The following is a 91,050-nucleotide window of genomic DNA, read 5'->3' as shown; positions in this document are numbered from 1 at the left end:
TGCCCTTCTTTCGGGGCTTCCCGTCAGTCCTTGTCTTTCCGGGGCCGGCCGGCCTGTCAAGGGTGGAGCGCAGCGACATCGCGAAGCGACGCGACCGAAGGGAGCGCCCTTGACAGGGCGGACGGACACGGAATGACACTGGGACTGCCGGGAAGGCCCCCCGCCTGCTCTCCGATTCCGCCCAGGCGAAGCCCCGGCAACCCCCTGGCCCCGCCCGGCAGACAGGCCCGGCCCGGCCAGGGCGCGCCCCGGTCGGCCGCCGCTCCAGCAGTTGAGCGGGGTCGCGGCCCGGTGGGCCGCTGCGCGGAGCCTTTCCCCTACCCGCCCCTTCCCACAACTGGGGCTCCGCCCCAGACCCCGTGCCTCAAACGCCGGCGGGGCTGAAAGCGGGGCCACGGCCCGGGCCCCTCAGCTCACCCCCGCCGGGGCTGGAGAGCGGGGCTTTGCCCCGGCAGAGGCCGGGAGCGTACCGCCCAGCGGGGTCCGGGCCGGCAACCCATGTGCCCCGGGCGCTTCGCGCCCGTGCGGGCTGGGGTGCCCGCAGGGCACATCCAGCCCCGCCGGCGATTGAGGCGCGGGGGTCCGGGGGCCGGCCCCCGGCAACGGCGCCGCACTGGGGCAAGGGAGCGACCCGCGCCGTGCTCACCAGCCCCCGTCCCGGCGTTCGGGTTCCGTCTGGCCGAAGCCTCCAGGGGTGGGTGGCACACCCCCGCACCCCACCCCGGCCCCGAGCAGGGGGCAGAGAAGCGCGCCCGCGCCGTGCGCCCCGAAGCCCCGCCCGAGCGCGGCAAAGGGGCGCAGCCGTGCCCAGGGTCCGTACCGCCCGGCGGGGTGCGGGCGGAGCCCGTGCACCCGGGGGTGCGGGGCGCAGCCCCGCAACGGGGGCCGGGGGTGCAAGCCCCCGGCTTCGGGGAAAGGCGGGGCCGGTTCGGGGAAAGGCGGGGCCGGTTCGGGGAAAGGCGGGGCCGGTTCGGGGAAAGGCGGGGCCGGTTCGGGGCAGGGTACGGGAACGTACCGCGGAGCGGCGCTCGGCCCGCCCCGCCCTCAGTGCGTCGGCAAGCGCCCCGCCTCGCGGGACAGGGCGGCCAGGACCGGGGCGATCAGGGGGTGGGATTCGGCGCCGCGGCGGGTGGCGGCGAAGACGCGGCGGGTGGCCGAGGGGCCGGTGACCGGGCGGATCTGGACTTCCTTGAGGTCCATGCCGCGGAGGGCCGAGCGGGGGATCAGGGCGACGCCCGCGCCCGCGCCGACCAGGGCGACGACCGCCCGGAAGTCGTCCGAGGAGTGCACGAACCGCGGCTGGAAGCCCGCCGACTCGCACGCCAGCAGGGTCACGTCGTGGCACGGGTTGGCCGGGTACTGGCCCACCCAGTCGGAGTCGGCGAGGTCTGCCAGGGCGATCCCGGGCAGGCCGGCCAGCCGGTGGGCCGGCGGCAGGACCGCGTCGAAGGGCTCGGCGTACAGCGGGAGGACGGAGAGCCGGGGGTCGTCCGCGCCCGGCCAGCCGCGGTACTCCACGGCCAGCGCGACGTCCGCCTCGCCGTCCAGCAGCATCGGCAGGCTCTGGTCGCCTTCGGCGTCGCGGACCCGCAGTCGGATGCCCGGGTGGTCCAGTGCCAGCCGGGCGATCGCCGGGGCGAGTACCTCGGCGATGCCGGTGGCGAACGCGGCGACCGTGACCTCGCCCGCCGCGCCGCCCGCGTACGCCGCGAGTTCGGCCTCCGCGCGCTCCAGCTGGGCCAGTACCTCGTGGGCGTGGGTCAGCAGGATCTCGCCGGCGGCGGTGAGCCGTACCCCTCGGCCGCTCCTCGTCAGGAGAGCGTGCCCGGTCTCCTGCTCCAGCGCCGCGAGCTGCTGGGAGACGGCGGAGGGGGTGAGGTACAGCGCTGCGGCCGCGGCGGTCACCGTACGGTGGTCCGCCACGGCCCGCAGAATGCGCAGCCGGCGGGGGTCGATCACCCCCCTATGATGTCAGCCCTGAGCAGCGGCAAGAGCCGCGCGAGCGTCGATGAAAGCGGCGATGGCGCGCTCCACGTCGGCCGTCGAATGGGCCGCCGAGAGCTGTACGCGGATGCGCGCCGCGCCCATCGGTACGACCGGGTACGAGAAGCCGATCACGTAGACCCCGCGCTCCAGCAGCAGCTCCGCCATCCGGGCCGCTTCCGCCGCGTCGCCGATCATGACGGGGGCGATGGCGTGGTCCCCGGGGAGGATCTCGAATCCGGCCTCGGTCATCTTCGTGCGGAAGAGCGCGGTGTTGGCGGCGAGGCGCTCGCGCAGGTCGCCGGCGGACTCGAGCAGGTCGAGGACCTTCAGCGAGGCGGCCGCGATGACCGGGGCGAGGGAGTTGGAGAAGAGGTACGGGCGCGAGCGCTGGCGCAGCAGGGCCACGATCTCGGCGCGGGCGGCGACGTAGCCGCCGGAGGCGCCGCCGAGGGCCTTGCCGAGGGTGCCGGTGATGATGTCGACGCGGTCCATGACCCCGTGCAGTTCGGGGGTGCCGCGGCCGCCGGGGCCGACGAAGCCGACGGCGTGCGAGTCGTCGACCATGACCATGGCGTCGTACTGGTCGGCGAGGTCGCAGATCTCCTGGAGGGGGGCGACGTAGCCGTCCATGGAGAACACGCCGTCGGTGACGATCAGCTTGCGGCGGGCGCCGCCCTCGGTGGCCTCCTTGAGGCGGGTCTCCAGCTCGGCGAGGTCGCGGTTGGCGTAGCGGAAGCGGCGGGCCTTGGACAGCCGGATGCCGTCGATGATGGAGGCGTGGTTGAGGGCGTCGGAGATCACCGCGTCCTCGGGGCCGAGGAGGGTTTCGAAGACGCCGCCGTTGGCGTCGAAGCAGGAGGAGTAGAGGATCGTGTCCTCCTGGCCGAGGAAGGCGGAGAGGCGGGCCTCCAGCTCCTTGTGGACCTCCTGGGTGCCGCAGATGAAGCGGACCGAGGCCATGCCGTAGCCCCAGCGGTCGAGTGCGTCCTTGGCGGCGGCGACGACCTCGGGGTGGTCGGCGAGGCCCAGGTAGTTGTTGGCGCAGAAGTTGAGGACCTCGCCGGGGGTGCCGCCGGCGGTCACGGCGACGGCCGCGCTCTGCGGGGTGCCGATGACGCGCTCGGGCTTGTGCAGGCCGGCGGCACGGATCTCGTCGAGGGTGGTGCGGAGGTCTTCGCGTACGGACTCGAACATGTGCGGACTCCTGAGGAGGAACGAGGAGGGGACGAGGAGGGGGCCGGACCCCGCTGGAGGGGGGAGGGTGGCGCGGGGTCCGGCCGGAGGGAGATGGTTCCGTGGAGACTGTGCGGAGGGGGACGGCTAGGACGGGGACGGCTCGGATGTACGGACGGCCCCCGGCCGGGACGGCTCGGGTGTCCGGACGGCCCGCGGCCGGGACGGCCGGGACGGCTCCGAGGACGTAGGGCCCCGGGCTGGAGGACGGCTCGGCGGCACGGGGACGGCTGCTGGGCCAGGCAACAGCTCGGCCGTGCGGCCCTCCGCCCGGGCGCCGGGTTACGCCGTCCAGTCCAGGATGATCTTGCCGCTGCGCGCGGTGGCCGCCTCGTCGAAGGCCGCCTCGAAGTCGGTGTACGCGTAGCGGCCGGTGATGACCGGGCTGAGGTCCAGGCCGCCCTCCAGCAGCACCGTCATCGCGTACCAGGTCTCGAACATCTCGCGTCCGTAGATGCCCTTGATGGTGATCATCGAGGTGACGATCTTCGCCCAGTCCACCGGGAACTCCTGGGCCGGCAGGCCCAGCATGGCGATCCGCCCGCCGTGCGTCATGTTGTCGATCATGTCGCGCATGGCCTCGGGGCGACCGGACATCTCCAGGCCGATGTCGAAGCCCTCGCGCAGCCCGAGCTGCCGCTGCGCATCCGCGATCGTCGCGTCGGAGACGTCCAGCGCCAGCGTCGCACCCGCCTTGCGGGCCAGCTCCAGCCGCTCCGGGCTGACGTCGGTGATGACCACGCTACGGGCGCCCGCGTGCCGGGCGACGGCCGCCGCCATGATGCCGATCGGGCCGGCGCCGGTGATCAGTACGTCCTCGCCGACCAGCGGGAAGGAGAGGGCGGTGTGGACCGCGTTGCCGAACGGGTCGAAGATCGCCGCCACGTCCAGGTCGACCGCGGTCCGGTGCACCCACACGTTCTGCGCGGGCAGCACCACGTACTCGGCGAACGCGCCGTCCCGGCCGACGCCGAGGCCGATCGTCGACCGGCACAGGTGGCGGCGGCCGGCCAGGCAGTTGCGGCACTTGCCGCACACCAGGTGGCCCTCGCCGCTGACCAGGGCGCCGACCTCGACGTCCTGGACGTCCGAGCCGATCGCCGCGACCTCGCCGACGAACTCGTGGCCGAGGACGAGGGGGGTGCGGACCGCGCCCTGCGCCCAGCCGTCCCAGCTGCGGATGTGGAGGTCGGTTCCGCAGATGCCGGTGCGCAGCACCTTGATCAGCACTTCGCCGGGCCCGTAGTCGGGCTCGGGCACGTCCATGAGCCACAGCCCGGGCTCGGCCTTGTGCTTGACGAGTGCCTTCATGGGGGTGGCTCCAGGCATGCGAAGGGACCGCTGCGACCACCGGGGGCGGTGCGGCGTCTGGGACGGGCACCAATCTGCCGAGAGCGGTGGTGATCAGTCCATCGAGGATTTCTTAACCGGGTCGACAGCGCAGCTTCACACGGGCGGCTCGACGCCTATGCTCCTCCCGTGACCGGGGCAGGGCGTGGGGCAGGGAACGGGGAGGTGGCGGGCGTGCCGAGTCTGCGGAGTCGGGCGCTGGCGGCCGCGCTGATGGCGGCGGGGCGCCGTAGGCGGTTCGCGTCCGCCGAGGCGGTGCAGGAGCGGGTGGCGCGTTCGGCGCGGCGGCCGGCTTCGCATCTCCCGCCGCGCTCGCTGGGGAAGGTCGCGGAGGTCTCCCGTACGTTCGTCGGCGCCTGGCCGGTGTACGAGGTGTCGCCGCGCGGGGCCGAGCCGGCGGCCCAGGTGCTGTACGTGCACGGCGGCGGCTTCATCAACGAACTGGTGCGGCACCACTGGTCATTGATCCGGACGCTGGTGACCGAGGCGCAGGCCCGCTGCGTGGTTCCGGCGTACATACTGGCGCCGCGGGGCACCGCGGACCGGAATGTTCCGGTGGCCGCGGACCTGCTGAGCGGCCTGATCGCGAGCGGCGGGCCGGGGGGCACCGTGCTCGTCGGGGACTCGGCGGGCGCCGGGCTGGCGCTGGCGGCCGCGCAGCGGCTGCGTGACCGGACGGGGGCGCAGCCGTCCCGGATCGTGCTGATCTCGCCGTGGCTGGACGTGACCATGAGCCACCCGGACCAGGCGGCGATCGAGCCGGCCGATCCGGTGCTGGCGAGGCCGGGTCTGGTGGAGGCGGGCCGGCTGTACGCGGGGACCCTCGCGGTCGACGATCCGCGGGTGAGCCCGCTGCACGGGTCGTTCGCCGGGCTTGCGCCGCTGACGGTGTTCACGGGCACCCGGGACGTGCTGAGCACGGACAGCCGGGAGCTGCTGCGCCGGGCGGAGGCGGACGGGGTGGAGGTGGAGTTCCACGAGGAGCAGGGGCTGCCGCATGTCTATCCGCTGCTTCCGGTGCCGGAGGGACGGGCGGCCCGGGACCGGATCGTGGACCTGGTCCGGGCCGTTGCAGAGCAACAGTGATCAGTGGTCGCCGACCGCTCCGCCGACCGACCGCCGACCGCCGACCGCCGACCGCCGACCGCCGACCGCCGACCGCCCGAATCATTGATCACAGGAGTGGCCACTGCTCCGCTTTCGGAGCACCCGTCACGCCGTGCAGATCATCAGCGAGCTGACCGGGCTCTCGCGGTACGCCGCCCAGAACGCCTCGTCATGGGCGGCATCCGGCGGCGGGGTGCGGCTCGGCTGCCAGCTGACCGAGGCGAAGCCGGCTTCGACGGCGGCTTCGGCGAACGCCGAGTGCGGCCATTCGCGGTACTGGAAGGGCACGGGCGGGTCGGTCAGGAACGAGGCCAGCAGGAGCGGGGCGTCCCCTTCCGGGATCCGCTCGTGGATCCTGACCCCGTACGGCGACCAGTCCACGTGCGGGAAGGCGCCGGGGTTGGGGACGATCGCCAGCAGCCGCCCGCCGGGGCGCAGGCTCGCCCGGGTGGCCCGGAACATGGCGTGCAGGGTGGCCCGGTCGGTGGCGTAGTTGAACAGGTAGACGGCGGTGGCCAGGTCGAATGCGCCGATGGGCGGCAGTTCGGCCACGTCGGCGATCAGGTATTCGATGCCGTCGGTGTCTTCCGGGCCGTGCGCCCGCGCGAGGCCGATCATCTCCGCGGAGATGTCCACGCCGACGGTGCGCCGGGCACCGGCCCGGGCCAGCAGTCGGGTGTGGTGCCCGTAGCCGCAGGCGAGGTCGACGGTGTCCAGGCCCTTCACCCCGCCGAGCTGGTCGAGCACGGTGAGGAGGGTGTACGTGTCGGCGACGGAGAAGGGGGCGGTGTGCTTCGCCTCTTCGAAGCGTGCGCCGATCACGTCGTACTGCAGGGTGTGGTTGTGCCGCATGCGGGTATGCTCCCGCGCCCGGCGGGCCGTTGGTGTCCCGGCGGCCGGACCGTCCCCCGGACGGGGGAGGCAGTCGGCTCAGTCCGTACGGCGTACGGGGCGCAACCGCCGGTATTCGGTCACGCCGCTCCCCCGGATCGGCCGGGATCGGTCGCGGATCCGCCTTCCGGCAGGGCGGAAGCGGACTTTACGATCAGTCCGTGACCTTCTCTCCACGGCTGACCGGGGGCCGGCGCGGCGCGGACATCAGGAGGATGCGCCGTACCCGGGACGCGTTGCTCTGCGGTCTCGAGCTGTCCGTGCCCGTGGACCCGCAGACCGTGTTCGCGGCGCTCTGCTCCTCGATGGCGCGGCGTCACCGGGAGCCCGTCGACTACCGCCTGGTGCGGTTCCCGGTGAGCACCGTCAGCGGGCTGCTGGTCCGGACCGACACCCGCACGCTGATCCTGATCGAGGAGAACACCTCGGCCGAGCACCAGCTGGGCATTCTGGGCCACGAGTTCTGGCACATGGAGCAGGAAGCCGCCTGCAAGGCCTCCCGTACCGCCGCTCGTACCGACTGCGCCCAGTCCGTGGAGGCGGACTGCGAGATCTTCGGCTCGCTGATGGCCAGCCGCTGCCTGCGTCTGCTGCAGGGCGACGCCGAGGCGGTCCCGGAGTCCGCCAGTCAGTTCGGGCACCGGCTGCACACGTCCATCGGCCACACCGGAGCCGGAAGGACCTGGTGAGCGATCACTCCGGTTATTGGATCCTCGCCTCCGCCATGTGGATCGCCTGCCTGATCAAGGCTCCCGGTCTGCGCCACCAGCGTGGCAATCCGCTGTACGTGACGGTGTGTGCGGTGCTGCTGCTCGGCGGCATCGCGTACTGCTGCGCCAACCCCGATGTCATCGGGTTCGTCAACGAGGTCACGGGCGTGCCCAATTTCTCGGCGCCGCTGGTCTACAGCCTGCTCACCGCCGAGAGCGCGATGATCCTGACCCTGCTGGTGTACTGGCGGGAGGGCCCGGAGGAGAAGGCGCGGCGGGCGGCGCGGCGCTGGCAGGCCGTGTACGGGCTGGTGGTGGTCGCCGTGATCGTCCTGTTCGCGGTCGGGCAGGCCCCGGTGGAGCAGCGGACCGACTTCGACACGTACTACGCGGGGACCCCGTACATCCGCGAGATGATCCTGCTGTATCTGACGGCCCACACCGGGGCCGCGCTGATGGCGACGGTGCTGTGCATCCGCTGGTTCGCCGGGGTGACCGGGCCGCCGTGGCTGCGTCGCGGGCTGCGCGTGCTCATCCTCGGTTTCGCGCTCAACTTCGGCATGGACTTCGCCAAGTTCGCGGCGATCGGCGCCCGCTGGGCGGGCCGCGACTGGGACGTGCTGAACACCAGGGTCGCTCCCCTCTTCGCCTTCGCCTGCAGCCTGTGCACCGCCCTCGGGTTCGTCCTGCCGGTGGTCGGGGGGCGGGTGTCGGGCACCGTGTCCGCCGTGCGGACCTTCGTCCGGCTGGGGCCGCTGTGGCGGGCGCTGCGCAGGGCCGCCCCGGCCGTCGTGCCCTCCCTGCCCGTCCCGTGGTGGGAGATCGACCTGCGGCTGACCCGCCGCGTCGCCGAGGTGCAGGACGGCCGGCTGGCCCTGCGCCCGTACCGGGACGCCGCCGTCGCCGAGGACGCGTCGGTGCGGGCCCGTGCCGCCGGCCTGTCCGGGGAGGCGGCCGCGGCGGCCGTGGAGGCGGCGGTGCTGGCGGCGGCGATCGCCGCGTCGATGGCCGCGTCGAAGGCGGCTCTCGACGGGGCGGCCGCGGACGGGAGCGGGGAGGGGGACGGGGACGGCTCGGCCGAGCTCGGCGACGAGACCGCCGAACTGCCGCTGCTGGACCGGGAGGCGCTGGTCCGTGTCTCGTGCCTGTTCCGCCACCCGCCCCGAGCGGCCGGTACGGGGCCCCGCGGACCCGCCGCCATCCGCCCGACCGAGCTGGAGAAGCCCGCCGATGGCCGCATCAACTCATAGCAGTCATAGCAGTCGTGACGGTCGTGGCGGTCGTGGCGCGCACGGACAGGTCCGGCGTGCCGTCGTTCTCGGTGCCAGCATGGCCGGGATGCTGGCCGCCGCCGTCCTGGCTGCCCACGCCGACGAGGTCCTGGTCCTCGACCGCGATGAGCTGCCGGCCGGTCCGGCACCCAGGACCGGGCTCCCCCAGGCCCACCACGTGCACCTGCTGTGGTCCGGAGGGGTCCGGGTGATCGAGGAGATCGCGCCGGGGCTGACCCGTGCGTGGCTGGCCGCGGGCGCCCGGCAGGTGGACATGCCCTCCGACCTGGTCATGCTGACCCCGCACGGCTGGGTCCGCCGCGGCCCCTCCCTCCAGTACCAGCTCGCCTGCTCCCGGGACCTGCTGGACGCGGCCGCACGCGCCGTCCTCCTGACCGGCCCGCGCATCGGCGTCCGTACGGGCGTCCACGCCGAGGGGCTGGTCGGCACCCGGGAGGCGGTCCGGGGCGTGCGGGTCCGCGCGCTCGCCACCGGGGAGGTCACGGAGATCGAGGCCGGGCTGGTGGTGGACGCCACCGGGCGGGGTTCGCGCGCGCCGGAGTGGTTGAGCCGGATCGGGCTGCCGCGGGTCCGGGAGGAGTGCGTCGATCCCGGGCTGGTCTACGCCAGCCGCCTGTACCGGGCTCCGGAGGGGGCGGCGGACTTCCCGGCGGTCAGCATCCAGGCCGATCCGGGCCGGCCGGAGCCCGGCCGGATGGCCACCCTGCTGCCCGTGGAGGACGGCCGCTGGCTGGTGACCCTCGCGGGGACGCGCGGCGCGGAACCGGGCCGGGTGGCCGCGGAGTTCGAGCCGTTCGCCCGGACGGCCCGGCATCCGCTGGTCGCCGACCTGATCGCGGGCGCCGAACCGCTGTCCGAGGTGCACCTCAACCGCAGTTGCAGCAACCGCCGGCGCTTCTACGAGAGGCTCGGCGCGTGGCCGGCCGGGTTCGTGGTGCTCGGGGACGCGGTCGCCGCCTTCAACCCCGTGTACGGGCAGGGGATGACGGTGGCGGCACAGAGCGCGGCCGCGCTGCGTGCGGCTCTCCGCAGGCACGGGCTCACCGGCCCTCGGCTGGGCCGCACCGTCCAGCGGGACATCGGCCGGCTGGTCCGGGCCCCTTGGTCCATCACCACCGGCCAGGACATCCGGTTCCCCGGGGCCACGGGCCGGCCCGCACCGCTCGCCGGCCGGCTGGTCCACGGCTATGTGGACCGGCTCAGCCGGACCGCGATGTCCAGCGAGGAGGCCCTGCGGGCGCTGTTCGACGTGATGTCCCTGGCCGCGCCCCCGACCCGGCTGTTCCACCCCGGGACGATCCGTACGGTCCTCGCGGGCCCGGCCCGCCCGCCGCTGACGGAGCCGCCGCTGACGGCGTCCGAACGCCCCTTCGCGGGGCCGGGAACCGCTAGGGGCGGCTAGCGGCCCGGTCGAGTTCGGTGTCGAGGGCCAGAGCGGCCGTGATGAGCGCGATGTGGGTGAAGGCCTGGGGGAAGTTGCCGAGCTGCTCGCCGGTCGGGCCGATCTCTTCGGCGAACAGGCCGACGTGGTTGGCGTAGGTGAGCATCTTGTCGAAGGCGTAGCGGGCCTGTTCGAGCCGTCCCGCCCTGGCGAGGGCGTAGACGTACAGGAAGCTGCACAGGGAGAAGGTGCCTTCGGAGCCTTGCAGGCCGTCGGGAGAGGCGGCGGGGTCGTACCGGTAGACGAGGCTGTCGGAGACGAGTTCGCCGTCCATGGCGTCGAGGGTGGAGAGCCAGCGCGGGTCCTTCGGGCTGATGAAGCCGACCAGCGGCATCAGCAGCAGGGAGGCGTCCAGGACGGTGCTGCCGTGGTGCTGGACGAAGGCCCGGCGTTCCTCGCTCCAGCCGCGGGTCATGATCTGGTCCATGATGGCGTCGCGGGAGGCGGTCCAGCGGGCCAGGTCCGCCGGGCGGGCGAGGGCGGTGGCCTGGCGGATGCCGCGGTCGAAGGCGACCCAGCACATGAGGCGGCTGTAGGTGAAGTCCTTCCGGCCGCCGCGGGTCTCCCAGATGCCCTCGTCGGGGCGGTCCCAGTTCTCGCAGAGCCAGTCCAGTACGGCGGCGGAGCGCTGCCAGGCGTCGTAGCCGACCACGTCGGTGACCTGGCCGGTCTGGACGAGGGCGTAGACGGCCTCGCCGTAGATGTCCAGCTGTAGCTGGTCGGCGGCGCCGTTGCCCGCGCGCACCGGGGCGGAGGCCCGCCAGCCCTCCAGGTGGTCGAGGACTTCTTCGGTCAGGTACGGGTCGCCGTCGACGCGGTACATGATCTGGAGGGGTTCGCCGTTGGGGGCTCGGCCGTCCTGCAGGCGCTGTCCGAGCCAGCTGCGGAAGGCGTTCGCTTCCTCGGTGAGGCCGAGGTCGCGCATGGCGCGTACGGAGAGGGAGGCGTCGCGGATCCAGGCGTAGCGGTAGTCCCAGTTGCGCTCGCCGCCTTCCTGCTCGGGCAGGCCCATGGTGGCGGCGGCGATCGGAGCGCCGGTGGGCGCGTACGTGAGGAGCTTGAGGGTGATGGCGGACCGGTTGACCATCTGCTGCCAGCGGCCGCGGTAGCTGCAGCGGCCGATCCAGCCGTGCCAGAATCGGCGTACGGCGGCGAACTGCTCCAGCAGGCCGGCCGGGCCGGCGGGCGGCGGGGCCTCCTGCCGGGCGTCGCCGACCGTCAGCAGGACGGCGGCGCGCTCGCCGGCGTTCAGGGTGACGGTGGCGCGCACGTCCTGTCCGTCGGCTTCCAGGGGTACGGGGCCTACGGCCTGGAGGTGCGCGGTGATGCCCGGTCCGTCGAAGCGTGCGGTGGCGCCGTCCAGGGCCAGTTCGTGCGGTGCCCGGCCGTAGTCGAAGCGGGGGCGGCACTCCAGGGTGAAGCGCACGGTCCCGCGTACCACGCGCAGGAACCGCACCACCTGGTGGCGGTCGGTGGCGGTGTGCGGCTCGTGGACGGGCATGAAGTCGACGACCTCGCCGACGCCCTCGGCGGTGAGGAAACGGGTGATGAGCACGGCGGTGTCGGCGAGGTAGAGCTGGCGGGTGACGATGCCGGCCTTGCCGCCTGACCCGTCGTCGGCTGCGTCCGACCGGTCGTCGCCGGTGCCGGGCGCGTCCGCGGTGATGGCGAAGTGTCCGCCGCGGGCGTGGTCGAGCAGGGCTGCGAAGATGCTGGGCGAGTCGAAGCGGGGCGAGCAGAACCAGTCGAGTACGCCCTCGGACGAGACGAGCGCGCAGGTCTGCAGGTCCCCGATCAGGCCGTGCTCGGCGATCGGCGGGTAGCGCATCACCGTCATGCCGGTACCGGGGCGAAGGGGCACAGTTCGTCGGCCCCCCGCCGTACGACGCCGAAGCTGCTCTCCGGCACCTCGTTCCAGGCGCCGGGCAGGTCACCGAGGGGTTCGGACACGATGAGGCGGGTCTCATCGGATATCTCCCGCAGGAACGCCATGTCGGGGTGCAGCCTGCGCAGTGATTCCACCCGGCTGCTGTAGTACAGCGAGCGGGAAGCGCCCTGGCTGGAGTATCGGAAGGCCCAGACGCTCTCTCCGTCGGTGACGGCGATCGTCATCTGGAGCGGGAACTCCACCGCGTGCTCGCGCCCGCTGCGCTCCACCACTCCCGCCATCCGGGCCACGGCGGCCGGCGGGTCCTGCTCCAGGCCGAAGGTGACCGCAAGGTAGAACATCACCTCTGAGTCGGTCGTTCCTTCGATGTCGGAGAACAGTGCAGGATCGACGAGCAGGCAAAGGTCCCGGCGCATGAGGTGGAAGCCGCTGATGGCGCCGTTGTGCATCCACAGCCAGCGGCCGTGCCGGAACGGGTGGCAGTTCGTCTGCTGCACCGCCGTGCCGGTGGACGCCCGGATGTGGGCGAAGAACAGCGGGGAGTGGACGTGGTCCGCGATCTCCCGCAGGTTGCGGTTGTTCCAGGCGGGACCGACGTCCCGGAGAACCGCCGGGGTGTGGTTGCCCGGTGTGTACCATCCGACGCCGAATCCGTCGCCGTTCGTTGTTTCCACACCCAGTTTCGAGTGCAGGCTCTGGTCGATCAGCGAGTGGGCGGGTTTGTACAGGATGGTGTCGAGCAGCAGGGGTGTTCCCGAGTATGCGAGCCATCGGCACATGAGCGATCACCTGTGTTCCTACTGCACTTCGGAGCTGCAGCCCGCCACCCTCATTGTCGTGGCCCCCGCCGCTGATCGCCATGTGGGCGGGTGCCGGCTCACCACCTGAGGAGATATCCGTGAAGATGCTCATCAACAGCCCCGGGACCGTGGTCGAGGACGCGCTGCGCGGGATGGCCGCCGCCCATCCGGAGCTGGCCGTGGACGTGGTGCGGCGGCTGGTGGTGCGCCGGGATGCGCCGGGCGCCGGGAGGGTCGGGCTGGTGTCCGGCGGCGGGTCCGGGCACGAGCCGCTGCACGCCGGGTTCGTGGGGTACGGGATGCTGTCCGCGGCCTGCCCCGGGGAGGTGTTCACCTCGCCGGTGCCCGACCAGATGCTGGGAGCCGCCGCCGCGGTGGACGGCGGGGAGGGGGTGTTGTTCGTGGTGAAGAACTACACCGGGGACGTGCTGAACTTCGAGATGGCCGCCGAGCTCGCCGAGGAGGACGGCATCCGGGTCGAGCGCGTACTCGTCAACGACGACGTGGCGGTGGTGGACAGCCTGTACACGGCGGGCCGGCGCGGCACCGGGGCCACCCTGTTCGTGGAGAAGATCGCGGGCGCGGCCGCCGAGGAGGGTGCCCCGCTGGAGCAGGTGGCGGCCGTGGCCCGGCGGGTCAACGAGGCCTCGCGGAGCTTCGGGGTGGCCCTGAGTGCCTGCACGACTCCGGCGAAGGGCAGTCCGACCTTCGACCTCCCCGAGGGGGAACTGGAGTTGGGGGTGGGCATCCACGGCGAGCCCGGGCGGGAGCGGCGCCCGATGATGACCTCGCGGGAGATCGCGGAGGTGGCGGTGGGTGCCGTACTGGAGGAGCTGCCGGGGGCCCGGCCGGTGCTCCTCCTCGTCAACGGGACGGGTGCGACGCCGCTGCTGGAGCTGTACGGGTTCAACGCGGAGGTACAGCGCGTGCTGGCGGAGCGCGGGGTACCGGTGGCCCGGACGCTGGTCGGGAACTACGTCACCTCCCTGGACATGGCCGGGTGTTCGGTGACGTTGTGCCAGGCCGACGAGGAGCTGCTGCGGCTGTGGGACGCGCCTGTGCAGACCGCCGCGCTGCGCTGGGGCCGTTGACGCGGCGTCATAAGCTGGCGGCAGGGCCCAGGCGGACCAAGGCGAGGAGACCCGGTGCGTGACGCAGAGTTCTTCCGGCGCTGGATGGCGGCCGCGGCGGCCGCCGTGGAGCGTGAGGCGGACCGGCTGACGGAGCTCGACAGCCCCATCGGGGACGCGGATCACGGCAGCAATCTGCTGCGCGGGTTCACCGCGGTGGTCCGGGAGCAGGAGGCGGAGCGTCCGGAGCAGCCGGGGGCGGTGCTGCAGCTGGCCGGGCGGACTCTGATCTCCACGGTGGGCGGGGCGTCCGGGCCGCTGTACGGGACGCTGCTGCGGCGGGCCGGCAAGGAGCTGGGCACGGCCGCCGAGGTCACCGACGAGCAGGTGCGGGAAGCCCTGTACGCGGGGGTCGGCGCGGTCGCGAAGCTGGGCGGGGCGGCACCGGGCGACAAGACGATGCTGGACTCGCTGGTGCCGGGGGTCTCCGGGCTCGCCACCTCCTACCGGGCGGCTGCGGAGGCGGCGGAGAACGGCGCGCTGGCGACCGTACCGATGCAGGCGCGCAAGGGGCGGGCCAGCTATCTGGGTGAGCGGAGCATCGGGCACCAGGATCCGGGGGCGACCTCTTCGGCCCTTCTGCTGGCCGCTCTGGCGGACGTGGTGGATGCGGCGGACGTGGATGTGGCGGATGCGTCGGACGTGGCGGATGCGTCGGATGCGTCGGGTGTGACGGAGGAGGAGTCGTGAGCGGGCCGCTGGTGGGGATCGTGCTGGTGTCGCACAGTGCGCAGGTCGCCGAGTCGGTGGCGGAGCTGGCCCGCGGGCTGGCGGCCGGCGGGCCGGTGGCCCCGCTGGCGGCCGCGGGCGGCACGGCCGAGGGCGGGCTGGGCACCAGCGCGGACCTGATCGTGGCCGCGGCATTGTCGGTGGACCGGGGGGCGGGGGTGGCCCTGCTGGCGGACCTGGGCAGCTCGGTCCTCACGGTAAAGACCCTGCTGGCGGAGGAGGAGCTGCCCGCGGGTGCCCGGCTGGTCGACGCGCCGTTCGTCGAAGGGGCGGTATCGGCCCTGGTCACCGCCTCGGCCGGGGCGCCGCTGGAGGCGGTGGCGGCGTCGGCGGCGGAGGCGTACGCGTACCGGAAGGTGTAAGGCGGGGGGGGTGTGCCGGGCGGTGATGGCGGGCGGTTGTAGCTGGGCAGTGTGAGCCGGCCCGGGCGTGGGCCTGCCCGGGATGGGCCGGGATGGGCTGGCCGGGGCGTGGGCCGGGGTGGACCGGCCCGGGCGTGGGCCGGCCGGGGCCTGGGCCGGCCGGGGCCTGGGCCGGCCGGGGCCTGGGCCGGCCGGGGCGGTCAGTGGCCGCGCAGCTGGTCCAGTTCGCGGCGTTCCCGCTTGGTGGGGCGGCCGGCGCCGCGGTCCCGGAGGCCGGTGGCGGCCGCCTCGACCCTGGTGGGCGGCGGGGGGCTGTTGTCGATGTAGGCCTCGGCCGCCACCGGCGCGCCGACCCGCTTGGTGAGGGCCTGGCGGACCACCACGATCCGTTCCCGTCCCTCGTGGAAGAGCCGCACCTCGTCACCCGGCTTGACCGACTGCGCCGGCTTCGCGCGGTCTCCGTTGACCCGCACGTGGCCCGCCCGGCAGGCCGCCGCCGCGATCGAGCGGGTCTTGGTCAGGCGGACCGCCCAGATCCAGGCGTCGACACGCGCCGATGATTCTTCGCTTCCCGTGGCTGCCATGCCCCGACTCTAGCGAGCACCCGCGCAGGCCCCGAACGACTTTTGGCAGATACGACAAGAGGCATGGCATGTGCCATGGAGATCATCCCAAGAGGATTGCAAATGCGCCACGCCTCCCCCTACCTTGTCGCACATGCAGTCCTACACCATCGGTCAGGCGGCGCGTCTGCTCGGCGTCAGTCCCGACACCGCGCGCCGCTGGGCCGACGCAGGCCGGGTCGCGACCCATCGCGACGAAAGCGGCCGGCGGCTCATCAACGGCCGTGATCTGGCCGCGTTCTCCATCGAGGTGGGCCAAGGGGCCCACACGGAGGACGAAGAGCCGTACACCTCCGCCCGCAACGCCTTCCCCGGGATCGTCACCGCCGTCAGGCTCGGCGACGTGGCCGCTCAGGTGGAGATCCAGGCCGGTCCCCACCGGCTCGTCTCCCTCCTCACCCGCGAGGCAGTCGAGGAGCTCGGACTGGAGGTCGGCATGCAGGCCACCGCCCGCGTGAAGTCGACCAGCGTCCACATCGACCGCACCTGACACCGCCCGACCCGCATCCCAGCCCATTGGAGTGTTCCGCTCATGTCCCCGAAGCCGTCCTTCCACACCCGTCACCGCGCCGCCGCCGCGGTCCTGTCCGCGGGCCTGCTGATGGCGCTCACCGCCTGCGGGGGTGACGACGGCACCGAGAAGGCGGCCGCCGAGGACAAGTCCTCCACCCCGGCTTCGGGCGCGCCCAAGGCCGCCAACCTGACCGTGCTCGCCGCGTCCTCGCTCACCGACGTCTTCAAGACCGCCGGTGCCGCGTACGAGAAGGCGCACCCCGGCACGAAGCTCACCTTCTCCTTCGCGGGTTCCCAGGAGCTCGCCGCCCAGGTCAAGCAGGGCGCCCCGGCCGACGCGCTGGTCACCGCGGACACCAGGACCATGGACGGCCTGAAGGCGGAGACCGGCACCCCCGCGGTCATCGCGAAGAACCGCCTGGTCATCGCCGCCACGAAGGGCAACCCGCACAAGATCGGCGCCCTCAAGGACCTCGCCGACACCAAGCTGAAGGTGGTGCTGGCCGCGCCCGAGGTGCCGGTCGGCCGGTACAGCAAGCAGATCCTCGACGCCCAGAAGGTCCTGGTGAAGCCGGTCTCCCAGGAGCCGAACGTCCGCGCCGTGCTGGCCAAGGTCGAGATGGGCGAGGCCGACGCCGGCCTCGTCTACAAGACGGACGCCGCCAAGTCCAAGGACAAGGTCGAGGCCGTGGAGATCCCGGACGAGCACAACGCGGTGGCCTCCTACCCGGCCGCCTCGCTCAAGGGGTCCAAGAACGCCGAGGCCGCCGCCGCGTTCGTGGCCTGGCTGAGCACGCCGGAGGCGCAGAAGATCCTCCAGGACGCGGGCTTCCAGCAGCCGTAGCCCGGTGAGAACCGCGGGGCGGGGCTGTCCGGTCCGGGGGGACGGGCGGCCCCGCCCCGCCGTGTCCACTCCTTCCGCCTCTTCTGCCACTTCTGCCCTCTTCTGCTCCTTCTGCCTCTTCCGCCTGTTCCGCCTTTACCGATCCTTCCGCCTCTTCCACCCCTTCCACTCCTTCTGCCTCTTTTGCCCCTCAGCCAGGAAGCGCGATGAACAGACTGCGCCGCAGCATCCCCACCCGTACGCGTACCCGCGCGCCGCTCGCCCTCGCCCTGCCCGCGCTGCTCGCCGTCGCGTTCCTGCTGCTGCCGCTGATCGGCATCCTGGTCCGCACCTCCTGGGGGGACCTGGGCAGCCACCTGACCACCCCCGGCGTGGTCGAGGCTCTCAAGCTCTCGCTGCTGGTGTCCTTCTGGGCGCTGCTGCTCTCCCTGCTCCTGGGGGTGCCGCTGGCCTGGCTGCTGGCCCGGGTCGAGTTCCCGGGCAAGGCGGTCATCCGCTCCCTGGTGTTGCTGCCGATGGTGCTGCCGCCGACCGTCGGCGGCGTGGCGCTGCTGCTCGGCTTCGGGCGGCGCGGACTGCTCGGGCCGTGGCTGGAGGACACGTTCGGCATCACCCTGCCGTTCCACACCTCCGGTGCCGTGGTCGCGGCCACCTTCGTCGCCATGCCGTTCCTGGTCATCAGCCTTGAGGGGGCGCTGGGCGGGCTGCGGCGCAGCTACGAGGAGACGGCCGCCTCCCTCGGGGCCTCGCCGGTACGGGTGTTCTTCACGGTCACCCTGCCCATGGTGGCTCCGGGTCTGATCGCGGGCGCCGCGCTCACCTGGGCGCGCGCCCTGGGCGAGTTCGGCGCGACCATCACCTTCGCCGGGAACCTGCCCGGCACCACCCAGACCCTGCCGCTCCAGGTGTATCTGCTGCTCCAGGACCAGCCCGAGGCGGCCACTTCTCTGTCGCTGCTGCTGCTCGCCATCGCCATGGCGGTGCTGATCGCCTTGCGCGGGCGCTGGACCGGCGCGCCGGCCGCCCGCCGGGAGGCCGCCCCGGCGGGCGGCGCTGCCGACCCCGGGCCCAGTACGGTCCCCGGGCCTAGTACGGCCCCCGCGCCGAGTGCGGTCCCCGCGCCGGCGGCCGCTGCCGACGGGCAGGACCGGCAGGACGGGCCGGCATCCGCGGATTCGGCGCGCTGGCCGCTGCACGCCGAGGTCACCGGCTTCAACCGGCTCACCCTGGACGCCGAACCGGGCACCACCATCGCCGTCGTCGGCGAGAACGGCGCCGGCAAGACCACCCTGCTGCGCGCCCTGCTCGGTCTCACCCCGCGCGCCCACGCCGAACTCCGGCTCGGCGACACCGAGGTGACGGACCTCCCCCCGCACAAGCGGCAGGTCGCATGGGTCCCGCAGGACGGCGCGCTGTTCCCACATCTGAGCGCGCTGGCCAACACCTCGTACGGGCTGCGCGCCCGCGGCGTGCCGCGCGCCGAGGCTCGCCGCACGGCCAGGGAGTGGCTGGACCGGCTCGGTGTCGGCCACCTCGCGCACCGCAAGCCGGCCGAGCTGTCCGGCGGCCAGGCCCAGCGGGTGGCGCTCGCCCGGGCGCTGGCCGCCCGGCCCCGGCTGCTGCTCCTGGACGAACCCCTCGCCGCCCTCGACCAGACCACGCGGGTCCACGTCCGGCACACCCTGCGCCGCCATCTGGCCGGCTTCGGCGGGGTCTGCCTGATCGTCACGCACGACCCCGTCGAAGCGGTGTCCCTCGCGGACCGGGTCCTGGTCCTGGCCGACGGACGCGCCCTCCAGGACGCGCCGCCCGCCGAGGTGACCCGGCATCCGCGCTCCCCGTGGGTGGCCCGGATGCTGGGGCGCAACGCGTGGGCGGGGACCGCCGGAGCGGAGGGGATCGCACTGGACGCCGGCGGCCGGCTGGTGGTGGCCGACTCCCTGGCCGTGGGCTCCCGCACCCTCGCGATCATCGCCCCGGAGGCGGTGTCCGTGCACCGCGAACGGCCGGGCGGCAGCCCCCGCAACAGCTGGCCGGGTACGGTCCGCGAGATCACCGCGGTCGGCAGCCGGCTCCGCGTCCTGGTCACCTCCGCGGAGGCCCCCGACCTGGTCGCCGAGATCACTCCGGAGGCCGCGGCCGAACTCAAGCTGGCCGACGGGGCGCCGGTCTGGACGAGCGTGAAGGCGACCGAGATCACCCTCGTGGAGCTCTGACCGGCTCGGTATGCCGGGGTTTTGCGGAGTTTCACTTGGGCGGGGTCGGAGGGGTGCCCGGGGGCTGCCCGTCAGTCCAGTGTCCGAGCGGGCCGGTCCGGGCCGTCAAGGGCGCTCCTTCGTCGCGCCGCTTCGCGATGTCGCTGCGCGCCACCCTTGACGGCCCGGCCCGGCCCGCCCAGACAGAGACTGTCGGGCGGCCCCCGGGGGGATGGCATGGGGGACCTTTCCCACATGCGGCCCCGCCCAGCCCGTCGGGCGGCGGCTGACGCCCGACCGGCCGCCCTGACGGGCGGACAGCTCCGATTCCCCGAAGCCAGACCCAGGCAGCCGGGCCCGAGCGACCGGCGCGCCCGATCGCTACGCGCTTCTCCCGGCATAGCGTCCCCGGACCGCCTGTGGCCGGACATAAGCCGCCACCGGCCACCACGTGCTCCTGCCGTCTCGGCGACCACAGCCCATCTGGGGTCAGGCTCAGGTGGCCTTGCCACCGCCGGGACCCGCTGAGACCGGCTCGGCCGCGGCCGGAACCGGCTGGAACCGGCTGCGGCGGGGACCGGCTCGGACCGGCCGGGGCTCGAGCGGGCCGGGCTACGGGGCCGTGGCCCCGGTTGCGGTCGGCGGGGTGGGGGTGTCCGGGTGGACGGTGAGCCAGTCGCGGCTGGGTTGGGCCGCGCCCTCGCCGGCCGGGAAGGTGTCGGCACCCACCAGAGCTCGGCTGCCGCGCGCGACGGCGAATTCCAGCACGCCCTCGGTTCGGCCGGCCGTCGGCTCCGGGGCGTCCAGGGTGATCACCGCTGCGCCTTTGCCGCTGGTCCGCCGGAACTCCGCGAGCCAGCGCGCCCGCACGGCCGCCTCCTTCCGGTCCACCCGGTCCGGTCCCGCGTACCGCTGTACGAGGACCAGCGCGCCGGTGTCCGGGTCCCGGGCGGCCTCCTCGAGTCCGGCCCGCAGCGCGCCGAGCCGGGCCAGTCCGCCGCCCTGGAGGGTGCCCCGGGTGGTGTCCAGCGGCAGGAACCGCACGCCCCGGTGGCGGAACGAGGCGGTGCCCGGTACCGGCCGGACGGCCGGGGCGGCAGCTGCCGGTCGGGGCGGGCCGGCCGCGCCCGCCGGGCGGGGGCCGGAGGCCAGGACGAAATCGATGGCCGCGGTGCCGAGCCCGGCTCCGGCCGCGGTCCGCTCGGCGGGCAGCACGGCGAACCGCCAGGGTCGGGCGCGGATCTCCTCGGGGGTGGCCGGCCGCGGATCCATTGGTCCCGGCTGGGCGGCGAGGAGTTGTCCGGTCCCCGTGTGCCCGTCCGCCGGTCCGGGGCCGGAGCGGCGGACGGCGTCGTCGAGCGGGGCCAGGATGTGCTCCGCCCGGCCGACGGAGACGGCGAGTTGGGCCGTGGCCCCGGTCGCCGGCACGGTGGCCTTCAGCACTCCGGCGGCCTGCGGGACGAGGGCCGTCACGCTGAAACCGCCGCGGCCGTCGTCCACCACCTGCCACCGCGCGCTGTCGTACTCCCACCGCACGTCGCGTCCTTCCACCGGGGCCGTCGAGCCCTGCGCGTCGAACCCGGCCAGCCGGAAGGTGACCGCCTCGGCCGGCTCGGCCAGGTCGATGCGGTCGGGCTCGGCCCGGAGCCGGGCCAGCGGGCCCAGCACGTCCAGCCGGAGCGCGCCGTCGGCGAGCGCGCGCCCCGCGTGCACCAACGCGCCGCCCGGACGGACCGCATGGAAGATCCCTTCCGGTCCGACCCAGCCGGCGCTGCCCGGGATCGTCCACCATGCGGGCCGGGCGTCCGGGGCGGGGCCGAACAGGTCGTCGTAGCCGGTGGCGGTGAGGGTGCGGACCAGGCCGGGGAAGACCCGGGTGGCGCCGGCCACCGCCTCCACGTGGTAGCCGGCGGGCCGGCCGGAGCCGGCCGGGGCGGTGAGGACCAGCCCGTTGGGGACCGTACGGGGGCTGCCGTCGGACGGGGAGTTCTCCAGCCTGAGGACGGGGTCGCCGCTGCCGGCCGCGAGCAGGGTGGCGGAGCCGCCGCCGTCCAGGTTCAGGGCGTTGTACGAGCCCAGCTCGTGCAGCAGCCGGCCGAGCGCGGTCAGGGTGAGGCCGGCGCTGTCCTGCTGGCGACCGTCGACGCTGAGGATCCGCAACTGCCGCCCGTCCTCGGAGAATCCGACGGCGGTGCGGGGGGCGGCGGCATTGTTCCCCATGCCGTCGTGGTTCTGCGGGACCCCGTCGACGACCAGGCGTTCCCGTCCGCCGACGGCGGTGGACGGCAGCGGCCCGGAGCCGACGGCCGGGGCGGCGGTGATCCGTACCGGGTCGCCGGGACGGAGCGCCGCCAGCTCCGCCGCGGCGCTGCCGCGCCCGGCCAGCAGGGTCACCCCGGCCGGCGGCTCGGTCCCGCGTCCGAACTGTCGTACGGCGATGACCCGGCCGTTGCGTACGTCGGCCTCGGCGCCCGCGCCGGACGGCAGGGCGGAGCCGTTGCCGGCCCAGGCGGCGGTGTAGGCGGCGATGCCCCCGGCGGGCGGCCGGGCGGAGTTGAACCCGGTGAGGCGGCGGGTGGCGCCGCCGGGCAGGGTGACCGTACCGGCGAGGGCGAGGCGCAGCACCCGGCCGGCCGGGCCGGGTCCGAAGGCGACGGCGGCGCCCGCGCGGGGAGCCGGGGAGTGCAGCAGGCGGCCGTCGGCGATGCCGGGGCCGAGCGGGGCGCCGGTGCGGCGGATGTCGAAGAAGTCCCCGTTCACGGCGGCGACCACGCGCCGGCCGGGGCCGGCCGGGTGGCGGGCGGCGGACTCGGCGACGGTGCCGGGCCCGCCGAGGTACTCGGCGCGCACGCCCGGGGCGGCGAGGTCCACGACGAGTTCGTGGATGCGCAGCCAGCGGTCGGCGTGCAGCCGGTCGTAGGACTCCAGGCGGACTCCGGGAGCGATCTGCCGGGAGGTCCGGTCGGTGTCGATGCCGCCGGAGGGCCCGGCGGCCCAGGCGGGGGTGGCCGGCAGGGTGATCAGCAGCAGCGGCAGGATCAGGCCGGTGAACGGACGGAGAGTCACCACTCAGGCAGCATCGGGCAGTCGATACAAATGTCGGTGAGGACACAAGAGTGCGAACCAGTCATACCTTCTGATTCAGCCATTCGCCGCTAATCCGATGAAATGCCCCATCGCGCTCCGCTAGCGTCTGCGGCGCACGCATCACTGCACCTGGAGGGGGAACGTCATCGTGCGCACCCGTGTTCTCGGCGCGTTCGCGGCCACCGCCGCGTTCGCCGCCGTCATGGCCACCGCTCCGTCGGCTTCGGCGGAGCCGAACCCGCCCGGCTGCCCCAAGGGCAACTTCTGCGCGTACTCCGGCGAGGACCAGACCGGAACGCTGCTGCTGAGCACGCCGGGGAACTGGTCCGGCACCATCCACAACGTCCAGTCCACCTTCAACAACGGCAACCCGTTCGCGGGCGCGGACCACATCCAGCAGGCGTACCGGTACGACGGCCGCCCGTACGAGGTGTGCCTGCACTACAACCCCGGACCCGGCACCTACAAGATCAATTGGGACAACATCACCCTGACCGGCGCCCGTTGGCGCGGTGAGTGTTAGCCGGCGCCTCCCGACGTGCCGGGGCCGGGGCGGGAACCCCCGGTCCCGGCGCGTCAGCCGCCGGCGGCAGTCGGGACGGTGAACTCGCACCACACGCATTTGCCGCTGCCCCGCGGCTCGACACCCCACGCGTCGGCCAGCCGGTCCACCAGCATCAAGCCGCGCCCCGACACCGCCCAGTCGCCCGCATCGCGGCGGCGCGGCAGGGCGCTGGAGCCGTCCTCGACCTCGATGCGGATCCGGCCCTCCGGGGTGAGCCGCAGGCTGACCTGGCCGCCGCCGTCCGTGTGCACCAGCACGTTGGTGACGAGCTCGTCCGCGGCGAGCTCGATCTCGTCCGCGAGCTCCCGGGCACCCCACGCGGTGGCGGCCGCACGGATCAGGTGGCGGGCCATCGCCGGGCCGTCCGGGTCGCCGGGGGTGAGGTGCTGGCGCAGCGGGCCGCTGCCGCGCGGGGCCGGGCTGCCCCGGCGGCGCAGCAGGAGCAGGGCCATGTCGTCCCCGCCGCCCGCGTCCCCGACCAGGTCGCACAGCAGGTCGGCGAGTTCCTCCACGTCGGCCGGACCGTCCCGGACCGCCTCCATGAACTCGCGCATGCCGGCGTCGTGGTCGGCGCCCGGCCGCTCGATCAGCCCGTCCGTGCACAGCAGCAGCGTGTCGCCCGGGTGGAGTTCCAGGCTGCTGACCGGATAGCCGGACCCGGTGCCGGACCGGTCGCGCGGCGGCAGGCCGAGCGGCAGCCCGCCGGCCACCGCCACCCGGTGGCAGGTGCCGTCCCCGCGCCGCACGACGGGATCGAGGTGCCCGGCCCGCACCAGCTGGAGCATGCCCGTGTTCAGGTCGGCCTCCACGTAGGTGCAGGTGGCGAAGCGTTCGGTCTCCAGCTCCCGGAGGAAGGTGGAGGCCCGGGCCATCGCGGTGCCCGGGGTGTGCCCCTCGGTGACGTAGGCGCGCAGCACGATCCGCAGCTGGCCCATCACCGCCGCCGCGTCCGTGTCATGCCCCTCCACGTCGCCGATCATCACCCCGACCCGGCCCTCGCCGAGCGGGACCACGTCGTACCAGTCGCCGCCGATGTCCCGGCCCATCCGCGCGGCCCGGTAGCGTACGGCGATCCGGGCGCCCGGCACCTCCGGGATGCGGCGCGGCAGCATCGCCCGCTGCAGCCCCTCCGCGAGGTCGTGCTCCTGCTCGAACAGGATGGCCCGCTGGAGGCTCTGCGCGATCCCGCTGCCCAGGGCTACGAGCACGTTGCGCTCCTCGGCGCTGAAGTCGCCGTCCCGGGTGTAGAGCAGGCCGAGCGCGCCGATCGGCCTGCCCTGCGCGATGAGCGGCAGGTAGACCCCGCTGCGGACGGAGAGGGGTTCGATGTACGGCCACAGCAGCGGGTAGCGGTCCTGGAACTCCTCCCGGGAGCGGAGGAAGACGGGCAGCATGGTGCGCACGGCCTCGCTCATCGGGAAGGCCGCGTCGATCCGGGTGTACTCGATCTCGGGGACGTACGAGCCAAGCTGGCCCTCCGCGACGAGGTGGATCCGGCCCCCGTCGACGACGCCGAGCATCACGCTGACGGCTCCGAGGTGGCCGAGGGCCTCGGGGTCCTTCAGGACGTCGGTGACGTCGTTGACGGTTCGGGCGTGGGCGAGGATCGCGGTGGTGCGTTCCACCACCCCGGTCATCCGGCGGCGGCCCGCGTCCTGCCGGCCGGAGGCGGCCGGCTCGCGCGGGTCGAGTGCGGCGTCCCGTACGATGCCGATGATCCGGTACGGGCGGCCGGCCCCGTCGCGCAGGATGTGGCCCTGGATGTGGGTCCAGCGGGGCGTGCCGTCTCGGCGGCGGATCCGGAAGTACGCGCCGTAGTGGTCGCGGCCCTCCTTCAGGGCCTGGGCGACCCGGGCGTCGAGCCGGGCTTCCTCGCCGGGCGCGATGCGCAGCCGCAGCCCGTCGAGGGTGCCGCTGAACTCTTCCGGGCGCAGCTCGAGGACCTCGAGGGCGGTGGGGTCCATATGCAACTGCCCGCTGTCGAGGTCCCAGTCGAAGGTGCCCATGCGGTTGAGCGCGAGGCTCAGGTCCGGCCGGGCGGGCCAGTCGACCTGGTCGGCCATGCAGCCACTGTCTCACCGATCGGCACGGTCGGCGGGGCGGCCTGCGGTGTCGGCGGGGCGGTCGGCGGGATCGGCGGGGTCGGCGGCGCGCGCGGGGTCCGCCGATCGGAGTGACAATCCGAACCATGGGAAACAGCGAGGTCTCGGTCGAGCGGGAGATCGCCGCGCCGGCGGAAACGGTCTGGCAGGCGCTGACGGATCTGGAGTCGATGCCGCTGGTCCTGAGCGGGGTCGACTCGGTGGAAGTGCTCACTCCGGGGCCGTTCGGGGTGGGGACGCGCTGGCGCGAGACCCGGCGGATGTTCGGGAAGGCCGCGACCGAGGAGATGTGGGTGACGGTGTGCGACGCTCCGGCACGGTATGTGGTCGAGGCGGACAACTCCGGCATGCACTACGTGTCGGAGTTCCGGCTCATCGAGCGCGCGCCGGGGAGCACCACGGTGCGGATGACCTTCTCGGCGCAGCCACAGCCGGGCGGGAAGCTGCCGTTGCTGGCGAGGCTGCTGGGCGGGCTGGGGGCCAAGGCGGTGGCCAAGGCCATCACCAAGGACCTGGCGGACGTGGCGGCGTCGGTGGAGCGCACTTCGTCCTGAGTCAGGAGGCCCTGTCCTGAGTCAGGAGGCCCTGGAGATGGCCTGGATGTCGAGCTTGGAGCCGTTGTCGGCCGTGTTCGCATCGCCGGCTCCCGTGATCGACGCGTGGATGGTGCCGGAGCCGGTCCTGGCCACCGCGGCCAGGAAGGGGATCTGACCCTTCTCCCCGGTCTTCACGGTGCCGCCCGTGCACCGGAAGCCGGCCGCACCCGCAGCTGCGCAGGTGAAGCCGCTGAAGGTGCCGGAGTCGGGCGGCCGCCGCAGCTGCAGCGGGCCGGTCGCCCACACCTCGATCACCGCACCCTTCACCTCGGCACCACGATTGGTGTACTGCACCCAGTAGGTGCGGTTGGTGCCCATCACCGGCTTCGCTTCGCCGGTGATGGGGCCGACGGACAGGTCCGACGGCGCGCTCTGCGGCTTGGCCGGGTCCGTCGGCTCGGCGCACACCTTGTTGGACGGCTCCGAGACCGGATCCTCGAGGTCGTACAGGACGGGGTCGGGGTGCGCCACCTCGACCGCGACCGTCGCGCAGTACGCCACGCCGGGCTTGATGCCCGTGACCGACCGGGTGGCGACCCTGCCGACTCCCGGCACATTGCCGGGCGCCTGGCGGACGATCTTGGTGTAGCCCGGGTTCTCCTTCTCCGTGAGGGTGATGTAGTGGAGGACGTCCGGATCGGAACGGTCGCGGAAGGTGACGGTCGCGGTAGGGGCGTCCAGGCGGAGGGTCAGCAGCGTCGGCGCTTTGATGACGGGGTCTTCCCCGGCCACTGCCGGCGGGGCCAGTCCGGCCGCCAGACCGCAGGCCGTGGCGGCACTGACGGACCATCGGATGATTCTTCGCATTCGCGTCGTGGGTGCCATCGGATTCCCGTTCCGTCGCCTGTGGGACACGCTCCGCAGCCACCCTCGGGGTGGGTGGTCCCCCCTCCCGGCACATCCCGAATTATCCTCTGCGGCCGCATCGGCCGCTAGGCGGTCCGGCAGCGCCGGACGTAGTACGCCCAGGTCAGTGCGGTCAGCAGCGGAGCCCACAGTACGAACAACCCGCTGACCACCCGGGCGAGCAGCGCCAGGGAGCCGTTGCTGAACGTGCCGTCGTCGAGGCCGAAGAGGCCGAAGGTGGTGACCGTCCAGTTGGTCAGCAACACCCAGGCGAGCAGCGACAACAGCGTCGCCGGAACCAGCACCGCGGCCGGCCGGATCCGCCGGCCGCCGAGGCGCGGCACCCAGGACGGCACCACCTCTCCCCAGCCGCGGACCAGCGCGAACGAGAGCAGCGCCACCATTTCGGAGAGCAGGCTCAACCCGAAGATGTACGGGATGCTCTGCCAGAGCGAGGTGAAGACCCTGCCCTCCTCTTGGAGCCCCATGCTGTGGCCGAAGGCGAAGGGCAGCCGCCACAGACAGACCGGCAGCATGACCAGCGGGATGGCGTGGGCCACGCGGTCCGCCCAGCGCGGGACTGGGCGTTCGGTGGCCACGGCCGGGGTCGGGGTCGGGGTAGGGGCCGAGTTCGGCGTCGGGGTCGGGGGGAGGGCGGAGGCGCCGGTTGTTGTCATGTCCCCAGCCTCCGCTGGACCGGCTCACCGGTCGTCCGTCCCGGGTCCGGGCCTCATCCCCCGTGTGGGGGAGGGGGGATCAGCCCCGGGCCGGGGGAGGACGGCGGTGTGCCGGTCAGGCGGCTCGGGTCGGTCAGACCCGGTGGCCGGGACTTGGGCGAGGCGTCCGAGGGCGTGTCCGGGGGCGGCTCGGGGGCGTCGGGCACCGCGGGAGGACTGCCCGGAGGCGGCTTGTCCGGGGGCTTGTCCGGGGGAGGCTTGTCCGGGGGCTTGTCCGGGGGAGGCTTGTCCGGGGGCTTGTCCGGAGGCGGCTTGTCCGGAGGCTTGTCCGGAGGCTTGTCCGGGGGAGGCTTGTCCGGAGGCGGCTTGTCCGGGGGAGGCTTGTCCGGCGGCGGGCTGTCCGGCGGCGGGCTGTCCGGCGGCGGCTTGTCCGGCGGCGGGCTGTCCGGAGCAGGCTCGTCCGGGGGCGGCTTGTCCGGCGGTGGGGAGAGGGGCACCGGGGGTGAGAGGTCCGGCGGAATCGGGATGACCGGCGTCGGGACGACCGGTGGCGGAACGGGCCGGTCGGGCTTCGGGTCCGCGCCCCGCTCCCGCTCGTACCAGCGGCGGTCCTCGTGGTCGTAGATCACGATCTTGTCGACGGTCCGCACGGAGGGCGCGATCACCACCACGTTCTGCGGGTGGTACGCCGCCCAGGGCTGCCCGTACCGCTTCGAGTTCGGCTTCAGCGCCACCGGCTCCCCCAGCGGGTTCCCGCAGGCGCACCGCACCCTGGGCACCCCCCGGTCGTCGACCAGTACGGCCGTCCCCGCCTGGAGCACGGCCTGGTAGGCGGTGGCCCGGCCGTCCTTGTAGCCGTGGTTGGTGACCCGGGTGTCCAGGCGCAGCCGGACCGGGGTGAGGGACCGCAGGTAGCCGGGTACGCCCGCGGGACGGATCCCCAGGACCCCGGCGAAGGCGCTGTTCTTCGCGGGGACCGCGCCCAGCACCCTGATCTGCTTCTCGACGTCGCAGCTCGCCAGGTCCTGGGTGCCGCCGTACAGGCCGGGCTCGCCCCCGCCCACGGAGCGGGTGGTGATGTTGCCGGTGGGGGCGACGGTGGCGGTGGCGGTGGGGGTCGACCGGGGCTCCTGGCCGTCGGGGGTCGTCTCCGTGGACTCGGTGAACGGATCCTGTCCGGCGGACCTGGCCGGCTGCAGGAAGACCTCGCCACTGGTGGTCGGTGGGCCGCCGGGCCGGGTCAGTACGACGACCAGCACCACGGCCACGGCCACGGCCACGGCCACGGCCACGGCCACGAGCACCGCCACGAGCCGCGGCACCGACCGCCACCAGGTATCCCGGCCGGCCTCCGGCCCCTCGGGACCCTCCGGGGCCCCCGCCCCGCCCGCGGGCGGCAGCGGAGGCACCGGAGGCAGCGGCGGGCCCTGCGGGCCGCCGCCCGAGAGCGGGCCGGCCGGCGGGCCGGTGGGGCGCTCCGGGGGCGGTGTGCCCGAGGGGTGCGTGGTCACGGATGCCCTCCCGTACGGAGACGTTCCGGTCCCGGGCCGGATGTCCGGCGGATGCGCTCGGAGGGACCGGTGTGTCCACTGAAGTCTCCGGACATCCCTCGCTCCTGCGCACCACGTGTGCGCCGTTCAGGTGGTGCCGGTTCGGACAGGCTGCCTACGGTGGCCGTGTGACCCGTTCCTGGCGTGACGCCGTGGTCGCGGTGCTGGCGGGCTTCGTGGCGATGACCGTGGTCGCCGCGGCCGGCCTGGCCTTCGCCGGCGCCGGCAGCCTGCCCGGCGGGGCCTACCCGAAGGTCGTGGCCGCGGTCGTGGTGATGGCCGCCGGCGGCTCGGTGGAGCTGTCCGGCGGGGCCGGATTCCTGGCCGACGCCCAGGCCGGCCTGTCGGTGCTGCCGCTGTCGGTGACCCTGGCCGGCGCGCTGGCCGCCGGATCCGGGTTCCTGCGCCCCCTGCGCGGCCGCGCCGTGGCGGGGGCGGGTGAACTCCTCGCCCGGGCCGGCCCGCTGGTCCTGCTGTGGCTGCTGGCGCTGACCGGCTTCGCGCTGTACGCCCGTCACACCTTCGGCATCTCCACCGGCGACTCCCCGCTCGGCGAGCTCGCCGACCTCCTGGATGCCGCGCCCACCGTGGGCTTCCGCGCCGAGCTGCCCGCCACCCTGCTGTTCGGACTGCTCTGGATCCTGGGCCTGCTGCTGATCACCCTGCTGGTGTCGCGGGGCGGCCCGCTGCCCGCCGGGCTGGTCCGCTTCCACGAGGCCGTCCGCCCCGCCGCCCACGCGACGGTGGCGCTGCTCCTCGTGTACGTGGCGCTGGGCGCGGTGGTCGGCCTGGTCGTGGCCGTGACCCGGGGCCAGGCTGCGGAGACCCTCGCGGTGCTGCTGCTGGGTCTGCCGAACCTGGTCTGGCTTGCGCTCACCCTCGGGCTCGGCGGCGCCTGGGAGGGCAAGGTGGAAGGGCCCTTCGGCCTGCCCATGCCCCGGCTGCTGGACGAGGTGCTGCGCAGCCCCGACCTGTCCACCGTGGACGTGGGCACGCTCGCCCAGCGGGACGCGCGGGCCTGGTGGCTGGTGGTCGCGGCCGCCGTCCTGCTGCTCGGCGCGGGCTTCCTGGCCGCCGTACGCTCCCCTGCCCGGGTGCGGCCCTGGCAGCATGCGCTGCACCTGGGTGTCGCCCTGGCCCTGGCCGTGCTGACGGTCTGCCTGCTGGGGCGGGTCCAGGCCGCGTTCGGGCTGTCGCTGCTGGGCATCGGCGAGGTCGACGGTCTGGGCGGCTCGGTGCAACTGCGTCCGCTGCTGTGGCGCACGGTGGGGCTCGCCCTGCTGTGGGGTGCGGTGGCCGGTTTCCTGGGTGCCCTGCTGGCGAAGCCGGTGCACCGGCGGGGCGAGGTCCGCAGCACCGTTTGAGCCACGGGCGGTCCGCCGACATGCGAACGCTGCGGCGCTCATCGACAGTGGTGCCATGGCGAACAAGGCTGCACTCGAAGGCGGACCGGACGACCTGCCGGAGCGGATCGTCGAGCCCCCCGCGCCCGGTGAAGACCTGAAGATCCCGCACCGCGGCGGATACGAGCACTTCCGGCCCACCCACCGGGCCAAGCCCGGCCCGCAGGGGCCGATGCCCGTGTACGAGTGGTGGGAGCGCACGGAGGTCGCCGAGTGACCCCTCAGGGGGTGTCTTGCCGCTCAGGCCGGGCTCGCTGTGCCTGTCGGTGATCCCGCAGCTCCGGCCGGATCACCGGCAGAGCCCACTGCGGTGGTGGTGGCGGTGGCGGGTCCGGGGGTGCGGCGGTGGCCGGAAGGCCGGCCGGGGTGACGGCGGGGAGGTCGATGCGGGTCGGCGGGTGTCCGCCGTCGGCGGCTGCGGCCCGGCGCAGTGCACCGGCGAACTCCAGGCAGGTGGGCCAGCGGTCCTCCGGGGATTTGGCGAGGGCGCGGGCCAGTACCCCGTCGAGGGCCGGCGGCAGGCCGGGCCGCCGGGAGGTCAGCGGTGGCGGCGGATCGTACTGGTGGGCCCAGAGCAGGGCCATGTCGTCGTCCCGCTGGAAGGGCGGCCCGCCGGCGAGGGTCTCGTACACCACGCAGCCCAGGCTGTAGACGTCGCAGCGTCCGTCGACGGGCTTGCCGGAGATCTGCTCGGGGGCCACGTAGTCGAGGGTGCCGACGAACTGTCCGACGCCGGTGAAGCCGGTCAGGGAGAGCGATTTCTTGGTCAGCCCGAAATCGGTGAGGTAGACGTGCTCGGGGTGGTCGCTGTCGGTGCCCTCGGCGATGAGGATGTTGCCGGGTTTCACGTCCCGGTGGACCAGGTCGTGGTCGTGGGCGGCGTCCAGGGCGGAGGCGACCTGGCCGGCGATCCGGGCCGCGGTATCGACGGGCAGCGGCCCGGTGCGGTCCAGCAGGGCCCGCAGGTCGAGTCCGGCGACGTACCGCATGGCGATGTAGAGCAGGCCCTCGGTCTCGCCCGCCTCGAAGACGGGCACGATGTGCGGGTGGTCGATGGCCGCGGCCACCTTCGATTCGTGGACGAAGCGTTTGCGGAAGGTATCGTTGCGGGCCAGTTCGGGGGCGAGCAGCTTGAGCGCGACCGTGCGGTCCAGCCGCAGATCGGTCGCCTTGTAGACCACGGCCATGCCTCCGCGTCCGATCTCGCTCTCCACCCGGTAGCCGGCGATTCGCCGGCCGTACAGGTCGGAAGGGCGGCCGGCCGCCGGGATCCCGGCGGACATCAGGGGTCACCGCCGGGCGGCCGGGCGCTCCGGGTGGGTGCGTGCTCCGGGGCCGGTTCAGGGGCGGCCGGTTCCGGAGCGGCCGGTTCCGGGGTCGGCTCCGGGTCGGGCTCCTGCTCCCGGTCGGGCTCCTGCTCGCCGGGGCCGGCTCCGGCGGCGTAGGTGGCCAGCCGGACCCCGTCCCCGTACATCCAGCGGCCGGCGGGCTCGTCGTACAGCCAGACCTGTTCGCCGTCGAGGACCACGCCGGCCCGCAGTCCGAGGGTGGCCCGGCGGAAGGCCTCGGTGTCCGTACGGCCGGCGGAGTGCTCCCGGGCGGCCCGGCGGTAGCGGTCGAGGGCCTCGGCGGTGCGGTCGAGGAGCGGCCCGGGGTCCTCGGCCCGGCCGAGCGGCCGCCCGGCGGTGGGCGGCGGCTGCGGAACGGCCACCAGGAGCCGCCCGTCGACCCAGGCGGACCAGCCGTTGGCGCAGAGGATCTCGCCCCACTCCCCGCGCCGGGAGACCAGCTGGACGGGCAGGAACGGGTCGAGGGCGGCGGTGGGCAGGGACAGGTCCGGGGTCTCCCAGGCGGGCAGTCCGTCGTGCGGGACCACATGGGTGGGGTGGAAGCCGGGGACGGTTCCGTGCGAGCCGGCGCTGGTCACGACGCGTGCTACTTCCGCATGACGGCGGGTTCGTGCCGGCGCAGCAGCCGGACCACCAGGACGCCGAACAGGACGGACAGCACGATCAGCATGCCCAGGTCGAGCAGCCAGACCCCGGTGTCGTGGGCGAACAGCGGGTCCCGGGTCAACGCTCCGGGCACGATCGCGCCGAGGTCGACGGTGGCGGCCATCGCTCCGAGCGCCCACCGGGACGGCACCAGCCAGGCCAGCTGCTCGAGGACCGGTACTCCGTCGAGTTTCAGCAGGGCTCCGCAGAAGACGACCTGGACGATGGCGAGGAGGACCAGCAGCGGCATGGTGACCTCCTCCTTGCGGACCAGCGCGGACACCAGCAGGCCGAGCATCATCGCGGTGAAGGACAGCAGGGCCACCGCGAGGGTGATCTCGACCAGCGGCGGCAGCAGGACACCGCGGCCGTCCGGGGCATTGAGGTCGACCCCGGCCAGCCCGACCAGGGTGAGGACGACCGCCTGGGCGACGGTGATCGTGCCGAGGACCACCACCTTGGACATCAGGTAGGCGGACCGGGACAGTCCGACGGCCCGTTCCCGCCGGTAGATGGCCCGTTCCTTGACCAGTTCGCGGACCGCGTTGGCGGCGCCGGTGAGCACCCCGCCGACGCACAGGATCAGCAGGGCGTTCAGCGCGGTCTCGGCGGTGAGGGCGGATCCGGCGAGGGCGCGGGCCATGGCTCCCATCACGAACGGCAGCGCGATCATGATGGCGAGGAAGGTGCGGTCGGCGCTCAGCGCGGCCGCGTAGCGGCGGATGAGGGTGGACAGCTGGGCGGTCCAGGTCTGGGCCTTGGGCGGCGGTGCGACGGAGCCGGTGCCGGTGCCGCTGCCCGATGCGGAATCGCGGGCGCCGGGGAGCAGGGACTCCGCGGGCTGCCCGGGCTGCCGGGGCTGCCGGGCGGTGTCCGCCACGTACCGGCGGTGGAAGGAGGAGGCCCGGTACTCCCCCGCCCAGTCGTGGTCCTGCCGGTTCTCGAACGCTTCGAACGCCTCCGGCCACTGCGTGAAACCGAAGAAGCCGAGGGTGTCCTCGGGCGGTCCGTAGTAGGCGGTGCGGCCGCCCGGGGCGAGGACCAGCAGCCGGTCGCAGACGTCGAGGCTGAGCACGCTGTGGGTGACCACGATGACGGTCCGGCCGTCGTCGGCGAGGCCGCGCAGCATGTGCATCACCGACCGGTCCATGCCCGGGTCGAGGCCGGAGGTGGGCTCGTCGAGGAAGATCAGGGAGGGCTTGGTGAGGAGTTCCAGGGCGACCGAGACGCGCTTGCGCTGCCCGCCGGAGAGGCTGTGGATCGGCTGGCCGGCGCGCTGTTCCAGGCCGAGCTCCGAGATCACCTCGTCCACCCGTTCCTCGCGTTCGGCGGCCGCGGTGTCCTGCGGGAAGCGCAGTTCGGCGGCGTACGAGAGGGCGCGGCGGACGGTGAGCTGGGAGTGCAGGATGTCGTCCTGCGGCACCAGCCCGATCCGGCTGCGGAGTTCGGCGTAGTCGCGGTAGAGGTCGCGGCCGTCGTAGAGGACGGTTCCGTGGTCGGCGGGGCGCAGGCCGGTGAGGGCGCCGAGCAGGGTGGACTTGCCGGCGCCGCTGGGGCCGACGACGGCGAGCAGGCATTTGGCGCCGACCGGGAAGGAGACGTGGTCGAGGAGGGTCTTTCGGCCGTTGTCGACGGCCACGGTGAGGTCCTGGACGTCGAGGGAGATCTCTCCGGTGTCGACGAATTCCTGCAGATCGTCGCCGACCAGGCAGAAGGCGGAGTGGCCGATGCCGATGATGTCGCCGTCGGTGACGGGGACGGGGGCGGGGCCGACGCGGGTGCCGTTGAGGTAGGTGCCGTTGTGGCTGCCGAGGTCGGCGATCTCGTGGCTGCCGTCGGCGAGGACCCGGAGTTCGGCGTGCCGGCGGGAGACCACGAGATCGTCGATGACCAGGTCGTTGTCGGGGCTGCGGCCGATGCGTACGGCGGTCCGGGCGGGCAGCGGCCGGACGCTGGTGGGCCGCCGGAAGGTGCTGGTCAGGGACGGGTCGGCGACACCGGCGGGCCCTGCCGCTCCGGCCGGACCGGGCGGCCCGGCGGCGCTCGACAGCCCGGGCGGCCCTGCGGCGGCCGTCGGCCCGGCCAGGACGGCGCGCGGGCCGTCGAGGGCGCTGCCGAAGCGGAGTTCGCTGCCGGGGCCCACGCCCCAGGCCCGGATCCGGCGGCCGTCGGCCCAGGTCCCGTTGGTGCTGTCCTCGTCCTCCAGGGTCCAGTGGTCGCCGTCGGCGTACAGGTTCGCGTGGTGCCAGGAGACGCGGGCGTCGTCGAGGAAGATCTCGCTCAGCGGGTCCCGGCCCACGTGGTAGATGCGGCCCGGGCTCATCACCGTGCGGCCCGTGTCGGTCTCCAGAACGAGCTCGGGCGCGGTCGGCACACCGGGGCGCTGGACCATGAGCAGATTTTCCCACGATCCTTCCGGTCGGGCATAACCGCAGGTCAGAGGCTTCTTATGGGTAATGACAACGGTCCCCGTTGCAGCCTTTGCCGATCTCCGAAAGGTGCGCTTCACTTCACGCGTCGGGAACCGAACAAACGGGGGAAGCCATGGGTGGCCACGACCACGCACACCAGCACGGGGACGACCACGGCGGGCCCGGAGGGCACGCCGGCCACGGTCACGGCAGCCACGGACACGGCGGCCACAGCCACGGGGTCGCCGAGAACGCGGACCGCCGCTGGCTGGCCATCGCCCTCTCCCTGATCTGCGCCTTCATGGCCGTCGAGGTGGTCATCGGCGTGCTGGCCCGTTCGCTGGCCCTGATCTCCGACGCCGCCCACATGCTCACCGACGCCGTCTCGATCGTGCTGGCCCTGATCGCGATGCGGCTGGCCGCCCGGCCCGCGCGCGGCGGGTTCACGTACGGCCTCAAGCGCGCGGAGATACTCTCCGCCCAGGCCAACGGGCTGACCCTGCTGCTGCTGGCGGTCTGGCTGGCGTACGAGGCGGTCCGGCGGCTGATCGATCCGCCCGAGGTGGAGGGCGGGCTGGTGCTGGTGACGGCGCTGGCCGGCATCGTGGTGAACGTCCTGGCCGCCTGGTGCATCTCGAAGGCGAACCGCACCTCCCTCAATGTCGAGGGCGCCTACCAGCACATCCTCAACGACCTGTTCGCGTTCATCGGCACCGCCGTGGCCGGCCTGATCGTACTGACCACCGGCTTCGTCCAGGCCGACGCCATCGCCACGCTGGCCGTCGTGGCGCTGATGGTGAAGGCGGGATACGGGCTGGTCCGGGAATCCGGGCGGATCTTCCTGGAGGCGGCCCCCGCGCACGTGGACCCGGACGCCGTCGGCGACCGGCTCGTCGCGTACGACCCGGTCACGGAAGTCCACGACCTGCACATCTGGACGATCACCTCCGGCGAGGCGGCCCTGTCCGCGCACGTACTGGTGGAGCCCGAGGGGGACTGCCACGCGGTGCGGCGGGACATGGAGAAGCTGCTGGCCGCGGAGTACGGCATCACCCACACCACCCTCCAGGTGGACCACGTTCAGGACGCCCTGCTCACGGTGGGCCGGGCGGGTGAGGACCCGGCGGACGCCCACTGCGCGGCCCCGCACGGCCCGGTCCACCGGGAGGGCCCCCACCACCACTAGGAGGCCAGGCCCTGTCGGTGCCCAGCCGTCGGCGGGTGCGACGCCCCGGCAGGCGGCGTGTCTTGGCCCGGCCCTGCGCGGGGAAGGGATGGCCCATGACGCAGAAGCGCAGTGCCGGGCTGCTCCTGTTCCGCCGGACGGGCCCGGACGGCGAGGTGGAAGTGCTCCTCGGCCATATGGGCGGCCCCTTCTGGGAGCGCCGGGACGCCGGGGCCTGGTCGATCCCCAAGGGGGAGTACGAGCCGGACGAGGAGCCACGGGACGCGGCCCGCCGCGAGTTCACCGAGGAGATCGGGCTGCCGCCGCCGGAGGGCCCGTACCTGGCGCTGGGCGAGGTGCGGCAGACCGGCGGGAAGCTGGTCACCGTATGGGCGGTGGAGGCGGACCTCGATCCGGCGCTGATGGAGCCCGGGACCTTCGAGATGGAGTGGCCGCAGGGCTCGGGCCGCACCGAGGAGTTCCCGGAGCTCGACCGGGTGGCCTGGTTCACCCCGTCCGCCGCCCGCGGGCGGCTCATCGTCTCCCAAACACCTTTTCTGGAGCGGCTGTTGGGGCTGCTGGCCGAATGATCCCCCTCGGGGTTGTCAGCCGTTCCAGCTGCATGCACATTGCACACATGACGAACGTCGTGCTGGTGGGAACCCTGGACACCAAGGGTGTGGAGTACGGCTGGTTGCGCGAGCGGCTGCTGCGTGCCGGCGTCGAAGTGGTCCTGGTCGACACGGGAGTGATGGGTGAACCCCGGGTGCGCGCGGACGTGCCCCGCGAGGTGGTGGCCCGGGCGGCGGGAACCGAACTGTCGGAGCTACGGGCGGTCGCCGATCGCGGCGCCGCCGTCACCGCCATGGCACGGGGGGCGGAAGCCACCGTGTTACGACTGCACGCGGAGGGCCGGCTGGACGCGATACTCGCGCTCGGCGGCAGCGGCGGCACCTCCATCGCGACCCGCGCCATGCGCGCCCTGCCGCTCGGCGTGCCCAAACTGATGGTGTCCTCGATGGCCTCCGGGGACGTGTCCGTGTACGTCGGCTCCTCGGACATCACCATGATGTACAGCGTGGTGGACATCGCCGGCATCAACTCCGTGACGGCGCCGGTGCTGGCGAACGCGGCGGAGGCGGCGGCCGGCATGGCGAAGGGTTTCGCCCAGGCTTCCCGGGACCTCCGGGAGGTCGGGGCGATCGGGGCCGGCGGGCTGGGCTCCGGCGGCCGGCCGCTGATCGCGGCCAGCATGGCCGGGGTGACCACCGTCGGGGTGGACGCGGCCCGCGAACGGCTCACCGAACTCGGCTACGAGGTCCTCGTCTTCCACGTCAGCGGCACCGGCGGCCGCACCCTGGAGGCGCTGGCCGGACAAGGGGTGTTCGCCGGGGTCCTGGACCTGACCCTCAGCGAACTCGCCGACGAGCTGTGCGGAGGCATCCTGACCGCCGGTCCGGACCGGCTCAGCGCGGCCGGGCGGGCCGGGATCCCTCAGGTGGTCAGCCTGGGCGCGCTGGACATGGTGAAGTTCGGGCCCCTTGAGAAGCTGCCCGAGCGGGTCCGCTACCGGCGGGTGCGCGTGCACAACCCGTCGATCACGGTCATCCGCACCACCAAGGAGGAATGCGCCGAGCTGGGCCGGCTGGTGGCGGCCAAGCTGCGGGTGGCCACCGGACCGACCGCCGTGTGCCTGCCGTTGCGCGGACTGTCCACGCTGGGCGCGCCGGACGGCCCGTACCACGATCCGGCCGCGGACTCCGCCCTGTTCACGGCGCTGCGGGAAGGGCTGCGGGGCAGCTCCGCCGAAGTGTTCGACCACGACACGCACATCAACGATCCGGAGTTCGGGCGGGCCGCCGCGGACCGGCTGCACGCGCTGATCACCGACCGGCGGGAGCGGGCGGCCGCCTGATCCGCCCTTCGGGTGACCCCGGGAACCGGCCGTGGCGGAAACCGTGTCCCACAGGACGTTCGGCACGGTGACGCCACGGCACGGCAGGGCCCGGAAGGGCACGGCAGGGGGCGAACGGATGAACGCGTGGACGGTCCCCGGGTACGCGGAGACGCGGGAGCTCGGATCGGGCGGCAGCGGCCGGGTGGTGCTGGCGGTGCACCGGGCGACCGGCACCGCCGTGGCCGTGAAGTACCTGGCCGAACGGTTCCGCCGCGACCCGGTGTTCCTGCGGGAGTTCCGGGCGGAGGCCCGGCTGCTCGGCGGCCTGCACTCGCCCTACGTGGTGGGCCTGTACGAGTACGTGGAGGCGCCGGACGGGGCCGCCATCGTGATGGAACTCGTCGACGGGATCGCCCTGCGGGCCCTGCTGGCCCGGGCCGGCCGGACCGGCCCGGAGGCTGCCCTGGCCCTGCTCAAGGGCTCGCTGCTGGGGCTGGCCGCCGCGCACCGGGCGGGCGTCGTCCACCGCGACTACAAGCCGGAGAACGTGCTGGTCACGGCGGACGGCGCGTCGAAGCTGGTGGACTTCGGGATCGCGGCCGGCCGCGGCAGCACCCCCGGCGTGGCCGGCACTCCCGCCTACATGGCGCCGGAGCAGTGGCAGGGCGGCCCGGCCTCGCCCGCGGCGGACGTGTACGCGGCCACCGCGGTGTTCTTCGAGTGCCTGACCGGGCGCAAGCCGTACACCGGGGGGAACTTCGCCGAGCTGGCGCTCCAGCACGTCGAGGCGCCGGTGCCGGTGGCGGAAGCACCCGAGCCGGTACGGCCGCTGATCCGGCGGGGCCTGGCCAAGCGGCCGGAGCAGCGGCCGGAGAACGCGGAGGTGTTCGTCGCCGAGCTGGAGGGGGCGGCGCGGGCGGCGTACGGGCCGGACTGGGAGGAGCGCGGGCAGCGCAAGCTGGCAGCGCTGGCCGCACTGCTGCCCCTGCTGTTCCCCTCGGCGGGCGGACCGGCCGCGGGCACCACGGCGGTGGCCACCACCTCCTTGGGCCGCGGTCACCGGCCGTCCTCCGCTTTCCGGCCCGGCCGGCGCGGGCTGACCGCCGCCGCGGTGGCGGTGGTGGCGGGCGCGGTGCTGGTGCTGGCCACGCGGGCGGCCGGGAACGAACCGCAGGGCAGCTCGGCGGTGAGCGCGTTCGCGACGACCAGCGCGACCCCGGCCGCAGCAACCCCGTCGCGGATGCGGCCGCCGGAAACCCCGCACCCCTCCCCCTCCCCTTCCCCTTCCGCCTCCCCTCCCCCGAGCCGGTCGCCCCGCCCGGGCCCGATGCCCTCGGCGACCCGTACGACGGCCCGCCCGCCCACCCCGCCCCCGACTTCGACGACACCGGCCACACCACCTACCACTTCACCGCCCGTCACCACTGCGCCGCCGTCTCCGCCGCCGGTGAAGGTGACGGCCGTCGAGGTCGGTTCCTTCGTGCAGACCGGGGTGGCCACCGGGCAGGCGACCGTCTCGGTGAAGGCCACCGGGACGGGCCCGGTGACGGTGGTGCTCGAATGGTTCACCGGTGACACGGCAGGCGAACTCGGCACCCCGGAAGGCACCGACACCCTCCCCTACCGGCCTGACGGCCGCGCCCTCGCGGCCCCGACCGCGTCCCACACCTTCACCGGCAAGGGCTGCTGGTGGCAGGTCCGGGCAACCACCCGGCCGGCCGCCGGCAACGGCTCCTCGACCCGGTCCCTGTTCATCCGGTCCTGCCAGGCACCCTCATGACCTCCGCCGGACGCGAACGCCCCGAGGACTGCGAGGACTACAGCGCGACCGTGCTCGGCAGCCACTGGTTCAGCGGCCCGCCCGCGCCGGCCGAACCCGACCGGGTCGAAGGGTCCGTGCTGCGCTTCGGGCCGGGCGTCACGGCGTACGTCCGCGCACCGTTCCCCGTCCCGGACCCGGGCACGGTTCCGCAGGACCCCGCCGCCCGGCGGGCCCGGCGGCCCGGCGGCGGACTGCGCCGCTACACCCTCGCCGCGGTCGTACTGGCCGTCGTACTCGGCTACCTCGGCTGGCAGCGGTACGGGCCGGGCATCGAGGTGCGGGAACTGGCCGTCGTCACCGACCCGAACGGGCCGGTCTGCGACTCGGCCGCGACGGTAACCGCCGTCGTCCGCACCAACGGACGCCCCGGAACCCTCGTCTACCGCTGGATCCGCAGCGACGGCACCCGCTCCGAACCGCTCACCGAACGCGTCCCCCACGGCCGCACCGAAGCCAGACTCCACCTCCTGTGGACCTTCCGCGGCCGAGGCACCCACCCGGCCCGCGCCGAAGTCCACCTGCTGTCCCCCGCCACCGGCCGAACCGCCGCCACGGAATTCATGTACCGCTGCCCCTAGGGTTTCCACCCGAACCTTCCGCGCGGGGCGGGCGGCGGTCCCGGGCCGCGGTCACTTCCCGCGCGGCTGGGTGAAGCGCAGCATGTTGCCGGAGGGGTCGCGGAAGGCGCAGTCGCGGACGCCGTACGGCTGGTCGACCGGCTCCTGCAGGACCTCGCCGCCCGCGGCGCGGATGCGCTCGAAGGTGGCGTCGCAGTCGTCGGTGCTGAAGATGACGCCGCGCAGCAGGCCCTTCGCCAGCAGTTCCGCCATGGCCTCCTTGTCGGCGGACGAGGCGTTCGGGTCGGCGAGGGGCGGTTCCAGGACGATGTTCACGTCGGGCTGCGACGGCGAGCCGACGGTCACCCAGCGCATCCCCTCGAACCCGACGTCGTTGCGCACCTCCAGGCCGAGAACGTCCCGGTAGAAGGCGAGCGCCTTGTCGTGGTCGTCGACGGCGATGAAGCACTGCGAAAGGTTGATGTTCATGCGCTCCACGCTAGGGGCGGCCGGCCGGTTTTGCTTCTCCGTTCCTGACCGGTCGCGTGTGGATCTTCGCGACGCAGGGCGGTATGGCGGCGCTCTCGTCATGGCGGCGGGCCCGGTATGAGCTCGGGCTCTCGCCGACCAGCTCGGTGAACCGCGAGCTGAACGACCCCAGCGAGGTACAGCCGACCGCGAAGCAGACCTCCGTCACCGTCAGGTCCCCCCGCCGCAGCAACGCCTTGGCCCGCTCGATGCGGCGGGTCATCAGGTAGCTGTACGGCGTCTCCCCGTAGGCGGCGCGAAAGCTGCGGGAGAAATGGCCCGGCGACATGAGTGCCGTGCGCGCCAGGGCCGGAACGTCGAGCGGCTCCGCATAGTCGCGGTCCATCCGGTCGCGGGCCCGGCGCAGCCGGACGAGGTCTTCCAACGTCACCCGACCACGATCCCACAGCGGCAGACACACCCGTACCGACCGGCTCTGCCCGTTCATTTCGGAGAGCGCACGGATACAGTGAGTCACTGGCTTCTGCGATCGAAAGCGGGTGAGCATGGCTGAATTGCCTCTCGTTTCGCCGGTCAATTCGCACAACGAGTGGGACCCGCTGGAGGAGGTCGTCGTCGGGCGGCTCGACGGCGCGACCATCCCCTCCAAGCACCCGGTCGTGGCCTGCAACATCCCGCCCTGGGGGGCGCGGCTGCAGGGGCTCGCCGCCGGCTTCGGTTATCCGCGCACGATGATCGAGCCGGCTCAGCAGGAGCTCGACGGGTTCGTGGCGCTCCTGCAGTCCCTCGGTGTCACGGTCAGGCGCCCGGACCCGGTCGACCACCGGCAGCAGTTCCGGACCCCCGACTGGTCGTCGCGCGGTTTTTCCAGCAGCTGTCCGCGTGACGGCATGCTGGTGATCGGCGACGAGATCATCGAAACGCCGATGGCCTGGCCGTGCCGGTATTTCGAGACCCACCCCTATCGCTCGATCCTCAAGGACTATTTCCGGCGCGGCGCCCGCTGGACGGCGGCACCCAAGCCCCAGCTCACCCACGAACTCTTCGACGGGGATTTCCGTATCCCCGAGGCCGGCGAGCCCATGCGCTACATCCTCACCGAGTTCGAGCCGGTGTTCGATGCGGCGGATTTCGTGCGCGCGGGACGCGATCTGTTCGTCACCCGGAGCAATGTCACCAACCGGACGGGCATCGAATGGCTGCGCCGCCATCTCGGGCCCGGTTATCGCATCCACGAGATCGAGAGCCGCTGCCGCACGCCCATGCACATCGACACGACGTTCGTCCCGCTCGCGCCCGGCAAGGTGCTGGTCAATCCCGAGTACATCGACGTCGACCGGCTGCCTGAGGTCCTGAACTCCTGGGAGGTCCTGATCGCCCCCGAGCCCAACCCGATCGGGGACCGCCTGCTCAAGGTCACCTCGATGTGCGGCAAGTGGCTCAGCATGAACATTCTCATGATCGACGAGAAGCGGGTGATCGCCGAGCGGCACCACACCGACATGCTGCGCGCGCTCGAGAATTGGGGGTTCGAGCCGATTCCGTGCGACCTGCTGCACTACGCGCCGTTCGCCGGCTCGTTCCACTGCGCAACCCTCGATGTCCGGCGCCGCGGCACGCTCGAGTCCTATTTCGACTGATCGGCCTGCCGATCATCCGGCGTCTCGGCCGTCCGGCCGGGGCGGCTGGGGCCGTCCGGCCGAAGCGCCCGCCACTCCCCCGCTGGTTGACTCGAACGTGTTGACGGGAACGCCCACAAGGCGTCCCGCGTCACTGAACGTCCACGTTCCAGCCGGCGACACACCCCAACCGGAACGTGGTCGTTCCGCGCGGCCGCTTGTCCGCGCGGAAGGCCCGCAGTGCTTTGGGGAGCACTGCGGGCCGCCCCCCTTTTTCCGGCCGACTTTTCGGGCAGGCCGCGAGCAGGGAGCGTCAGACGCGGGCGTGGGCCGTGATGTCCGCCGCGAATTCGCCCGTCATCGCCGGGGTGACCGTCGGCCGGCACTGGGCCACCGCCGCCAGGTAGTCCTTCGTGCTCGCGCCCGGCGGAACGGCCGCAGCCGCCCGCGCGCCCACCGCCTCCAGGTCCCGCTCGAAGGACACCTGCGCCGCGATGCGCGCCGCGTGCTCGATGTCCGCCGGGGTGAACAGCTCACTCGCCTCGACCAGCGCCGCCACGTCCACATCCGTGCGCCCGGCCGTGTAGCGGGACCAGATGGCCGCCCGGGCGCCCGCGTCCGGGGTGCCGATCGGGATCAGGTAGTCGAACCGCCCGGGTCGCAGGAAGGCGGGATCCAGGGAGCGGATGGAGTTGGTGGCGCACACCAGGAGCCGTTCGCCGCCCTCCCGGAACCCGGGTATCAGTTTGAGCAGTTCGTTGGTGACCCCGTGGATCCCGCCGGGCTGCGCCGGCTCGGTGCGGACCGGCGCGATCTCCTCCACCTCGTCGATGAAGACCAGGACCCGTTCCAGTTCGGCGATCCGCGAGAAGGCGGTACGGAGGGCGGCCGCCAGGTTGCCCTCGTCGGCGAGCCGGGACGGCAGCAGTTCGACGAAGGGCCAGCCGAGCCGGGAGGCGATCGCGCGGGCGAAGGTCGTCTTGCCGGTGCCGGGCGGACCGAACAGGGTGATGGCCCGCGGCGGCTGGACGCCGTGCTGGGCGGCCCGCTCGGGCTCGGCCAGCGGCAGCACCACACGGCGCTCGATGAGGTCCTTCTCGGTCTCCATGCCGGCGACCTTGTCCCACAGGTCGTTGGGCAGGAAGCGGCCGCCCAGGTCGTCGAGCAGGCCGGCGGCCGGCCCGTGCAGCGGTTCCGTCTTCTCGAAGTAGGCGACCGCCGGCTGCCGGGTGTAGCCGGCGTTGAGCAGGCCCTCGCCGAGGAGGTCCTCTTCGGGCAGCACGTACGCGATCCGGCCGACCCGGGCCGCGATCAGCCGCCGCTCCAGCTCGACCAGCAGGGCGCTGGCGAGGCCGCGGCCGCGCCAGCCGGAGTTGATCGCGATGCGCATCACCCAGGCCCGTTCGCCGGACACACAGGCCAGCGCGGCGCCGATCGGGACGCCCTGGTGGACGGCGACCACGGCGGGCTGCCGGCCGGTGAGTGCGCTGATGCACTCGGCGAGGGAGAACACGGACTCCTGGCCGAGCTCGGCCGTGGTGTCGATCAGATGGACAACGGCCGCGAGATCGCTCTCGCGGTAGTCGTGGATGAGCCAGTTCACCGAGTACCGCCCCTCGTTTCGTGCAGCGCGTGCGCCTTGCGGTGAGGCTAGGGGCGGCGGCCGGGGGCGATCACGCTCCGTCGTGCACAACAGCGCGTCCGGAACCCCTCCGCGGCGTCCATAGACTGGTGCCTTCCGCCCAGACCGCCGCGCCGAGGACCCGAGCTCTTCATGACTTCCCACATACGCGAGACCCTTCGTCGGCATCTGGTCTGGCTGGTCCCGCTGGTGTGGACCCTTTCCCTCGGGCTGTGGGGGCTGTCCCGGCAGGACAGCGTGTGGCGGGACGAGGCCGCGACCTGGCAGGTCGCGGGGCGGTCCGCGGGTGAGATCTGGCACATGCTGGGCCAGGTGGACGCCGTGCACGGGCTGTACTACCTGCTGATGCACTGCCTATTCGAGCTGTTCGGCGCGGGCACCACCACCCTGCGGCTGCCCTCTGTCCTGGCCACCGCCGTGGCGGCGGCCTGCGTGGCACTGCTGGGGCAGCGGCTGGCCGGGTTCTGGGCCGGGCTGGGCGGCGGGCTGGCGCTCGGGCTGCTGCCGGCGGTGCAGTTCTACCTTCAGGAGGGCCGGCCGTACGCGCTGGTCGCGGCCGGCGCCGGGATCTCGACCCTGCTGCTGGTCTCGCTGCTCCAGGGCCGAGGCGGCCGGCCGCGCCGGGTGGCGTACGCGCTCACCGTCCTGGTCTGTGCGCTGCTGAACTGGCTGTCCCTGCTGATCCTGCCCGCGCACGCGGCCACCCTGTGGTGGGTGCGGGCCGGACGCGGGGTGTGGGGGCGCTGGGCGGTGGCCGCGACCGCGGCCGTCTGCGGGGCGCTGCCGCTGATCCTGTTCAGCCGCGGCCAGTCCGATCAGGTGTCGTGGATACCGCCGTTGACCTGGCACATGCTGATCGGTCCGGCGGTGCTGCTGGCGATCGGCGGGCTGGGCGCCCGGCTGGACCGGCCGCGGGCCGGCCGGCTGTCGGCGGCCGCCGTGGGCCTGCCCCTCCTCGCGGTCCCCCAGCTGGGTCTGATCGCGCTCTCGCTGGTCCAGCCGCTCTTCCTGGACCGGTACGTGCTGTTCAGCATGCTCGGGCTGGCCCTGCTGATCGGTACGGGGCTGGGGGCCGCGGTACGGGCGGCCGCCCGGCGCGCGCCCAGGGCCGCCGGGCTGCTGGTGCCGGCCGTGGTGGGTGTGGCCGTGGTCGCGCTGCTGCCGGTGGAGCTGGGCAAGCGGGCCCCGGCGAGCCGGGTGGACGACGTACTGGCGGTGTCGGCGGAGGTGGACCGGCTGAAGCAGGGCGGGGACGCGGTGCTGTTCGTGCCGGCCGCGCGCCGGGACACCGCGCTGGTGTCCCCCGCCGCCTTCACGGGCCTGGCCGATATAGCGCTGGCCGCGTCCCCGGAGGCTTCCGGCACCCTCAAGGGCGAGGAGGCGGACCCGGCGAAGGTGCGGGCGGCCATGCTCGGCCGGCAGCGGATACTGCTGGTCACGGACGCGGCGAAGGTGGCGAAACCCGCGTCGGCGGAACGGGACCGGGTGAAGCTGGCGGTGCTGCGGGAGCGGTTCAGGCCGGTGGCGGACGAGCAGATACGCGGCCGCCGGGTCACGGTCTACGAACGCCGCGCCGACCTCCGCTCCTGATTTCCTGACCCGCCGACTCATCGACTCATCAACTCATCGATTCACAGGGGATTCATAAGGAATCCCCGCCTCCGCTCACAGCCTGGGGTTGCAGGCTCGGAGCATGATCGACCGCCTGCTCCCGTGCACGGCCCGCCGGCCCGCCCGTGTGGTGCCGGCCCTGGCCGGCACCACAGCGGCGGCACCAGCGGGCAGCCGGCTGGTGGGCGGCGCCCTGGCGGGCGTCCTGGGCGGCCACGAGGGCGGCGGCACCGTCCCCGAGATCTCGTACAGCGCCGTCATGGGCGACCGCGCCCGGGCCCTCTACCGCCGGGCCGCGGACACCACCGTCACGACTGCTGCGATCAGGCAGGGCCTCGCCGGTGATCCGCCCGAGGGTGCCTAAGCTTCGGCCGTGAACGACACCACACACGGCATACGGATCCGACCGGGCAGCCCGGCGGACGCACCGGCCATTCTGGACATGCTCGACTCCGCGGTGGCCTGGATGAACGAGCGCGGCAACACCGAGCAGTGGGGCACGACACCGTACTCGCAGAAGCCCGGCGGGGTGGCGCGGGTCGAGCGGTACACGACCGAGAACGTCCCGTACATCGCGGAGTCGGACGGGGCACCCGTCGGGGCCCTGGTGCTGGACTCCGGGCCCAGCCCGCAGATGCCGATCGCGCCGGCCGGGGAACCCGAGCGGTACGTCCGGCTGCTGGTCTCCGACCGGCGGTACGCCGGTCTGGGCATCGGGGCGGCACTGCTTGCCCATGCCGCCGAGGAGACCCGGCGGGCCGGCGTGGAGCTGCTGCGGGTCGACTGCTGGGCGGGCGGCGGGGGCGAACTCGTCGCGTTCTACGAGCGCAACGGTTTCACCCCCACCGACCGTTTCCTGTCCGGCGCCTGGCCGGGACAGGTGCTGGCCCGGCGGGTCGGCTGACGACCCTGGTCCGCCCCGGAGCCCTCTAGGCGGGCGCGAACCAGGTGGGCTCGTCCTCGAGGGCCTGCCGGATCCGGCGCAGGGCGAAGGGCGGGAGGCGGGGCAGCCGGTCCGTCTCGAACCAGGCCACGTCCAGGGACTCGTGGTCGTTCACCCGCGCCTCGCCGCCGGTCGCCCGGCAGCGGAAGGTGATGTCCTGGAACTGGCAGACGTCCCCGTTCGGGTAGGTGACCGGCTCCAGCATCTCGACCAGCACCACCCGCTCGACGACACAGTGCACGGCCGTCTCCTCGTACACCTCGCGCACCGCGGTCACGGCGGGCTGCTCCCCCGGTTCGGGGATCCCCCCGATGACGGACCACCCGCCGGTGTCCGCCCGCCGGCCGAGCAGCACCCGGCCCCGGTCGTCGAAGACGAGGGCGGTGACCCCGGGCAGCAGGAGCAACTGGTGGCCGGCGGTGGCGCGGATCTTGCGGATGAATTCCGGTGTGCTCATCCCCCGACCCTACGAGTGCCGGGAGCGGAAGCGGCGCAGCAGGGGCCAGGCCAGGGCTCCGGCGGCCAGGGTGAGGAGGGCGTATTCGGGGAGCGGTCCGAGCCGGGTGGCCGGGGTCTCGGTGGAGCGCAGCGGGATCTCGGCGACCAGGGCGTCCGGGGTGAACATCCTGGTCTGCTGGACGACCTCGCCGTCGGGCCGGATGACGGCGCTGACGCCGCTGGTGACGGGTACCAGCACGGTGCGGCTGTGTTCCACGGCGCGGACCCGGTCCATCGCCAGCTGCTGGTAGGTCATCTGGGTCCGGCCGAAGGTGGCGTTGTTGCTGGGCACCGCGATCACCTGGGCGCCGGCCCGGACGGTGGAGCGGACCGCGTCGTCGAAGGCCGCCTCGAAGCAGGTGACCATGCCGATCCGGCTGCCGGCCATGTCGAAGACGCCGGGCTCGGTGCCGGGGCCGAAGTCGCGGCGGACCCGGTCCACGTCGGAGCTGAAGAGCCGGACCACCGGCCGCAGCGGGATGCGCTCGCCGAAGGGCTGGATCTTCCGCTTGTCGTAGGTGGCGGTGGGGCCCTTGACCGGGTCCCAGAGGATCATGGTGTTGCGCAGCGGTCCGGTGTCCGGGGACAGCACGGAGCCGATCGCCACGGGCACGCCGATCGCCTTGACCGCCTTGTCGATGACGCCGTAGGCGTCGGGCTCGATGAACGGGTCGAGGTCGGAGGAGTTCTCCGGCCAGACCACGAAGTCGGGCTTGGCGGCGCGACCCGCCTTCACGTCCTCGGCGAGCTGGACGGTGCGCTTCGCGTGGTTGTCGAGGACCGCGCGGCGCTGGGAGTTGAAGTCGAGGCCGAGCCGGGGCACGTTGCCCTGGATGACGGCGGCGGTGGCGGTGCCGTCCTGCGGGCTGTCCGAGACCAGCGGCCGGGCGGCCAGGGCCGTGGCGAGGGGGGCGGCGACGGTGAGGGCGGCGACCGCGGCGGTGGTCCGCCGGGGCGCGGTGCGTGCCGCGCGCAGGGTGGCGTACAGGCCGAACCCGCAGAGGGCGACGGCGAAGGAGAGCAGCGGGGTTCCGCCGAGGGCGGCGAGCGGCAGGAAGATGCCGTCGGCCTGGCCGAAGGCGAGTTTGCCCCAGGGGAATCCGCCGAACGGGGCACGGGCGCGCAGTGCCTCGCCGGCGACCCAGACCGCGGCCGCCCACAGCGGCCAGCCGGGGCGCCGGCTGACCAGTGCGATTCCGAGCCCGGTGAGGCCGATGAACAGGGCTTCGACGGTGGCCAGTGCCAGCCACGGCACCGGTCCGACCTCCTCGCCGGTCCACCTCAGCAGGGGCAGCAGGTAGCCGAGTCCGGCGAGCAGGCCGAGGCCGAAGCCGGCGCGGGCGCGCCGCCCGTGGAGGCAGCCGGCCAGCAGGGCCAGCGCGAGGGGGGCCAGCCACCAGAGGGGGCGGGGCGGGAAGCTGAGGTAGAGCAGTACGCCGGACAGCGCGGCGCCCGCGGCCCGCAGCAGCCGGGCCGCGCGGGGGGCGGGGCGCGCGGGGGTGGGCTCGGCCGGCTTCCCCGAATCGGCGGGCTCGCCGGGCGGGCGGGGCGGCTGCGGGGGCTCGTTCTGGACCACGCGGGCGGTGCTGCTGCTCATCTGGCGGAGTGTACGTCCCCGCACTGTGCGCGGGGGCCGCCCGGACCCGGCTATCGGGCGAGGGCGCGCAGGTGGGCGCGGATGACGCGGACGGCGTTCTCGGCGTCGTCGACGGTGACGATGAAGGTCTTTCCGTCGCCGAGGGTCAGTTCCAGGCCCTTGCCGCGTCGTACGACGACCGCGGTGCCCTTCTCCGGGCGCCAGCGCATGCCCCAGCCGCCCCATTCGTGCGGGCTGACCTTGGGCAGGAACTGGGCGGAGGCGATGTCGGTGAACTCGAAGCGGCGGCGTGGCAGGCCCACGTGCCCGCAGCGCACTTCGACGGCCTCGGTGTCGACGGTGACGTGGACGTGGACGAAGGCGAGGGTGCCGTAGAGGATCAGCAGGCCGGCGGCCAGGCAGCCGACGACGGCCATGACCAGCGGGACGATCCCGGCGGTCCATGCGGAGCCGACCGCGAGGGAGATGCCGAGCACGATGCAGGCGACACCGGCACCGGCGAGCAGCCATTGCCCGCGGTTGGAGGCACGGCCGGTCCACAGCGGCCCCGGAGGGTGACCCGTCATGTATCGCAGCGTACTCACCTCCCGCACGCGCGCCACCGCCTCTCGGCCAGTCGGTGCAGCGGGCTGGGAGAGGCGCCTTCCCGGGGTTGACCTCAACCAAACTTGAGGTCCTACGGTCGCTGCCATGACAGAGAACGAGCAGGTCAAGAACCCGTCCCCGTCCCCGTCCACCACCGCCACGGCCACGACCGCGGCCCCGGCCGCGACGTACGTGCCCGAGCGGTACCAGCGCTCGGTGGTCCCGCACATCATGGTCGCCGACGCGGCCGCCGCCCTCGATTTCTACGCCGCGGCCTTCGGGGCCGTGGAGGAGTTCCGCCTGGCCCATCCGCAGGGCGGGGTCATGCATGCCGAGATCCGCATCGGCGAGTCCGTGCTGATGTTCGGCGACGTCTCGGAGGGCCCGTTCACCGCCCCGGCCGAGCTGGGCGGAACCTCGGTGGCCCTGCACGTGTTCGTGCCGGACGTGGACGCGCTGGCGCAGCGGGCCGTGGCGGCGGGCGCGGAACTGCTCGAGCCGCCGGCGGACCGGTTCCACGGCGACCGCACGGCCATCCTCCGGGACCCGGCCGGCCACCTGTGGGTGTTCCTGACCCACCTGGAGGATGTCCCGGAGGAGGAGCTGACCCACCGCCTGGCCGCGGCCGGACTCGGCACCCATTGAGGCGTCGCCTCAGGTCAGGCGGGGAGCAGGCGGAGCAATGCGTCCCGCAGTGCCGGGTGGCGGGTGGTCGTGAACCGGTGCAGGCTCCGGGAGCCGAGGGCGACCCGCTGGGCACTGCGCCGCCGCTCGGAGTCGTACGCGGCGAGGGCCGCGGGCAGAGCGGCCGGGCCGTGGGCGGCGACCGCCCGGGTGAGCGCCTCGGCGTCGAGGAGGGCGGTGCAGGCGCCTTGGCCGAGGTTGGGGGTCATGGCGTGGGCCGCATCGCCGACCAGGGCGGTCCGGCCGCCGTGGACGAAGGCGGGCAGCGCGGGGTGGAGGTGGCGCATCTCGTACCGGATCCAGGTCGCGGGGTCGGTCTCGGCGAGGATCCGCGGAATCGGGTCGTGCCAGCCGGCGAAGTGGGCCCGCAGCTCTTCGGGCCGGGTGGCTTCGGGGACGGTGGCGTACCAGTTGGTGCGGCCCGGCTCGACGGGGGTCATGCCGAAGAACCGGCCCTCGCCCCAGGTCTCGCCGTAAAGGCCGGTCTCGAACCCGGCGATGCCGATCCAGGCGACCGTACCGAGGCGGCGCGGGGCGCTGCGCCGGCCGAAGCGGGCGGTGCGGACGGCGCTGTTGATGCCGTCCGCACCGACGACCACGTCGGCGTCGAGCTCGGTGGGGTCGGCGAGCGGCTGTCCGTATGCGATGTCGGCGCCGCCGAGGCGGTCGAGTTCGGCGAGCAGGGCGTCGATCAGGTGGGGGCGGGAGATCAGGAGCTCGGGCCGGCCTGCTTTGCGCTCGATGCGTTCGAGCGGGAGCGCGGCCAGGACGGTGCCGTCGGGGCGGCGGATACGGGCGTTGCGGTAGGGCAGGGCCCGGGCCCGCAGGGCTTCGCCGAGGCCCAGCCGGTCGAGGGCGGCCTGGGCCGTGGGGTGGATGCCGAAGGCGGTGCCGTAGCGCTCGGGTCCGGTGCGCCGCTCCAGGACGCGCACCGCCCAGCCGGCCCGGCGCAGGCCGATCGCGGTGGCGAGCCCGCCGACCCCGGCTCCGACCACGACCGCCCGGCCCACTCCCTGTTGCGCCACCATCACACGTCTCCCCGCCTCGTCCACGCCTCTGAAGCACCCCATCTGGGGTACCTCACTTGTGGTACCCCATCCGTGGTACCACGGCTGTGGTTAGACTGGCAAGGTGAATCAGGACCGGAGGGACCGGCTGCGCGATGCGGCCATCGGGGTGCTGGCGGAGGCGGGCGGGCGCGGGCTGACCCACCGGGCGGTCGACGCGGCGGCCGGCGTGCCGCCGGGCACCGCCAAGAACTACTTCCCGACCCGTGATGCCCTGCTGCGGGCCGTGGCCGGACGCTGCCTGGAGCAGTACCGGGAACTGGCCGCCGACACGGCCGGCGCCGGGCCGGGCCCCACCGACCGGGCCGGGCTGGCATCCCTGCTGGCGGGCCTGCTGCGGAACGTCGCGGGGCCGGGCCGGTCGCGCGTACTGGCCTATCTGGAGCTCCAGACGGAGGCCGCCCGCCGGCCCTGGCTCGCGGAACTCCTCGACCCGATCGGCGCGGGCGACTTCGCCGCCTGGGAGGCCCTGCTGCGCACGGCCGGCCTGCCGGCCACGCCGGAGCACGTCCGCGCCCTCACCCTGGCCCTGCACGGCGCCCTGCCGCACCTCCTCGCCGGGGCACCGGCCACCCTGGCCGCGGCCGGCTTGGACGACCCGGACGCCTTCGCCCGGCGCCTGCTGGACGCGGTCTGCCCGGCGGAGCCCCGATGACCGGGCTGCCGCCAGACACCGGGGCGGCAGCCGGGGCGGTGGACCGTGCGGACCGGGCGGTGGGCGCGGTCCTGGGCTCGGCGGCCGGCGACGCCTTGGGGGCTCCGTACGAGTTCGGGCCGGCGGGGGCGTTGTCGGCGCGCGGCGAGGAGATGCGCGGGGGCGGCGGCTGGGATCCGGGCGAGGCCACGGACGACACGCAGATGGCGGTCCTGCTCGGGGAGTCTCTGCTGGAGCGGGGCGGGCTCGATCTGCCCGACGTCTTCGGGCGGTTCCAGCGGTGGGCGGCGGGCGGCCCGAAAGACATCGGCCTGCAAACGGAGGACGTGCTGACGAACGGCGAGCCGTGGGACCGGGCGGCCGCGCTGCACTTCCAGGTCAATCTGCGGGCGGCGGGCAACGGCTCGCTGATGCGGGCATCGACCTCGGCGGTCTACTTCGCGGCGCAGGGCCGGGCGGGCACGATGGCCGCGGCGCGGCGGATCGCGGCGCTGACCCATGGCGACAGGGCCGCGTGGGAGGGCACGGCGGTCCTGCACGAGCTGGTGCGGATCGCCCTCACCGGGGCCGACCCGCTGGCGGCGCTCCCCGAGGTGCTCGGGGAGGTGCACCCGGACCACCGGGACCGGTACGCGCGGGTCCTCGAGCCCGGCTGGCATCCGGACCTGGCCACCGAGTTCAACGGTGCGGTATGGCCCTGCCTGGGCTCGGCGGTGTGGGCCCTGCGGTCGACCGGGGGCTTCGCGGAGGCGGTCCGGGCGGCCGTGGATCTGGGCGGGGACACCGATACGGTGGCCGCGGTGACCGGCATGCTGGCCGGGGCCCGGTACGGAGCGGGGGCGATCCCCGTCAGGTGGACCACCCCCTTGCACGTACCCCTGCCCGGCTTCGGCGACCGCATGCTGGATGCGGCCGGGCTGCGGGAGCTGGCCGTGCGGCTGCTCTCGGCGTCGGCCTGAGGCTCCGCACCGACCCGAGCCCCCGCATCGGCCGGGGTCTCCGCATCGGCCCGAGCCCGTCCGGGCTCACCGGGTCGGCGCCGGTTGGCGGGGGCTCCGGTCGGCCGCCAGTTCCAGGCGGCGGCCGTGGAAGTCCGCGCGGAGCCGCCGGTCGTGGGTGACCAGGATCAGCGTGCCGGTGTAGTGGGACAGCGCCGCCTCCAGGTCCTCCACCGTGGACGGGGCCAGGTGGTTGGTCGGTTCGTCGAGCAGCAGCAGGTCGTGCGGGGCGTCGGTGACCAGCCGGGCCAGCTCCACCTTGCGGCGCTGGCCGGCCGACAGGGCGCGGAGCGGTTTACCGAGGTCCGCCGGGGCGAGCAGGCCGAGACCCGCGATCCGGTCGGCGTGTTCCGCCCCGAACTTCTCCACGACGGAGCGCATTTCCCGCGCCCAGGGGTCGTCCTGTCGCAGGAATCCGGTCCGCGCGGGCGCGCGTACGGAGCCCCGTGACACGGGGAGTTCACCGGCGAGCAGGTGCAGCAGGGTGGACTTCCCGGCCCCGTTGGGGCCGGTGACCAGCAGCCGCTCCCCCGCCGCGAGGCGGAACGAGACGGGTGCCAGGCGCCCGGGCAGGGCCACCTCCTCGGCCTCCACGACGACCGGGGCGGGCGTGGGCGTGGCCACGGCGGCGGGCGTGGGCATGGCCGTGGGCGTGGGCATGGCCGTGGGCGTGGCCGTGGGCATGGCCGTGGCCGTCGGCGGCGGGGCGGCGGTGATGCGGCCGGTGAACCGCAGCGGCTCCGGAGGCGCCGGCACCGGGTGTTCGGTCAGCCGCTCCAGGCGTTCCCTCGCGTTCCGGATCCGGCTCATCGCGCCGTGCGCACGGGACCGCGCCCGGAACGCGCCCGCGCCGCTGAACCCGCGCGGAAGCTTGCGCGGGATCTCGCCGATCCGCCCGATGTTGGCCTCGGCGAGCCGCTCGGCCCGGCGGACCTCCTCCCGCCACTCCTCGTACTCCCGCTCCCAGCGGGCCCGTGCGGCCGCGCGGGCGGTCAGATGGCCGGCGTAGCCGTTGCCGTAGCGGTGCAGGGTGTGCCGTTCGTGGTCCACCTCCAGGATCGCGGTCGTGACCCGGTCCAGGAACAGCCGGTCGTGGGTGACGGCGACGACGGTTCCGCGGTGGGCGCGGAGGTGTTCCTCCAGCCAGTGCACGGCTTCGTCGTCGAGGTCGTTGGTGGGCTCGTCGAGCAGCAGCAGTTCGGGTTCGGCCGCCAGGGCGGCGGCGAGGGCGAGCCGGGACCGCTGGCCGCCGGACAGGGTGCCGAGCCGGCGGTCCGGGTCGAGCGGGGTGCGCTCGCCGAGCCGGCGGAGGGTGGTCGCGACCCGCCGGTCGGCGTCCCGGCCGCCGCGCACCTCGTACGCGGCGAGCAGTTCGGCGTACGCGCCGAGTTCGTCGGGGCCGGCCTCGTGCAGGTGCGCCTCGGCGGCGCGGATCCGGCGCTCCAGGTCGCGGAGTTCGGCGAGTGCGAGGTCGACGGCGTCGCCGACGCGGGCGGTGGCGGGCAGGTCGAGGGTCTGGGCGAGGTGGCCGAGGCCGCCGGGGGCCGCGACGGTGACCTGCCCGTGGTCGGGGCGCTCCAGGCCGGCCAGCAGCCGGAGCAGGGTGGACTTGCCGGATCCGTTGTCGCCGACGACGCCGACCCGTTCGCCGGGCCGGACCGTACAGCTGACCCGGTCCAGGACGGTGTGACCGTCGTACTCCTTGGTGACCTCGGACAGGACGATCCGGGTGGCGGCGAGTGGGGTGCGCAAGGGCGGGTCCGTTTTTGTCGACGATGCGAGACGAGGTGTTCCGTCTCGCGACAAAGCTAGCCGGAAGCGCGGTCACGCACAAGACGTTTCGTCTCGTGGAGGTGGGGGCTGCGCCGGGCCGGCTCAGCCTGCGACGGGCGCGCTCTCGCCGGCCGCCAGCAGCCGGCCTTCGGCGTAGCTCAGAGCGGCGGGCGGCAGCGCGGCGGCCCGGCCGCTGAGCAGCACCGTGAGCCGGCCGGTCGCCGGGAGGCCCGGCTCCGGGCGGGCGCCCAGGCGGCGCAGCGCCTGGGTCGCGACGGGCAGGGCGGAGCCGTGGAAGGTGAGCCGGGCCCCGCCGGTGCGCTCGGCGAGGGCGGCGCGGACGGCGTCCTCGACCAGCTCGTAGTGCGTGCAGCCGAGGACCACGTCGGTGACGTCGGGCGGGGTCAGCGCGGCGGCGGCCGCGACGGTCCGGGCGATGGCCTCCTCGTCGGCCCACTGGACGGCGTCCGCGAGCCCCGGACAGGGCACCTCGGTGACGTGGGCGCCGGCGGCGAAATCGCGGATCAGGCCGCGCTGGTAGGGGCTGCCGGTGGTGGCGGGAGTGGCCCAGATCGCGACCCGGCCGCCGCCCGCCGCGGCGGGCTTGATGGCGGGGACGGTGCCGATCACCGGGATGCGGGGCTCGAGCTCGGCGCGGAGGGCGTCCAGCGCGTGCACGGTGGCGGTGTTGCAGGCGACGATCAAGGCGTCGGGTGCGTGGGCGGCCGCGGAACCGGCGACCTGCAGCGCGCACTCGGCGATGCCCTCCGGGGTGCGGGGACCCCAGGGCATCCCGTCGGGGTCGGAGGACAGCACGAGATCGGCGTCGGGGCGCAGCCGCCGCATCACGGCGGCTGCCGCGAGGAGGCCGATTCCGGAGTCCATGAGCGCGATCTTCACCCGGTCACTTTAATCGACGGCGGGGGCGGGGGAGCGTTGCTCCCCGCCGGACCGGGGCGGGACCGGCCGCCGACGGCGGGGAACCGCAGGCGAACACGCAGGCCCGCACAGCGGGGAGGGACACGCGGGCGGAGGCGGGGACGGCGGGGGGCGGTCTGCGGCACACTGCAGCGATGGGCATCCTCGCCACCGCCTCGCTCGTCATCTGGCTCTGGCTCGTCCTCGGCCAGGGAATGTTCTGGCGGACCGACGTCCGGCTCCCGCCCGCCGCGTCCGACCCCCTGCACTGGCCCTCCGTCGCCATCGTCGTGCCCGCCCGGGACGAGGCCGAGGTGCTGCCGCTGAGCCTGCCCTCCCTCCTCGCGCAGGACTATCCCGGCGAGGCCGAGGTCTACCTCGTCGACGACGGCAGCAGCGACGGCACCACCGCCCTCGCGCACCGGCTCGCCCTGCAACAGCCCGGACTGCCGCTCACCGTGACCTCGCCCGGCGAGCCCGGGCCCGGCTGGACCGGGAAGTTGTGGGCGCTGCGCCACGGGATCGCGCTGGCCCGGCAGGGCGGGCCCGAATACCTGCTGCTCACCGACGCCGACATCGCGCACGAGCCGGACAGTCTGCGGAAGCTGGTCGCCGCCGCCGAGTCCGGCGGGCTCGATCTGGTCTCCCAGATGGCCCGGCTGCGCGTGGCGAGCTTCTGGGAGCGGCTGGTCGTACCGGCCTTCGTGTACTTCTTCGCTCAGCTGTACCCGTTCCGGTGGGTCAACCGGCCCCGCGCCCGGACCGCCGCCGCGGCCGGCGGGTGCGTGCTGCTGCGGACCGACGCGGCCGTGCGGGCCGGCGTACCGGATTCGATCCGGCAGGCCGTCATCGACGACGTGTCCCTGGCCCGGGCCGTGCAGCGGTCCGGCGGGCGGATCTGGCTCGGGCTGGCCGAGCGGGTGGACAGCGTGCGCCCGTACCCCCGGCTCGCGGATCTCTGGCTGATGGTGTCGCGCAGTGCGTACGCGCAGCTCCGGCACAGCCCGCTGGTGCTCGCCGGGACGGTGGCCGGGCTGGTGCTGGTCTATCTGGTGCCGCCGTTCGCGCTGGCCGCCGGGCTGTCGGCGGGGCAGCCGGTGACCGCCTGGGCGGGCGGTCTGGCCTGGCTGCTGATGGCCGGAAGTTATCTGCCGATGCTGCGCTATTACGGGCAATCCCTGACACTCGCGCCGCTGCTGCCGTTCACCGCACTGCTGTACCTGCTGATGACGGTGGACTCCGCGGTGCAGCACTACCGGGGGCGGGGTGCGGCCTGGAAGGGGCGCACCTATGCGCGGCCGAGCGACGCCTGAGCAGGCATCATACCGATTTGACCACCTGTCAGGGAACAGGGCCGGACAGGAGTACGAGCAGGTGCATTCAGGGGCGGAAGTGACGAATCGTGCACGTGAACGCCAAGTGAAACGTGGGGCGCTGACCTGCGAATATGCAGGTCAGCGCGGGGTTGACGGCCCCTTGCTATGGACCCGGTGAAGTCGTGGGCTTAACTTATGTCCCATGACCTCCCCCCGCTCCACTTATGGCGGCGGTTACTACTCCGCGCCCTCCTTCCCGGACACCCCCATCTACGACTCGCTCGTCGCCGAACGCGGGACCCCGCAGATCGCCCCGATCCGCGTCCCCGCCGCATACGAACCCGTTGGCAGCGGCTACCCCGCCGGTGCCGGCCACGGCGGTTCGGGTGGTTACCTGCCCGCGCTGCCCGCGGCTCTGCCCGCCCTTCCCGCGGCCCCCGTGCCGGCCCAGCAGAACGCTCCCGCGTACGGGTATCCGTACCAGCAGCAGGCTCCGCAGCCGATGCCGCTCCAGCAGGCGGCCGCGCCGTACGTGCCGCAGCAGCCGGTCGCGGCCCGCGGTTACGTGCCGCAGCCCCAGCAGCCGCGCCCGGCGATGACGGCCGGCGGATACGAGGCGATGCGTCCGGGCGCGCCGCGCCCCGTGCAGATCCCGGTCCAGGTCCCGGCACAGGTGCCGTCGTACGAGGACCAGTACGGCCGCCCGTACCAGGGGCGCGGCTACTGAGCCGTCGCGCGGAGCCGGCCGGAGCGGCTGGCAGGATGCACGTATGTCGAAGATGTTGGTCCAGGCGCTTCACGTCCACCCCGTCAAGTCGGTAGCGGGGACAGCTCCCGACGAGGTGGCCGTGGAGCCCTGGGGCCTGTCCGGAGACCGCCGGTGGGCCGTGGTCGACGCCGACGGCAGTGTCATCACCCAACGCCAGCAGCCGAGGCTGGCGTTGGCCAAGGCCCGTCCGCTGGGGGGCGGCGGGATCTTGCTGTCGGCACCGGGCATGGCCGACCTGACCGTGGCGGTGCCCGAGCCCGGCATGCTCGAACCGGTCCTGCTGTTCGGGAAGAAGTGGGAGACGGTCCTCGCGGACGGCGCGGCACACGCGTGGTTCGGCGAGTTCCTCGGTGAGCCGGCCCGGCTGGTGCACATGGACGATCCGGCGGTGCGGCGGCCCATCGACCCGGAGTACGCGCTGCCCGGCGAGACGGTGACCCTGGCGGACGGCTATCCGGTACTGATCACCACGCTGGCCTCCCTGGACGCCCTCAACGCGCTCATCGCGCAAGGGGAACATCCGGAGGAGGGGCCGCTGCCGATGAACCGGTTCCGGCCGAACGTGGTGGTGAGCGGGGCGACCGCCTGGGCCGAGGACCACTGGCGGCTGATCGGGATCGGCGACGCCGTCTTCCGGGGCGCCAAGGAATGCGGGCGGTGCATCGTCACCACCACCGACCAGGAGACCACCCGACGCGGCAAGGAGCCGCTGCGGACGCTGGCGCTGCACCACCGGATCGGCAGGTCGCTGGCCTTCGGGCGGCAGCTGGTCCCGGTCCGGACGGGCACGGTGCGGGTGGGCGACGAGGTTCGGGTCCTGGAATAGCGCCCCTCGCTTGGTCCTGGAATAGCGCCCCCCGCTTCCCCGCTCTCCCCCGCCGTGCCGGCTGTTCCCGCGCGGAACGACCCCGCGGAATGACTCCTTCGAGGTGTCCTTGAGCGGGCGCGGAACCAGCGTGCCCGGCACGTGCGTTGATCCGGTCGGGACGCACGCCGCCCGACGGCCGGCCACCCGTGACCAGGGCCCGGCCGGCAGGTGACGTACGTCTCGCGAGTCCCGGATGCGCGCCCGCCGGGGTTGGGGGAGGCTGGGCCAGGGGCCTGTCCGGGCGCACAGGCAGACGGAGGCAAGGGGGTGCCAGAGCGTGCGAACGGCTACGGGGGTGTGGCGTTGGCGGCGCAATCCGCTGCGCCGGCCCACCGATCTGATCGAGGCGTGGGTGGCGTTAGCGGCCGTACTGTGTCTGCTGGTCGTGGCTCCCGCGATCGGCTGGATCTCCGGGCTCCAGGTGGACTCCACGCTGCAGCGGGCCGCGCGGGAGCAGCGGCAGGAGCGGCATCTGGTTCCGGCGGTGGTGGTCCGGCCGGTGGCGGACCGGCCCGCGGGCGCGGGCGCGGGCGCGGCCGCCGAGCCGGCGGCGCAGCGGCAGTCCCCTCAGCGGACGCAGATCGTGGCGGCCTGGACGGCCCCTGACGGCAGCAGCCACCAGGGGACGGTGCCGGCCGCCGAGGAACCGCCCCGGCCCGGCGACCGGTTCCGGATATGGACGGACGACGAAGGGCGGCTGGTGGGCCGCCCGCTGGACCCGTCCACGACGGTGGTGCATGCGGGGCTGGCCGGGCTGGCGGCCATGCTGGGCTCCGCCGCGCTGGTGGAGACGGTCCGGCGGATGGTCGTACGCCGGCTCATGCATCGGCGGTACATACGCCTGGACCGGGCCTGGGCCGCGGCCGGGCCGGACTGGGGCCGCGCGGGCGCGGGCAGCTGACCTGGCAACTCACCGGCCCCGCGCGCGCTACGGTGGACCGGCGGACGGAACCGCAGCCGGTACACGCCGGTTCGGCGGGTTCGGGAGCCGGTCCGGCCGCTCCAGCAGGTCCGGTCGCTTCGGCAGCGCGAGTACGAAGGTGGGGGCACGACAGCACCATGGCTCAGGGCACGGTCCAGGTGACGCACGGCGGGGCCTCGCGGTGGCGGCGCCGCTCCGGGGAGTATCCGACGCTGACCGCTGCCCTCGCCGCCGCGGGCGACGGCGATGTCCTGTCCATCGCTCCCGGTACCTACCGCGAGAACCTGGTGCTGCGTCATGCCGTCACCCTGCGCGGGCCGGAGGGCTCGGTCGGCTCGGTGCGCATCGCCCCGGTCGACGGGGTGGCGCTCACCGTCTGCGCCTCGGCCGTGGTCCAGGACCTGCACCTGGAGGGACAGGACCGGGCGGCGCCCGCGCTGCTCGTCGAGGACGGCGCCCCCGAGCTCACCGATCTGCGGGTCAGCACCCGGTCGGCGGCCGGCATCGAAGTCCGCGGCGGGGCCCGCCCGGTGGTGCGCCGATGCACGGTGGAGAACCCGGCCGGGGTCGGCATCGCCGTACTCGACGGCGGCGGCGGGGTCTTCGAGGAGTGCGAGGTGGTCGCCTCCGGGCAGACCGGGGTCTCGGTGCGCGGCGGCGGACACCCGCGGCTGGAGCGCTGCCGGATCCACCACGCCACGGGGGCGGGCATCGCCGTCACCGGGGAGGGGTCCGGGCTGGAGGCGCTGGGCTGCGAGGTGTACGAGATCAAGGGGACCGGAGTGCAGATCGCGGCCCGCGCGGCCGCCCGGCTCACCGACTGCGCGGTGCACCGCACCACCTCCGACGGAGTCACCCTGGACACCGACGCGGTGCTGGCGCTGGCCGGCTGCGACATCCACGACATTCCCGAGAACGCGGTGGACCTGCGCTCCCGTTCGGTGCTCACGCTCAGCCGCACCACGGTCCGACGGTTCGGCCGCAACGGCCTGTCCGTTTGGGACCCCGGGACCCGGGTGAACGCCGAGTCCTGCGAGATCCACGACAGCACGGGCGACTACCCGGCGGTGTGGATCAGCGACGGCGCCACCGCCTCCCTGGACTCCTGCCGGATCCATGACGTGCCGGACGCGCTGTTCGTCCTGGACCGCGGGTCGGCCGCGACGGTGGTCGACAGCGACCTCACGCAGGTGGCGCGGACCGCCGTCTCGGTCAGCGACGGGGCCACCGCCACCCTGGCCGACTGCCGTATCCGGGAGGCGGCGACCGGCGCCTGGTTCCGCGACCACGGCAGCGGCGGCGGGCTCACCGACTGCACCGTCGACACGGTCCAGACCGGGGTGATCGTCACCAAGGGCGCCGACCCGGTGGTCGAGCGGTGCGTCGTCGGCTCGGCCGTGGAGGCCGGGTTCTACGTGTCCGCCGGCGGCCGGGGCAGCTTCACCGACTGCCGGGTGACCGGGAGCATCGGCTTCGGCTTCCACGTCATCGACGGCTGCCGCACCGCGCTGACCGGCTGCCGCACCGAGCGCTGCGCGCGCGGGGGTTACGAGTTCGCGGAGGACGGGCCGGTCGCCCTGGAGTGCACCAGCGACGAACTGCCGCAGCGCCCCGGCGTGCTGGGCACGGCCGGTGTCGGCGGCGGCGCCGTGGCTGCCGTGCCCGGGGAGGTGCGGGCGCCCGTAAGGGACTCGGACCGGGTTCCCGGGCCGGCCCGGGAGTCGGCCCCGGAGGTGTCCGGGCCGTGGGCGGCCGCCGGGATGGGGGCCGCGGCCGGGGTGACGGGTACGGCGGGTGCCGCGGGTTCGGCGGACGTGACGGGTCCGGCGGGTCCGGTGGGTCCTGCGGGGGCTGCCGGGGTGGGGGGCGAGCGGGCGCAGGCGGGCCTCGGCCGCGGCTCCGCCGAAGTCCTCGGCCAGCTCGACGCGCTGGTCGGCCTGGACAGCGTCAAACGCGAGGTGCGCGCCCTCACCGACATGATCGAGGTGGGACGCCGGCGGCAGCAGGCCGGTCTGAAGGCGGCCTCCGTCCGCCGGCATCTGGTCTTCACCGGCTCCCCCGGCACCGGCAAGACCACGGTCGCCCGGCTGTACGGGGAGATCCTCGCCTCCCTCGGCGTGCTCGACCGCGGCCACCTGGTGGAGGTGTCCCGGGTGGACCTGGTCGGCGAGCACATCGGGTCGACGGCGATCCGCACCCAGGAGGCGTTCGAACGGGCCCGTGGCGGGGTGCTGTTCATCGACGAGGCGTATGCGCTGGCGCCGGAGGACTCGGGCCGGGACTTCGGGCGCGAGGCGATCGACACCCTGGTGAAGCTGATGGAGGACCACCGGGACGCGGTGGTCGTCATCGTCGCCGGGTACACGGCGGAGATGGAACGCTTCCTGACCGTCAACCCGGGTGTGGCCTCCCGGTTCTCCCGGACCATCACCTTCCGCGACTACGGCCCGGAGGAGCTGCTGCGGATCGTCGAGCAGCAGGCGGAGGAACACGAGTACCGGCTCGGCGGCGGCACCCCGGAGGCGCTGCTCGAGTACTTCACCGAGCTGCCCAAGGGCCCGGCCTTCGGCAACGGCCGGACCGCCCGGCAGACCTTCGAGTCGATGGTCGAGCGGCATGCCGGGCGGGTGGCGCAGCTGTCGGAGCCCAGCACCGACGAGCTCACCCTGCTGTTCCCGGAGGATCTGCCGGAACGGTCGGGGCTGGCCGGCCTGTCGGCCCCTTGCTGAGCAGCGCGGCCCGGCCCGGCCGGCGGCCCCGGTCCGGCCGATCGGTCCCGTCCGGCCGTGCGGTCCCGTCCGGCCGTGCGCTCCGGTCCGGCCCCTCGGTCCGCGGGGCCGGCACGGCGCCCGAATGCTCCGCCAGCCGGGCCAGCAGGGCGTCGCGTTCGGCGGCGAAGACCGGATCCGCCTGGTAGTCGGAGTGGCCGAGGATCGGCGCGGGCAGCGGGTGCAGCTCCGTACGGCCGTAGGCGAGCGGGTCGGCGAGCGGGCCGCGGTCCACGCCCTCGCCGCCGGGGAGCACCGGGCCGCCGATCGGGTCGGTGGGCCGCCACAGGTTGCGCCAGCAGTCCACCTCCCCGTGCAGGGCTGCCAGGTCGGCCGGGCCGAAGTACGCCGGGAACCAGCGGCCGTACAACCGGGCGAGCGGGGAGCCGTACGTGAGCAGCGCGACCCCGCGGCGGACCGCCGGCGGCAGCTGCCAGACGGCGGCGGCCGCGAGCACACTGCCCTGGGAGTGCCCGGACAGGACGAGGCGGCCGCCGGTGCGGCCGGTCCAGCCCGTCATCCGCCAGGTCAGGTCGGGCACCGCCCGCTCCGCGTAGCAGGGCGGGGCGAAGGGGTGGGCGGCGCGCGGCCAGAAGGTGCCCACGTCCCAGAGGATGCCGATGGTGCGGCGGGCGGAGGCGTCCCGGTAGGCGCGCCGGCCCCAGCCGACGAAGAGCAGGAAACCGAAGCCGATCAGCCATGAGCCGGAGTCCTGGGCGGCGCGCGCGGCGGCCTCCAGGAGCGGGTGGCCGTCCCGGGCGGCCTCGCCGGGGACCGTGCCGGTGAGCCAGGCCCCGGCCAGGGCGACCGCGCCGAGCAGCAAGGTCGTGCCGGAGACGGCGGCCACGAACCAGGGCGTGCAGTCGGTGAGTCCGGCGGTGGCGCGGGCCCCGGCGATCCGCAGGCTGCGGGCCTCGTCGTAGGGCTCGCCCGGGTATTCGGCGGCGACGGTGCCGGCGGTCCGGCGGCGGACCCGGGCCGCGCGCAGCCCGAACCGGACCGCGAGCAGCATCAGGACCAGCAGCAGCGGGGGCAGCACGGCCGCCTGCCAGGACAGCAGCACGGGCGGTCCGGGCAGCACGGCCGCGTCCATGCCCGGGGTGGCGCCGCCGTCGAGCCAGTCGGCGACCCGCTGTGCCACCCCGCCGGACATCACCCCGCCGAGCGCACACCCGAGCAGGGCGACGGCGGGCCCGCCGAGTCCCCGGAGGGCGGCCGGCGAGGTCCGGGCCGCCCGCTTGTGCAGGCGCAGCGCCACCCACGCGAGGGCCAGGGCGCAGCAGCCCTGGGCGAGCATCAGCACCCCGAAGGCGAGGTCGCCGGGGAGCCGGCCGGTGGAGGTCCAGCCGGGCCGGGACCAGCAGGCATAGCCCGCGCAGAGGGCGAGCAGGGCGAGGGCGCATCCGGGCAGCAGGGTGACCACGGCCCGGTCGCGGCGCAGGTCGGGCCGGGACTCGCTGCGGCCGCGGCGGCACACCACCCACAGCACGGTCGCGGCGCCGGCGGCCAGGACCGCCTGGGCGGCCCAGCCGAGCAGTTCCGCGGTGCCGCCGGTGTGGCGGCGGTCGTACGCGGCGGCGGGTACGGTGATCGCCGCGGCGACGGTGAGGAGTCCGGCGGCGGTGTGCGCGGCCCGGAGCCGGGCCACGAGCCGCCGCCCGTACCAGAATCCGGGCCGGCCCAGTGCCGGGACGCCGTTTCCCGCCGCCGACTCGGCCGCCCGGTCGGGGTCGTTCCCCGCTGCCGACTCGGCCGCCCGGTCGGGGTCGGCTCCGGGTCCGAACGAGCGGGGCGGGGGCTGGGACTCGTAGGCGCTCCAGGTGCGGTTGGACAGGTACCAGAGCAGTCCGGTCAGCACGGCCGGCACCAGGGCGGCGAGGGCGAGCCGGCGGCCCGGCTGGGCGTCCGCGAGGAACCCCAGCCAGGAGCGGGAGGCCGCGCAGTGGGCGGAGCCCGCGCACTGCCAGGCCGCCAGGTCGAGGGCGACCTCGCAGGCGGCGGCGATCAGCAGCACGGTCAGGCTGAGCGCGATGACCCGGACCAGGACTCCGTACGCCCGCACCGCGCGGGCCGCCGGCCTGCCGGGCGGCGCCGGGGGCCGGGCCCAGTGCGCGAGGTTGACCACCATGAAGGGCAGGAGCAGCAGCCAGAGGGCGCGGGTGCCGTTGCCGGAGGTGAGCCGGGACCAGCAGTAGGCCTCGGGGACGGGCCGGCCGGCGTACCGCTCGGGGTATGCCTCGGCATCGGCGTCCTCGGTGCGGCGGAACACGGCGGCGGTGGAGTCGCCGGTGATGCGGACGGTGCGGGGATCGCCGAGGAGCTCCTCCGGCGCGGCTCCGGCGACCCCGTGCACGAGGAGTTCCAGAGCGAGGTCGGGGGCAGGGGCAGGGGCGGGGACAGGGGCGCGGTCGGGAGCGGGGCCAGGGCTGAGGGCAAGGACGGGGACAGGGGCAGGGGCGGGGACAGGGGCGGGGGCAGGGGCGGGGGCAGGGGCGGGGTCGGGGGCGTCGGGTGTGGTCACGGCGGCGGCTCCCTCCGGCAACAGGCCGTCGTTTCTATGCCCGTTAACGGCCCGCCGAAGACATCTGACGCCCCGCCAGCTAGGGTGGCCCGACGCCTTCCGCTCCCGCCGCACGAGGAGACACGCCATGGCTCGCGCACTCCGCCCCGTCGGGCTCGACTTCGCCGAATCGGCCCCCGTCCGGCTGGTCTTCACGGCTGCGGCGGTGGCCGCGCCGGAGGCTGTGTACCGGGCTCTGGCGGAGGACGTGGCGGGCTGGCCCAGGTGGTTCCGGGCGGTCTCCCTGGCCCGGCCGACGCACGGCGGCGCGGGCCGCGAGGTCCGGCTGCGGGGCGGGGTCCGCTTCCAGGAGACGATCATGGCTGCCGATCCTGAGCAGCGGTACGCCTACCGGGTGGACGAGACCAACGCCCCCGGGGTCCAGGCCCTGCTGGAGGAGTGGCGGCTCACCCCGGCGGGCTCCGGAACCCGGATCCGCTGGACCTTCGCGGCCGCCGGCCCGGCCCCCTTCCGACTCGCCCTCACGGCGGCCCGCCCGGGCCTGGGCCACAGCTTCCGGACGGCGGTCCGCACCCTGGACGGCCTGCTGGCGGGTCAGTCCTCGGACCACCAGCGTCCGTAGCTCATGGGCGCGGGCTGCCGGTGGTACGCGGCGGCATGGCGGTGCCGGACGGGCGGGATGTCAACGGCGTCCGCCCCGGCCGTCCGCAGCGCGCCGCGGCGCGGGTTGACGAGGCCGCGCAGCCGCCGGGCGCGCAGCCGCAGCTGCTGCCGGGCGGCGCGCTCCAGCGTGACCTCGTAGAAATCCATCGCCGGATCCGACGGCGGCGTCCACCGGACCGTCACCCGCACCCGCAGCGGCCTCGGCCGGCGCCCTTCGCGCGCCGCCTCATCCAGCACCCGGGCGCTGTAGCGGAGTGTCCGTACGATCCGGCCCGGTCCCGGGCGGGTCAGCTCTTCTTCCCGTTGGCCTCTTTGTACGCCTCGGTCATGTCGGCCGTGTCCGCGGCCGGCGGGACCGCGATGTCCTTCGCCGCGCCGAAGGAGTGGAAGTCGGTGTCGACGGTCACCGTGCCGAAGGTCTGGTTCAGCCGGACCGGCATGTTCGTGCCGTCCACCCAGACGTCCGTGACGAGTTCGGTGCCGGTCCCCAGGGCCGCGAACGCCTCGCCGCCCGCGCCGAGCTTGGCCTTGGGGATGGTGGCGCGGTAGTGGACGGTCTCCTTGCCGAGCACGTTCTCGGTGCCGACCTTGGTGACCCCGTCCGCGTACTTGAGCATCTTCAGGCCGGCCGTCGGGTCGTTCTGGCTTCCGTTCAGGGAGGCCGCGCCCTTCTCGCCGAAGATGGCGGAGGCCTCCACCTTCAGCCAGCTCTTGCCCTTGAACGGGCCGGTCGGGGCCGGGTCGACCTCGTAGTAGTAGGCCCCCTGGACCAGCCGGTAGGTGATCGTGCCGTCCGCGACCAGGTCCTGCATCTTGAGGTCCGCGGCCGGGACTTCGGCCTGCATGGCGAGGCCGTTGCCCCACGAGTAGGTGCCGGTCATGGTCGTCGGCTTGCCGCCCGTGTCGGGGCTGGTGACCGTCATCTTCACCTCGGCCGAGCCGGTGGCCGAGGCCGCGTCGGACGCCTTGCCGAGCGTCGCGACCAGCGCTTCCGTGGTGTCCGCGACCTGCTGGCCGGCGTCCACCGCCTTCTTGCCCGCGTCGCCGGCCCCGCACCCGGTCGCGCCCGCTGCCATGACCACCGCAACCACGGCCCCGGCCGCGGCTTTTGCTGCCTTCATGTCCCCACCCCCGTGACCTCGGATCGGCGCGCCCCCCGCGCCCCACCCCGGCAGGCTCGCACACTCCTCCGGGTTATGCCCCCGGTTTCCCCCGCCACCCCTCCCTCGGCGGGGCGGGGTCTCCGCTCCGGGGCCGGGTTCTCCGCTCCAGGGCCGGGTCTCCGCTCCGGGGCCGGGTCAGGCTCCCGGTTCGCGCCAGATGCCGGTGGTCAGGAGGGTGTCGATGGTCTTCAGGTACGGGGCGATGTCCAGGCCCTGGGCCGCCAGCCAGTCGTCCGCGTAGTACTTGTCCAGGTAGCGCTCGCCCGGGTCGCACAGCAGGGTGACCACGCTGCCCTTGCGGCCCTCCGCCACCATCTCGGAGACGATCTTCAGCGCGCTCCACAGGCCGGTGCCCGTCGAGCCGCCCGCCTTGCGCCCGATGGCCACCTCCAGCGCCCGGCAGCCCGCCACGCTCGCGGCGTCCGGGACCTTCATCATCCGGTCGATGGCCCCCGGCACGAAGCTCGGCTCCATGCGCGGGCGGCCGATGCCCTCGATCCGGGAGCCGCAGTCCGTGGTGGCGTCCGGGTCGTCGTTCGTCCAGCCTTCGAAGAACACGGAGTTCTCCGGGTCCGGCACGCAGATCCGGGTGTCGTGCTGCATGTAGTGGACGTACCGGGCGATGGTCGCGGAGGTGCCGCCGGTGCCGGCCGTGGCCACGATCCAGGCCGGTTCCGGGTACCGCTCCAGCCGCATCTGCTGGTACATCGACTCGGCGATGTTGTTGTTGCCGCGCCAGTCGGTGGCCCGCTCGGCGTAGGTGAACTGGTCCATGTAGTGGCCGCCGGTGCGGCGCGCGAGCGCCGCCGACTCCTCGTACACCTTCATCGGGTCGTCGACGAAGTGGCACTCGCCGCCGTGGAATTCGATCAGCCGGCACTTCTCCGGGCTGGTGGTCCGCGGCATCACGGCGACGAACGGGACCCCGATCAGCTTGGCGAAGTACGCCTCGGAGACGGCGGTGGAGCCGGAGGACGCCTCGATGACCGGGCGGCCGGGGCGGACCCAGCCGTTGCACAGGGCGTAGAGGAACAGCGAGCGCGCGAGGCGGTGCTTGAGGGAGCCGGTCGGGTGGGTGGACTCGTCCTTCAGGTAGAGGTCGATGCCCCAGGCCTCGGGCAGCGGGAAGCGCAGCAGGTGGGTGTCGGCGGAGCGGTTGGCGTCCGCCTGGACCTTGCGTACGGCTTCTTTCAGCCAGGCCCGGTAGTCCGCGTCGCTGCGGTCCACGTCGATGGTGGTGCCGGTCGTGCTCATGTGCCCTGCTCCTCTGTCGGTGCCCCCCGCCTTCGCAATGTACCTCTCCGACCTGCACAAACCGTCACTTTGGGTATCCATACGGAAGGCTTTCGGTTGCGGCGGGAGCGGCCCCGGGTGACCCTGGTCTCGCGTCACTGAGGGTGCAGCACCCGTAACACTCATGTCGGGGAGTCGCAGCCGTGATCAGTCCTTCTCGCAGGCACTGCACCGTTGAGTTGCAGGCCGTGCCGTCGCGGATCGGCCAGGTCCGCAGAATCGTTTCAGCGCAGTTGCGCTACTGGCAGCTCGACCAGCTCATAGACCGGGCCGCGCTCGGCGTCACGGAGCTCCTGAGCAACGTCCACCGCCATGCCCAGCCGGACAAGAGCTGTACCGTCGAGCTGGAGCTGCGCCTCGGCCGGCTCACCGTCTCGGTCCATGACAACGACCCCCGGCTCCCCGTCCTCAAGGCGGCCGATCCGCTGGAGACCTGCGGGCGCGGCCTCGCCCTCGTGGAGGCGGTCAGCGAGAACTGGGGCGCCCAGCACCTGGCCGGTGTCGCCGGGAAGAGGGTGTGGTTCTCCCTGCACGCCGGGGAGACGCCCGCTCCGCCGCCCCGTCCGGTCCGCATCCGGGCGACCCCGCAGCCGGTGCCGGAAGTGGTCCTCGCCACGGTCGACATGCCGGTACGGATCATCGCGGCGCCGGCCGCCACCCCGACGGCCGCACCGGGCTGAAACCGGAGCCCCGCCGGGCCGGCGGGCACCGCCTGCGCTCAGGCCGCCGCCCCCAGCGCGCCCAGCGGGTCGTCCAGCACCGGCTGCCAGGCCAGTTCGGCCGCGCCCACCAGGCTGTTGTGGTCCAGGGTGCACGGCAGGATCGGGACTCCCCCGCTGCGCCCCCACAGGCTCCGGTCCGCCACCACCGCCCGCAGCCGCTCCGGGTCGGCGTGCAGCAGCTCCCGGTGCAGCCCGCCCAGGATGATCCGGTCCGGGTTGAGGATGTTGACCAGCCCGGCCAGGCCGAGCCCGAGCCGGTCGACGATCTCCTCGGCGGCCGCCCGTACCACCGGATCGGCGTACTCCGCGCGCAGCAGGTCGCGGGCCTGCTGGAGCAGCGACACCTCCGGGCCCGGGGTGCGGCCGGCCGCGGTCAGGAAGGCCAGCGGATCGGCCTCCACGTCCAGGCAGCCGCGGCTGCCGCAGTGGCAGGCCCGGCCCTCCGGGTTGACGGTGAGATGGCCGACCTCCAGCGCCAGGCCCGAACTTCCGCTGTGCAGACGGCCGTCCAGGACCAGGGCCCCGCCGACCCCGCGGTGGCCGGTGGCCACGCACAGCAGGTGCTGGGCGCTGCGCCCGGCGCCGTGCCGGTGCTCGGCCAGCGCCGCCAGGTTGACGTCGTTGCCGGTCAGCGCCGGGCCGTCGATCCCGGCGGCCTTCACGCAGTCCGCGAACACGGCCCGGACCGGTGACCCGGCCGGCCAGGACAGGTGCAGCGGGTTGAGCGCCGTACCCTCCGGCTCGGCGATGGCGGAGGGAACGGCCAGGCCCGCGCCGACGCACCGGCGGCCGCTCTCGGCCAGCAGGGCCGCGCCCGCGTCCACCACGGCGGCCAGCACGGTGGCCGGGTCGGCGGAGACGGTCCGGCCGGGCGCGGTGGCCACGATCCGGCCGCCGAGGCCGACGAGCGCGGCCCGGAACCCGTCCGGGTGGATCTGGGCGGCCAGCACCACGGGCCCGTTCTCGTCGACGGAGAGCCGGTGCGAGGGCCGGCCCTGGGTGCCGCCCGCGCCGCGGGGACGCGAGTCGACCCGGATCAGGCCGAGGGCTTCGAGTTCGGCGGCAACGGCTCCGGCGGTGGCCCGGGTGACCCCGAGCTCGGCGGTGAGGACGGCCCGGGTCGGGGCCCTCCCGGTGTGCACCAGCTCCAGCGCCGGCCCGAGTGCGCCCCGGCCCCTCTCCAGCTTGCTGCGCGTGGACGCCGTGTTGCCGATGCCGTTGCCGTTCATAGAGGCGATCCTCGCATGATCGGTGCAGCGGTCAGGTGCCGAGTCCGCCGACCCGGAGGGTGAGGTTGAGCCGGCCGCTCAGCCCGAGGGCGGGCGGCGCGGTGCCCGGGTACACCTTGGGCACCCCGTGGTAGGCGAGCCGGGACGGCCCGCCGAAGACGAACAGGTCGCCGCTGCGCAGCTGCACGTCCCGGTACGGGCGGCCGCGCGTGGCGGTGTTGCCGAACCGGAAGACGCAGGTGTCGCCGAGGCTGAGCGAGACGACGGGGGCGCCGGACTTCTCCTCGGCGTCCCGGTGCATGCCCATGCGGGCATCCCCGTCATAGAAGTTGACCAGCGCGATGTCGTAGCCGCCGCCGGTGCCGTAGGCGGGGTCGAGGCCGGTGCCGTCGGCGGGGCCGGTGCCGTCGGCGGGGTCGCTGCCATCGGCAGAGCCGGAGCCGGTGCCGACGGCAGAGCCGGAGCCGGTGCCGACGGCAGAGCCGGTGGCGGTGCCGGTCGGCGGGCCCGGGTACAGGCCCTCGTACGCCGCGTGGACCGCGGCCCGGCCCAGGTCGGCCAGCCATCCCGGCATCGGCTTCACGGGCGCCCCGTCCCCGTCCACCGCGGTGGTGGCGTAGCCGTACGGGTACCAGTGCAGTCCCAGGCAGACCTGGCGGGCGGTCATCGTCCCGCCCCCGGGGGTCCGTACCGTGCGCAGTCCGGCGGGTGGGCGGGCCCAGGCCCGGCAGGCCTCGACGAGCTCCCGCTGCCGGTCCGGCCCGAGCCAGTCGGGCACGTGCACCGCCCCCGGGGCGATCTCGGCGCGCTCCCTGGGGAACAACTCGAACAGTTCCTCGTCCACCCCTCCATGGTGCGTGACACACTGCCGCGCATGGAGATCACCGAATACGTGCAGACCCTGGAGCGGGAAGGCGGGCTGCTGGCCGGGGCGGCCGAGCGGGCCGGCACGGACGCCCCCGTCCCGACCTGCCCGGGCTGGCGGGTGGCCGATCTGCTGCGGCACACCGGGGCGGTACACCGGTGGGCGACCGCCTACGTCGCCGAGGGCCATCCGGAGCGGCTGCCGTTCCCCGAGGGACCGGAGTTCAGCGGGGCGGAACTGCTGACCTGGTTCCGGGAGGGCCACGCGGACCTGGTCCGGGTGCTGTCGGAGGCCCCGGCGGACCTGCAGTGCTGGACCTTCCTGCCGACCGCACCCACGCCGCTGGGATTCTGGGCTCGGCGGCAGGCGCACGAGACTGCGGTCCACCGGCTGGACGCCGAGTCGGCGCTGGAACGCGGATTCGGGCCGGTGGAACCGGCGTTCGCGGAGGACGGGGTGGACGAGCTGCTGACCGGTTTCCACGCGCGCGGCCGGAGCCGGGTCCGGACGGAGGAGCCGCGGCTGCTGCGGATCCGGGCGGCCGACACCGGCGCGGTCTGGTCCGTCCACCTGTCGGCCGAGCCGCCGCGCACCGTCCGGGACGATGCGGGCACGGCGGACTGCGAGGTGACCGCCGAGGCGGCCTGGCTGTACGCGGCGCTGTGGAACCGGATCCCGCTGGAGGGGCCCGCGGTGCGGGGTGACCTCGCGCTGGCCCGGCTCTGGAACGACAACTCGCACATCTGATGGCCCGCCGTAACCAGGCCGACCGGGACGCGATCACCGTCGAGATCGGTTACGCGCTGTTCACCGGCGCCCTGGCAGGGGCGCTGGTCTTCGGGGCGGTGGCCGGGCCGGCCCTGCTGTTCGAGCTGGCGCGACCGCTGGAGCGGGGGCTGCCGATGGCCGGCGGGGTGCTGGCCACGGTGGTGTTCGTCCTGCGGGCCGTCCACCTGCTGTGGCGGTTCGCCCGGCGGCCGGAGAACGACGGGGCTTAGCCGGGCCTGGCCGGGCCTGGCCGGGCCTGACCGGGCCTGACCGGGCCTGGCCGGGCCTGACCGGGCCTGGCCGGGCCTGGCCGGGCCTGACCGGGCCTGGCCGGGCCTGGCCGGGCCTGGCCGGGCCTGGCCGGGACCCGCCTCGGCGGCCCGAGAACGAGGGGGCTTAGCCGGCCCGGGCCGGGACCCGGCGGATACCGACCCGGCGGCCGCGGCGCCCGACCCCTGCCGGTCACGGCCGGCGGGGGCTACGGGGCCGGGGGCCGGGGGCCGGCTCCTGGCGGGCGGTCGGCGTCCTCGCGTATCCGGTCCGTACCGGCCGCTCGGTCCCCGGCGCCGGCACCACGGCGAGCGCGGCCGACGGGCGCACGCTCAGCCGGCGGCAGCGCCGAACCACCTGGGCAGCCGGCCGAGCAGATCCTGCTGATCGTCCCCGACCCACGCCACATGCCCGTCCGGCCGCAGCAGCACCGCGGGCACGTCCAGTTCCTCGCTGACGTCGACGACGTGGTCGACCCGATCCGCCCAGCCCGTCACCGAAAGCCGTCCGGTCTGGTCGAGCAGCAGTCCGCGGCCGCCGTGCATCAGCTCGTAGAGGCGGCCCCGCTTCAGCGCCACGTCACGGATCCGTCGGCCGAGCAGTTCGTGGCCCTCGCCGAAGTCGTAGCGGACCCCGACCGCGGTGATCATCTCGGTCACGTACCGGTTCACCTCCTCGAAGTCCATCAGCTTCGAGAACAGCTCCCGCAGCGCGGTCGGGCCCGGATCGGTCCCCAGCAGCGCGATCTGCGCGCGGGTGTTGTCCAGTACGGCGGCGCCCACCGGGTGCCGTTCGGCGTGGTAGCTGTCCAGCAGCCCCTCCGGTGCCCAGCCGTTGACCTCGGCGGCCAGTTTCCAGCCGAGGTTGAACGCGTCCTGCACGCCGAGGTTGAGCCCCTGACCGCCGGTCGGCGGGTGGATGTGCGCCGCGTCGCCGGCCAGCAGCACCCGGCCGACCCGGTAGCGCTCGGCCTGCCGGGTGGCGTCGCCGAAACGGGACAGCCAGCGCGGCGAGTGCGCACCGAAGTCCGTGCCCGCGAAGGCCCGCAGCTGCTGCTTGAACTCCTCGAGGGTCGGCGCGGTCGTACGGTCCTCGGCCACGCCGTCGGCGGGAACGACGATGCGGTACACGCCCGCGTTGCCGTCCACGTCGGGAATGGCGCCGAACCGCAGCTGGGTCTTGCGGACTTCCTCGACGACGGCGGCAACCGTCGCCGGATCCTCGGTCACCTCCATATCGCCCAGCAGCGTCTCGACCGTGGCGGGCTCGCCGGGGAAACCGACGCCGAGCAGCTTGCGCACCGCACTGCGGCCGCCGTCGCACCCGACGAGGTAGCGCGAGCGCAGGCGCGTGCCGTCCGCTAGCTCGACGGCCACACCGTCCTCGTCCTGACTCAGCCCGACCACTTCGCAGCCGCGCCGGATCTCGGCACCGAGTTCGAGCGCCCGCTCGTCGAGCAGGCGCTCGGTGACCGGCTGCGGGGTGGCGAGCCCGTACGGGTGCGCCGTGTCCAGCCGGTCCGGCCACGGCTTGAGGATGCCCCCGAAGAGACCGCCGACCTGGAACTTCTCACTGACCGCGAGGAACCGTTCCAGCAGGCCGCGCTGGTCCATCATCTCGACGCTGCGCGCGTGCAGGCCGCGCCCGCGGGACTGCCCGGTCGGCTCGCTCAGTTTCTCCAGCACGACCACGTGCACGTCGTGCAGCCGCAACTCACCGGCCAGCATCAAGCCGGTCGGTCCGCCGCCGACCACGATCACGTCGATCATCAGAACCCCCATTCAACGAGATTGGTTTCGGCCACCCGCTCCGCACGGACAAACTCCGCCCGCAGCGCGATCACGGGATCGATCTCAGCGCCGGCCGAGGTTCCCCTGGTCCCCGGGTCCGGACCCTGCGGGCAGTCCGACCTCGTGGGCCAGCCGGTCGGCGTTGTGGCGGAAGAAGCGGGCCCGTTCGGTGTCCTCGACCACGCGCTGGAACTGGCCGAACAGCTCGAAGGAGATCAGTCCGACCAGCTGGGCCCAGGCCGCGACCAGGGCCGCGGTCACCTGCGGCGGGAGGCCGGGCGCGAACTCCTCGGTCATCCGCTCGGCCTCCGGGCAGAGCTCGGCCGGAAGCGGGGGCAGGGCGAGGCCGGGGCCGGCGTGGGCCTCGCGGAGGACGGCGATGAGGGCATTGCCGACCCGGGAGGCGGGGCCGACGGTGTCCTGCGGGGCGCTGTAGCCGGGGACCGGGGAGCCGTAGATGAGGGCGTACTCGTGGGGGTGGGCCAGGGCCCAGTCGCGGACGGCCGCGCAGACCGCGGTCCAGCGTTCGCGGGGTGCCGCTCCGGCGCGTCCGGCCAGGGCGGCCTCGGCAGCCGCGCCGACGCTGTCGTACGCGTCGATGATCAGGGCGGTCAGCAGGTCGTCGCGGCTCGGGAAGTAGCGGTAGAGGGCCGAGGAGACCATGCCGAGCTCGCGGGCGACCGCGCGCAGCGACAGTTTCGCTGCTCCTTCGGCCGCCAGCCGGCGGCGCGCCTCGTCCTTGATGGCGGCGGTGACCTCGATACGGGCCCGTTCCCGGGCTCCTCGCACGGTGCTCATGCAGGGCAGTGTGCCACGCAGGCAGAGCAGTGCCCAAGAATCGGAGCGGCGCACCTTTTGGAGAGCACTGCTCTTGTTTTGGTGCAGCGATCCGTGCAGACTGATGTCAAGCGAGAGCACCGCTCTCGAAATGGATCGCTTTATCAAGGGAGCAGATCATGAGCGCCAAGAGCCCGTACTACGCCACGGCCAACCGCCTCGACCTCGGCTTCAACGCTCTCGTGGGCAGGCTGGCCCGGCTCGGCATCAGCCTGGCCGGGAGCGCCGAACTCTCGGTGCGCGGCCGCAAGTCCGGCGCCATGCAGCGCATCCCGGTCAACCCGTTCACTCACTCCGGAAGCCAGTACCTGGTCTCGGCGCGCGGCCATTCCCAGTGGGTCCGGAACATGCGGGCGGCCGGCGGCGGCGAGCTGCGAGTGGGCCGCAAGCTCCGCACCTTCACCGCCGCCGAGATCACCGACCCCGCCGAGCAGGCGACCGTACTGCGCGGCTACCTGAAGAGGTGGGGCTGGGAGGTCAACCGGTTCTTCCGGGGAGTAACCGCGAACTCCTCCGACGCGGAGCTGCTCGCGGCCGCCCCCGACCACCCGGTCTTCCGCATCACGGTGTCGGACTGACCGCCCGCTCCTCCGAGCCCCCGCCCCGCAGCGCATCCTTCTCCGCCGCCTTCTCCGCCGCCTGCTCCGCTGCCGCCTGTCGCCGGTCCAGCAGGTGCAGGGCCCTGCCGGCGAGCGGATACGTACGCACCAGCTCGGCCAGGGTGGTCGAGCCCCGGGTGATCCGGGCGAAGGCCCGCCAGGCCGGCCGGAGTCCGGTGATCACCGCGTGCAGCAGCCCCGGCCGGGCTTCGAAGGCGGCGAGCATCCGCCGACCGACGGCCATCTCCACACCCAGCCCCGCCTTGATCGCGAAGGCGTAGTTGAGGGCCTGCCGCCGGGTGTCCACCGCGTCCTGCGCCTCGGCGATCCGGACCGCCCACTCCCCCGCCAGCCGCCCGGAGCGCAGCGCGAACGAGATGCCCTCCCGGGTCCACGGCTCCAGCAGCCCGGCCGCGTCGCCCGCGACGAGCACCCGGCCGCGCGAGAGCGGTGAATCGGGCGTCCGGCAACGGGTCAGGTGCCCGGAGGAGATGGCCGGCTCGAAGCCCGCCAGACCGAGCCGGGCGATGAAGTCCTCCAAGTAGCGCTTGGTCGCGGCGCCGTCGCCGCGCGCCGAGATGACACCCACGGTGAGGGTGTCGCCCTTCGGGAAGACCCATCCGTAACTGCCCGGCAGCGGACCCCAGTCGATGAGGACCCGGCCCTTCCAGTCCTCCGCGACCGTCTGCGGAACCGGGATCTCCGCCTCCAGCCCGAGGTCCACCTGGCCCATCTCCACGCCGACATGGGCGCCGATCCGGCTGGCGCTGCCGTCCGCCCCGACCACCGCCCGGGCCAGCACGGTCTCCCCGTCCGCGAGGACCACCGCGACCGTGCGCCGGTCGGGGACCGACGGGCCGTGCTGCTCGACCCGGGACACCGCCGTGCCCGTCCGCACCTGGACACCCGCCTTTTCGGCGGCGGCGACCAGGCCGGCGTCGAACTCGGGCCGGTTGACGAGCCCGAACAGCATGTGCCGGGACCGACGGGTGCGGGCCAGCTTCCCGTTCAGGGAGAACGTGACGGCATGCACCCGGTCCTGCAGGGGCAGGACGAAGCCGGGCGGCAGGGCGTCGCGCGAAGGGCCGATGATGCCTCCGCCGCAGGTCTTGTACCGCGGCAGTTCGGCCTTCTCCAGCAGCAGCACCCGCCGCCCCGCGGTGGCCGCCGCATGCGCGGCGGAGGCGCCGGCCGGACCGGCCCCGACCACCACGACGTCCCAGACCTCGCCGCTCCCCCCGGCGGCACCCCCGGCGGTCCCGGTGGCCACCGCCTCGTCCGCTCCCGCCTCGTCCGCCGCCCCGGCGGCCACCTCGTCCGCCCTGCCGTCGGCCGCCCCGTCCGCCGCCCCGGCGGCCACCTCGTCCGCCCTGCCGTCGGCCGCCCCGTCCGCCGCCTGCCCTGCCCCGTCGCGTACGTCGTCGCTGCTCACGTGTGCTGTTGCTCCTGATCACCCGGTTGCTCCGATGCCGGGCAAATCCTACGGCGAGCGACCGCCCCGCCCCGCTGTGCGAGGATCGGATGCATCGTCCGCCGTACCCGGCCTACGTACCCATCTCAACGTCGCACCCACGAGGAGCGTGCCCATGTCGTCCCACCCGATCGCCGAAACGATCGCCTCGCTGATGCCCCGCGCCAAGACGGAGCTGGCCGAGCTGGTGGCGTTCCAGTCGGTGGCGGACTGGGCGCAGTTCCCCAAGAGCGAGAGCGAGGCCGCGGCGAACTGGGTGGCGGACGCGCTGCGCGCCGAGGGCTTCCAGGACGTCGCCCTGCTCGACACCCCCGACGGCACCCAGTCGGTGTACGGCTTCCTGCCCGGCCCGGTCGGCGCGCCGACGGTCCTGCTGTACGCGCACTACGACGTCCAGCCCCCGCTCGACGACGACGCGTGGATCTCCCCGGCCTTCGAGCTGACCGAGCGGGACGGCCGCTGGTACGGCCGCGGTTCGGCGGACTGCAAGGGCGGCTTCATCATGCACCTGCTGGCGCTGCGCGCGCTGAAGGCCAACGGCGGGGTGCCGGTCGGTGTGAAGGTCATCGTCGAGGGCTCGGAGGAGCAGGGCACCGGCGGCCTCCAGCAGTACGCCGAGGCGCACCCGGAGCTGCTGGCCGCCGACACCATCGTCATCGGTGACGCGGGCAACTTCCGGCTCGGCCTGCCGACGGTGACGGCCACCCTGCGCGGCATGTGCCTGCTCAAGGTGAAGATCGACACCCTGGCCGGGAACCTGCACTCCGGCATGTTCGGCGGTGCCGCCCCGGACGCGCTGGCCGCGCTGATCCGGGTGCTGGACTCGCTGCGCGCGGCGGACGGTTCGACCACCGTGGACGGGCTCGCCGCGGACGCGGTGTGGGAGGGCCTGCAGTACCCGGAGGCGGACTTCCGCGCCGACGCGAAGGTGCTGGACGGGGTCGGGCTGATCGGTGACGGCACGATCGCGGACCGCCTGTGGGCCCGCCCCGCGGTCACCGTGCTGGGCATCGACTGCCCGCCGGTGATCGGCGCCACCCCGTCCGTGCACGCGAGCGCGGGCGCGCTGATCAGCCTGCGGGTGCCGCCGGGCGTGGACACCGCCGAGGCCATCAAGCTGCTGGAGGCGCACCTGGTGGCGCACACGCCGTGGCAGGCCCGCCTGGAGCTCGAGGTGGTCGGCCAGGGCCAGCCGTTCCAGGCGAACACCGACAGCCCGGCGTACGCGTCGATGCGGGCCGCGCTGGAGGCCGCTTACCCGGGCCAGGAGATGCAGATCAGCGGCATGGGCGGATCGATTCCGCTGTGCAACACGCTGACCTCCCTCTACCCGGACGCCGAGATGCTGCTGATCGGGCTGAGCGAGCCGGAGGCGCAGATCCACGCGGTGAACGAGAGCGTGTCGCCGGAGGAGCTGGAGCGGCTGTCGGTGGCGGAGGCGCTGTTCCTGGTGAACTACGCGGAGTCCAAGGGCAACTAGCGGTCCCGCGAAGGCCCGTCCGTACGCCCAGGGCGCACTGCGCTCTGGGCGTACTCCGCTCCCGGCGAAGCCGTGCGGTGCGGACGGGATCCGTTACGTACGTTCTGGGCATGGATCTTGTAGAGGTACTCCCGGACCGGCTCCACATGCTCCGCTTCCCGATCGGCCAGGCCTATCTGTGGCAGGACGACGGGGCGCTGACCCTGATCGACGCCGGCAACATCGAATCGGCCGCCGAAATCGAGGCCGCCATGCGCTCCCTCGGCCTGCGCCCCGAGCGGCTGGAGCGCATCGTGCTGACCCACTGCCACCGCGACCACATCGGGGCGGCGGGTGAACTCGCGGCCCGCTGGGACGCGGAGGTGCTGGCGCACCGCCTGGAGGCCCCCGTGATCCGGGGCGAGGTCCCGGTGCCCGAACCGGTCCTGCTGGACTGGGAGATCCCGCTGTACGCGCACGGGATGACGGTCCCTGAGGCCCCGCCGACCCGGGTGGACCGGGAGCTGGAGGACGGCGACCGGCTGCCCTTCGGGGACGGCGCGTACGTGGTCCACGCGCCCGGCCACACGGACGGCAGCATCGCCGTCCACCTGCCGGCCCACGGGGTGCTGTTCACCGGCGACTGTGTGGCGGGGGTGGGCCAGGTGATACTGGGCGTCTTCAACGTGGACCGGGCCCGGGCCATCGACACCTTCCACCGGCTGGCCGCGCTGTCCCCGTCGGTGGCCTGCTTCGGCCACGGCGACCCGCTGACCTCGGAGACCGCCGCCACCTTGAAGGCGGTCGCCGAGGCCACGACCTGACGGCCGGCGGCCGGACCGGCAGGCGGGCGGGCGGGCGGCCGGACCGGCAGGCGGGCGGGAAGCGGACCGGCAGGCGGGCGGGCGGGAAGCGGACCGGCAGCCAGGCCGGCAGGCGGACCGCCGCCCCGGTTCCCCGACCCGGGTGGTAGGCGCAGCAGGCCCCGGGTCAGGGAACCGGGTTACTCGCCTCCAGGTTGAGGACGGTGCCCCGCTCGCGGGCCCGGAGCGCCCACCGGAGGCGGGCGAAGCGTTGCGGCGGCAGGAGCTCGGCCGCCTCCTGCTCCGTCACGAAGCGCCACTCGCGCAACTCCGGTCCCGGCAGCCGGAGCTGCGCCACCTCCTCCGCCGGCAGCAGGCCGCCGTCGAAGAGGAGGCGCAGGCCGCCGTACGCAGGACGGCAGGGCGGCTCCCAGTCGATCACCAGCAGTCCCGGTGCCCGGTCGAGTACGAGGCCCAGTTCCTCGGCGACCTCCCGCACCGCGGCCCGGGCGGGGGCCTCGCCCGCTTCGACGACCCCGCCCGGGAACTCCCAGCCGGGCTTGTACGTGGGGTCCACCAGCAGCACCCGGTCCTGCTCGTCGAAGAGCAGGACCCCCGCCGCGACGGTCTCCCGCGTCGGCTCCGGCGTCTGCACGATCTCGCAGACCGCGGCCGTCTCCGTGCGGATCGCCTCGGCGATCCGCTCCGCGGTCTGCCCGGGGGTCAGGGCCCCGTTGTCGACCACGTACGCGTCGGCCGTGAGCCACCCCAGCGCCTGCTGGTAGGGCGCGATGTGCGCGTACGACCAGTCACGCGCGCCCACCTCCGCGCGGCTGCCGATCCGCTCCCGCAGGATCGTTTCCGCTGGGGCGAGCAGCACATGCCGGACGGGGATCCGCCGGGCGGCGAGCGCGCCGAAGATCTCGTCGCGGTACTCCTGCCTCAGCAGGGTCATCGGGACCACCAGCACCCCGCCGACCTCCGCGAGCAGCGCCGCGGCCGTGTCCGCCACGAGCCGCCGCCAGCTCGGCAGGTCCTGATAATCCGTCACCTCGTCGAGCCGTTTGCGCGGCAGCAGCAGCCGCAGCGCGTCACCGATCAGCTCGGGGTCGTACAGGACGCTGTCCGGGACGAGACCGGTCAGTTCGCGAGCCGTGCTGGTCTTCCCGGCGCCGAAGGCCCCGTTGATCCAGACAATCACGATTACCCCTCTTCCGATGCCCCATGAGGCTTGCCCGGAACACCCTGTCACGGAAACCCGACACCCGGCGGAGTGCTTATCCTCAAGGTCAGAACCCGTGCCCGTGTCCCCACCCCCTCCGGAGGTTTCCACACCGTGCCGCACTCCCGCCGCCCGTCCGAGCCCCGCTACGGCAACCGGCCGACGATGAAGGACGTGGCGTCCCGCGCCGGGGTGGGCCTGAAAACGGTGTCCCGGGTGGTGAACGGCGAGCCGGGGGTGACCCCGGACACCGAACGGCGCGTCCAGGAGGCCATCGAGGCGCTCGGGTTCCGCCGCAACGACAGCGCACGCGTGCTCCGCAAGGGGCGCACGGCCACCATCGGGCTGGTCCTGGAGGACCTCGCGGACCCCTTCTACGGCCCGCTGAACCGTGCCGTGGAGGAGGTCGCGCGGGCGCACGGCGCCCTCCTGATCAACGGCTCCAGCGCCGAGGACCCGGACCGGGAGCGGGAGTTGGCACTCGCGCTGTGTGCGCGCCGGGTGGACGGCCTGATCGTGATCCCGGCCGGTGAGGACCACCGCTATCTGGAGCCGGAGATGCGGGCCGGCGTGGCCACCGTGTTCGTGGACCGGCCGGCCGGGCGGATCGACGCGGACGTGGTGCTCTCGGACAGTTTCGGCGGCGCCCGCGAGGGGGTGGCCCATCTGATCGCCCACGGACACCGCCGGATCGGCTTCATCGGCGACCACCCGCGCATCCACACCGCGACCGAGCGGCTGCGCGGCTACCGCGCGGCCATGGATGCGGCCGGCCTCCCGGTGGACGAGGGCTGGGTCTCCCTCGGCTCCACCGCCGCCGAGCGGGTCTCGGCGGCTGCGGGGGCCATGCTGGCCGGCCCGGAGCCGGTGACGGCCCTGTTCGCGGGCAACAACCGGGTGACGGTGACGCTGGTCCGGGTGCTGGCCGGCGCCTCCCGCCCGGTCGCGCTGGTCGGCTTCGACGACTTCGAACTCGCCGACCTGCTGCGACCGGGCGTGACCGTGGTCGCCCAGGACGCGGCGGCCCTGGGCCGCGTGGCCACGGACCGCCTCTTCCTCCGCCTCGAGGGCGTACAGCTGCCCCCGGAGCGCATCGAGCTCCCCACCCGCCTGGTCCCCCGCGGCTCGGGCGAACTCCCGCCCACGGCCTGACCGTCACCGGATCAGGCCACTGAGGACGGGCACGCTGACCCCGGCGGCGCTCAGCCCGGCGAGGACGGACAGGGCGGTGCCGGTCCCGCCGAGGAAGGTCAGGCCGCCTGCCGTGAGGCCGATCAGGATCGCGCCGAGCAGCACGACGGCGGTGTGCAGGGACAGGAACGGCTCGGGGTCCGTCAGGTTCTGAGGTGCAGTCATGGTCCGATTCCAGCGGACCGGCCGACGCGGCCCCGCACCGGCGGAACGGATCCGCGACGGTGCCGATCACGGCCGAACTCCGGTGGAATTCCGGCGGTGTTCGCTGCCGTTCGGGAAAGTCCGGGACCGTTCGGCGGCTCTCGCTCTAGCCTGGTCGTCCGCACGACCCAGGGGGCACAGGTGGCTTCACACGGCACGTTCGAGGAGGAACTGAACGTCCTCGCAGCCGATTTACGGCGGCTGCGCATCGACCGCGGCAATCCCTCGTACCGGAAGCTGGAGGCCAGGGCGGCGAAGTCGCGCACCGGAATCCGGCTGCCGGTGGCCACCCAGAGCGACGCGTTCCGGGGGAAACGGCTGCTCGGCCTGGACACGCTGATGGCGCTCGTGCGGATCCTCCACTCCTTCGACGAGTACGGCCGGGAGACCGCCGTTCCGCCGCACAACTCGCCGGACCTGGGCGTCTGGCGGGCCCGCTGGCGCGCCTTGGCCGCCCTCCAGCCGCCGGCCCCGGACCGCGTACGGCAGCCCGCGCCGGCCACGCCCGCGCTCGCCCCCACGGCACTCGGAGCGAGCGGCTTCGCCCTCGCGCATGTGCTCACCGCGCGATTGAGGGGCAACTGGGGTGCCGTGTTCTCGCCGGACGGCCGGCTCCTCGCCACCACCGCCCGTGACGGTGTGGTGCAGTTGTGGGATCCCGTCAACGGCCGGGCCGTCGGCGAGATCGACGTCCCGTCCGGCCCGGTGCTCGCCATGACGTTCTCGCCCGACGGCCGCCTCCTGGCCACCGGGGGCGTCGGTGGCGCCGCGAGGCTGTGGCACACGACGACCTTCACCCCCGCGGGATCCCCGTTGCTCGGCCACGACGACCCGGTTCGCGCGGTCGCCTTCTCGCCGGACGGCCGTGTGCTGGCCACCGCCGGCGACGACGAGACCGTACGCCGCTGGGACGCGGCCACCGGCGAGCCCGTCGGCGACCCGCTGATCGGGCATTTCGGCGAGGTCGGAGCGCTGGCCTTCCGGCGTGACGGCGGCCTGATGACCGCGGTCAAGGGCAAGCACGCGGTCCGGTTGTGGGATCTACCCACCGGGGCGAGCGTGGGCGAGCCCCTCACCGGGCACGGCAGCGAGGCCCTCGGGATCGTCTTCTCCCCGGACGGCCGCCTGCTGGCCCTCGGCGGCGAGGACGGGGCTCGACTGTGGGACACCGCCACCGGTGCGGCCGTCGGCGGCGCGCTCAGAGGGCCCGACCCCTTCGTCCGGGGGCTGGCCTTCTCGCCCGACGGCCGGCTGCTGGCCACCGGAGGCGACGACGAAGGGACCGTACTCCTGTGGGACGTGTCGACCGGCGCCCCGATCGGTCCACCCCTGACCGGCCTCGACATGGCCGCCCACAGCATCGCGTTCTCCTCCGACGGGCGCTTCCTGGCCGCCTGCGGTGAGAGCGGCACCGTCGTGATCCATCACCGCGATGCGGCCGCCGCGGGCTCCGGGCCTTCCCTCGGGACCAGGGCGGTGGCCGCGGCGCTGCAGCAGGGCAGCGCCATCGCCCTGCCCCCCGTGTCGGCCGACAACGGGGTGCTTCTGCGCCGGCTCGCGTTCTCGCCGGACGGCAGCCGGCTCCTCGTCCGTACCGGGGACCACAGGATCCTGGCCTGGGATCCGGAGACCCGTGAGCCGCTGGCCGAGAGCCTGCTGCTCCCGTCCGGCACACCGTGGGGCCTGGAGTTCCCGGACGAGGCCGGCCCGGCCGAACTGTGGACCCCGGCTGCGGTCCGGAACCGGCCGCTGAGCCGGCCGGTGGCGCTGTACCAGCAGGTGGCCTTCGCCGCCGACCGGCGGCTGGCGATCATAGGCGGAGCCGGCGGAGTGCTGTTCTGGGACGTGGTCGACGGCGCGCAGGCCACTTCCGGGGCGCCTGACGGCATGTCGGACGTTTTCGCGGTCGCCGCGTCTCCGGACGGGAGCCTGCTGGCCGCCGTGGTCCACGAGAAGCTGGTGCTGTGGGACCCGGCCGCCCCGGCATCGTCCGGCCTGGAGCTGGACGCCCACCGGCACGGGATCAGCACCGTGGCGTTTTCACCGGACGGCCGTCTGCTGGCCACCGGCGACATCGGCGGCGCCATCAGGCTGTGGGACCCCGCCGCCCCCTCGGCCGGCGTGCCGCTCGCCGGTCACACCGGGCAGGTGTGCGACCTGGCCTTCTCCCCGGACGGCCGGCTGCTCGCCAGTGCGGGCGCGGACGGCACCGTGCACCTGTGGGACCCGGCCCTCGGCGAGTCAGCCGCGGGGCAGCTGCCGCTCACCGGGCATGTGGGCCCCGTCCGAGGAGTCGCCTTCTCCCCCGACGGGAGTCTGCTCGCCGCCGCCGGGGACGACGGCACCCTGCGCTTCTGGGCGCTGCCGGGCCCGGGGACGGGTGTGGCCCGGTCCCGGTAGTCCCGGGCCGGGCCACACGTACCGATCGGATCAGGAAGTCGCCGTCAGGGTCGCCGAGCGGCGCGGGATCGCGAAGGCGTCCAGTTCCGCGCGGGACAGCCCCGTGAGGGCGGTGACCTCGTCGGAGCCGACCGCGCCGCAGTCGAGGCCGCGGACCAGGTAGCCGGCCAGGGCCTTGGCGGTGGCCGGCTCGTCCATGACGTCGCCCTCGATCTTGGCGACGTACGCCTTCAGGCGCGCGGCCGCGGTCTCCAGGCCCTCGCGGTAGAAGGTGAAGACGGCCGCGTAGCGGGTCGGGAGGTGGCCCGGGTGCATGTCCCAGCCCTGGTAGTAGGCGCGGGCCAGGGCGCGTCGGGTCAGGCCGTAGTGGAGCCGCCAGGCCTCGTGGACGTGCTCGGCGGTGCCGATCGGCAGCACGTTCGTCGAGCCGTCGGAGACGCGTACGCCGGTGCCGGCGGCCGCGACCTGCATGATCGCCTTGGCGTGGTCCGCGGCCGGGTGGTCGCTGGACTGGTAGGCGGCGGAGACGCCGACGCAGGCGCTGTAGTCGAAGGTGCCGTAGTGCAGGCCGGTGGCCCGGCCCTTGGCGGCGTCGATCATGCGGGCGACGGTCGCGGTGCCGTCGGAGGCCAGGATGGACTGGCTGGTCTCGATCTGGATCTCGAAGCCGATCCGGCCCGGGCGCAGGCCGCGGGCGGTCTCGAAGGCCTCCAGCAGCTTGACGAAGGCGGAGACCTGCTCGGCGTAGGTCACCTTGGGGAGGGTGAGGACCAGGTTGTCCGGGAGGCCGCCGTGGGCGAGGAGGCCGGACAGGAAGATGTCCGTGGTGCGGATTCCGCGGTCGCGGACGTTGGACTCCATGCACTTCATGCGGATGCCCATGTACGGCGCGTTGGTGCCGTTGGAGAACGCCTCGGAGACGAGCCGGGCGGCGCGGGCGGCGGCCTGGTCCTCCTCCTCGTCGGAGCGGACGCCGAAGCCGTCCTCGAAGTCGATGCGCAGGTCCTCGATGGGCTCGGAGGCGAGCTTGGCGCGGACGCGCTCGTAGACGGTGGCGGCCAGCGCGTCGTCGATGCCCAGGACCTTGCCGAAGGTGGCGGCGTCGGGGGCGTGCTCGTCGAGGGCGGCCAGGGCCTGGTCGCCCCAGGAGCGGATGGTGTCGGTGGTGAAGACGTCGCCGGGCACGTAGACGGTGTGGATCGGCTGGCGGGTGCCGGGGTCGCCCGGGTAGCGGCGCGCGAGTTCCGCGTCCACCGGCGCGAGGGAAGCGCTGATGCCCTCGCTGACCGCTCCTGCGAGGCTCGTCGCCACCTTCTCCTGCTGACCCATCGTGCACTCTCCTATTTTCCGCTTCACGGAAGCATTGATCCGCATAGCAGAATTTAGTCAGGGCGTTCCGCTCAGTCAATGGTTGCAGGGAACGGCTCGGGGCCGCGTGGTGAGTGTCACCACACGGCCCCGGGACGGATGATCTGCGCAGGTCAGGCGATTAGCCCTTGCGCGCCTTGATCTCTTCGGTCAGCTGCGGGACGACCGCGAAGAGGTCGCCGACCACGCCGTAGTCGACGAGGTCGAAGATCGGGGCCTCGGCGTCCTTGTTGATGGCCACGATGGTCTTCGAGGTCTGCATGCCGGCCCGGTGCTGGATCGCGCCGGAGATGCCGGAGGCGATGTACAGCTGCGGGGAGACCGACTTGCCGGTCTGGCCGACCTGGTTGGAGTGCGGGTACCAGCCGGCGTCGACGGCGGCGCGGGAGGCGCCGACGGCGGCACCGAGGGAGTCCGCGAGCTCCTCGATGATGTGGAAGTTCTCGGCACCGTTGACGCCGCGGCCGCCGGAGACCACGATCGCGGCCTCGGTCAGCTCGGGGCGGCCGGTCGACTCGCGCGGGGTGCGGGAGACGACCTTGGTGCCGGTGGCCAGGGCGCCGAAGGTGACGGCGAGCGCCTCGACGGTGCCCGCGGCCGGGGCGGCCTCCACCGGAGCCGAGTTCGGCTTGACGGTGATGACCGAGGTGCCCTTGGAGACACGGGACTTGGTGGTGAAGGACGCGGCGAACGCGGACTGGGTCGCGACCGGGCCCTCGTCACCCGCCTCCAGGTCGATGGCGTCGGTGATGATGCCGGAGCCGATGCGGACGGCCAGACGGGCGGCGATCTCCTTGCCCTCGGCGGAGGACGGGACCAGCACGGCGGCCGGGGAAACGGCCTCGTACGCGGCCTGCAGCGCGTCCACCTTCGGTACGACGAGGTACTCGGCGAACTCGGGGGCGTCGGCGGTGAGGACCTTGACCGCGCCGTGCTCGGCCAGGGTCGCGGCGGTGGCCTCGGCGCCGGCGCCCAGGGCGACGGCGACGGGCTCGCCGATGCGGCGGGCGAGCGTCAGCAGCTCGAGGGTGGGCTTGCGGACGGCGCCGTCCACGTGGTCGACGTAGACGAGAACTTCAGCCATGGGACTGCTCTCCTGCTATTGCGAAGTGTCTGGGGGCTTGTGAGGGGTGGCTGAAGTTCTTAGATGAACTTCTGGCCGGCCAGGAACTCGGCCAGCTGCTTGCCGCCCTCGCCCTCGTCCTTGACGATCGTGCCGGCGGTGCGGGCCGGACGCTGCGCCGCGGAGTCGACCGCGGTCCAGGCGCCCTCGAGGCCGACCTCGTCCGCCTCGATCTCCAGCTCCTCCAGGTCCCAGGACTCGACCGGCTTCTTCTTGGCGGCCATGATGCCCTTGAAGGACGGGTAGCGGGCCTCGCCCGACTGGTCCGTCACGGACACCAGAGCCGGCAGGGACGCCTCGAGCTGCTCGCTCGCGGAGTCGCCGTCGCGGCGGCCGGTGACGGTGCCGTCCTCGACCTTGACCTCGGAGAGCAGGGTGACCTGCGGGACGCCCAGGCGCTCGGCCAGGATCGCCGGGAGGACGCCCATGGTGCCGTCGGTCGAGGCCATGCCGGTGATGACCAGGTCGTAGCCGGCCTTCTCGATGGCCTTGGCCAGCACCAGCGAGGTGCCCATGACGTCGGTGCCGTGCAGGTCGTCGTCCTCGACGTGGATGGCCTTGTCGGCACCCATGGACAGCGCCTTGCGCAGGGCGTCCTTGGCGTCCTCCGGACCGACCGTCAGAACGGTGATCTCCGCGTCGTCCGCCTCTTCGGCGATCTGCAGCGCCTGCTCGACGGCGTACTCGTCGAGCTCCGACAGCAGGCCGTCGACGTCGTCGCGTTCGACGGTCAGGTCATCGGCGAAGTGCCGGTCGCCGGTGGCGTCGGGCACGTACTTCACACAGACAACGATCCTCAAGCTCACGCCGGCTCTCCTACTGCATCGTCTTTTCTGGCTGCTGCCTTCTGCAGGCAGCATAGGCGCCTTGTCGGCCGTCTCCCGGTCGGGGCGGTCCGCGCTCCGATCGAAATGTTACTCGTCAGTACATCGTGCGTTTCGCCAGGTTGCAAGGCCGGTCCACTGTGACCTAGCCAACGGGACGATTCAGTCGCGCAGCGCGTTGAAGCGGCCCCGGTGGTACAGCAGGGGACGCCCCTGTCCGCGGCCTTCCCCGAGCGGCTCTCCGGCAACCGCCTCGGCGATGACCACCCGGTGTTCCCCGGCCGGCACCCGGGCCACCACCCGGCACACCAGCCAGGCCAGCACCCCGTCGAGCAGCGGCACTCCGTGCAGCCCGGTCCGCCAGGCCGTGTCCGGCCCGAACCGGTCGGCTCCGCTACGGGCGAACAGCCCCGCCAGGTCCTGCTGGTGCTCTCCCAGTATGTGGACCCCGAGGTGGTCGGAGCCGGACAGGGCGGGCCAGCTGGAGGAGCCGGTACCGACGGAGAAGGAGAGCAGCGGAGGGTCGGCGGAGACCGAGTTGAGGGAGGTGGCGGTGAAGCCGACGGGGCGGCCCGCGTCGGCGGCGGTGATCACCGCGACGCCGGCGGCGTGCTGCCGGAACACCGAGCGCAGCAGCTCGGGCGATCCCTGCTGGGGAGTGGCGAGAACGGACGGGGCCGTCATCTGAATGTCCTTCTGTTCGTACCGCGTCCCGTCAGCCTGTCGATCACCTGCGCGCGCCGTCAAGCCACTGTTGTCAGATGTCAGGCGCGTCACTAGCGGCGACGGCGCGTGCACCGGCGCGCGTCCACCCTGGGCCTCGGGGTTCACACGGCGGCGCCGAGGGCGGCGATCACATCGGCCTTGCGGGGCATGCCGGTGGCGCGGCGGACGATCCGGCCGGCCGCGTCCAGCACCAGGACGGTCGGGGTCTGCTCGATCCCGAGCCCGCGGGTGAGGTCGAGGCGTTCCTCGGCGTCGATCTCGACGTGGGCGACGCCGTCGACCATGGCCGCGACCTCGGCGAGGATCCGCCGGGTGGCCACGCAGGGCCGGCAGAAGGCGCTGGAGAACTGGACCAGGGTGGCCCGCTCCCCCGGGTCCGTGCCGAGTTCCGCGGCTCCCAGCCGCCGCTCGTCCCGCTGCGTGCGCACGTAACGCTCCCGTCCCTGCCGCCAGTGTGCTCGTACGGTGATCCGAGCGCCCCGGAGGCGCACCGCATTCCCGGCGTGACGAGAATCTCCCCTGGTGCGAGCGCCTGGGCTGGTCAGGCGGGCGCGTATGGGGCACGATCCCCAAAGCCGCGTAACCTACGTCGGCGTAACTTGTCGGACTGCGGCCGCCCCGGCAGCCGCAGTCCACCGCACCCCCACAGCACCTACAGCCGGGAGCACCTCCCACCTCCCCAGGCAGAAAGCGGGACGTCCCCACGATGGCTGAACTCGTCTACCCGCCGGTGATCGGCGCCGCGCACACCCTCTTCAGGGCGCTGGACATCCGGATCGACATGAAGGGCACCGAGAACATCCCGCGCAAGGGCGGAGCCGTCCTGGTCTCCAACCACATCGGGTACCTCGACTTCATCTTCGCGGGGCTGACGGCCCGGCCGTCGAAGCGGCTGGTCCGCTTCATGGCGAAGGAGTCGGTGTTCCGGCACAGGATCTCCGGTCCGCTGATGCGCGCGATGAAGCACATCCCGGTGGACCGCACCCAGGGCGAGGACGCGTACCAGCTGGCGCTGACCGCGCTGCGCAACGGCGAGATCATCGGGGTGTTCCCGGAGGCCACGATCTCGCAGTCCTTCACCCTGAAGAGCTTCAAGTCGGGTGCCGCGCGCATGGCGCAGGAGGCGGGGGTTCCGCTGATTCCGGTGGCGCTGTGGGGCACCCAGCGGCTGTGGACCAAGGGCCGCCCGAAGGACCTCAAGCGCAGCCACATCCCGGTGACCATGCGGGTCGGCGAGCCGATCGAGGCCCCCACCGACCAGTACGCGGGAGCCATCACCCGGCGGCTGCGCGAGCGCGTGCAGGAGCTGCTGGAGGCGGCCCAGCGCGCCTACCCGGCCCGCCCCAAGGGCGCCGAGGACTCCTGGTGGCTGCCGGCCCACCTGGGCGGTACCGCGCCCACCCCCGCGCAGGTCAAGGAGGCGGGCGCGTCCTGACGCGGCCTAGTTCGGGTTCGAGGCGTGGGTGAGGGTCTCCCAGGCCTCGAAGTGGTTCTCGGTGCCGGCCGGGCGGCGGCTCTCGGTGAGCCTGCGGGTCTTCTCCATGCCGATGCCGAGCCGGGTGTTCAGGGCGTTGAAGCCGACCTCGGTGGCCGGGCCGAGGCCCTTGGTGAGGCTGCCGCCGCAGAGCCAGGAGGGGACCGGCTCGCCGAGTTCGTACCCGGCGTGGAAGCCGAGGGCGTGCCGGAAGCGGTCCTTGAACTCCGGGTAGAGGTCGCGTCCCTGGATCCGGGAGGTCTCGGCGACGTGCATGGTCGCGGCGATGCCCATGCCGGTGTGGCCGAAGTCCCGGCAGGTCTCCTGGGCGAGGCCGTCGACGAAGGTGGACTGGCCGTGCCAGTAGTCGACGAGTTCGCTCCTGGTGTCGATCGAGGAGCGCGGCGGGTACTTCGGCTGGGCTCCGTCGGACTTCAGGTAGAAGTAGGCGGGGAGCCGGCCGAGGTAGATGCCCATCGCCTTGTCGTAGTTCGCCCGGTCGTCGAGGTGGACCGAGATCCCGACCGCCGCGTCCATCATGATCAGTTCCCAGTTGCCGTTGCTGTTCGGCCGCCCGTTGATCACCTCGGGCAGGTAGACGGTGCGCAGCATGCCGGCGAACCGGCTCTGGTTCGGCCAGCCGCCGGTGTACGTGTGCTTGATGATCTCGGCGGCGCGGGGCCAGGTGGAGCCGGCCCATCCGCTCTGCAGCGGGGCGTTGCTGTTGGTGTGGTCCTTGATGGTGGCGGACCAGGCGTCCATCAGCTCGATGGACTTCCGCGCGTACTTGGCGTCCCGGGTGATGTACCAGGCCACGGCGTGGGTGTAGGCGGCGATGGCGTCCTCGCGCTCGTCCGTGCACCCGATGTCGGGGTTGGAGTAGGAGCCGCATTCGACGACGGCCCGCGGCTTGGGGGTCCGGGACAGCGATCCGTACCTGCTGCCGAGCATCTGGTCGTACGCGGCCTTCCAGGGCTGCTGCCCGGCCTGCACCTTGGTGCGTACGAAGTCCAGTTGGGCGCGGCTGTTGAGGACGCCGGGGTGGGTGAACTGCGCGGGGGCGGCGGAAGGAGCCGGGGCTGCGGGAGCCGCGACGGTGGGGGCGGGGAGCAGTGTCACGCCTAAGCCGAGGGCCAGGGCGGCGAGCCCGGCGCGGAGTCCGAAACGCATGGGGGGCCTTCCGGTAGGAGGGGTTCCGGCGGCCCGAAGATACTCATGCCCATGCCAAGCTGATTATCCGACAAGAAAGTTTCCTGTCAGAGATCCTCGTCTGACGCGCACCCCGACCCGCCGGACCGACCCGTCACCCCTCCCGTCGGCGACGGCGGTGCGCTGCGACCCGCTCCCGGGTGGCGCACGGGGTGGAGCAGTAGCGGCGCGGGCTGCCGGGACCGGTCCCGAGGAAATAGCGGCCGCACCCGGCGGCCGGGCAGGCCCCCCAGGCCACCCGCCCGTACTCGGTGAGGAGTTGGGCGAGGGCGAGGGCGCCCGCGGACAGGAACCAGTCGCCCCAGCCCGCATCCTCGCGGTCGGCGTGCAGATGCCAGGGATGGTCCCCGTCGCGCACCAGCCGCGGCCGGGCGCCGCATTCCGCGAAGAGGGCGTTGAGGGTCTCGGCGGCCCGGTCGACGTCGGTCTCGGCGAGCACCCCGCCCATCCGGGCGGCGGCGGCCCGCAGTTCGTCGGCATCGGCCTCGGAGAAGGCCGTGTCGGTGAGGTCGCGCGGATGCTCCCCGTGCCCGGCGAGCAGGGCCGCGAGGGTGTCGCGGGGGGCCGCCGGATCGGCGCGTACCGCTTCGGCGAGGTCGACGAGCCGCTGGGCGGGGTGGAAACCGTTCACACCCCGAGTGTAACGTCTTGCTGCATGAAGGCGTTACTCATACGAAGCGGGGAGACCCGCGGCGGCTTCGGCCGCTATCTTGCGGCCGCCCTGGCCGCACGCTTCGCCTCGGAGGGAGTGGGCATCGCACTGGTGCTGCTGGCCCTGGACCGCACCGGGGACGCGGCGCACGGCGCGTTCGTGCTGACCGCATGGCTGGCCCCGCACGTGCTGGCCGCTCCGCTGGCGGGTGCGGCCGCGGCCCGGGTACGTCGCCCCCGGCTGTTCTACGTCGGCTCGCTGGCCGGGTTCACCGCGGCGGTGGCCGCGCTGGCGGTTCTGCTGGGCCGCGCCCCCACCGCGGTGGTCCTGGCCGTGGCGGTGGCCGGCGGCTGCTGCGGCCCGATGGTGACGGGCGGCCTGTCCAGCCTGGTGGCCGGGCTGGTGCCGGCCGGACCCGGGCGGGACCGGGCGTACGCCTGGGACGCCTCCACCTACAACGCGGCCGCGGTGACCGCCCCGGCGGCGGTGAGTGTGGCCGCGGCCCTGGCTTCGCCCGGGCCCGCGATGGCCCTGCTGGTCGGCGCCGGCACCCTCTCCGCCGCACTGGCGACGACCCTGCGGTACGGGCGGCCGGCCGGGGACGCCGGGCCGCACGCCCTCGACGCCCCCGATGCACCCGCCGCGCCCGACACCCTGCGCAAGCGGGGCAACAAGGCCGGCCCGGGCCTGGGAGCGGGCCTGGCCGCCCTGTGGCG

At 73.9% G+C, this 91,050-nt stretch carries 84 protein-coding genes (1 of these 84 only partly in view); 42 read left to right on the top strand and 42 right to left on the bottom strand.

Annotated features, from left to right (window positions below; translation table 11 throughout):
• Positions 1-1,044: 1,044 nt before the first annotated feature.
• The 3 genes from AB0447_RS07440 to tdh form a co-directional block, all read right to left on the bottom strand.
• On the bottom strand, positions 1,045-1,959 hold the full coding sequence (locus tag AB0447_RS07440) for a LysR substrate-binding domain-containing protein (RefSeq protein ID WP_366475559.1): 915 nt from the start codon (positions 1,957-1,959) through the stop codon (positions 1,045-1,047).
• Between the two features lie 12 nt (positions 1,960-1,971).
• A complete protein-coding gene (locus AB0447_RS07435) occupies positions 1,972-3,180 on the bottom strand; it encodes a glycine C-acetyltransferase (protein ID WP_366475558.1) in 1,209 nt (402 codons plus the stop codon).
• Positions 3,181-3,501: 321 nt separating this feature from the next.
• Entirely contained in the window at positions 3,502-4,530 is a 1,029-nt protein-coding gene (gene tdh, locus AB0447_RS07430) for an L-threonine 3-dehydrogenase (protein ID WP_366475557.1), read from the bottom strand.
• A 213-nt stretch (positions 4,531-4,743) separates the two neighbouring features.
• Between tdh and AB0447_RS07425 the strand changes: the two genes are divergently transcribed.
• Positions 4,744-5,655 (top strand): alpha/beta hydrolase fold domain-containing protein, encoded by a 912-nt coding sequence (locus AB0447_RS07425; RefSeq protein WP_366475556.1) that lies wholly within the window; start codon positions 4,744-4,746, stop codon positions 5,653-5,655.
• A gap of 126 nt (positions 5,656-5,781) precedes the next feature.
• Here the strand turns inward: AB0447_RS07425 and AB0447_RS07420 are convergent, their stop codons facing one another.
• Positions 5,782-6,528 carry a class I SAM-dependent methyltransferase gene (locus AB0447_RS07420; RefSeq protein ID WP_366475555.1) on the bottom strand — a complete coding sequence of 249 codons (747 nt, stop codon included), beginning with the start codon at positions 6,526-6,528 and terminating at the stop codon, positions 5,782-5,784.
• A gap of 200 nt (positions 6,529-6,728) precedes the next feature.
• Between AB0447_RS07420 and AB0447_RS07415 the strand changes: the two genes are divergently transcribed.
• From AB0447_RS07415 to AB0447_RS07405, 3 genes are all read left to right on the top strand, one after another.
• Positions 6,729-7,256 (top strand): hypothetical protein, encoded by a 528-nt coding sequence (locus AB0447_RS07415; RefSeq protein ID WP_366475554.1) that lies wholly within the window; start codon positions 6,729-6,731, stop codon positions 7,254-7,256.
• Positions 7,253-8,527: an MAB_1171c family putative transporter gene (locus AB0447_RS07410; protein WP_366475553.1), complete on the top strand. Its 1,275-nt coding sequence runs from the start codon at positions 7,253-7,255 to the stop codon at positions 8,525-8,527. Before AB0447_RS07415 ends, AB0447_RS07410 begins: the two co-directional genes overlap by 4 nt.
• A gap of 79 nt (positions 8,528-8,606) precedes the next feature.
• The gene (locus AB0447_RS07405; protein WP_366475552.1) at positions 8,607-9,971 is read left to right on the top strand and encodes a pyridine nucleotide-disulfide oxidoreductase; all 1,365 of its coding nucleotides are present in this window, start codon (positions 8,607-8,609) and stop codon (positions 9,969-9,971) included.
• On the opposite strand, the gene AB0447_RS07400 is transcribed toward AB0447_RS07405, so the two are convergent.
• On the bottom strand, positions 9,958-11,847 hold the full coding sequence (locus AB0447_RS07400; protein WP_366475551.1) for a glycoside hydrolase family 15 protein: 1,890 nt from the start codon (positions 11,845-11,847) through the stop codon (positions 9,958-9,960). The genes AB0447_RS07405 and AB0447_RS07400 overlap by 14 nt on opposite strands.
• On the bottom strand, positions 11,844-12,677 hold the full coding sequence (locus tag AB0447_RS07395; protein ID WP_366475550.1) for a class II glutamine amidotransferase: 834 nt from the start codon (positions 12,675-12,677) through the stop codon (positions 11,844-11,846). Before AB0447_RS07395 ends, AB0447_RS07400 begins: the two co-directional genes overlap by 4 nt.
• A gap of 119 nt (positions 12,678-12,796) precedes the next feature.
• Between AB0447_RS07395 and dhaK the strand changes: the two genes are divergently transcribed.
• From dhaK to AB0447_RS07380, 3 genes are read left to right on the top strand one after another with little or no spacing between them, the layout of a single operon-like run.
• The gene (gene dhaK, locus AB0447_RS07390) at positions 12,797-13,789 is read left to right on the top strand and encodes a dihydroxyacetone kinase subunit DhaK (protein WP_366475549.1); all 993 of its coding nucleotides are present in this window, start codon (positions 12,797-12,799) and stop codon (positions 13,787-13,789) included.
• A 54-nt stretch (positions 13,790-13,843) separates the two neighbouring features.
• A complete protein-coding gene (dhaL, locus tag AB0447_RS07385; protein ID WP_366475548.1) occupies positions 13,844-14,518 on the top strand; it encodes a dihydroxyacetone kinase subunit DhaL in 675 nt (224 codons plus the stop codon).
• On the top strand, positions 14,515-14,919 hold the full coding sequence (locus AB0447_RS07380) for a PTS fructose transporter subunit IIA (RefSeq protein WP_366475547.1): 405 nt from the start codon (positions 14,515-14,517) through the stop codon (positions 14,917-14,919). Before dhaL ends, AB0447_RS07380 begins: the two co-directional genes overlap by 4 nt.
• Before the next feature lie 200 nt (positions 14,920-15,119).
• Here the strand turns inward: AB0447_RS07380 and AB0447_RS07375 are convergent, their stop codons facing one another.
• Positions 15,120-15,503: an RNA-binding S4 domain-containing protein gene (locus tag AB0447_RS07375; RefSeq protein WP_366475546.1), complete on the bottom strand. Its 384-nt coding sequence runs from the start codon at positions 15,501-15,503 to the stop codon at positions 15,120-15,122.
• Positions 15,504-15,636: 133 nt separating this feature from the next.
• On the opposite strand from AB0447_RS07375, the gene AB0447_RS07370 reads away from it, so the two are divergent.
• From AB0447_RS07370 to AB0447_RS07360, 3 genes are all read left to right on the top strand, one after another.
• On the top strand, positions 15,637-16,032 hold the full coding sequence (locus AB0447_RS07370; RefSeq protein WP_366475545.1) for a helix-turn-helix transcriptional regulator: 396 nt from the start codon (positions 15,637-15,639) through the stop codon (positions 16,030-16,032).
• Between the two features lie 42 nt (positions 16,033-16,074).
• Complete coding sequence (gene modA, locus AB0447_RS07365) at positions 16,075-16,899, top strand: molybdate ABC transporter substrate-binding protein (RefSeq protein WP_366475544.1); 825 nt, start codon at positions 16,075-16,077, stop codon at positions 16,897-16,899.
• 206 nt (positions 16,900-17,105) lie between these two features.
• The gene (locus AB0447_RS07360) at positions 17,106-19,115 is read left to right on the top strand and encodes an ABC transporter permease (RefSeq protein ID WP_366475543.1); all 2,010 of its coding nucleotides are present in this window, start codon (positions 17,106-17,108) and stop codon (positions 19,113-19,115) included.
• Positions 19,116-19,706: 591 nt separating this feature from the next.
• On the opposite strand, the gene AB0447_RS07355 is transcribed toward AB0447_RS07360, so the two are convergent.
• Positions 19,707-22,163: a phosphodiester glycosidase family protein gene (locus AB0447_RS07355; protein ID WP_366475542.1), complete on the bottom strand. Its 2,457-nt coding sequence runs from the start codon at positions 22,161-22,163 to the stop codon at positions 19,707-19,709.
• 166 nt (positions 22,164-22,329) lie between these two features.
• Here AB0447_RS07355 and AB0447_RS07350 point away from each other — a divergent pair, with 166 nt between their 5' ends.
• Positions 22,330-22,704, top strand: coding sequence for a peptidase inhibitor family I36 protein (locus AB0447_RS07350; protein ID WP_366475541.1), 375 nt, complete (start codon positions 22,330-22,332; stop codon positions 22,702-22,704).
• 53 nt (positions 22,705-22,757) lie between these two features.
• Here AB0447_RS07350 and AB0447_RS07345 read toward each other — a convergent pair whose 3' ends face one another.
• Positions 22,758-24,809 carry a SpoIIE family protein phosphatase gene (locus AB0447_RS07345; protein ID WP_366475540.1) on the bottom strand — a complete coding sequence of 684 codons (2,052 nt, stop codon included), beginning with the start codon at positions 24,807-24,809 and terminating at the stop codon, positions 22,758-22,760.
• 125 nt (positions 24,810-24,934) lie between these two features.
• Between AB0447_RS07345 and AB0447_RS07340 the strand changes: the two genes are divergently transcribed.
• Entirely contained in the window at positions 24,935-25,402 is a 468-nt protein-coding gene (locus AB0447_RS07340; protein ID WP_366475539.1) for an SRPBCC family protein, read from the top strand.
• 21 nt (positions 25,403-25,423) lie between these two features.
• On the opposite strand, the gene AB0447_RS07335 is transcribed toward AB0447_RS07340, so the two are convergent.
• The 3 genes from AB0447_RS07335 to AB0447_RS07325 all read right to left on the bottom strand — a co-directional run bounded on the left by AB0447_RS07335 (position 25,424) and on the right by AB0447_RS07325 (position 28,478).
• A complete protein-coding gene (locus AB0447_RS07335) occupies positions 25,424-26,251 on the bottom strand; it encodes a hypothetical protein (RefSeq protein WP_366475537.1) in 828 nt (275 codons plus the stop codon).
• Between the two features lie 125 nt (positions 26,252-26,376).
• The gene (locus tag AB0447_RS07330; RefSeq protein ID WP_366475536.1) at positions 26,377-26,967 is read right to left on the bottom strand and encodes a hypothetical protein; all 591 of its coding nucleotides are present in this window, start codon (positions 26,965-26,967) and stop codon (positions 26,377-26,379) included.
• 53 nt (positions 26,968-27,020) lie between these two features.
• Positions 27,021-28,478 (bottom strand): DUF6777 domain-containing protein, encoded by a 1,458-nt coding sequence (locus AB0447_RS07325; RefSeq protein WP_366475535.1) that lies wholly within the window; start codon positions 28,476-28,478, stop codon positions 27,021-27,023.
• 167 nt (positions 28,479-28,645) lie between these two features.
• On the opposite strand from AB0447_RS07325, the gene AB0447_RS07320 reads away from it, so the two are divergent.
• Both AB0447_RS07320 and AB0447_RS07315 read left to right on the top strand, forming a co-directional pair.
• On the top strand, positions 28,646-29,881 hold the full coding sequence (locus AB0447_RS07320; RefSeq protein ID WP_366475534.1) for a streptophobe family protein: 1,236 nt from the start codon (positions 28,646-28,648) through the stop codon (positions 29,879-29,881).
• Between the two features lie 55 nt (positions 29,882-29,936).
• The gene (locus AB0447_RS07315; RefSeq protein ID WP_366475533.1) at positions 29,937-30,137 is read left to right on the top strand and encodes a DUF5988 family protein; all 201 of its coding nucleotides are present in this window, start codon (positions 29,937-29,939) and stop codon (positions 30,135-30,137) included.
• 4 nt (positions 30,138-30,141) lie between these two features.
• Here AB0447_RS07315 and AB0447_RS07310 read toward each other — a convergent pair whose 3' ends face one another.
• The 3 genes from AB0447_RS07310 to AB0447_RS07300 are packed head-to-tail and all read right to left on the bottom strand — an operon-like array spanning position 30,142 to position 34,306.
• Positions 30,142-31,203 (bottom strand): serine/threonine-protein kinase, encoded by a 1,062-nt coding sequence (locus AB0447_RS07310; protein WP_366475532.1) that lies wholly within the window; start codon positions 31,201-31,203, stop codon positions 30,142-30,144.
• A complete protein-coding gene (locus AB0447_RS07305; protein ID WP_366475531.1) occupies positions 31,203-31,847 on the bottom strand; it encodes a hypothetical protein in 645 nt (214 codons plus the stop codon). Before AB0447_RS07305 ends, AB0447_RS07310 begins: the two co-directional genes overlap by 1 nt.
• Before the next feature lie 8 nt (positions 31,848-31,855).
• A complete protein-coding gene (locus AB0447_RS07300; RefSeq protein ID WP_366475530.1) occupies positions 31,856-34,306 on the bottom strand; it encodes an FHA domain-containing protein in 2,451 nt (816 codons plus the stop codon).
• 152 nt (positions 34,307-34,458) lie between these two features.
• On the opposite strand from AB0447_RS07300, the gene AB0447_RS07295 reads away from it, so the two are divergent.
• The 5 genes from AB0447_RS07295 to AB0447_RS07275 all read left to right on the top strand — a co-directional run bounded on the left by AB0447_RS07295 (position 34,459) and on the right by AB0447_RS07275 (position 39,787).
• Positions 34,459-35,511 carry a cation diffusion facilitator family transporter gene (locus AB0447_RS07295; protein WP_366475529.1) on the top strand — a complete coding sequence of 351 codons (1,053 nt, stop codon included), beginning with the start codon at positions 34,459-34,461 and terminating at the stop codon, positions 35,509-35,511.
• A 95-nt stretch (positions 35,512-35,606) separates the two neighbouring features.
• A complete protein-coding gene (locus AB0447_RS07290) occupies positions 35,607-36,080 on the top strand; it encodes an NUDIX domain-containing protein (protein WP_366475528.1) in 474 nt (157 codons plus the stop codon).
• Positions 36,081-36,127: 47 nt separating this feature from the next.
• A complete protein-coding gene (locus AB0447_RS07285; RefSeq protein ID WP_366475527.1) occupies positions 36,128-37,405 on the top strand; it encodes a Tm-1-like ATP-binding domain-containing protein in 1,278 nt (425 codons plus the stop codon).
• Positions 37,406-37,523: 118 nt separating this feature from the next.
• A complete protein-coding gene (locus tag AB0447_RS07280; RefSeq protein WP_366475526.1) occupies positions 37,524-39,167 on the top strand; it encodes a protein kinase in 1,644 nt (547 codons plus the stop codon).
• Positions 39,164-39,787 (top strand): hypothetical protein, encoded by a 624-nt coding sequence (locus AB0447_RS07275; protein WP_366475525.1) that lies wholly within the window; start codon positions 39,164-39,166, stop codon positions 39,785-39,787. The genes AB0447_RS07280 and AB0447_RS07275 overlap by 4 nt, the downstream gene beginning before the upstream one ends.
• A gap of 51 nt (positions 39,788-39,838) precedes the next feature.
• On the opposite strand, the gene AB0447_RS07270 is transcribed toward AB0447_RS07275, so the two are convergent.
• Together AB0447_RS07270 and AB0447_RS07265 are read right to left on the bottom strand one after the other, a co-directional pair.
• Positions 39,839-40,255 (bottom strand): VOC family protein, encoded by a 417-nt coding sequence (locus AB0447_RS07270; protein WP_366475524.1) that lies wholly within the window; start codon positions 40,253-40,255, stop codon positions 39,839-39,841.
• Between the two features lie 10 nt (positions 40,256-40,265).
• Entirely contained in the window at positions 40,266-40,685 is a 420-nt protein-coding gene (locus AB0447_RS07265; RefSeq protein WP_366475522.1) for a helix-turn-helix transcriptional regulator, read from the bottom strand.
• Positions 40,686-40,800: 115 nt separating this feature from the next.
• Here AB0447_RS07265 and AB0447_RS07260 point away from each other — a divergent pair, with 115 nt between their 5' ends.
• Positions 40,801-41,895: an amidinotransferase gene (locus tag AB0447_RS07260; RefSeq protein WP_366475521.1), complete on the top strand. Its 1,095-nt coding sequence runs from the start codon at positions 40,801-40,803 to the stop codon at positions 41,893-41,895.
• 292 nt (positions 41,896-42,187) lie between these two features.
• Here AB0447_RS07260 and AB0447_RS07255 read toward each other — a convergent pair whose 3' ends face one another.
• Positions 42,188-43,477 (bottom strand): bifunctional GNAT family N-acetyltransferase/ATP-binding protein, encoded by a 1,290-nt coding sequence (locus tag AB0447_RS07255; protein WP_366475520.1) that lies wholly within the window; start codon positions 43,475-43,477, stop codon positions 42,188-42,190.
• Positions 43,478-43,648: 171 nt separating this feature from the next.
• On the opposite strand from AB0447_RS07255, the gene AB0447_RS07250 reads away from it, so the two are divergent.
• From AB0447_RS07250 to AB0447_RS07240, 3 genes are all read left to right on the top strand, one after another.
• On the top strand, positions 43,649-45,106 hold the full coding sequence (locus AB0447_RS07250) for a hypothetical protein (RefSeq protein WP_366475519.1): 1,458 nt from the start codon (positions 43,649-43,651) through the stop codon (positions 45,104-45,106).
• A 103-nt stretch (positions 45,107-45,209) separates the two neighbouring features.
• Positions 45,210-45,491, top strand: coding sequence for a hypothetical protein (locus AB0447_RS07245; protein ID WP_366475518.1), 282 nt, complete (start codon positions 45,210-45,212; stop codon positions 45,489-45,491).
• A gap of 9 nt (positions 45,492-45,500) precedes the next feature.
• The gene (locus tag AB0447_RS07240) at positions 45,501-46,031 is read left to right on the top strand and encodes a GNAT family N-acetyltransferase (protein ID WP_366475517.1); all 531 of its coding nucleotides are present in this window, start codon (positions 45,501-45,503) and stop codon (positions 46,029-46,031) included.
• 25 nt (positions 46,032-46,056) lie between these two features.
• On the opposite strand, the gene AB0447_RS07235 is transcribed toward AB0447_RS07240, so the two are convergent.
• Genes AB0447_RS07235 through AB0447_RS07225 form a run of 3 tightly spaced genes read right to left on the bottom strand, consistent with a single transcriptional unit; the run spans position 46,057 to position 48,731 of the window.
• On the bottom strand, positions 46,057-46,527 hold the full coding sequence (locus AB0447_RS07235; protein WP_366475516.1) for an NUDIX domain-containing protein: 471 nt from the start codon (positions 46,525-46,527) through the stop codon (positions 46,057-46,059).
• 9 nt (positions 46,528-46,536) lie between these two features.
• Positions 46,537-48,165 (bottom strand): apolipoprotein N-acyltransferase, encoded by a 1,629-nt coding sequence (lnt, locus tag AB0447_RS07230; RefSeq protein ID WP_366475515.1) that lies wholly within the window; start codon positions 48,163-48,165, stop codon positions 46,537-46,539.
• 50 nt (positions 48,166-48,215) lie between these two features.
• The gene (locus AB0447_RS07225; RefSeq protein WP_366475514.1) at positions 48,216-48,731 is read right to left on the bottom strand and encodes a hypothetical protein; all 516 of its coding nucleotides are present in this window, start codon (positions 48,729-48,731) and stop codon (positions 48,216-48,218) included.
• Positions 48,732-48,981: 250 nt separating this feature from the next.
• On the opposite strand from AB0447_RS07225, the gene AB0447_RS07220 reads away from it, so the two are divergent.
• Positions 48,982-49,395, top strand: coding sequence for a VOC family protein (locus AB0447_RS07220; RefSeq protein WP_366475576.1), 414 nt, complete (start codon positions 48,982-48,984; stop codon positions 49,393-49,395).
• 14 nt (positions 49,396-49,409) lie between these two features.
• On the opposite strand, the gene AB0447_RS07215 is transcribed toward AB0447_RS07220, so the two are convergent.
• A complete protein-coding gene (locus AB0447_RS07215; RefSeq protein ID WP_366475513.1) occupies positions 49,410-50,462 on the bottom strand; it encodes an NAD(P)/FAD-dependent oxidoreductase in 1,053 nt (350 codons plus the stop codon).
• Positions 50,463-50,565: 103 nt separating this feature from the next.
• Here AB0447_RS07215 and AB0447_RS07210 point away from each other — a divergent pair, with 103 nt between their 5' ends.
• Together AB0447_RS07210 and AB0447_RS07205 are read left to right on the top strand one after the other, a co-directional pair.
• The gene (locus tag AB0447_RS07210) at positions 50,566-51,156 is read left to right on the top strand and encodes a TetR/AcrR family transcriptional regulator (protein ID WP_366475512.1); all 591 of its coding nucleotides are present in this window, start codon (positions 50,566-50,568) and stop codon (positions 51,154-51,156) included.
• The gene (locus tag AB0447_RS07205) at positions 51,153-52,115 is read left to right on the top strand and encodes an ADP-ribosylglycohydrolase family protein (RefSeq protein WP_366475511.1); all 963 of its coding nucleotides are present in this window, start codon (positions 51,153-51,155) and stop codon (positions 52,113-52,115) included. The genes AB0447_RS07210 and AB0447_RS07205 overlap by 4 nt, the downstream gene beginning before the upstream one ends.
• Positions 52,116-52,181: 66 nt before the next feature.
• On the opposite strand, the gene AB0447_RS07200 is transcribed toward AB0447_RS07205, so the two are convergent.
• Together AB0447_RS07200 and AB0447_RS07195 are read right to left on the bottom strand one after the other, a co-directional pair.
• Positions 52,182-53,906 (bottom strand): ATP-binding cassette domain-containing protein, encoded by a 1,725-nt coding sequence (locus tag AB0447_RS07200; RefSeq protein WP_366475510.1) that lies wholly within the window; start codon positions 53,904-53,906, stop codon positions 52,182-52,184.
• Between the two features lie 123 nt (positions 53,907-54,029).
• The gene (locus AB0447_RS07195) at positions 54,030-54,827 is read right to left on the bottom strand and encodes an aspartate/glutamate racemase family protein (RefSeq protein ID WP_366475509.1); all 798 of its coding nucleotides are present in this window, start codon (positions 54,825-54,827) and stop codon (positions 54,030-54,032) included.
• 173 nt (positions 54,828-55,000) lie between these two features.
• Here AB0447_RS07195 and AB0447_RS07190 point away from each other — a divergent pair, with 173 nt between their 5' ends.
• The 5 genes from AB0447_RS07190 to AB0447_RS07170 all read left to right on the top strand — a co-directional run bounded on the left by AB0447_RS07190 (position 55,001) and on the right by AB0447_RS07170 (position 61,449).
• Entirely contained in the window at positions 55,001-56,158 is a 1,158-nt protein-coding gene (locus AB0447_RS07190; RefSeq protein ID WP_366475508.1) for a glycosyltransferase, read from the top strand.
• A gap of 205 nt (positions 56,159-56,363) precedes the next feature.
• A complete protein-coding gene (locus tag AB0447_RS07185; protein ID WP_366475507.1) occupies positions 56,364-56,888 on the top strand; it encodes a DUF6643 family protein in 525 nt (174 codons plus the stop codon).
• Positions 56,889-56,931: 43 nt separating this feature from the next.
• Complete coding sequence (locus AB0447_RS07180) at positions 56,932-57,756, top strand: MOSC N-terminal beta barrel domain-containing protein (protein ID WP_366475506.1); 825 nt, start codon at positions 56,932-56,934, stop codon at positions 57,754-57,756.
• A gap of 319 nt (positions 57,757-58,075) precedes the next feature.
• On the top strand, positions 58,076-58,699 hold the full coding sequence (locus AB0447_RS07175; protein WP_366475505.1) for a hypothetical protein: 624 nt from the start codon (positions 58,076-58,078) through the stop codon (positions 58,697-58,699).
• Between the two features lie 158 nt (positions 58,700-58,857).
• Positions 58,858-61,449 (top strand): right-handed parallel beta-helix repeat-containing protein, encoded by a 2,592-nt coding sequence (locus AB0447_RS07170; RefSeq protein WP_366475504.1) that lies wholly within the window; start codon positions 58,858-58,860, stop codon positions 61,447-61,449.
• On the opposite strand, the gene AB0447_RS07165 is transcribed toward AB0447_RS07170, so the two are convergent.
• On the bottom strand, positions 61,382-63,841 hold the full coding sequence (locus AB0447_RS07165) for a hypothetical protein (RefSeq protein ID WP_366475575.1): 2,460 nt from the start codon (positions 63,839-63,841) through the stop codon (positions 61,382-61,384). The genes AB0447_RS07170 and AB0447_RS07165 overlap by 68 nt on opposite strands.
• A 295-nt stretch (positions 63,842-64,136) precedes the next feature.
• Between AB0447_RS07165 and AB0447_RS07160 the strand changes: the two genes are divergently transcribed.
• Complete coding sequence (locus AB0447_RS07160) at positions 64,137-64,631, top strand: SRPBCC family protein (protein ID WP_366475503.1); 495 nt, start codon at positions 64,137-64,139, stop codon at positions 64,629-64,631.
• On the opposite strand, the gene AB0447_RS07155 is transcribed toward AB0447_RS07160, so the two are convergent.
• From AB0447_RS07155 to AB0447_RS07145, 3 genes are all read right to left on the bottom strand, one after another.
• Positions 64,604-64,819, bottom strand: a complete 216-nt coding sequence (locus tag AB0447_RS07155) for a hypothetical protein (RefSeq protein ID WP_366475502.1) — start codon at positions 64,817-64,819, stop codon at positions 64,604-64,606. The genes AB0447_RS07160 and AB0447_RS07155 overlap by 28 nt on opposite strands.
• Positions 64,820-64,959: 140 nt before the next feature.
• Entirely contained in the window at positions 64,960-65,793 is an 834-nt protein-coding gene (locus AB0447_RS07150) for a hypothetical protein (RefSeq protein WP_366475501.1), read from the bottom strand.
• 177 nt (positions 65,794-65,970) lie between these two features.
• Positions 65,971-67,089, bottom strand: coding sequence for a PLP-dependent cysteine synthase family protein (locus tag AB0447_RS07145; RefSeq protein WP_366475500.1), 1,119 nt, complete (start codon positions 67,087-67,089; stop codon positions 65,971-65,973).
• A gap of 182 nt (positions 67,090-67,271) precedes the next feature.
• On the opposite strand from AB0447_RS07145, the gene AB0447_RS07140 reads away from it, so the two are divergent.
• Positions 67,272-67,808: an ATP-binding protein gene (locus AB0447_RS07140; RefSeq protein WP_366475499.1), complete on the top strand. Its 537-nt coding sequence runs from the start codon at positions 67,272-67,274 to the stop codon at positions 67,806-67,808.
• Between the two features lie 38 nt (positions 67,809-67,846).
• Here AB0447_RS07140 and AB0447_RS07135 read toward each other — a convergent pair whose 3' ends face one another.
• Together AB0447_RS07135 and AB0447_RS07130 are read right to left on the bottom strand one after the other, a co-directional pair.
• Positions 67,847-69,079 carry an ROK family protein gene (locus AB0447_RS07135; protein WP_366475498.1) on the bottom strand — a complete coding sequence of 411 codons (1,233 nt, stop codon included), beginning with the start codon at positions 69,077-69,079 and terminating at the stop codon, positions 67,847-67,849.
• A gap of 31 nt (positions 69,080-69,110) precedes the next feature.
• Positions 69,111-69,923, bottom strand: a complete 813-nt coding sequence (locus AB0447_RS07130; RefSeq protein ID WP_366475497.1) for an alpha-ketoglutarate-dependent dioxygenase AlkB — start codon at positions 69,921-69,923, stop codon at positions 69,111-69,113.
• Between the two features lie 30 nt (positions 69,924-69,953).
• On the opposite strand from AB0447_RS07130, the gene AB0447_RS07125 reads away from it, so the two are divergent.
• A complete protein-coding gene (locus AB0447_RS07125) occupies positions 69,954-70,691 on the top strand; it encodes a maleylpyruvate isomerase family mycothiol-dependent enzyme (RefSeq protein ID WP_366475496.1) in 738 nt (245 codons plus the stop codon).
• Positions 70,691-70,942 (top strand): DUF6332 family protein, encoded by a 252-nt coding sequence (locus AB0447_RS07120; protein ID WP_366475495.1) that lies wholly within the window; start codon positions 70,691-70,693, stop codon positions 70,940-70,942. The genes AB0447_RS07125 and AB0447_RS07120 overlap by 1 nt, the downstream gene beginning before the upstream one ends.
• 372 nt (positions 70,943-71,314) lie before the next feature.
• Here the strand turns inward: AB0447_RS07120 and rox are convergent, their stop codons facing one another.
• Both rox and AB0447_RS07110 read right to left on the bottom strand, forming a co-directional pair.
• On the bottom strand, positions 71,315-72,751 hold the full coding sequence (gene rox, locus AB0447_RS07115) for a rifampin monooxygenase (RefSeq protein ID WP_366475574.1): 1,437 nt from the start codon (positions 72,749-72,751) through the stop codon (positions 71,315-71,317).
• A gap of 84 nt (positions 72,752-72,835) precedes the next feature.
• The gene (locus AB0447_RS07110) at positions 72,836-73,570 is read right to left on the bottom strand and encodes a TetR/AcrR family transcriptional regulator (RefSeq protein WP_366475494.1); all 735 of its coding nucleotides are present in this window, start codon (positions 73,568-73,570) and stop codon (positions 72,836-72,838) included.
• 158 nt (positions 73,571-73,728) lie between these two features.
• Between AB0447_RS07110 and AB0447_RS07105 the strand changes: the two genes are divergently transcribed.
• A complete protein-coding gene (locus tag AB0447_RS07105; protein WP_366475493.1) occupies positions 73,729-74,187 on the top strand; it encodes a nitroreductase family deazaflavin-dependent oxidoreductase in 459 nt (152 codons plus the stop codon).
• On the opposite strand, the gene AB0447_RS07100 is transcribed toward AB0447_RS07105, so the two are convergent.
• Positions 74,171-75,478: a geranylgeranyl reductase family protein gene (locus AB0447_RS07100; RefSeq protein WP_366475573.1), complete on the bottom strand. Its 1,308-nt coding sequence runs from the start codon at positions 75,476-75,478 to the stop codon at positions 74,171-74,173. The two genes, AB0447_RS07105 and AB0447_RS07100, sit on opposite strands and share 17 nt — an antisense overlap.
• A 316-nt stretch (positions 75,479-75,794) precedes the next feature.
• Here AB0447_RS07100 and AB0447_RS07095 point away from each other — a divergent pair, with 316 nt between their 5' ends.
• Complete coding sequence (locus AB0447_RS07095) at positions 75,795-77,159, top strand: dipeptidase (protein WP_366475492.1); 1,365 nt, start codon at positions 75,795-75,797, stop codon at positions 77,157-77,159.
• A 110-nt stretch (positions 77,160-77,269) separates the two neighbouring features.
• On the top strand, positions 77,270-77,962 hold the full coding sequence (locus AB0447_RS07090; protein WP_366475491.1) for an MBL fold metallo-hydrolase: 693 nt from the start codon (positions 77,270-77,272) through the stop codon (positions 77,960-77,962).
• 166 nt (positions 77,963-78,128) lie between these two features.
• Here the strand turns inward: AB0447_RS07090 and AB0447_RS07085 are convergent, their stop codons facing one another.
• Positions 78,129-79,142, bottom strand: coding sequence for an NUDIX domain-containing protein (locus tag AB0447_RS07085; RefSeq protein ID WP_366475490.1), 1,014 nt, complete (start codon positions 79,140-79,142; stop codon positions 78,129-78,131).
• A 186-nt stretch (positions 79,143-79,328) separates the two neighbouring features.
• Here AB0447_RS07085 and AB0447_RS07080 point away from each other — a divergent pair, with 186 nt between their 5' ends.
• Positions 79,329-80,315 (top strand): LacI family DNA-binding transcriptional regulator, encoded by a 987-nt coding sequence (locus AB0447_RS07080; RefSeq protein WP_366475572.1) that lies wholly within the window; start codon positions 79,329-79,331, stop codon positions 80,313-80,315.
• Positions 80,316-80,318: 3 nt separating this feature from the next.
• Here AB0447_RS07080 and AB0447_RS07075 read toward each other — a convergent pair whose 3' ends face one another.
• Positions 80,319-80,519: a hypothetical protein gene (locus tag AB0447_RS07075; protein WP_366475489.1), complete on the bottom strand. Its 201-nt coding sequence runs from the start codon at positions 80,517-80,519 to the stop codon at positions 80,319-80,321.
• A gap of 180 nt (positions 80,520-80,699) precedes the next feature.
• On the opposite strand from AB0447_RS07075, the gene AB0447_RS07070 reads away from it, so the two are divergent.
• Positions 80,700-82,958 (top strand): WD40 repeat domain-containing protein, encoded by a 2,259-nt coding sequence (locus AB0447_RS07070; protein ID WP_366475488.1) that lies wholly within the window; start codon positions 80,700-80,702, stop codon positions 82,956-82,958.
• Positions 82,959-82,988: 30 nt separating this feature from the next.
• Here AB0447_RS07070 and AB0447_RS07065 read toward each other — a convergent pair whose 3' ends face one another.
• The 5 genes from AB0447_RS07065 to AB0447_RS07045 all read right to left on the bottom strand — a co-directional run bounded on the left by AB0447_RS07065 (position 82,989) and on the right by AB0447_RS07045 (position 87,427).
• Positions 82,989-84,287, bottom strand: a complete 1,299-nt coding sequence (locus AB0447_RS07065) for an aldolase (RefSeq protein ID WP_366475487.1) — start codon at positions 84,285-84,287, stop codon at positions 82,989-82,991.
• Between the two features lie 160 nt (positions 84,288-84,447).
• The gene (locus AB0447_RS07060; protein ID WP_366475486.1) at positions 84,448-85,410 is read right to left on the bottom strand and encodes an electron transfer flavoprotein subunit alpha/FixB family protein; all 963 of its coding nucleotides are present in this window, start codon (positions 85,408-85,410) and stop codon (positions 84,448-84,450) included.
• A 59-nt stretch (positions 85,411-85,469) separates the two neighbouring features.
• Positions 85,470-86,255 carry an electron transfer flavoprotein subunit beta/FixA family protein gene (locus AB0447_RS07055; RefSeq protein WP_351307438.1) on the bottom strand — a complete coding sequence of 262 codons (786 nt, stop codon included), beginning with the start codon at positions 86,253-86,255 and terminating at the stop codon, positions 85,470-85,472.
• A gap of 180 nt (positions 86,256-86,435) precedes the next feature.
• Positions 86,436-86,957, bottom strand: coding sequence for a flavin reductase family protein (locus tag AB0447_RS07050; RefSeq protein WP_366475485.1), 522 nt, complete (start codon positions 86,955-86,957; stop codon positions 86,436-86,438).
• A gap of 143 nt (positions 86,958-87,100) precedes the next feature.
• Positions 87,101-87,427: a thioredoxin family protein gene (locus AB0447_RS07045; RefSeq protein ID WP_366475484.1), complete on the bottom strand. Its 327-nt coding sequence runs from the start codon at positions 87,425-87,427 to the stop codon at positions 87,101-87,103.
• Between the two features lie 278 nt (positions 87,428-87,705).
• Between AB0447_RS07045 and AB0447_RS07040 the strand changes: the two genes are divergently transcribed.
• Positions 87,706-88,434 carry a lysophospholipid acyltransferase family protein gene (locus tag AB0447_RS07040; RefSeq protein WP_366475483.1) on the top strand — a complete coding sequence of 243 codons (729 nt, stop codon included), beginning with the start codon at positions 87,706-87,708 and terminating at the stop codon, positions 88,432-88,434.
• 6 nt (positions 88,435-88,440) lie between these two features.
• Here AB0447_RS07040 and AB0447_RS07035 read toward each other — a convergent pair whose 3' ends face one another.
• The gene (locus AB0447_RS07035; protein ID WP_366475482.1) at positions 88,441-89,643 is read right to left on the bottom strand and encodes an alginate lyase family protein; all 1,203 of its coding nucleotides are present in this window, start codon (positions 89,641-89,643) and stop codon (positions 88,441-88,443) included.
• A 133-nt stretch (positions 89,644-89,776) separates the two neighbouring features.
• Positions 89,777-90,313: a CGNR zinc finger domain-containing protein gene (locus tag AB0447_RS07030; protein ID WP_366475481.1), complete on the bottom strand. Its 537-nt coding sequence runs from the start codon at positions 90,311-90,313 to the stop codon at positions 89,777-89,779.
• 24 nt (positions 90,314-90,337) lie between these two features.
• Here AB0447_RS07030 and AB0447_RS07025 point away from each other — a divergent pair, with 24 nt between their 5' ends.
• Positions 90,338-91,050, top strand: partial view of an MFS transporter gene (locus AB0447_RS07025; protein WP_366475480.1) — the 5' portion only. The gene runs 631 nt beyond the window's last position; only the first 713 of its 1,344 coding nucleotides appear in the window; its start codon is at positions 90,338-90,340; its stop codon lies beyond the right edge, outside the window.

Source organism: Streptomyces sp. NPDC051211, from assembly GCF_040689505.1.
Classification (GTDB): Bacteria; Actinomycetota; Actinomycetes; order Streptomycetales; family Streptomycetaceae; genus Streptomyces.
This window is presented reverse-complemented; position numbering and strand designations above follow the sequence as displayed.

Coding starts and splice junctions, on each gene's coding strand:
- AB0447_RS07435 (WP_366475558.1), bottom strand. CDS start 3,180: ATGTTCGAGTCCGTACGCGAAGACCTCCGCACCACCCTCGACGAGATC.
- tdh (WP_366475557.1), bottom strand. CDS start 4,530: ATGAAGGCACTCGTCAAGCACAAGGCCGAGCCCGGGCTGTGGCTCATG.
- AB0447_RS07420 (WP_366475555.1), bottom strand. CDS start 6,528: ATGCGGCACAACCACACCCTGCAGTACGACGTGATCGGCGCACGCTTC.
- AB0447_RS07405 (WP_366475552.1), top strand. CDS start 8,607: ATGGCCGGGATGCTGGCCGCCGCCGTCCTGGCTGCCCACGCCGACGAG.
- AB0447_RS07400 (WP_366475551.1), bottom strand. CDS start 11,847: ATGACGGTGATGCGCTACCCGCCGATCGCCGAGCACGGCCTGATCGGG.
- AB0447_RS07395 (WP_366475550.1), bottom strand. CDS start 12,677: ATGTGCCGATGGCTCGCATACTCGGGAACACCCCTGCTGCTCGACACC.
- AB0447_RS07375 (WP_366475546.1), bottom strand. CDS start 15,503: ATGGCAGCCACGGGAAGCGAAGAATCATCGGCGCGTGTCGACGCCTGG.
- AB0447_RS07370 (WP_366475545.1), top strand. CDS start 15,637: ATGCAGTCCTACACCATCGGTCAGGCGGCGCGTCTGCTCGGCGTCAGT.
- modA (WP_366475544.1), top strand. CDS start 16,075: ATGTCCCCGAAGCCGTCCTTCCACACCCGTCACCGCGCCGCCGCCGCG.
- AB0447_RS07360 (WP_366475543.1), top strand. CDS start 17,106: ATGAACAGACTGCGCCGCAGCATCCCCACCCGTACGCGTACCCGCGCG.
- AB0447_RS07345 (WP_366475540.1), bottom strand. CDS start 24,809: ATGGCCGACCAGGTCGACTGGCCCGCCCGGCCGGACCTGAGCCTCGCG.
- AB0447_RS07340 (WP_366475539.1), top strand. CDS start 24,935: ATGGGAAACAGCGAGGTCTCGGTCGAGCGGGAGATCGCCGCGCCGGCG.
- AB0447_RS07335 (WP_366475537.1), bottom strand. CDS start 26,251: ATGCGAAGAATCATCCGATGGTCCGTCAGTGCCGCCACGGCCTGCGGT.
- AB0447_RS07330 (WP_366475536.1), bottom strand. CDS start 26,967: ATGACAACAACCGGCGCCTCCGCCCTCCCCCCGACCCCGACGCCGAAC.
- AB0447_RS07315 (WP_366475533.1), top strand. CDS start 29,937: ATGGCGAACAAGGCTGCACTCGAAGGCGGACCGGACGACCTGCCGGAG.
- AB0447_RS07310 (WP_366475532.1), bottom strand. CDS start 31,203: ATGTCCGCCGGGATCCCGGCGGCCGGCCGCCCTTCCGACCTGTACGGC.
- AB0447_RS07300 (WP_366475530.1), bottom strand. CDS start 34,306: ATGGTCCAGCGCCCCGGTGTGCCGACCGCGCCCGAGCTCGTTCTGGAG.
- AB0447_RS07295 (WP_366475529.1), top strand. CDS start 34,459: ATGGGTGGCCACGACCACGCACACCAGCACGGGGACGACCACGGCGGG.
- AB0447_RS07290 (WP_366475528.1), top strand. CDS start 35,607: ATGACGCAGAAGCGCAGTGCCGGGCTGCTCCTGTTCCGCCGGACGGGC.
- AB0447_RS07285 (WP_366475527.1), top strand. CDS start 36,128: ATGACGAACGTCGTGCTGGTGGGAACCCTGGACACCAAGGGTGTGGAG.
- AB0447_RS07280 (WP_366475526.1), top strand. CDS start 37,524: ATGAACGCGTGGACGGTCCCCGGGTACGCGGAGACGCGGGAGCTCGGA.
- AB0447_RS07275 (WP_366475525.1), top strand. CDS start 39,164: ATGACCTCCGCCGGACGCGAACGCCCCGAGGACTGCGAGGACTACAGC.
- AB0447_RS07270 (WP_366475524.1), bottom strand. CDS start 40,255: ATGAACATCAACCTTTCGCAGTGCTTCATCGCCGTCGACGACCACGAC.
- AB0447_RS07260 (WP_366475521.1), top strand. CDS start 40,801: ATGGCTGAATTGCCTCTCGTTTCGCCGGTCAATTCGCACAACGAGTGG.
- AB0447_RS07250 (WP_366475519.1), top strand. CDS start 43,649: ATGACTTCCCACATACGCGAGACCCTTCGTCGGCATCTGGTCTGGCTG.
- AB0447_RS07245 (WP_366475518.1), top strand. CDS start 45,210: ATGATCGACCGCCTGCTCCCGTGCACGGCCCGCCGGCCCGCCCGTGTG.
- AB0447_RS07235 (WP_366475516.1), bottom strand. CDS start 46,527: ATGAGCACACCGGAATTCATCCGCAAGATCCGCGCCACCGCCGGCCAC.
- lnt (WP_366475515.1), bottom strand. CDS start 48,165: ATGAGCAGCAGCACCGCCCGCGTGGTCCAGAACGAGCCCCCGCAGCCG.
- AB0447_RS07225 (WP_366475514.1), bottom strand. CDS start 48,731: ATGACGGGTCACCCTCCGGGGCCGCTGTGGACCGGCCGTGCCTCCAAC.
- AB0447_RS07220 (WP_366475576.1), top strand. CDS start 48,982: ATGGTCGCCGACGCGGCCGCCGCCCTCGATTTCTACGCCGCGGCCTTC.
- AB0447_RS07215 (WP_366475513.1), bottom strand. CDS start 50,462: ATGGTGGCGCAACAGGGAGTGGGCCGGGCGGTCGTGGTCGGAGCCGGG.
- AB0447_RS07205 (WP_366475511.1), top strand. CDS start 51,153: ATGACCGGGCTGCCGCCAGACACCGGGGCGGCAGCCGGGGCGGTGGAC.
- AB0447_RS07190 (WP_366475508.1), top strand. CDS start 55,001: ATGGGCATCCTCGCCACCGCCTCGCTCGTCATCTGGCTCTGGCTCGTC.
- AB0447_RS07185 (WP_366475507.1), top strand. CDS start 56,364: ATGACCTCCCCCCGCTCCACTTATGGCGGCGGTTACTACTCCGCGCCC.
- AB0447_RS07180 (WP_366475506.1), top strand. CDS start 56,932: ATGTCGAAGATGTTGGTCCAGGCGCTTCACGTCCACCCCGTCAAGTCG.
- AB0447_RS07170 (WP_366475504.1), top strand. CDS start 58,858: ATGGCTCAGGGCACGGTCCAGGTGACGCACGGCGGGGCCTCGCGGTGG.
- AB0447_RS07160 (WP_366475503.1), top strand. CDS start 64,137: ATGGCTCGCGCACTCCGCCCCGTCGGGCTCGACTTCGCCGAATCGGCC.
- AB0447_RS07155 (WP_366475502.1), bottom strand. CDS start 64,819: ATGGATTTCTACGAGGTCACGCTGGAGCGCGCCGCCCGGCAGCAGCTG.
- AB0447_RS07150 (WP_366475501.1), bottom strand. CDS start 65,793: ATGAAGGCAGCAAAAGCCGCGGCCGGGGCCGTGGTTGCGGTGGTCATG.
- AB0447_RS07145 (WP_366475500.1), bottom strand. CDS start 67,089: ATGAGCACGACCGGCACCACCATCGACGTGGACCGCAGCGACGCGGAC.
- AB0447_RS07135 (WP_366475498.1), bottom strand. CDS start 69,079: ATGAACGGCAACGGCATCGGCAACACGGCGTCCACGCGCAGCAAGCTG.
- AB0447_RS07125 (WP_366475496.1), top strand. CDS start 69,954: ATGGAGATCACCGAATACGTGCAGACCCTGGAGCGGGAAGGCGGGCTG.
- AB0447_RS07120 (WP_366475495.1), top strand. CDS start 70,691: ATGGCCCGCCGTAACCAGGCCGACCGGGACGCGATCACCGTCGAGATC.
- rox (WP_366475574.1), bottom strand. CDS start 72,751: ATGATCGACGTGATCGTGGTCGGCGGCGGACCGACCGGCTTGATGCTG.
- AB0447_RS07110 (WP_366475494.1), bottom strand. CDS start 73,570: ATGAGCACCGTGCGAGGAGCCCGGGAACGGGCCCGTATCGAGGTCACC.
- AB0447_RS07105 (WP_366475493.1), top strand. CDS start 73,729: ATGAGCGCCAAGAGCCCGTACTACGCCACGGCCAACCGCCTCGACCTC.
- AB0447_RS07095 (WP_366475492.1), top strand. CDS start 75,795: ATGTCGTCCCACCCGATCGCCGAAACGATCGCCTCGCTGATGCCCCGC.
- AB0447_RS07090 (WP_366475491.1), top strand. CDS start 77,270: ATGGATCTTGTAGAGGTACTCCCGGACCGGCTCCACATGCTCCGCTTC.
- AB0447_RS07080 (WP_366475572.1), top strand. CDS start 79,329: ATGAAGGACGTGGCGTCCCGCGCCGGGGTGGGCCTGAAAACGGTGTCC.
- AB0447_RS07075 (WP_366475489.1), bottom strand. CDS start 80,519: ATGACTGCACCTCAGAACCTGACGGACCCCGAGCCGTTCCTGTCCCTG.
- AB0447_RS07065 (WP_366475487.1), bottom strand. CDS start 84,287: ATGGGTCAGCAGGAGAAGGTGGCGACGAGCCTCGCAGGAGCGGTCAGC.
- AB0447_RS07060 (WP_366475486.1), bottom strand. CDS start 85,410: ATGGCTGAAGTTCTCGTCTACGTCGACCACGTGGACGGCGCCGTCCGC.
- AB0447_RS07050 (WP_366475485.1), bottom strand. CDS start 86,957: ATGACGGCCCCGTCCGTTCTCGCCACTCCCCAGCAGGGATCGCCCGAG.
- AB0447_RS07040 (WP_366475483.1), top strand. CDS start 87,706: ATGGCTGAACTCGTCTACCCGCCGGTGATCGGCGCCGCGCACACCCTC.
- AB0447_RS07035 (WP_366475482.1), bottom strand. CDS start 89,643: ATGCGTTTCGGACTCCGCGCCGGGCTCGCCGCCCTGGCCCTCGGCTTA.